The organism is Flintibacter sp. (genome assembly GCF_046973065.1).
Genome location: NZ_JBKVXZ010000007.1, coordinates 1 through 87,548, shown reverse-complemented (window position 1 = coordinate 87,548; position 87,548 = coordinate 1). Strand labels below are relative to the sequence as shown.

General features: G+C 56.2%; 85 protein-coding genes, 5 tRNA genes and 1 riboswitch. Of the genes, 71 read left to right on the top strand and 19 right to left on the bottom strand.

The window, feature by feature from the left end:
- The 11 genes from ACLTXB_RS04780 to ACLTXB_RS04730 all read left to right on the top strand — a co-directional run.
- The coding region (locus ACLTXB_RS04780) for a phosphoribosylformylglycinamidine synthase subunit PurQ (protein WP_428226208.1) at positions 1–2,140 on the top strand (2,140 nt) is incomplete at its 5' end.
- A 178-nt stretch (positions 2,141–2,318) separates the two neighbouring features.
- Complete coding sequence (locus tag ACLTXB_RS04775) at positions 2,319–3,002, top strand: hydrolase (RefSeq protein WP_008982805.1); 684 nt, start codon at positions 2,319–2,321, stop codon at positions 3,000–3,002.
- Between the two features lie 193 nt (positions 3,003–3,195).
- A tRNA-Met gene (locus tag ACLTXB_RS04770) sits at positions 3,196–3,272 on the top strand.
- A gap of 39 nt (positions 3,273–3,311) precedes the next feature.
- Positions 3,312–3,386: transfer RNA gene (locus ACLTXB_RS04765), tRNA-Glu, on the top strand.
- Positions 3,387–3,408: 22 nt separating this feature from the next.
- Positions 3,409–3,484, top strand: a tRNA-Val gene (locus ACLTXB_RS04760).
- 122 nt (positions 3,485–3,606) lie between these two features.
- Positions 3,607–3,900, top strand: coding sequence for a hypothetical protein (locus ACLTXB_RS04755; protein WP_428226207.1), 294 nt, complete (start codon positions 3,607–3,609; stop codon positions 3,898–3,900).
- Positions 3,901–4,178: 278 nt separating this feature from the next.
- Complete coding sequence (locus ACLTXB_RS04750) at positions 4,179–5,468, top strand: O-acetylhomoserine aminocarboxypropyltransferase/cysteine synthase family protein (RefSeq protein WP_428226206.1); 1,290 nt, start codon at positions 4,179–4,181, stop codon at positions 5,466–5,468.
- A gap of 3 nt (positions 5,469–5,471) precedes the next feature.
- Positions 5,472–6,404, top strand: coding sequence for a cysteine synthase A (cysK, locus tag ACLTXB_RS04745; RefSeq protein ID WP_428226205.1), 933 nt, complete (start codon positions 5,472–5,474; stop codon positions 6,402–6,404).
- 102 nt (positions 6,405–6,506) lie between these two features.
- Positions 6,507–7,694, top strand: a complete 1,188-nt coding sequence (gene nifS / locus ACLTXB_RS04740; protein ID WP_428226204.1) for a cysteine desulfurase NifS — start codon at positions 6,507–6,509, stop codon at positions 7,692–7,694.
- A 14-nt stretch (positions 7,695–7,708) separates the two neighbouring features.
- Positions 7,709–8,119, top strand: coding sequence for a Fe-S cluster assembly scaffold protein NifU (gene nifU / locus ACLTXB_RS04735; RefSeq protein WP_428226203.1), 411 nt, complete (start codon positions 7,709–7,711; stop codon positions 8,117–8,119).
- A 95-nt stretch (positions 8,120–8,214) separates the two neighbouring features.
- Positions 8,215–8,649: an RrF2 family transcriptional regulator gene (locus tag ACLTXB_RS04730; protein ID WP_110441310.1), complete on the top strand. Its 435-nt coding sequence runs from the start codon at positions 8,215–8,217 to the stop codon at positions 8,647–8,649.
- A gap of 107 nt (positions 8,650–8,756) precedes the next feature.
- On the opposite strand, the gene ACLTXB_RS04725 is transcribed toward ACLTXB_RS04730, so the two are convergent.
- Together ACLTXB_RS04725 and ACLTXB_RS04720 are read right to left on the bottom strand one after the other, a co-directional pair.
- A complete protein-coding gene (locus tag ACLTXB_RS04725; RefSeq protein WP_428226209.1) occupies positions 8,757–9,707 on the bottom strand; it encodes a sensor histidine kinase in 951 nt (316 codons plus the stop codon).
- Positions 9,589–10,728, bottom strand: a complete 1,140-nt coding sequence (locus tag ACLTXB_RS04720; protein WP_428226202.1) for a hypothetical protein — start codon at positions 10,726–10,728, stop codon at positions 9,589–9,591. Before ACLTXB_RS04720 ends, ACLTXB_RS04725 begins: the two co-directional genes overlap by 119 nt.
- A 206-nt stretch (positions 10,729–10,934) precedes the next feature.
- On the opposite strand from ACLTXB_RS04720, the gene ACLTXB_RS04715 reads away from it, so the two are divergent.
- A complete protein-coding gene (locus ACLTXB_RS04715; RefSeq protein ID WP_428226201.1) occupies positions 10,935–12,644 on the top strand; it encodes a hypothetical protein in 1,710 nt (569 codons plus the stop codon).
- A 41-nt stretch (positions 12,645–12,685) separates the two neighbouring features.
- On the opposite strand, the gene ACLTXB_RS04710 is transcribed toward ACLTXB_RS04715, so the two are convergent.
- Positions 12,686–13,375, bottom strand: coding sequence for a response regulator transcription factor (locus ACLTXB_RS04710; protein WP_428226200.1), 690 nt, complete (start codon positions 13,373–13,375; stop codon positions 12,686–12,688).
- A gap of 169 nt (positions 13,376–13,544) precedes the next feature.
- On the opposite strand from ACLTXB_RS04710, the gene ACLTXB_RS04705 reads away from it, so the two are divergent.
- The 8 genes from ACLTXB_RS04705 to ACLTXB_RS04670 all read left to right on the top strand — a co-directional run bounded on the left by ACLTXB_RS04705 (position 13,545) and on the right by ACLTXB_RS04670 (position 19,763).
- Entirely contained in the window at positions 13,545–14,207 is a 663-nt protein-coding gene (locus tag ACLTXB_RS04705) for a signal peptidase I (protein WP_428226199.1), read from the top strand.
- Between the two features lie 34 nt (positions 14,208–14,241).
- Positions 14,242–14,946: a hypothetical protein gene (locus ACLTXB_RS04700; protein ID WP_110441305.1), complete on the top strand. Its 705-nt coding sequence runs from the start codon at positions 14,242–14,244 to the stop codon at positions 14,944–14,946.
- Positions 14,947–15,048: 102 nt separating this feature from the next.
- A complete protein-coding gene (locus ACLTXB_RS04695; protein WP_428226198.1) occupies positions 15,049–15,972 on the top strand; it encodes a sortase B protein-sorting domain-containing protein in 924 nt (307 codons plus the stop codon).
- Entirely contained in the window at positions 15,969–16,496 is a 528-nt protein-coding gene (locus ACLTXB_RS04690; protein WP_428226197.1) for a signal peptidase I, read from the top strand. The genes ACLTXB_RS04695 and ACLTXB_RS04690 overlap by 4 nt, the downstream gene beginning before the upstream one ends.
- Entirely contained in the window at positions 16,486–17,025 is a 540-nt protein-coding gene (locus ACLTXB_RS04685) for a hypothetical protein (RefSeq protein ID WP_110441302.1), read from the top strand. Before ACLTXB_RS04690 ends, ACLTXB_RS04685 begins: the two co-directional genes overlap by 11 nt.
- 10 nt (positions 17,026–17,035) lie before the next feature.
- A complete protein-coding gene (locus tag ACLTXB_RS04680; protein ID WP_428226196.1) occupies positions 17,036–17,698 on the top strand; it encodes a hypothetical protein in 663 nt (220 codons plus the stop codon).
- Positions 17,695–18,426 (top strand): class B sortase, encoded by a 732-nt coding sequence (srtB, locus tag ACLTXB_RS04675; protein WP_110441300.1) that lies wholly within the window; start codon positions 17,695–17,697, stop codon positions 18,424–18,426. The genes ACLTXB_RS04680 and srtB overlap by 4 nt, the downstream gene beginning before the upstream one ends.
- 146 nt (positions 18,427–18,572) lie before the next feature.
- A complete protein-coding gene (locus ACLTXB_RS04670; protein ID WP_428226195.1) occupies positions 18,573–19,763 on the top strand; it encodes an IS256 family transposase in 1,191 nt (396 codons plus the stop codon).
- A 217-nt stretch (positions 19,764–19,980) separates the two neighbouring features.
- On the opposite strand, the gene ACLTXB_RS04665 is transcribed toward ACLTXB_RS04670, so the two are convergent.
- Positions 19,981–20,583 (bottom strand): DUF4435 domain-containing protein, encoded by a 603-nt coding sequence (locus ACLTXB_RS04665; protein ID WP_428226194.1) that lies wholly within the window; start codon positions 20,581–20,583, stop codon positions 19,981–19,983.
- Positions 20,584–20,585: 2 nt separating this feature from the next.
- Positions 20,586–21,797 (bottom strand): ATP-dependent nuclease, encoded by a 1,212-nt coding sequence (locus ACLTXB_RS04660; RefSeq protein ID WP_428226193.1) that lies wholly within the window; start codon positions 21,795–21,797, stop codon positions 20,586–20,588.
- 404 nt (positions 21,798–22,201) lie between these two features.
- Here ACLTXB_RS04660 and ACLTXB_RS04655 point away from each other — a divergent pair, with 404 nt between their 5' ends.
- Genes ACLTXB_RS04655 through ACLTXB_RS04645 form a run of 3 tightly spaced genes read left to right on the top strand, consistent with a single transcriptional unit; the run spans position 22,202 to position 23,076 of the window.
- Complete coding sequence (locus tag ACLTXB_RS04655) at positions 22,202–22,351, top strand: hypothetical protein (protein WP_428226192.1); 150 nt, start codon at positions 22,202–22,204, stop codon at positions 22,349–22,351.
- Between the two features lie 36 nt (positions 22,352–22,387).
- Entirely contained in the window at positions 22,388–22,789 is a 402-nt protein-coding gene (locus ACLTXB_RS04650) for an IS3 family transposase (protein WP_428226191.1), read from the top strand.
- Complete coding sequence (locus ACLTXB_RS04645; protein ID WP_428226190.1) at positions 22,678–23,076, top strand: DDE-type integrase/transposase/recombinase; 399 nt, start codon at positions 22,678–22,680, stop codon at positions 23,074–23,076. Before ACLTXB_RS04650 ends, ACLTXB_RS04645 begins: the two co-directional genes overlap by 112 nt.
- A gap of 246 nt (positions 23,077–23,322) precedes the next feature.
- Here the strand turns inward: ACLTXB_RS04645 and ACLTXB_RS04640 are convergent.
- Positions 23,323–23,409, bottom strand: a tRNA-Leu gene (locus tag ACLTXB_RS04640).
- 178 nt (positions 23,410–23,587) lie between these two features.
- On the opposite strand from ACLTXB_RS04640, the gene ACLTXB_RS04635 reads away from it, so the two are divergent.
- From ACLTXB_RS04635 to ACLTXB_RS04580, 12 genes are all read left to right on the top strand, one after another.
- Positions 23,588–24,283: a response regulator transcription factor gene (locus tag ACLTXB_RS04635; protein WP_428226189.1), complete on the top strand. Its 696-nt coding sequence runs from the start codon at positions 23,588–23,590 to the stop codon at positions 24,281–24,283.
- Complete coding sequence (locus ACLTXB_RS04630; RefSeq protein ID WP_428226188.1) at positions 24,284–26,206, top strand: sensor histidine kinase; 1,923 nt, start codon at positions 24,284–24,286, stop codon at positions 26,204–26,206.
- A 185-nt stretch (positions 26,207–26,391) separates the two neighbouring features.
- Positions 26,392–27,837 carry a hypothetical protein gene (locus ACLTXB_RS04625; RefSeq protein ID WP_428226187.1) on the top strand — a complete coding sequence of 482 codons (1,446 nt, stop codon included), beginning with the start codon at positions 26,392–26,394 and terminating at the stop codon, positions 27,835–27,837.
- 26 nt (positions 27,838–27,863) lie between these two features.
- On the top strand, positions 27,864–28,553 hold the full coding sequence (locus ACLTXB_RS04620) for a response regulator transcription factor (protein ID WP_008982794.1): 690 nt from the start codon (positions 27,864–27,866) through the stop codon (positions 28,551–28,553).
- 349 nt (positions 28,554–28,902) lie between these two features.
- Positions 28,903–30,330: a sensor histidine kinase gene (locus ACLTXB_RS04615; RefSeq protein WP_428226186.1), complete on the top strand. Its 1,428-nt coding sequence runs from the start codon at positions 28,903–28,905 to the stop codon at positions 30,328–30,330.
- Positions 30,331–30,418: 88 nt separating this feature from the next.
- Entirely contained in the window at positions 30,419–31,402 is a 984-nt protein-coding gene (locus ACLTXB_RS04610) for a DUF1385 domain-containing protein (RefSeq protein ID WP_428226185.1), read from the top strand.
- 386 nt (positions 31,403–31,788) lie between these two features.
- Complete coding sequence (gene prmC, locus ACLTXB_RS04605; RefSeq protein WP_235398328.1) at positions 31,789–32,652, top strand: peptide chain release factor N(5)-glutamine methyltransferase; 864 nt, start codon at positions 31,789–31,791, stop codon at positions 32,650–32,652.
- Positions 32,653–32,720: 68 nt separating this feature from the next.
- Entirely contained in the window at positions 32,721–33,830 is a 1,110-nt protein-coding gene (gene recA / locus ACLTXB_RS04600) for a recombinase RecA (protein ID WP_008982790.1), read from the top strand.
- On the top strand, positions 33,831–34,448 hold the full coding sequence (locus ACLTXB_RS04595) for a regulatory protein RecX (protein ID WP_428226184.1): 618 nt from the start codon (positions 33,831–33,833) through the stop codon (positions 34,446–34,448).
- A gap of 26 nt (positions 34,449–34,474) precedes the next feature.
- On the top strand, positions 34,475–35,800 hold the full coding sequence (gene rimO / locus ACLTXB_RS04590; RefSeq protein WP_428226183.1) for a 30S ribosomal protein S12 methylthiotransferase RimO: 1,326 nt from the start codon (positions 34,475–34,477) through the stop codon (positions 35,798–35,800).
- Positions 35,801–35,831: 31 nt separating this feature from the next.
- Entirely contained in the window at positions 35,832–36,359 is a 528-nt protein-coding gene (gene pgsA / locus ACLTXB_RS04585) for a CDP-diacylglycerol--glycerol-3-phosphate 3-phosphatidyltransferase (RefSeq protein ID WP_008982787.1), read from the top strand.
- A 13-nt stretch (positions 36,360–36,372) separates the two neighbouring features.
- A complete protein-coding gene (locus ACLTXB_RS04580; protein ID WP_008982786.1) occupies positions 36,373–37,251 on the top strand; it encodes a YitT family protein in 879 nt (292 codons plus the stop codon).
- 54 nt (positions 37,252–37,305) lie between these two features.
- On the opposite strand, the gene ACLTXB_RS04575 is transcribed toward ACLTXB_RS04580, so the two are convergent.
- Entirely contained in the window at positions 37,306–38,157 is an 852-nt protein-coding gene (locus ACLTXB_RS04575) for a helix-turn-helix transcriptional regulator (RefSeq protein ID WP_151075424.1), read from the bottom strand.
- A gap of 263 nt (positions 38,158–38,420) precedes the next feature.
- Between ACLTXB_RS04575 and ACLTXB_RS04570 the strand changes: the two genes are divergently transcribed.
- The 23 genes from ACLTXB_RS04570 to rsfS all read left to right on the top strand — a co-directional run bounded on the left by ACLTXB_RS04570 (position 38,421) and on the right by rsfS (position 60,836).
- Positions 38,421–39,518: a CoA transferase subunit A gene (locus ACLTXB_RS04570; RefSeq protein WP_008982778.1), complete on the top strand. Its 1,098-nt coding sequence runs from the start codon at positions 38,421–38,423 to the stop codon at positions 39,516–39,518.
- 21 nt (positions 39,519–39,539) lie between these two features.
- Positions 39,540–40,343 carry a glutaconate CoA-transferase subunit B gene (gctB, locus tag ACLTXB_RS04565; RefSeq protein ID WP_008982777.1) on the top strand — a complete coding sequence of 268 codons (804 nt, stop codon included), beginning with the start codon at positions 39,540–39,542 and terminating at the stop codon, positions 40,341–40,343.
- Between the two features lie 190 nt (positions 40,344–40,533).
- Positions 40,534–42,270: an acyl-CoA carboxylase subunit beta gene (locus tag ACLTXB_RS04560; RefSeq protein WP_347563203.1), complete on the top strand. Its 1,737-nt coding sequence runs from the start codon at positions 40,534–40,536 to the stop codon at positions 42,268–42,270.
- Between the two features lie 108 nt (positions 42,271–42,378).
- Positions 42,379–43,176, top strand: a complete 798-nt coding sequence (hgdC, locus tag ACLTXB_RS04555; RefSeq protein ID WP_008982775.1) for a (R)-2-hydroxyglutaryl-CoA dehydratase activase HgdC — start codon at positions 42,379–42,381, stop codon at positions 43,174–43,176.
- A 61-nt stretch (positions 43,177–43,237) separates the two neighbouring features.
- Complete coding sequence (hgdA, locus tag ACLTXB_RS04550; RefSeq protein WP_008982774.1) at positions 43,238–44,701, top strand: (R)-2-hydroxyglutaryl-CoA dehydratase subunit alpha; 1,464 nt, start codon at positions 43,238–43,240, stop codon at positions 44,699–44,701.
- On the top strand, positions 44,698–45,831 hold the full coding sequence (gene hgdB / locus ACLTXB_RS04545; RefSeq protein WP_428226182.1) for a (R)-2-hydroxyglutaryl-CoA dehydratase subunit beta: 1,134 nt from the start codon (positions 44,698–44,700) through the stop codon (positions 45,829–45,831). Before hgdA ends, hgdB begins: the two co-directional genes overlap by 4 nt.
- 179 nt (positions 45,832–46,010) lie before the next feature.
- Complete coding sequence (locus ACLTXB_RS04540) at positions 46,011–46,439, top strand: biotin/lipoyl-containing protein (protein ID WP_428226181.1); 429 nt, start codon at positions 46,011–46,013, stop codon at positions 46,437–46,439.
- A 15-nt stretch (positions 46,440–46,454) separates the two neighbouring features.
- On the top strand, positions 46,455–47,126 hold the full coding sequence (locus ACLTXB_RS04535) for an OadG family transporter subunit (protein ID WP_428226180.1): 672 nt from the start codon (positions 46,455–46,457) through the stop codon (positions 47,124–47,126).
- A gap of 14 nt (positions 47,127–47,140) precedes the next feature.
- Complete coding sequence (locus ACLTXB_RS04530; RefSeq protein WP_008982771.1) at positions 47,141–48,310, top strand: sodium ion-translocating decarboxylase subunit beta; 1,170 nt, start codon at positions 47,141–47,143, stop codon at positions 48,308–48,310.
- Positions 48,311–48,391: 81 nt separating this feature from the next.
- Entirely contained in the window at positions 48,392–49,453 is a 1,062-nt protein-coding gene (locus ACLTXB_RS04525) for a transglutaminase domain-containing protein (RefSeq protein ID WP_428226179.1), read from the top strand.
- Between the two features lie 83 nt (positions 49,454–49,536).
- Entirely contained in the window at positions 49,537–53,118 is a 3,582-nt protein-coding gene (smc, locus tag ACLTXB_RS04520) for a chromosome segregation protein SMC (protein ID WP_428226178.1), read from the top strand.
- A gap of 129 nt (positions 53,119–53,247) precedes the next feature.
- Positions 53,248–53,802 carry a hypothetical protein gene (locus tag ACLTXB_RS04515; RefSeq protein WP_428226177.1) on the top strand — a complete coding sequence of 185 codons (555 nt, stop codon included), beginning with the start codon at positions 53,248–53,250 and terminating at the stop codon, positions 53,800–53,802.
- A 3-nt stretch (positions 53,803–53,805) separates the two neighbouring features.
- Positions 53,806–54,114 carry a zinc ribbon domain-containing protein gene (locus tag ACLTXB_RS04510; RefSeq protein WP_428226176.1) on the top strand — a complete coding sequence of 103 codons (309 nt, stop codon included), beginning with the start codon at positions 53,806–53,808 and terminating at the stop codon, positions 54,112–54,114.
- Positions 54,115–54,126: 12 nt separating this feature from the next.
- Complete coding sequence (locus ACLTXB_RS04505; protein WP_235398699.1) at positions 54,127–54,375, top strand: hypothetical protein; 249 nt, start codon at positions 54,127–54,129, stop codon at positions 54,373–54,375.
- 1 nt (position 54,376) lies between these two features.
- On the top strand, positions 54,377–55,246 hold the full coding sequence (gene ftsY / locus ACLTXB_RS04500) for a signal recognition particle-docking protein FtsY (protein WP_020990041.1): 870 nt from the start codon (positions 54,377–54,379) through the stop codon (positions 55,244–55,246).
- Between the two features lie 28 nt (positions 55,247–55,274).
- On the top strand, positions 55,275–55,493 hold the full coding sequence (locus ACLTXB_RS04495; protein ID WP_428226175.1) for a hypothetical protein: 219 nt from the start codon (positions 55,275–55,277) through the stop codon (positions 55,491–55,493).
- 106 nt (positions 55,494–55,599) lie between these two features.
- On the top strand, positions 55,600–56,313 hold the full coding sequence (gene rph / locus ACLTXB_RS04490) for a ribonuclease PH (protein WP_008982763.1): 714 nt from the start codon (positions 55,600–55,602) through the stop codon (positions 56,311–56,313).
- Positions 56,314–56,330: 17 nt separating this feature from the next.
- Complete coding sequence (locus tag ACLTXB_RS04485; RefSeq protein WP_207706685.1) at positions 56,331–56,624, top strand: hypothetical protein; 294 nt, start codon at positions 56,331–56,333, stop codon at positions 56,622–56,624.
- Positions 56,621–57,214: an XTP/dITP diphosphatase gene (locus ACLTXB_RS04480; RefSeq protein ID WP_151075429.1), complete on the top strand. Its 594-nt coding sequence runs from the start codon at positions 56,621–56,623 to the stop codon at positions 57,212–57,214. Before ACLTXB_RS04485 ends, ACLTXB_RS04480 begins: the two co-directional genes overlap by 4 nt.
- Positions 57,215–57,237: 23 nt before the next feature.
- Positions 57,238–57,564 (top strand): YhbY family RNA-binding protein, encoded by a 327-nt coding sequence (locus tag ACLTXB_RS04475; protein ID WP_008982760.1) that lies wholly within the window; start codon positions 57,238–57,240, stop codon positions 57,562–57,564.
- Between the two features lie 50 nt (positions 57,565–57,614).
- Complete coding sequence (nadD, locus tag ACLTXB_RS04470) at positions 57,615–58,823, top strand: nicotinate (nicotinamide) nucleotide adenylyltransferase (RefSeq protein WP_020990044.1); 1,209 nt, start codon at positions 57,615–57,617, stop codon at positions 58,821–58,823.
- Positions 58,824–58,829: 6 nt separating this feature from the next.
- Positions 58,830–60,449, top strand: a complete 1,620-nt coding sequence (locus tag ACLTXB_RS04465) for an LCP family protein (RefSeq protein WP_428226174.1) — start codon at positions 58,830–58,832, stop codon at positions 60,447–60,449.
- 27 nt (positions 60,450–60,476) lie between these two features.
- Positions 60,477–60,836 carry a ribosome silencing factor gene (rsfS, locus tag ACLTXB_RS04460; protein WP_020990045.1) on the top strand — a complete coding sequence of 120 codons (360 nt, stop codon included), beginning with the start codon at positions 60,477–60,479 and terminating at the stop codon, positions 60,834–60,836.
- A 118-nt stretch (positions 60,837–60,954) separates the two neighbouring features.
- Here the strand turns inward: rsfS and ACLTXB_RS04455 are convergent.
- A tRNA-Arg gene (locus tag ACLTXB_RS04455) sits at positions 60,955–61,031 on the bottom strand.
- Between the two features lie 278 nt (positions 61,032–61,309).
- Here ACLTXB_RS04455 and ACLTXB_RS04450 point away from each other — a divergent pair.
- The 3 genes from ACLTXB_RS04450 to ACLTXB_RS04440 all read left to right on the top strand — a co-directional run bounded on the left by ACLTXB_RS04450 (position 61,310) and on the right by ACLTXB_RS04440 (position 64,813).
- On the top strand, positions 61,310–62,728 hold the full coding sequence (locus ACLTXB_RS04450) for a sodium-dependent transporter (protein ID WP_008979886.1): 1,419 nt from the start codon (positions 61,310–61,312) through the stop codon (positions 62,726–62,728).
- Positions 62,729–62,866: 138 nt separating this feature from the next.
- Positions 62,867–63,544, top strand: coding sequence for a response regulator transcription factor (locus tag ACLTXB_RS04445; protein WP_008979887.1), 678 nt, complete (start codon positions 62,867–62,869; stop codon positions 63,542–63,544).
- Between the two features lie 12 nt (positions 63,545–63,556).
- Entirely contained in the window at positions 63,557–64,813 is a 1,257-nt protein-coding gene (locus tag ACLTXB_RS04440) for a sensor histidine kinase (RefSeq protein ID WP_428226173.1), read from the top strand.
- Positions 64,814–64,872: 59 nt separating this feature from the next.
- On the opposite strand, the gene ACLTXB_RS04435 is transcribed toward ACLTXB_RS04440, so the two are convergent.
- The 3 genes from ACLTXB_RS04435 to ACLTXB_RS04425 are packed head-to-tail and all read right to left on the bottom strand — an operon-like array spanning position 64,873 to position 68,949.
- Complete coding sequence (locus tag ACLTXB_RS04435; protein ID WP_008979889.1) at positions 64,873–66,567, bottom strand: [FeFe] hydrogenase, group A; 1,695 nt, start codon at positions 66,565–66,567, stop codon at positions 64,873–64,875.
- Between the two features lie 5 nt (positions 66,568–66,572).
- Positions 66,573–68,468, bottom strand: coding sequence for an NADH-ubiquinone oxidoreductase-F iron-sulfur binding region domain-containing protein (locus ACLTXB_RS04430; RefSeq protein ID WP_428226172.1), 1,896 nt, complete (start codon positions 68,466–68,468; stop codon positions 66,573–66,575).
- Positions 68,455–68,949: a complex I 24 kDa subunit family protein gene (locus ACLTXB_RS04425; protein WP_008979891.1), complete on the bottom strand. Its 495-nt coding sequence runs from the start codon at positions 68,947–68,949 to the stop codon at positions 68,455–68,457. Before ACLTXB_RS04425 ends, ACLTXB_RS04430 begins: the two co-directional genes overlap by 14 nt.
- A gap of 484 nt (positions 68,950–69,433) precedes the next feature.
- Here ACLTXB_RS04425 and ACLTXB_RS04420 point away from each other — a divergent pair, with 484 nt between their 5' ends.
- The gene (locus tag ACLTXB_RS04420; protein WP_428226171.1) at positions 69,434–70,282 is read left to right on the top strand and encodes a YwqG family protein; all 849 of its coding nucleotides are present in this window, start codon (positions 69,434–69,436) and stop codon (positions 70,280–70,282) included.
- A gap of 11 nt (positions 70,283–70,293) precedes the next feature.
- Positions 70,294–71,544: a hypothetical protein gene (locus ACLTXB_RS04415; protein WP_428226170.1), complete on the top strand. Its 1,251-nt coding sequence runs from the start codon at positions 70,294–70,296 to the stop codon at positions 71,542–71,544.
- A 52-nt stretch (positions 71,545–71,596) separates the two neighbouring features.
- Here ACLTXB_RS04415 and ACLTXB_RS04410 read toward each other — a convergent pair whose 3' ends face one another.
- From ACLTXB_RS04410 to ACLTXB_RS04395, 4 genes are all read right to left on the bottom strand, one after another.
- Entirely contained in the window at positions 71,597–72,268 is a 672-nt protein-coding gene (locus ACLTXB_RS04410; protein WP_428226169.1) for a TenA family protein, read from the bottom strand.
- On the bottom strand, positions 72,265–72,873 hold the full coding sequence (locus ACLTXB_RS04405) for an energy-coupled thiamine transporter ThiT (protein WP_008979895.1): 609 nt from the start codon (positions 72,871–72,873) through the stop codon (positions 72,265–72,267). The genes ACLTXB_RS04410 and ACLTXB_RS04405 overlap by 4 nt, the downstream gene beginning before the upstream one ends.
- Entirely contained in the window at positions 72,866–73,666 is an 801-nt protein-coding gene (thiD, locus tag ACLTXB_RS04400; protein WP_110441277.1) for a bifunctional hydroxymethylpyrimidine kinase/phosphomethylpyrimidine kinase, read from the bottom strand. Before thiD ends, ACLTXB_RS04405 begins: the two co-directional genes overlap by 8 nt.
- 111 nt (positions 73,667–73,777) lie before the next feature.
- Positions 73,778–74,440 carry an HAD family hydrolase gene (locus ACLTXB_RS04395; protein ID WP_428226168.1) on the bottom strand — a complete coding sequence of 221 codons (663 nt, stop codon included), beginning with the start codon at positions 74,438–74,440 and terminating at the stop codon, positions 73,778–73,780.
- 60 nt (positions 74,441–74,500) lie between these two features.
- Positions 74,501–74,605: riboswitch (TPP riboswitch) on the bottom strand.
- Positions 74,606–74,734: 129 nt separating this feature from the next.
- On the opposite strand from ACLTXB_RS04395, the gene cdd reads away from it, so the two are divergent.
- Complete coding sequence (gene cdd, locus ACLTXB_RS04390) at positions 74,735–75,130, top strand: cytidine deaminase (protein WP_008979898.1); 396 nt, start codon at positions 74,735–74,737, stop codon at positions 75,128–75,130.
- Positions 75,131–75,210: 80 nt separating this feature from the next.
- Positions 75,211–75,414, top strand: a complete 204-nt coding sequence (locus tag ACLTXB_RS04385) for a DUF378 domain-containing protein (protein ID WP_008979899.1) — start codon at positions 75,211–75,213, stop codon at positions 75,412–75,414.
- A 77-nt stretch (positions 75,415–75,491) separates the two neighbouring features.
- On the opposite strand, the gene ACLTXB_RS04380 is transcribed toward ACLTXB_RS04385, so the two are convergent.
- From ACLTXB_RS04380 to ACLTXB_RS04365, 4 genes are all read right to left on the bottom strand, one after another.
- Positions 75,492–76,820: an ABC transporter permease gene (locus tag ACLTXB_RS04380; protein WP_428226167.1), complete on the bottom strand. Its 1,329-nt coding sequence runs from the start codon at positions 76,818–76,820 to the stop codon at positions 75,492–75,494.
- 3 nt (positions 76,821–76,823) lie between these two features.
- A complete protein-coding gene (locus ACLTXB_RS04375; protein WP_235398756.1) occupies positions 76,824–77,630 on the bottom strand; it encodes an ABC transporter ATP-binding protein in 807 nt (268 codons plus the stop codon).
- Positions 77,631–77,751: 121 nt separating this feature from the next.
- Positions 77,752–79,362, bottom strand: coding sequence for a HAMP domain-containing sensor histidine kinase (locus ACLTXB_RS04370; protein WP_428226166.1), 1,611 nt, complete (start codon positions 79,360–79,362; stop codon positions 77,752–77,754).
- On the bottom strand, positions 79,352–80,026 hold the full coding sequence (locus tag ACLTXB_RS04365; RefSeq protein ID WP_008979903.1) for a response regulator transcription factor: 675 nt from the start codon (positions 80,024–80,026) through the stop codon (positions 79,352–79,354). Before ACLTXB_RS04365 ends, ACLTXB_RS04370 begins: the two co-directional genes overlap by 11 nt.
- A 169-nt stretch (positions 80,027–80,195) precedes the next feature.
- Between ACLTXB_RS04365 and ACLTXB_RS04360 the strand changes: the two genes are divergently transcribed.
- The 6 genes from ACLTXB_RS04360 to ACLTXB_RS04335 all read left to right on the top strand — a co-directional run.
- On the top strand, positions 80,196–80,939 hold the full coding sequence (locus ACLTXB_RS04360; protein ID WP_428226165.1) for a YwaF family protein: 744 nt from the start codon (positions 80,196–80,198) through the stop codon (positions 80,937–80,939).
- A gap of 92 nt (positions 80,940–81,031) precedes the next feature.
- Positions 81,032–82,489 (top strand): sodium:solute symporter family protein, encoded by a 1,458-nt coding sequence (locus ACLTXB_RS04355; RefSeq protein ID WP_428226164.1) that lies wholly within the window; start codon positions 81,032–81,034, stop codon positions 82,487–82,489.
- Positions 82,486–84,144, top strand: a complete 1,659-nt coding sequence (locus tag ACLTXB_RS04350; RefSeq protein ID WP_151075450.1) for a sensor histidine kinase — start codon at positions 82,486–82,488, stop codon at positions 84,142–84,144. Before ACLTXB_RS04355 ends, ACLTXB_RS04350 begins: the two co-directional genes overlap by 4 nt.
- Positions 84,141–85,532 carry a sigma-54-dependent transcriptional regulator gene (locus ACLTXB_RS04345; RefSeq protein WP_428226163.1) on the top strand — a complete coding sequence of 464 codons (1,392 nt, stop codon included), beginning with the start codon at positions 84,141–84,143 and terminating at the stop codon, positions 85,530–85,532. The genes ACLTXB_RS04350 and ACLTXB_RS04345 overlap by 4 nt, the downstream gene beginning before the upstream one ends.
- 211 nt (positions 85,533–85,743) lie before the next feature.
- Complete coding sequence (locus tag ACLTXB_RS04340) at positions 85,744–86,511, top strand: LamB/YcsF family protein (protein WP_428226162.1); 768 nt, start codon at positions 85,744–85,746, stop codon at positions 86,509–86,511.
- A 52-nt stretch (positions 86,512–86,563) separates the two neighbouring features.
- Positions 86,564–87,548 (top strand): NRAMP family divalent metal transporter (locus tag ACLTXB_RS04335; protein WP_428226161.1); only part of this gene is annotated, 985 nt, incomplete at its 3' end.

The following is an 87,548-nucleotide window of genomic DNA, read 5'->3' as shown; positions in this document are numbered from 1 at the left end:
GTCCGTGGCCATCGGCGAGCTGGCCGACGGCCTGGAGATCGACCTAGACGCCGTGCGCAAGAAGTATGAGGGCCTGGACGGCACCGAGCTGGCCATCTCTGAGAGTCAGGAGCGTATGGCGGTGGTTGTCGCCCCTGAGGATGCGGAGAAGTTCATCGCCGCCGCCCAGAGCGAGAACCTGGAGGCCTATCAGGTGGCCGTGGTCACCGAGAGCCCCCGGATGGTTATGCACTGGAAGGGCCAGAAGATCGCCGATCTGTCCCGTGAGTTCCTGAACACCAACGGCGCGGTCAAGCACGCCAACCTCTGTGTGGAGAAGAAGGACCGTACCGCTCTGGCCCAGTCCTCCGTCCACTCCCTGAAGGAACTGGCTGCCAGCCTGAAGAGTGCCTCCCGCCGCGGTCTTACCGAGCGCTTTGATGGTTCCATCGGCGCGGGCTCTGTCCTGATGCCCTTCGGCGGTAAGACTCAGCGCACCCCTGCTCAGGCCATGGCCGCCCTGTTCCCTGTGGAGCCCAATCAGGAGACCGACCAGGCCAGCGTGATGGCCTGGGGCTGTGATCCCGATCAGCTGTCTGTGGATCCCTATGCGGGCGCCCACAGCGCAGTCTATACCTCCATGGCCAAAATCGTGGCCGCCGGCGCTGACTACAAGAAGGCCTATCTCACCCTCCAGGAGTTCTTTGAGAAGCTGCGCAACGAGCCTCAGCGCTGGGGCAAGCCCTTCTCCGCCCTGCTGGGTGCTCTGGATGCCCAGCTGGAGCTGGGTGCCGCCGCCATCGGCGGTAAGGACTCCATGTCCGGTTCCTTCCTGGACAAGGATGTGCCCCCCACCCTCATCTCCTTTGCCATCGCTCCTATCCAGGGTCAGCAGGTTCTCTCTCCTGAGTTCAAGGCCGCCGATCACCCGGTGTACCTGTTCCGCTCCGAGGATACCAAGAGCGCCTGGGAAGCCTTCCACGCCCTGTGTGAGGCTGGCAAGGTGAAGGCCGCCTGGGCGGTGGAGAACGGCCTGGCTGAAGCTGTGATGAAGATGTCCTTCGGCAACCGGATCGGCTTCCAGGCGGGTATGGAGAACGTGGATTGGTACGTTCCCATGACCGGCGCCATTGTGGCTGAGCTGTCTGAGGACATTAACGATCCCTGCGCCGTCCGCATCGGTGAGACCAATGAGGTTCCCTTCGTGGCCCTGCCCGGCGAGGCCGTGTCCATTGACGAGCTGCTCAAGCTCAACGACGGCGTGCTGGAGAGCGTCTACCCCACCAAGGCGGGTTCCTCCGAAGAGGTGAAGGCCATCTCCTGGGACAAGCGGTCCATCGCCGTGTGCAAACACAAGGTGGCCCGTCCCAAGGCGGTCATCCCCGTATTCCCCGGCACCAACTGTGAGTACGATACCGCTAAGGCCTGCCTGCGGGCGGGCATCGATCCGGAGATCGTTGTGGTGCGCAACCTGTCCACCAGCCTGCTGTCTGAGTCTGCTCAGGCCCTGGAGCAGGCCATCCGGTCCGCCCAGATGGTGGTGCTGCCCGGCGGCTTCTCCGGCGGCGACGAGCCCGAGGGCTCCGGCAAGTTCATTGCCTCCTTCCTGCGCTCTCCCGCCCTCACCGACGCCATCCACGACCTGCTGAAGAACCGGGACGGCCTGATGCTGGGCATCTGCAACGGCTTCCAGGCGCTGGTGAAGCTGGGCCTGGTGCCCTTCGGCGAGATCAGCGAGATGGATGACAGCTGCCCCACCCTGACCTATAACCTGATCGGCCGCCACCAGAGCCGCTATGTCACCACTCGCGTGGCCAGCGTCAACTCTCCCTGGATGATCAAGTCCAACGTGGGCGACCTGCACACCATCCCCATCTCCCACGGCGAGGGCCGCTTTGTGGCGCCTCAGAGCGTGCTGGAGCAGCTCATTGCGGGCGGCCAGGTGGCCACCCAGTACGTGGATCTGGAGGGCAATCCCTCTATGGATATCGACGTCAACCCCAACGGCTCTCTGGAGGCCATTGAGGGCATCTTCTCTCCCGACGGCCGTGTCTTTGGTAAGATGGGCCATCTGGAGCGCCGCGGTTCCCTGGTGGGCAAGAACATCCCCGGCGAGAAGCACCAGCCTCTCTTCGAGTCCGGTGCGGAGTATTTCAAATAATTCTCTTGCTTCAAGGCGCAGGCTTTGCCTGCGCCTTTTTTATATCAAGAAACCGCATGGCTAACAAAAAATTTACAAATGCTTCTACAACACGACGAGAAGGTGTGGTATAATATGCACAAAGCGGTTTGCGAAAAGAAACAGAAACGGTTATCGAACATGTCACGAGAAGGAGCGAATGTCTATGAAAACAATACCGGAGTATAGTGGTACTCTCCGCAGCCATCTGCTTACGGTTCCCAAGTGCATTTCCGAGTGCAGTGGGATCCGTATTTTTGGGCGGCGGATTAAATCTCTGGTTTTTTCTACCGATGTAGCCATTATCAAAAATGTAAATGCGGATGCCATTATTGCGGTTTATCCCTTTACGCCCCAGCCCTCCATCACCCAGGCCATCATCAGTGTCTCTGAGGTGCCTGTGTTTGTGGGAGTGGGCGGCGGTATGACCAACGGAGACCGCTCGGTGCGTCTGGCGGAGTACTCTGAGCATCAGGGCGCTTCCGGCGTGGTAGTCAACGCGCCCATTACAAACGAGACCATTGCAAAGATGAAGCAGGTGGTGGATATCCCGGTCATCACCACCATTGTCTCGGGCGATATGGATATTGCCGGCCGCTTGGCGGCAGGAGCGGATATCCTCAACGTATCCGGCGCGGCCAAGACACCGGAGATCGTAGCCAAGATCCGGGCTGAATTCCCGGATGTGCCTATTATTGCTACCGGCGGTCCCAAGGAGGAGGATATCCTGCGTACCATTCAGGCGGGAGCCAATGCGATTACATATACGCCGCCTACCACCGGACAGCTGTTTTCCGAAATCATGATCAACCACCGCAAGAATTTCAGCAAGCAGCCCGGCTGATTCAGGTTTCATTTCTCGCCGCGCAAGTCCCCTCTTTCCTGGTTGGGAAAGAGGGGAGTGCGGGTGTTTTTTCGGCCATGATGGGGCGGTTTGACGCGAAAAATTTTTTGAAGAAATTTTGAAAAAACCGTTGACAACCAGAGAGAAATCGGGTATACTCTCACTTGTCCTGTTCGAGAGGACAGCAAATCACGGCGGCATAGCTCAGTTGGCTAGAGCACTCGGTTCATACCCGAGTTGTCCCCGGTTCGAATCCAGGTGCCGCTACCATTCATAAAGTTCGGACATTGTCCGTTCCCATATAGCAACGGCCCGGTGGTCAAGCGGTTAAGACTCCGCCCTTTCACGGCGGCAACACGGGTTCGAGTCCCGTCCGGGTCACCACCAATTTTCAGCCGTTCAATATGGAGGCATAGCTCAGCCGGTAGAGCGTCCGCCTCACACGCGGAAGGTCACAGATTCGAGTTCTGTTGTCTCCACCATGCGAGGAACCACACCAAAAGGTGTGGTTCTTTTGCTATTCTTGACCGTTCGGCGGGCGACCGCCTCCAACGGGTCAGGTCGCAGATTTTAGTTGTGTTGTCTCCACCAAAACAAAAAGCAGTTGCGAAAGCAACTGCTTTTTGTTTTGGGTTTCGGCGGCTTTGCCGCCTTCACCCTCCGGCGATTACAGTGCTCGGCAGAAGTGAATTCTGCCTGCGCCAAGGTTTTGGACAAAGGCCAAAACGCTTGTACGGCGCATCTGCGCCGCCGGCCAGAAGGCCGGGATCGCGGCGGTTCGGCGGGCGACCTCCTCCAATCATTGTTTTTGAGAAGAAGGAAGATGCGATGCAGTCGCATCTTCCTTTTTTCCGTTCTGGAAAAAAGAAAAGAGGAGATCGTAGTCCGGCACTTCTGATGTAAAGCTAGGAATAGGTTCAAGAGCTTAAGGAGAAATAAATTTATTTTACCTATTGACATAGTAGGTAAATATGGATATGATTATACCGACCTAAATAGTAGGCAAATAAGGGACCCAATGACAGGGTGCCTCTTCTGGCCTACAAGAGAAGGCAGGGAACACCATGGGGCATTTTTTTGAGACGCTGGTCAGAGCCAACTTTCGTTTTGGGCGAATGTGTCTGTGTTGATGAATAAGTGAACACCGACTACACAAAACGAAAGGAATGGATGACAATGAACAATTACAGATTTGAGACGCTCCAGCTGCATGTGGGACAGGAGACTCCCGACCCTGCGACGGACGCCCGGGCGGTCCCTATTTATGCCACTGCGTCGTATGTGTTTCAGGACTGCGCCCATGCCGCGGCCCGGTTTAACCTGGAGGAAGGCGGAAACATCTATAGCCGACTGACAAACTCCACCCAAGATGTGTTGGAGAAGCGGATCGCGGCCTTGGAGGGCGGTGTAGCCGCCCTGGCGCTGTCCTCCGGCGCAGCCGCTATTACCTATACGATTGAGGCCCTGGCATTGAATGGGGGGCACATCGTGGCGCAGAAGACCATCTACGGAGGCAGCTATAATCTGCTGGCTCATACGCTGCCCAATTTCGGCATCACCGCCAGCTTTGTGGATATCCACGACCTGGACGAGGTGGAGCGCGCTATTGAGCCAAACACCCGGGCCATCTATATTGAAACCCTGGGAAATCCCAACAGCGATGTTCCCGACATCGATGCGCTGGCTGAATTGGCACACCGCCACGGCCTGCCTCTGGTGGTGGATAATACCTTTGGTACACCTTACCTGATCCGGCCCATTGAGCACGGCGCGGATCTGGTTGTTCACTCCGCAACCAAGTTCCTCGGCGGACACGGAACCACGCTGGGCGGCATCATCGTAGATGCCGGGACCTTCGACTGGGCGGCCTCGGGCAAGTATCCTGCCATTGCCGAACCAAATCCCAGCTATCACGGAGTGTCCTTTGTCCAGGCGGCTGGAAAGGCGGCGTTCGTCACCTATGTCCGGGCGGTTCTGCTGCGGGATACCGGCGCCTGCATTTCTCCCTTTGCCGCCTTCCTGCTGCTGCAGGGCGTGGAGACCCTCTCTCTGCGCATAGAGCGCCATGTAGAGAATACCAAGAAGGTGGTGGAATTTTTGGCTAACCATCCCCAGGTAGAGCAGGTCAGCCACCCCTCTTTGCCGGAGCACCCAGACCATGAGCTCTATGAGCAGTACTTCCCCAACGGCGGTGCCTCCATCTTTACCTTTGACATCCGGGGCCGAGAGAAGCAGGCCCATCAGTTTATTGACAGCCTGCAGATTTTCTCTCTCCTTGCCAACGTTGCCGATGTGAAGAGTCTGGTCATCCATCCGGCGACCACCACCCACAGCCAGCTGACGCAGGAGGAGCTGGCCGATCAGAAGATCAAGCCCAATACGATTCGGCTGTCCATCGGCACCGAGCATATCGACGACATTCTGGCAGATTTGCAGCGCGGCTTTGATGCCGTTAAGGAGGAATGACCCATGAGCCGTATTTATACATCCGCAGACCAGTTGATTGGAAACACTCCGCTTTTGGAGCTGACACACATAGAAGAAGCGTTTGGACTGAAAGCCCGTATTCTGGCAAAGCTGGAATACTTGAATCCCGCCGGTTCTGTCAAGGACCGCATTGCAAAGGCAATGATTGACGATGCAGAGCGCTCAGGGCGGCTTAAGCCCGGCTCTGTCATCATTGAGCCCACCTCCGGAAACACAGGTATTGGCCTTGCCTCTGTGGCGGCGGCCAAAGGCTATCGGGTCATCCTGGTCATGCCGGAGACCATGTCTGTGGAGCGCCGCCAGCTTATGAAAGCTTACGGGGCCGAGCTGGTGCTGACAGAAGGGGCAAAAGGGATGAAAGGCGCCATTGCAAAGGCAGAGGAGCTGGCTGCGGAGATCCCCAACAGCTTTCTTCCGGGGCAGTTTGTCAATCCAGCCAACCCTCAGGCGCACCGGGAGAGTACCGGACCTGAGATTTTCAGAGATACCGATGGACAGGTGGATATTTTTGTTGCCGGTGTAGGAACCGGCGGCACCATTACTGGCGTGGGGGAATACCTCAAGGCCCAGAAGCCGGAGGTTCAAATCGTTGCGGTGGAGCCTGCCGCTTCCCCGGTGTTGTCCACGGGTACTGCGGGAGCCCATAAGATCCAGGGTATCGGCGCGGGATTTGTTCCCGACGTGCTCAACACCAAGATCTATGACGAGATCATTCCCGTGGAAAATGAACATGCGTTTGCCGCGGGAAATCTCATCGGCAAGCAGGAGGGGATCCTTGTGGGTATATCCTCCGGCGCTGCGGTTTGGGCCGCCATAGAAGTAGCAAAGCGGAAGGAAAACGAAGGGAAAACCATCGTTGTCCTGCTGCCGGACACCGGAGACCGGTATCTGTCCACCCCGCTGTTTGCAGAGTAACAGAACTACTCCGGCAGCTGCGGGATGCGGCTGCCGGAGTTTTACTTCCAAGACAAGAGTAACTGAGATGTGGCGTCTATTCAGGACGCAAAGGAGAACACCATGCAGATTTATCTTGATAATGCAGCGACCACAAGCGTGAGCGAGACCGCGCTGCAGGCCATGCTGCCCTATTTTAGCCAGGAATATGGCAACCCCTCCAGTCTCCATTCCTTTGGCCAGAGAGCCAATGAGGCGCTGACAGAGGCCCGGGAGAAAATTGCCGCGCTGCTTCACTGCCAAGTCAGAGAAATCACCTTCACTTCCGGAGGCAGCGAAGCAGACAATCAGGCGATCCGTTCCGCTGCCCAGATCGGGGCAAGAAATGGAAAGCGGCACATCATTTCCACCGCCTTTGAGCACCATGCCGTGCTTCACACACTGGCCAAGCTGGAAAAGGAGGGCTTTGAGATCACGCTTCTGGATGTACACGAAGACGGTCTCGTACGGCCCCAGGAGGTTGAGGCGGCCATTCGGCCCGATACCTGCCTGGTTACCGTGATGTATGCCAATAACGAGATCGGGACCATCCAGCCGGTGGGGGAGATCGGGAAGATTTGCCGGGAAAAAGGAGTCCTGTTCCACACAGACGCGGTACAGGCAGCGGGCCATCTTGCCATTGACGTGCAGAAGCAGAACATTGACCTGCTCTCGCTGTCGGCCCACAAGTTCCACGGACCCAAGGGTGTGGGCGTCCTGTATGCCAGAAAAGGCGTTCCTCTTACAACCCTCATTGAGGGCGGCGCGCAGGAGCGGGGCAAGCGTGCGGGCACGGAGAATATCCCTGGCATCGTGGGAATGGCCGCGGCCCTGGAGGAGGCCTGCAGGAACATGGAGGCCAACCGGGTCAGGATGACCGCTCTGCGGGATCAGCTGATCCAGGGCCTTGGACAGATCCCCCACTCTGTCTTGAACGGCGATGCCCAGAGAAGACTGCCTGGAAATGTACATTTCTGTTTTGAGGGAATTGAAGGAGAGGCCCTTCTGCTGCTTTTGGATGATAAGGGCATCTGTGCATCCTCCGGTTCGGCCTGTACGTCCGGATCTCTGGACCCCAGCCATGTGCTGCTGGCCATTGGGAGACCCCATGATATCGCCCATGGCTCGCTGCGGCTGACTCTCTCCGAAGCGACCACCGAGGAAGAAGTTCGGTATACCATTGATGCGGTTACCCAGGTAGTGGCCCAGCTGCGGGGGATGTCCCCTGTCTGGAGAGACCTGGAGAACGGCGTGAGACAGTTTGTGATTTAAGTGAGGTGTATGTTATGGCTCTTTACAGCGAAACTGTGATGGACCACTTCCGCAATCCGCGGAATGTAGGAGTGATTGAAGACGCGGACGGAGTCGGCGAGGTCGGCAACGTCCAGTGCGGCGATATTATGAAGATCTATCTGAAGATCAATGAGGGAATCATCTCCGACGTGAAGTTTGAGACCTTCGGCTGCGGCAGCGCCATTGCATCCAGCTCCATGGCCACGGAGATGATCAAAGGCAAGCCGGTGGCCGAGGCCATGGCGCTGACCAATCGGGCTGTGGCTGAGGCCCTGGATGGGCTGCCCGCCCACAAGCTCCACTGCTCGGTGTTGGCGGAGGAAGCGATCAAAAAGGCACTGCAGGACTACTACGAAAGAAACGGAATGTCCGATGAAGCGGCGGCTGCCCAGGAGCAGAAGTAAGCGTTCTGCAGGCTGCTTTTCCATGCCGGACGCAGTTGCATTGCACCCCCTTCCGCAGTAAAATGGGAAACAAGAAAACGAGGTGTTTTACGGCAATGATTTCAACAAGAGGCAGATACGCCCTTCGCGTCATGATTGACCTTGCAGAACACGCCGACGACGGCTATATTCCCATGAAAGAGGTTGCGCAGCGACAGGGGATCTCGTTAAAATATCTGGAGCGAATTATGCCTGCTCTGTCAAAAAACAACCTGGTAGAGGGTGTTCATGGAAAGGGCGGCGGATATCGCCTGAGCAGAAAGCCGGAGGACTATACGGCAGGAGAGATTCTGCGCCTGGTGGAGGGAAGCCTTGCCCCGGTGGCCTGTCTGGAGTGCGGCGCGGAGCCGTGCAGCAGGCAGGATACTTGTAAGACCATCGCCATGTGGAAGAAGTTTTATGATCTGGTCAACGGATATTTTGATCACATTACCGTGGCAGATCTGGTGTACGGAAATTTGAACACAGAAGATTTTCAGTTCTTAGGGTAAAAATAACCACACCGTTTGGTGTGGTTATTTTTATGGTGCGGAGCAGCGCCGCTTGTCAAAAGAAGAAAAGTTGAATACCGTTATGGACACAGCTAAGCTCAATCATACTACAGCGCTGGAAGGCGCAGAATAAATTTGCTTCCCTTTCCAACTTGTGAAGTGGCGTCCACAGAGCCTCCGTGCTCCAGTGCAATGATACGCACGAGATATAGCCCCAAACCGTCACTGCTGCAATCGATTCGATGGGTGAAGCCGCGCTCAAATACGTGGGGCAGATCCTCGGCAGCAATGCCTATTCCTGTATCCTGCACAGTAATGATTGCTTGAGATTCCTCCTGTTCCAGTTCCAAGGTAACTGTACCGTCTGCCGGAGTAAAGAAAAGTGCGTTGTAGCAGAGATTTTCCAGCGCAACACGCAGCCGATCTGGTTTTCCTTGGATAAGAATATCCTCTATAGGCAAGTGAAGCCGGAAGGACAGTCCCGAAAGTTCCATATCCGGGAGGTTGGAGTGGTAGAAATCCCGCAGATAGCGGTTAAGACAGATCACTTCTGAAGGGTGTACGCCACGCTCTCCCCTGGAGAAATCTTGAAGAATATCGAAGCGATCTCCCACGGCTTCTACTCGATCCATAAGGGCGTTCAGATATTCTGACGTTTCAGAATCCAGAGACACATTGCCGCTGCGTACCAGTTCAGCATAACTGACAAGGGCTGAGAGAGGATTTTTCAGGTCATGGAGCAGGTTTGCCAGCAGTTCTCTGCGTTCTCGTAGCAGCACATTGATTCCCTGGGTCTTTCGATCCACTTCCTCCTGAAGATGCTGAGTCAAAAGATCGTTTTCACGGGTGAGCAGCACACCGCGGCGAACCATCTGAGCAGAAAAACCAAGGACCAGAGCATAACTGCCATACTCCTCCAGCCAGGCACCGCAAATAGGCTCAAAGCGGTTGGCGGTGATGACTGATGCGGCAACAGACAGACCATATAGCCCTGCGGCACACAGAAGATAGCGGCCAAGGGCCCAATCCTGAGAAAGGGCGTGCCCCGCCAAAAAAATCAAGTAAAGGCCTTCCACAATTTTCCATAGAAAGAGGAAGTTTCCATATAGGTTCATATAGGTTGATGAAGACAGGGGCGTATGGTAAAATAAGCAAAGGAAACAGTACAGTAAACAGGCAAAGTGCTGCGGCGGCAGGGACTGCACCATACCGATGATACTGGTGCTCTCGGCTGCCGGACAGTTCTCCGGCCAGCAAAACCGCACACAAAAGTACCAGGTTTCCACAGAGGTCTTCCAGTGCATAAAGCGGGCGGACCGATGGAATGCCCAGCGCCCGGATGAATGGGTAGGATACCCGCAGCGCAAAGGCCAAGCTCAGCAGACCCATCCACCGCGTAAGCTTATCTTTCCCTAACAGCCATTGGACCAGATGGAACAGCGAGATTGCCAGGGCTGTGAAACACAAAAAGCCGTAGACTACCAGCCTCAGCGTCAGCATTCTGGAGATGGTACCTAGGGTACCCACTGCCGGAGGATGGTACATGCCGGAGTAGTAGTGGGTATAGTTTGCACATTGTATGATGATTTCTGCGCTTCCATCGACTGCTAAAGCATATACTCCGTCCATGACCCGAGGCGCATATGGTTCCAGGCTGCCCTGTTCTCCAACCAGCACTCCGTTGATATAGATCCGCCCTGCACATAACAGCTCTGGGAGATAAAGGGCCAGTTCTGTCGGTTCGCCTGGGTTTTCCAGTGTTAGACGGTAGGTTGCCGTTCCGTAGGGACTGCCCAGAAAGTCAGAAAAGTTAGCATGCTTCCCAATATAGGTATAATATTCCGGCTGGATGCCGCCCTCAAAATCGGACGGAGATAGAAGCTGACCGGGATAGTACTCCCAGCCGTCTACCAGAAAAGATACCTGCTCCAGATCGTTGGGGAGGACATTGTAGCCATAGCCTCCCGGAAGAGCGGAGGTGTACTTGTTATCTGCTTGATATAAAAATCCATAAAGCACTGCGCCGACCAACAGGACGACAGCCAAAATCAGCGCCTGCATTTTGATGTGTTTTCTCATAAGATCACCCTGGTCAGGAGGAATGGACGATGTACATATGGATAAAAAGATCCTTCGCAATTTTGTGTCTGCTTGCATTTTGCTTGATCAGTATGCCGGTTACCGCGTTGGAGTTACCCCAGGGGCTTGCCCAAGAGTCTGGGGATCAGACGGAGAGTGGTATCCACCTGGATTCCGCGCCACCATTGAATGGCGAAGATCTGCCTGTGGGAAATACGGGAACAGGAGGGAATGCTCTGGAGTCCACGTCTAATGGAGACCCTCAACGGGAAGAACCTGATGCACCAGAGAAAGCGCAACCGGAGTCCTACACGGTCACGCTGGACACCCAGATCATTGGAGATGGCGAGACGCTCAGCTATACCACGGTTTCTTCCTCCTATGCCGGCAGTATCGTGCCGGAGGGCTACTACCCAGGGGAACTGACGGTGGAACTCACAGGAGAAATCGTTGTGGAGGCCGGCGGCAAACTGGATATCGGAACCTTATCCGTCGGCGGTACAGAGGCCAGTCCGGTGCTCACCGGCACAGGTCGGATCGTAGTGAGGGCAGGGGGCCAGCTGCGGCTGACCTGTGTGGCTCTGGAACCTCAGGGTCAGGGCCCCATGATCATACAGGAGACGGGCGGCTCCGTGGAATTGACAAGCACGCCAGTAACGGAGGGGCTTGTTCAATGGGCCGCGCCTCTGGTCAACAACCTCTACGACGCTCCTGATGATGTGTGGTTGGAAATAGGTACTATATTGAGCGGCGATATGCTGCCTGATTCTATGAAAACGGATGTTCAGATGCAGGGACATGAGGAGCGTGTGGATGTTCCTCTGGCCTGGGATTTGAGCGGCTACGACGGCCGCACCGATGGGGAGGTTGCCCTCGCGGGCAAATTTCTGGATGAGGCGGGCCAGCCTTTGACCAGCATGCTCCCTTTGGAGATCACCGTGCGCTGGTATACCCCTGGAACGCTGGTGGTGACCGAGGCAGAATGGAAAGGGGGCACCGTCCCCACGGTGCAGCTGACCGTACCGGAGCTGCCCGAAGATGCCAATGTATGGGGCGAGGTGTCCGCCGACGGTGGGGAGACCTGGAGCCGTTGGGAGGACGAAGCTTTCTTTTTCATCGTTGATATAGAAGCGGAGGGAAAGGCCTGCGTCTTTGTCGTGTCTGATGACATGGAGGGGCTGTTTCGTGTCGTGGCCGAGGACCCCTGGGCGGAAGAATACACCTGCTGGCGCTCCGACGCCTTTTTCCTGAGCCCGCCGGAGGACGGTGAGGATTCCGGCGGAAACCGGGGCGGTAGTACCACCCCCGGCTCTCCCGACCGCCAGCCTGAGCCGATTCCCAGACCGGATGAAACAGATGAGTCCGAGGAGACTAAACCAGACGATACACAGCCGGAAGAGGATGATTTGGATAGTGAGCTGCCGGAGGGGGACCAGCCGGATGAGACGACCTCAGACCCGGATGTCCCATGGTATCCGGAATGGCTGCTTCCTTTCCTGCCGTGGCTGTCGTCTGATCAAGAGCAAACGCCGTCAGAGGGTGAAGATCTTACACAAGATGTACAGCAATCACAGGAGTCTACCGATCAAGAGAATGCTGCCCATCCGGAGCATCTGATAGGAGATGAGACGAAGGAACCGATTTTCTCCCAGCAGTCACCGGAAACATGGCCAGCTTCCGTCGGAGAAGAGATCTCTGAAAGCAACCCGGAGGAGGATTCGGGGGATGAAGAGACTACGGCTTTCTCCCCCGCTCAGAATCCTGGTACAGATGTGGTTGGGGGACAAGCAGAGAGTTCATCGGCTGTGTCCCAGGCACTTTCATTGCCTGTGCAGATCGCAGTGGGGGCTGGAGGCTTTGCTGCCTGTATAATTGGGGCCGCTGTAATGATTAAAATCGCACGTAAGAAAAAATAATCGTTTACGAAGCCGCTTCGGAGCAATCCGAAGCGGCTTTTTTAGTCCTGCTTCTGAGGAGAGCAAAAACGATAGCCCTTTCGACGCACAGTTTCGATGTAATGTATCCCCGGGCACAGCCGCTCCAGCTTCTGCCGTACCCGGGCCATGCACACCTGAATGTTATGTAGGCCCTGGTTGATGGGGGCACGCCACACCTCATTATGAAGCTGTTCGTAAGAGAAAACCTGACCCGGATTTTTGGCTAGAAAGGCCAACAGATCAAATTCCAAAGTGGTAAAAACTGCTGGGACACCCTGATAACGTACCTCCCGCAGTCCTAAGTCGATTTCCAACTCACCAAAGCGCAAAATGTCACCGGTAGAGATCTGGTGATGCCGCTGAATACGCAGACGCAGACGCAGTTCTAATTCAACCAGAGAATAGGGCTTGCCCAGGTAGTCGTCGCCTCCCGCCATCAGCCCCCGAATACGGTCTTCAGTCTGAGCATAGGCGGAGAGAAAAATGACTGGTATCTGGCTGACCTCACGTAGGCGGCGGCAGACGGTCACTCCATCCATTCCAGGCATATCAAAATCCAGCACCACGGCATTCAGCGCGGCTGTGGCCGCAATATCCAACGCCTCGGGGCCGTTTTCCGCCAAATAAATCTGGTATCCTTGCCGCTTGAGAAACGCCTCATTGGCGGCCTGAATGTGGGGATCATCGTCTACCAACAGTACTCGATACATGAAGAAGCCTCCTGTGTTCCTCTTTTGTGATTATATCATAACATATGCAAAACGCCAGAAAAATCACAGGCTCGTCACATTTGTCTAAAGTATAGAAATTGGAAGAAATTTTTTATATAGTGATATCAAAGAGAGTGAAAACTCACCAAAATCGTAAGGGAGGGATAGAATGAACGGCGAGACACAACAGGCCTGTAAAGCCGGCTCCAATCGTGTGCTGACGGCAGTGGGGGTGGCGCTGTGTGTGATATTCGGCTTTTTGCTGGTATGCAACCTGACCATTATTATCAAGGGCGCCCTATTTCCCGAAAAGCCCCCTTCTGTGCTGGGGCTCACCCCCATGGTGGTACTCTCCGGCTCCATGAGCGGCGAGGCTGAGGATCATATTGAGGTGGGTGATCTGGTCTTTGTGGGACGGGCTGCCCCAGAAGAACTGGAGGTGGGGGACGTCATTGCCTACATGAACGGCGGCGCTACTGTGACCCACCGTATCACCGCTATCGACACCAACACCGACGGTGATCTCCTGTTTACCACCAAGGGTGACGCCAACAACGCCGAGGATACCACCCCGGTGACCGAGGAGCAGCTGGTGGGAATCTACCGCTGGCGGATTCCAAAGGTGGGTGACTTCGCCCTGTTCTTGCAGACGCCTCTGGGGATGCTGCTGTTTGTGGGAGTGCCGGTGCTGGCCTTTCTCATCTACGACATTATCCGGCGGCAGCGGTATGCCAACCGGGAAAACCGCCGGACCGCGGAGTTGGAGGCTGAGCTGGAACGTCTGCGTGGTATGAACGAGGAGAAAGAACAACGGGAGGAACTGCCCTCTTAAGGGCAAAACGATTATGATTTGAGGAGGCTTTTACATGAAACGAAACAGATGGATGCGGGCCGGCGGACTGCTGGTGGTGTTGACCCTGATTACATCCTGCTTTGTGGGCGGCACCTTCGCCAAGTATGTCACGGAAAACGAGGGGATGGACACCGCCCGGGTGGCCAAGTGGGGCGTGGAAGTGACGGTCACCGGCGACGGATTTAAAACGTCATATGGCAAGGATTATGCAGAGAGCAATGTTGAAGGCAATACCGTCATTTCCAGTACCGGGGAAAAAGTCGTTGCCCCCGGTACCAAAGGCACCTTCGGCGGCGTGAAAATTACCGGAAAACCCGAGGTGGCAGTGAAAATTGAAACCACCGCCGATGTGGATCTCTCCGGCTGGAATGTGGCTGGTGGTGGTGAGTTCTACTGTCCGCTGGTGTTCAATATTGGTGATAAGACCATCAACGGCCTGGATTATTCCAAGTCCACCGCCGGCGGCGAGGGCAGCTTTGAAAATGCCATCAAAGATGCCATCCAAAAGGCCACCACCAAGGAAGTAGAGGCGAACACCGATTTGACTGAAATCGGAGAAAACATCACCTACAGCTGGGAGTGGCCGTTTGAGAACGCCACCGGTGATGTGGCTAATCAGTCCGACGAGCTGGACACCAAGCTGGGCAACAATGCGGCGAATGGCAATGCACCCACCGTTAGCATTACCGTGAAAACCACCGTCACCCAGATCGACTGATTCTGGCATACATAGCGCAATCTCACATGATATCAGCAGGTCCCGGTCCCCGGCGGGACCGGGACCTGCACATTTTGACTGTGCACAAGGAGAGGATGCCATATGAGGACAAGAACATATCCCTGGCTGCTGCCGGCGGTGCTTATCCTGTTTTTGACCCAGGTGGTGCTGTTTCCCTTTGCGATGGGCTTTACCTATGCCGGCCGCAACGAAAGCCCCCACCACGTCCTCACCTACACCACCGGTTCCCTTACCTGGAACAGCGCCACCGGTGTGGACCCGGATACCGGTGTGGCAGAACTGAGCCTGTTTTCTGACCACTACCAGAATGTCCAGTCGGACAATGGCGAGAAGGTGGTGGCCCCCGGTACGGAAAACACCAACATCGTCCGGCTGAAAAACAGTGTTAGCCGTACCATCACCTATGTGGCGGTCATGTACCGTATAAAGGAGGAGACTGCCCTGCCCGTGGAGCCTACTCTGCTGGACGATGAGGCGTTTACCAATACGGATACATATCCTCTGCCGGATGGAGTGACCCAGGACCAGGTGGTCCGGGCGGTCACCGGTACCGTGGACGGCGGGCAGATTCAGGACTTTGATATCCACTGGCAGTGGAACTACTATGACAGCGACCAGCGGGACCAGGTGGACACCGCCCTGGGGAATGAGGCGGCCTGGGTTGAGGCAGACGAGGTGACGGCGGGGCTGTACATCGTGGTCATGGAGGATGAGGACCCTGGCGACCCGGACCCGGAGGACCCCGATCCGGAAAATCCCGATCCGGAAAATCCCGATCCGGAGAACTCGGACCCGGAGAATCCCGACCCGGAGAATCCCGACCCGGAGAACCCGGACCCAGAGGACCCTGGCGACCCCGGTGAGCCGGACCAGCCCTATATCCCCCCCGAAGTTCCGAAAACTGGGGATAACAGCCATCCGACCCTATACCTGACCCTGATGGCGATCAGCGGCGTGGTGCTGGTCCTGCTGTTGTGGGACCGCAGGCAGGAGAAAAAAAGATGAGCGTGTGGAAAGGGCTCTGGCGGGGACTGCAGATCGTTCTGACCCTGGTTCTGGCAGCCCTGCTGGTCTGTAATCTGTACTTGATCGCTGCCCAGCGGCTCTTTGGGGTGGAACACCCAACCGTTTTTGGGGTCACAACAGCGGTGGTGGCTTCGGGGAGCATGTCGCCAGCCCTGGAGGTGGATGATCTCATTCTGATCCATGCTCAGGACGACTATGCACCGGGAGATGTGATCACCTTTTCCAGTGGGTCTAACCTGGTGACCCACCGCATCATGGCGAAAACGGAAGCGGGGTTTGTAACCCAGGGGGATGCCAACAACACCTCCGACCTGGAGCGTGTTTCTTTGGAGCATGTGGTGGGAAAGGTCGTCTGGCGGCTCCCCGGCGCGGGGAGAGTGCTGGGTTATCTTCGCACCCCTCTGGGGCTGATGTGTCTGGTGCTGTTGGGCATTTTGTTGATGGCCTTGTATATTCGGCCCCAAAGCTCCCGTGTCGGGAAGGAGGATGGAAATGGAATTTAAATCATGGCTGGGCCGCGCGGCATCCTATCGTCCGCCGCTCCATGTCTGTCTGGCCTACCTGCTGGTATGCACTATGTTGGCCACGGGCCTGAGCTTCTCCCGCTATGCCGTCGCTGACAGCGATTCCGATGCCGCCCAAGTGGCCGCCGGAGCGCTGAGGGTCAGCGGTACCTCCAGCGCAAGATTTGATCTGGATTGCAACCAAAGTGAATCGCCCAGTCAGAGTTACACCTTTACCGTGCGCAACCGGGACGGCGGCAAGACCTCTCAGGTGGCCATAGAATATGACATTGTTGTGGGGCTGTCCCAAGCCCTGCCAGACGGGGTGACCATGGAATTGGACAATAGCAGCGGCAGTAAAAGTAGTAACGGCAAAACCTATACCTTCTCCGGCGGCACCTTTGCCGCGAGAACGTCCAGCACACAATCCCATACCTTGACCATCACGGCGGACGCGGATGAAGTGACGGGCAGCAGTCCCTATCAGCTTGAACTCACCATCTCTGTCCTTGCGGAACAGGTGGACTAAGGAGGCGGCTATGAGACAACACAAAATTCCCCTGGGTTGGTTTCTTGGGCTGACTTTGGCAACCGTGGTAATCAGCCTCCCCCTGGGGCCCACCTTGGGAAAGTATGTTTGGGATGAGCAGGTGGAAAGTATTAATCTGGAGGTCACCCCCCGCTATTACCCACCTACTACGGACTACAATCTTTCAAATATTTTCTACGATTCCATAAGCTCCCTTAGTAATTGGACCCCCGGGCAGAGCAGTTTTTCGATGTGCCTGACCGCATATGACAGCTACCAGTTGCCAACATCCATCCAGGTAACCGTGGACGGACAGACATATTCTGTCCCCGATGGTGGGAGCAGCGGCGTTAAGTATGACGCAGACAATGGGTATGTGTTTATACCCGGGTATTTGTTGACAGAAAACCCTTCCCACATTTCCATCTCCGCAGTGGCTGTTCTAATACCAATAGAACCGCCTGCAGAAATCCCACCCACGGAGCAGAACACCTTGCCAACTGCCCCGGTTCAGCAGCCCCAGACCACCCCGGCGGAACCGTCTGGCTCGTCAGAACCGGCCGACATGCCAGAAGTGAGTGATCCAATAGAGACAACAGAGCAAACGGGCTCCACCGAACTGACCGCCGCGGAGGAGCCGTCTGAATCTTCTGATCAGGAGCCCGGGTTATGAAAAGGTGGGTACGATGGGGGATTGCGGCGGTCTGTCTGGCTCTCTTTGAGATCAGCGGTGCGCAGTTCTGCCGGTACTGGCAGGAGAGCCACCAAAGCGAAGCGATGTATGAGAAGTTCAGCCAGGCGGTGTATCTCCCAGAGAGTAGTACCCAGGAATCAGAGGCCATTTCCTGGCCAGAGGTGGATTTTGCCGCCCTGCGGGAAAACAGCCCACATATCGAAGGCTGGCTTACCTGTGAGGGTACCGCTATTCACTACCCCGTAGTACAGGGGGAGGACAATGACTACTACTTGACCCACCTACCCGACGGCAGCTATAACCCTGGCGGCTCCCTGTTTCTGGACTGCCGGGCAGCCGACTTTTCTGATGCCCACTCCATCATCTATGGACACTACATGAAAAATGGAACCATGTTTGCAGCCCTCACCGAATATAAAGAACAACGCTTTTACGAACAGCATCCTCGGATGCTCCTGGTTACACCAGAGGACAGGTTTATCGTAGAACTGTTTTCTGGCTATGTGGCCAGTGTAGATGAGGAGGCGTGGAGACTGGAATTTTCCTCCACAAAGGAATGGGGACAGTGGCTGGAGGAGACAAAAGAGCGTTCGATTTTCCAAAGTGAGGTCCAACCGGCTTTGCAAGACAAGGTGCTGACTCTTTCTACCTGTAGTTATGAATTTGAAAATGCTCGATTCGTGGTGCATGGGATTTTGGTGGGTTAATTACTTTGGGTAGTGGTGGGTATAATAATCCTCTTCTATAAGAATGATAAGGTAGAATAAGTTTCGCAAAAACAAAAAGAGACATGGCTTGCAGATCTCTGGTAGAATGAAGTCGCGACACACCATTCGAAAGGAGACAGCAAACCATGTCGGAAAAGATTGTACAGCTAAACGAAGAAGTTATCAAGGGCCAACTCAAGGAACTTGTGCGTGGAAGTGTAGAAGAAACGCTCAACGAGCTGTTGGAGGCCGAAGCAGAGAAGTTGACCCAAGCGGCACGGTACGAGCGTAACGAGCAGCGCCAGGGCTACCGCAGCGGCCACTACAGCCGCAACCTCACCACCACTTCTGGGGATGTAACTCTCAAGGTACCTAAACTCAAAGGGATCTCTTTTGAGACCGCTATTATTGAGCGGTATCGCCGCCGGGAGAGCAGCGTGGAAGAGGCTCTCATTGAGATGTACTTGGCCGGCGTATCCGTCCGGCGTGTAGAGGACATTACCGAGGCCCTCTGGGGCAGCAAGGTTTCTCCCTCCACCATCAGTGAACTGAACAAGAAAGCGTATGTCCACATCGAGGATTGGCGAAACCGCCCTCTGCAGGGCGGACACTATCCGTATGTCTATGTGGATGGGATCTACCTGCGCCGCAACTGGGGTGGAGAGTTTGAAAATGTGGCTATTCTGGTGGCAATCGCGGTCAATGAGGATGGATACCGAGAGGTTTTGGGCGCCGCTGAGGGTATGAAAGAGGACAAAGCCAGCTGGGTCAGCTTCTTCCAGTGGCTGCATGGCCGTGGCTTGGACGGGGTCAAGCTGGTGGTTGGAGACAAGTGCCTTGGCATGCTGGAGGCCGTAGGAGAAGTGTTCCCCGAAGCAAAGTACCAGCGTTGCACCGTCCACTTTTACCGCAACGTGTTCTCTGTAACGCCTCGCTCCAAGGTGAAACTGGTGGCCAAGATGCTCAAAGCGATCCATGCTCAGGAGAGCAAGAAAGCCGCCAGAGAAAAGGCTAAGGCTGTGGTGGAGGAAATCCGTTCCATGAAACTGAAGGAGGCCGCCAAGAAGGTAGAGGATGGTATAGAAGAGACTCTTACCTACTGCGACTTTCCAAGCGAACACTGGACCCGCATCCGCACCAACAATGTCATTGAGAGGCTGAACCGGGAGATCCGCCGCCGCACCCGTGTGGTGGGCAGTTTCCCAGACGGCAACTCTGCCCTTATGCTGGTTTGTGCCCGGCTGCGCCATGTGGCCGGTACCCAGTGGGGCAACAAGAAGTACATGAATATGAATCACCTGGAGGCCGTCCTTGAGGATGCCTCCATTGCTGGCTGACTTCATTTACTCCAGCGACTGCAAACTAATTTGCGAAAAATCCTTGACACTACCGATATAGTCGATATAGATATAAATCGAAAAAACAAAACCTGCGTATAACGTTTGTTACACGCAGGTTTTGTTTCCTTTGAAACATCGCAACACTATAAGATATGCGAAGCCTCAGCCGTAATTTGTTTTTCTAATTTGAGTGTCAATTTCCAATCCATAAAAACTATGCTTTAATTTCCGATAAATACTGATATCTGATTTTTTTTAAAAGTAAGTCACCTTTATCAGAATTTAAAAGTGTAAAAACCTGCTGCTCATAGTGAACGGTTTTACCGAATTTAAATAAAGATCTACATTGTGCAATTAGGCCTTTTGCATCTAAGTGCCTAAGGATTGTGCTGTAGTCTTTTCCAGCAACTAATTCTGAATGAAGTGTTATATATTTTTTTGCTATTTCATCAATCTCATCATCACTTTTCCTTTCGGCATTGTATAAAGCTTTAAGTTGCTCTATGTCTTTTAAAGACTTTATTTTACCGCGATAATCAAATTTATCACGCAAGTCAAAAGCGACATGTTTGGCTATCCAAGAGTCTCTCTGCTCAACAAATAAGTCATAAATCTTTTGCTTCACATTGCTTACCACTGTTACACTATTTTCTTCGAGGCAATAAGTTTCAATCATTATTTGCAACAATTCTTCAGATAACAAGAAGTTCTCAATTTCGAAGAACGGTAAATGGTATATCCCGTCAGCAGTCAATGAATATAAATAATCATCCATTTTATAATCGCAGTCAACAATACCATATACTTTTTGTGGCAACCCTATTGTATTGTATTGTATGCCTTAATAGATGCTATTACTTGATCACACCCACCAGAGGAAACAACTTTAAATTCCGGGAACATGAGCTTAAACACTTTCGAATCATATTTATATTCATTTTCAGATTCACAAAATATAATCGGTTCTCTGCTTCCGACTAACTCAATCATTAATTGTTGAGGTAAATCTTTGTTCTCTTTTAATTGCTGCCATTCCCATTTTTGCCCATCATACTTTTCAATCCAATATATTTTGGAATTTACTCTTGAGGCGACGAAGTCACTATCATGTGTTAGATAAACAAACACAGAATTCGGGCGCTCTCGCTCAATAAAGTTCCATAATTTTGAAACAATGGATGGATTTAGATTGTTTTCAGGCTCATCAATAAAGTAAAAGTCTTTTTCCTCTTGTAATAATATCCCTATAAGGAAATAAAGAATTGATTTTTCTCCACTGCTCATGTACTTCAGAGGGTACTTTTCACCACTTAATGGTCTAACACAAAGACCATGCTCAAAAAACAGCTCTCTGTCTTTTACGAGATCATGCCACTTTCTGATAATTTTTTCAGTTACACCATTATATACTCTTTTTTCGTTTTCTTCATTTCGCTCGCGTTCAAGAAGATTAATGAAATAATCAAATTGCGCTATAATTTCATTTCCTTGCCAAGCATAGTCAATATTAGTTGATCGCTTATAGCTTTCATCAAAATCTTTTTTGAAAGCATCATAGGAGCGCTTAGGATTAAAATTTTCGCTTACAAGTAGAACTCGATCTGCTGGAAAATATTGAATACTTGCTCCTTTTGTGTCTTGTTGGAGTTTTCTTAATAATGTAGTTTTTCCGCAACCATTTGGTCCAACAAAAACCACATTTCTTTTTTCTTCGCTAAGAAAATCCAAATATTCTATTGATTCGAATTTTGCAATGTAATCCCTTAAAGCAGAAACTAAGATGTCAACTTGGGAAACGGGTTTATTATCAACATAAAATAGGTCTTTACCATCAACTCCTGTTAATATTTTTACTGGAAATTGATCCAGAATTGATACCACGGCATTTTTATATCTATTGGTACTGCGTTCCAGTGTAGAATTAATCTTTCTATAAAAATCACGGATTTGAAGAATTAAAGGCTGAAGGATTGCAGAGTTGTTTTCTTTTGCATAGTCAGCAAATTGATCAAATGTCAAGTTGGTATACATAATAGCACCTCATTTCATGAACAGAGTATTGAATTGAATAGGATTTTGATAATAGATTTTTTATATTCGCTAAGTAATGCATTAAGGCTCCTCAATTGCATTTTTCGCGTTCAAAATCGATGCCATTTTGCGGAAGATTTACCGAAGCATTGTTATGTCGAAAATACTGATTTTCCAAATAATAATACCATATGATTATTACCCAAACAATAAGAGTATACAATATACAATAATAGTATCATCTAAGAGGAACTGATACTATGACAACCACCTATCCTGCCGAACTCAAGGTCAAAATAATCCGTCGTTACGAGAAAGGCGTATCTATTAAAGCATTAAGCCAGGAACTTCATATTTCTTAAAGCACTCTATATCAATGGCGCAAAGAATACTGCTCTATCGAAATGCCCAATCGCACCTACACGCTTGCGGAATTTGATGCAATGGCCCGGCGGCTGAAAAGGTTAGAGCATTATATGGAAATCATTCATCAATCCGGCTATCTCTCCAATGTACCATTACAGAAAAAGCTTGACACCCTGGAGGAACTATAATAAACGGACGGATAATCCGTACAGCGTTCATGAACTTTGCGATGCGCTGGGGGTTGCAAGAGGAACCTTCTACAACCACATCTTTTACAGAGCAGATCGAAGCAAGTATTCGATGACAGTGAACAACGCTTCGGTGCAGAAAAAATACGCATTGTCTTGGCGGACAGTGGTATCTATGTCAGTAAGAAGCGCATTTTAGCCATCATGCAGAAAATGGGCCTCAGCAGCGTCCGAGTAGATGCTAAAAATCAGTTCAAGCGCAAACAACAATATGAAAAGCAAAACCTGCTGAAGCGGGAGTTTTCAGCAGGTCATCCAAATCAGATATGGGTCAGCGATATTACATACTTAAAGTCAAAAGCTACTGGGTCTATCTCTGCATCATCTTGGATTTATACTTACGCAAAATCGTCGGGTGGCGGATATCCCGAAACATGAGCATAAACCTGGTCACAGCCACATTTAAGGCAGCATTTCAGGAGCGTGGACAACCTAAAAACCTGACTTTCCACAGTGACCGTGGGAAACAATACATTTCAAAAGCACTGATAGGGCTTTTCCAAAGGTATGGAGTAAAGCAATCCTTTTCTGCTACGGCCAGACCGCGGGACAACGCTGTGGCCGAGACCTTTTTCTCGACATTCAAGAAAGAGGAAGCCTATCGGAAGAACTATACCTCTGAATTTCCGCAGAAGCGTAGAAGAGTATATTCGCTTTTGCAATGAAGTGCGACCTTACCAAACGCTGAATTATAAGACACCACAGGCATTTGAAGATGCTTACAAGCCTGTTTTATCGGAAAGTGCTGTCTAAATCTCTGACCGATATAAAAATATTGTTTTTATATTTGAAAAATTTTGGACATAAATCAGGAGCTATAAAAAGCGGAAAGCCCCTTGTCACAAGGCTTTCCACATGCGATGAGCCCCGCTTTTCGATAAAATAGTTCGAAAAGCGGGGCTCATTCATTATGGTGCCGGTGACCGGACTCGAACCGGTACGCTGTCGCCAGCGGTGGATTTTGAGTCCACTACGTCTACCAATTCCATCACACCGGCAAAGGCAATATGTATTATACACGAATTTACCCTGATTTGCAAGAGAAAAATAACCATAGGGATTGGAACTGGAGGATTGGAAGAAAATTTAGCGGTTCTTAAGATTTTAAGCCTTGCATCTTAAAAGGACTGTGCTATGCTACCAATGAGAGAACATTTTGTAAAGGAGAAGGACAGCATGCACACCATTTTGATCTGTGATGATGATAAAGATATCGTTTCCGCCCTGGATATCTATCTGAGCAGCGAAGGATATAAGACAGTCAAGGCGTATAACGGCAATGAAGCTCTGCGGGCGGAGGAGCAGAACGATATTCACCTGATTCTCATGGACATTATGATGCCCGAGCTGGATGGCATTCGCGCCACTGCCAAGCTGCGGGAGGGAAGCAATGTTCCCATCATTCTGCTGACGGCGAAAAGCGAGGATAACGACAAGATTCTGGGCCTGAATATCGGTGCGGATGACTATATCACCAAGCCCTTCAATCCCCTGGAAGTGATCGCCCGGGTAAAGAGCCAGCTGCGGCGGTATACTGCTCTGGGCGGAGCTGAGAAGGCGCCTGGTCTTTTGAGTGTAGGGCCTATCTCTATGGATGACGGCGCCAAGCTGGTAACCGTGGATGGGGAGCCGGTATCCCTCACCCCCATTGAGTATAACATCCTGAAGCTGCTGATGACTCACCCGGGCCAGGTATTTTCCTCGGCGCAGATCTATGAGCAGGTGTGGAATGACCCTGCCTACGGCTCGGAGAACACAGTGGCTGTGCACATCCGGCACCTGCGGGAGAAAATTGAGATCAACCCTGCCGAGCCTCGGTACCTGAAGGTGGTTTGGGGCCTGGGCTATAAGATGGATAAGGGAGGTATTTAAGTGCGGAAACTGCAGGAGAACCTGCTGATCCGTCTGGCGGCCTGGGTGTTGTTCCTGGTGGCGGTATGGGGCTGTGCTGTGTTCGGACAGAAGACCATTCTGGGCTTGTCCTGTGTCAACGACAGTATACCGCAGGATACGGGAAGATTTTCCCGAGTGCTGGATGACTACATAGGCCGGGTGAAAGTCTATGTGGATTCCCAGAATGCACTGACAGGTGTTTTGGATTTTGAGACGGAACAGATTTACCGCAGCGAGGTAAAGCAGAAAGAGGAAGAACTGAGCCGGAGCAATACCAATTTCCGCTACCAATTTCTTACGAAAGACGGAAGCCAAGTTATTTATACCAATTTGGATGAGTCTGCAGGAACCTTGGAACAACAGGTTCAGGAAGTCTATACCGTAACTTGGGAAGAATACTCTGGAATCTTGCTCTATGGGGTTATACCGATGGAGAAGATGGAAATACACGATGAATTTTATGAAGTATATGCAGATTTTGCCATAGATTATACCAATTTCAACTTCTATATGGGGCTGACCATTGCACTGGGAACTGCGGCGGCAGGGCTGTTTTTGTTTGCCCTGTGGGGTTCAGGCCACAAACCGGAGCAGGAGGAATGCGCAGGTACCTGGCAGGAGCGGATTCCGCTGGAGTTTTATCTCCTTCTGCTGGTAGGGGGCGTAATCTTTGGCGGCTATATGCTTGTGGAACAGCTTGACTCTCTGCTGTATTGGTGGGAGTACGGGGATGCTGCGGTTCGGAAAAGTATCCCCTTGGCTGGAGTAGTTATCGTTGGATGCGCTGGTATCGGTGCCCTGGTGGTGCGGACCATTACGGTGCGCTGCAAAACTCATAATTTGGTCCATACCACGCTGATTCTCCGGCTGATCGTCTGGGTGTGGTCCAGCCTGGCATATTTTGTGAAAAATCTGCCTGTCACATGGAAAAGTGTGTTGGCCTTTCTTGGATATCTGGGTGTGATCTTCTTTGCGGACTACTGGGAGCCGCTGTCCTACTATCGTCCGCTACCTGGTATGTGCGTGAATGTTGTGGCTTTGATTGCAGTATGCTGGTGGTCTGCGGGTTTCCGCCGGATCCGGAAGGGAACGGAGGTCATTGCCTCCGGAAACGTAAACCACAAAATCGATACGACCCGCCTTCCCGGGGAATTGAGAGAGCACGCCGAAGCACTCAATAACATTTCCAATGGCTTGAACACCGCCGTGGACGAGAAAATGAAGAGCGAGCGCTTCAAGGCAGAGCTCATTACCAACGTATCCCACGACCTGAAAACGCCTCTGACTTCGATTATCAACTATGTCAATCTCCTGAAATCTACCCAGCAGACCGATCCCAAGGCCCAGGAGTATATTGAGGTGCTGGACCGGAAGTCTCAGCGGCTCAAGAAACTGACGGAGGATCTGGTGGAGGCGTCCAAGGCGTCCACCGGTGCGCTGTCGGTGAACCGGGAGCGGATCGGGATGAGCCAGCTGCTCAGCCAGGCGCTGGGAGAGTATGAAGAGAAGCTGGAAGAGCGCAGATTGACCGTAGTGTGCACCGAACCGGAGGGGGAGAGCTATGTCTACGCCGACGGGCGGCACCTGTGGAGGGTGATCGATAATCTGCTGGGCAACTGTGCCAAATACGCTCTGGAGGGGACAAGAATCTACATTGAGCTCATCCGGGGCAAGGGCAGTGTCACGCTGGCCATCAAAAATGTGTCCCGAGAGGCACTGAACATTCCGGCAGAGCGTCTGATGGAACGCTTTGTCCGGGGGGATACCTCCCGTACCACGGAAGGATCCGGGCTGGGGCTGTCCATTGCCCGCAGCCTGACCGAGCTGCAGGGAGGAACCTTTGAACTGGTGGTGGATGGAGACTTGTTTAAAGCACTGGTCACCATGCCCCAAGCATCCTGATATTTTACGCCGGGCGCGCGGCAGCATACGAATGCTGCTGCGCGCTTGTTTCGTGATAATGCCGGAAAAAGAGCTGGAATTTTTCGAAAAATCCATATTCTTTTCTTTCTTTTTATGGTATGATGATAAACAGGACTTTTATGGAACTAGAGCCGAAAGGCAGAAGAAGGAAAGGAGCGGGTGCCATGAAGAACAGATGGATTTCAGCAGGGGTGCTGGCTGCCATGCTCATGGCGCTGACGCTGGTACTGTCAGGCTGCTTTTTCCGCTCTCCCGAGGAGCTTTACCAGAGTCCGGAGCGCTCTGCGGACTATGAAAATCTGACCCAGAAGATTCGGGAAGTCAAGGGGAAGCTGGCCCAGGAGTATGGTGTGACCGAAGTGGAGGATACGTCGGTCCTCTCCGGTGATAACACCGCCCTCATCCAGCTTCAGGATATGGACGGAGACGGACAGCGGGAGACCGCGGTTACCTTTTTCCGTGTGCCTGGCGCAGAGAAGCCTCAGAAGATTTTCTTCTTTACCAAAGGTGAAGATGACATCTACACTGTCAGCGCCATGCTGGAGGGAGATGGCTCCGCCATCTATCGGGTGGACTATGCAGATCTGGACGGCAGCGGCTACAAAGAAGTTGTGGTCAGTTGGCAGATGAGTACCGGCGCATATTTGTTGGGTGTATATTCTGTGGAAGCGCCCATGAGCCGCAGCCGGCTGCAAATGGCCAATTCCAGTAAAAACGGCGCTGCATCCGTGCAGAACGATGATCTGCGGGGCTCGGAGTGGATGACTACCGCCTATGGAGACTATATCTTAACCGATATTGACCAGGATTCCCGTACAGAGGTTGCGATTGTGCGCATCGATCCCTCCCTGACCAACAGCGGTGTGGATGTGTACGGCTGGAAGGACAGTGCCTTCAAAAAACTGAGCACCGCTCCATTGTCAACCGGTGTGGTGAGCGTAGGCCGGGGCGGAGTGGAAGAGAACTTCATCAATGGCGATCCGCCGGTCCGGGCGCTGTATGTCTCTTCGGAGCTGTCTGACGGCAGTCATGTCGTGGATGTGATCGCCTATCAGCAGGGAAAGCTCACCAATATCAGCCTGGCTCCGGAGACCGGGATCAGCCGGGAGACTCTCAGCCGCTATGTGGACCTGGAGCCCTCGGATGTGAACGGAGACGGAGTGCTGGAGCTGCCTCAGCCCAGTCCGCTGCCGGGACAGGAAGACAGTACCGCATCGGACTACTGGCTGATTGACTGGTATCAGTATGACAGCAGCGGCCAGTGCATCGAAGTTTGCACTACGTACCACAATGTGACCGACGGATGGTATTTGATCATTCCGGACACCTGGAAGGACTGTATTACCATCTCCCGCTATGACGCGATCAGCGGCCAGCGGGCGGTGATCTTCTATCACCTGGAGGGGAGCGGAGATCCCAGTCCCTTCCTGGTAATCTACAAATTTACCAGTCAGACCAACCGGGCCAATACCTCTAACCGCTTTATCCTGCGGGAGGAGGAGAACGCGGTGTATGCCGCATCGTTCTATAATTCCTCCTGGGACTGCGGGATGGACGAGACTGAACTGGTTTCGGCCTTCAAGCTGATCCAGAGCGGATGGTCAGACTGAACTGTGCTGCGAAAGGAAGGAAAACCGTGAGAAAAGTTCTTGTATTGGAAGATGAAGAGAACATTCGCAGTTTCGTGGTGATCAACCTGAAGCGGGCGGGGTATCAAACCATTGAGGCCGCTACCGGAGAGGACGCCCTGGTGGCGCTGAAAGAAAACCCGGGAATCAAGGTGGCTCTGCTGGATATTATGCTGCCTGGCATTGATGGATTTGAGGTCTGCCGCCGTATTCGTGCCATGGACAACAAGATCGGCATCATCATGCTTACCGCCCGTACCCAGGAGATGGACAAGGTCACCGGCCTGATGACCGGAGCGGACGACTATGTGACCAAACCCTTCTCTCCCGCCGAACTCACCGCCCGAGTGGATGCCCTGTTCCGCCGTACCGGTGGGGAAGAAGAGGAGACCTCGCCTGACGAGATCAGCCAGCCTCCCTTCCTGCTCAATACTCGCAACCGTACTTTGGAAAAGAACGGACAGCGGGTGAAGCTGACCCAGGTGGAGTACGGAATCGTCAAGCTGTTTATGGAAAACCCCGGGAAAGCACTGTCCCGCGAGGAGATCCTGGATGCCGTATGGGGCAAGGACTATTTTGGCGAGCTGAAGATCGTGGATGTGAACATCCGCCGCCTGCGCATCAAGATCGAAGACAATCCCACCAAACCCACCTATGTGAACACTGTGTGGGGCTATGGATATAAGTGGGGGAGTTAAGGAGAAGCGCGGAGGCGTGCGGAGCAGCGCGGATGGACCGGAGCGAGGGCGCGGAACCGAAGGGACGCGAAGCGGACCTGTTCCAAGCCCGAGACGGAGGGAAGCCGCGCGTTGCGCAGCCGCCGCAGCGTGACAAGACGAAGTGCGGAGCTTAGGCCCATAGGGGAGCTTGGAGCGAAGCGAGGGTGAAAACTAAACCCGCGCAGCGGGGCTGGTTTTTGCCCGAGACGCAGTGAAAGCGACCCGGCCGCGTGCCCAATCAACAGCGCGATCCCAAAGCGCGGACACAAAATCATGAAACACCATAAAACCTTGCGGAAACCCGAGACTTAAGAGGGGAGGTGCTCAAATGGCCAAGAAGGTCGTTGTAACCGATAAAGTGAAGATCCGGGGTATCCGGCGGCGCTGGCTCATCAACAGTGTAGGCGTGGTGCTGCTGGTGCTGGCCATGGCGTTGGGCACCTTTGCCGCAGCCATGTGGAGCTATTATTACACCACAACGATCAATGATCTGCAGCGCCAGGCAGAGGACCGGGCACGAGGATTTGCCTCCTATACCCGCAGCCAGTTTTGGGGCAATGCCCAAAGCGCGGTGCAGGAATTTGAGAACAAGACCAAGCTGGAACTGCAATTTCTGGATGTGACCGGAGCGGTACAGTATTCCAGTAATGACTTGGCGGCAGGTACCACGCCGGGTACGCCCGATATCCAGAGCGTGCTGGTTAACCAGGAGTCCAAGGCGTGGATGGGAACCGACCCCCACACTGGAGAGCGGATCGTGGCTGCCTCTGCGCCGGTGGTCTACCATGGACAGACTGTGGCCATCGTGCGGTATGTAACCTCGCTGGTGGCTATTGACTGGCAATTTTTCCTGTCCGTCGCTTTGGCATGCATGCTGGGGGCAGTGATCCTTGCTCTGGTGTATTTCTCCAACCTCTACTTTGTGCGTTCCATTGTAGAGCCGCTGGCCAGCATTACCGAGACGGCGCGGCTCATTGCCGACGGCAGCTACGGCGTACAGATTGAGAAAAAGTTTGATGATGAGATCGGCGAACTGACCGACACCATCAACGATATGTCCCTAAAAATCAAACAGTCGGAAAAAACCCAGTCGGAGTTTATCTCCTCTGTCTCCCACGAACTGCGCACCCCTCTGACCGCCATCACCGGATGGGCAGAGACCATCCAGAGCGGCGAACTGCGAGACCCCAAGGATGTGCGTAAGGGTATGGATATTATCGTCTCTGAGGCGCGGCGGCTGACCAACATGGTGGAGGAGCTGCTGGAGTTCTCCCGCATGTCGGACGGACGATTCACTTTGTCGGTGGAGCCTCTGGACCTGAAGGCGGAGTTGGAGGACGCGGTGTATACCTACCGGGAGTTCTTCCGCCGGGAGGGTATCGAGCTTACCTATCAGGATTGCCCGGAGGAGGCGGTACCCATCAGCGGCGATCCGGAGCGGCTGCGCCAGGTATTCTGCAACTTGCTGGACAATGCGGGCAAGCACGGCGGCTCGGGCAAACGCATCGATGTGTCCATTGCCCAGGAAGAGGAGTTTGCAGTCATCCGTATCCGGGACTACGGTCCCGGCATCCCGGAGGAGGAGCTGCCTCACGTAAAGTACAAGTTCTATAAAGGAAGTTCCAAGGCTAGAGGTTCCGGTATCGGTCTGGCCGTATGTGAAGAGATCGTTACCCGCCATGAGGGAACTCTGGACATTGAAAATGCCGAGGGCGGAGGCTGCCTGGTGACGCTCCGTTTGCCGATTGAAACATAAGTTCGAATTTCCGGTTGCAATTCCCATGGGAACTTGATAGAATGCCTGTGGGACTGCCTGTCCCTGGAAAAAAGGAGAAACAAGATTCATGTCAACAGAGCAAAAAAACTGCGCCTGCCCGAAGGGCGGTTTCAAGACCATGTGCGGCGGTCAGGCGCTGATCGAAGGCATCATGATGCGCGGGCCAAAGAAGCAGGCCATCGTGGTGCGTCAGCCCGACGGTCAGCTGGCCATTCGGGAGAGTGAGCTGAAGCTGATCAAGGATAAATATCCCCTGCTGGGCCTGCCTCTTGTGCGGGGGGTGGTGACCTTTGTGGCCTCTATGGTGGAGGGCGTAAAGGCGCTGATGTATTCCGCCGAGTTTTTCCCGGAAGAGGAGGAAGAGCCCGAGGAGCCCTCCAAGTTTGAGCTTTGGCTGGAAAAGACGCTGGGCAGTGAAAAGGCTGCATCTGTCATTGTAATGGTGGCAGTAGTGCTGGGCATCTGCATGTCTATCGGCCTGTTTTTCCTGCTGCCCACCCTGTTGGGTAGCGCTGTGACGTTGGTCACGGACTCCATGCTGGTGCGCAATGTAGCGGAGAGCGTACTGAAAATTGTGATTTTTGTGGGCTATTTGGCCATGTGTTCCCATATGAAGGATATTCGCCGGGTATTTCAATACCACGGAGCGGAGCATAAGACCATTTTCTGCTATGAGGCGGGACTGCCGTTGACGGTGGAAAATGTGCGCAAACAGCCCCGACACCATCCTCGCTGCGGCACCAGCTTTTTGTTTATGGTGATTGCCATCTCCATCCTGGTCTCCACGGTGGTCTTTGCTATTTGGCCGGTTCACCATGTGGTTTGGCGGTTTTTGGCCCACCTGGCCATGCTGCCTGTCATTGTGGGCATCAGCTATGAGTTTAACCGTTGGGCGGGACGGCATGACGGGTTTGTGACCCGGATTTTGGTGGCTCCCGGCCTGTGGCTTCAGAACTTTACCACCTTTGAACCGGACGACTCTATGATCGAGGTGGGCATCAAGGCTCTGGAATTGGTGCTGCCGGAGAATAAGGGCGAGGACGCTTGGTAATACGAAGCGCGGAGGGCAGGCGCATAGGAGCGACAGACTCCGGAGCGGATGGGCAGAGCCCAGGGACAGCCAAAGGCTGAACCGGGTCTGCCCAGAGTCGGAGGAGTTGTCGTTCCGGCCATGCGCCCAGCCCGCAGCGTGACAGCGCGAAGCGCGGAGCTTAGGTCCATAGGGGAGCTTGGAGCGCAGCGAGGGTGAAAACCCAAGGCCCGCTATGCGGGGCTGGTTTTTGCCCGAGACGCAGCGAAAGCGACCCGGCCATGGACCCAAAGCGCAGCGTGATCCCGAAGCGCGCAGCCTGTCCTAACCCCAAATTTCAATTGCAAACCAGAGAAAACCGAGGAGATATTCCTCTCAGTATAGAAAACAAGACGGAAGGTGAGGCAATGGCTACCACCTATAACAATTTATTCCTGGATACCCGGGCGCGTCTGCGTAAGGCAGGGATCGAGGCAGGACAGCTGGAGGCCCGGGAGCTTATTTGCTATGCGGCAGATAAGAGCCGGGAGCAGTTTTACCGGGACATGCCCCTGTATGTTTCGGGCGAGATGGAGCGCCGGGTGGAAGAGCTGGTGCAGCGCCGCCTGGCAGGAGAGCCGGTGGCCTATATCGTGGGCGAGTGGGAGTTTTACGGACTGCCCCTGAATATTTCCAATGACGTGCTCATCCCCCGCGTCGATACCGAGGTGCTGGCCGAGCGGGGCATCCTGCGGGCCAGAGCAGCGGGAGAGGGCGCCCGGGTGCTGGATCTGTGTGCCGGAAGCGGCTGCGTGGGATTGGCCATCGCCGCCAACGCCCCCGACTGCCGGGTGGTGCTGGGCGAGCTGTCCGAGGGTGCTCTGCGGGTGTGCAAGCAGAATGTGCGCCGCAACGAGCTTAACGCCCGGGTGACCTGCCTGTCGGTGAACGCCATGGAGCCCCCCGCCTCCTCTCTGTGGGATTTTGACGTAATTGTGAGCAATCCTCCCTACATCCCCACCGGAGATATTGAAGGCCTGGACCACAGCGTAAAAGACTACGAACCCCACATGGCTCTGGACGGCGGCGCAGACGGTCTGGATTTTTACCGCTTTATTGCTGCTAAATGGAAAAATGCCATCCGTCTGGGCGGCTCTCTTATTTTTGAGGTAGGAATCGGACAGGCGCCGGATGTGGAAAATATTCTGGCCCAGAACGGATTTGAACAGATCCAGACCACCGCTGACACCCAGGGAATCTGGCGTGTTGTGGAGGGAACTATCAACGGATAAACCCGTGCCCGCCGGCGCGGGAGAGCTGGGCGGCCCGGCCGCCGACGGAAGAAAAGGAGTAATCAGATATGGCAACCAAAAAGCCTGTGGTGGAGAGCGCCGCTCCCGCCTCGGATAAGAAGAAAGCGTTGGAGACCGCCATGGCCCAGATCGAGCGGGCCTACGGCAAGGGCTCCATTATGCGTCTGGGAGAGAATGTGGACGTGATGGTGGAGTCCATCCCCACCGGCTCCCTGTCCCTGGACCTGGCTCTGGGCATCGGAGGTATGCCCCGGGGCCGTATCATTGAGATCTATGGACCGGAATCCTCCGGTAAGACCACTCTGGCCCTCCATGTGGTGGCCGAGGCTCAGAAGCGGGGCGGCGAGGTGGCCTTTATCGACGCCGAGCATGCCCTGGATCCCACCTATGCCCGGGCCTTGGGCGTGGACATCGACTCCATGCTGATTGCCCAGCCCGACACCGGCGAGCAGGGTCTGGAGATCTGTGAGGCTCTGGTGCGCTCGGGTGCTATCGACGTGGTGGTCGTGGACTCGGTGGCAGCCCTGACTCCCCGGGCGGAGATCGAGGGCGACATGGGCGACAGCCACGTGGGTCTGCTGGCCCGGCTGATGAGCCAGGCTCTGCGTAAGCTGGCCGGCTCCATCGCCAAGACCAACTGTATCGTGATCTTTATCAACCAGCTGCGTGAAAAGGTGGGCGTGGTCTACGGCAACCCCGAGGTCACCACCGGCGGCCGGGCGCTGAAGTTCTACTCCTCCGTGCGTATCGACGTGCGGCGCATCGAGGCTCTGAAGAGCGGCTCCGAGATCATCGGTAACCGCACCCGGGCCAAGATCGTGAAGAATAAGGTAGCTCCCCCCTTCCGGGAGGCGGAGTTTGATATCATGTACGGCGAAGGCATCTCCAAGGTGGGCGAGCTTATCGACCTGGGTGTGAAGCTGGATCTGGTGCAGAAGAGCGGCTCCTGGTTTGCCATGGGCGAGCTGCGCCTGGGTCAGGGCCGGGATGCTGCCAAGCAGTTCCTGCGGGATAACCCCGATCTGGCCGACGAGCTGGAGGCCAAGATCCGTGCCAACTCCTTCAAGCTCCTGTCCAAGCAGGGCCAGGCGGCTGCCCGGGCTGCGGGACGTGCGGTGGACATCTCCGCCGACGACTTCCAGGACGGCGAGGACTAAGTGAAGATCGTACAGCTCAAGCCCTCCCAGCGTGTTCAGGGCCGATGGCTGGCCCAGCTGGAGGACGGTACACTGCTCCGTGTGGGCGAAAATGAGGTGCTGAACTTCTCTTTGTACGGAGGGAAGGAACTGACTGAGGAAGAACTCCGGGCCATCACCCAGGCTGCCCGGAAGAGCGGGCTGAAAGAAAAAGCCCTCAATCTGGCTGCCTCCAAGCCCATCTCCCGCCGGGAGATGGAGCGCAAGCTGGAGAGCTGGGAGGCCAGTGAGGAGGAAACTGCCCAGATCTGCGACCGGCTGGAGGAACTGGGCCTGTTGGATGATCAGCGGTACGCCTGTACCGTGGTGCGCCACTACTCTGGAAAGGGTTATGGTGTGCGGAAACTCCAGGACGAGCTCTACCGCCGGGGAGTGCCCCGGGAGATGTGGGAGCAGGCCCTGGAAGAGGCTCAGGATCTTACAAACGCCATTGAGGCCTTCGTGGCCAAGAAGCTTGCCGGGAAAGAAGTAGATCGCCGGGAACTCAAGCGGGTCTCCGACGCGCTGCTGCGCCGGGGCTACCAATGGCAGGAGATCCGGCCGGTCCTGGACCGGTACAGCCGGGACGATCTGGATTGAAAAATGACAAGATTAGGAGCGATATGATGCCTTATAAGATTGCCTTTGTCTCCCTGGGCTGTGCGAAGAACTTGGTGAATACCGAGCAGATGATGGCCCTGTGTCGCAAGGCAGGTCACATCGTCACCGGAGAGCCTGAGGGGGCTGACGTGGCGGTGCTGAATACCTGCGGGTTTATTGAGTCGGCCAAGAGCGAGGCCATTGAAAATATCTTGGAGCTGGCCCAGCTCAAGCAGGACGGCAAGCTGAAGAAGCTGCTGGTGGCCGGATGCCTGACCCAGCGCTACCCCGATGACATTCGTAAGGACCTGCCTGAGGTGGACGGTATGCTGGGAACCGGCAGCTACACCGATGTGGTTACCGCCGTGGAGGAGCTGATGGCCGGGGAGCGGTCGGAGCACTTTGAGCGGATCGACCGGGCCTATGACGACGGGGAGCGGATGGTCACCACGCCTCCCTACACCGCCTATTTGAAGATTGCAGAGGGATGCAGCAACGGCTGCGCCTTCTGCATCATCCCCAAACTCCGTGGCCGCTACCGCAGCCGCACCATGGATCATCTGCTGGAGGAGGCCAAGTCTCTGGCCGATTCCGGGGTGAAGGAGCTTATCGTCATTGCTCAGGACATCACCCGCTACGGCAGCGACCTGGGGGATGGCACCACACTGGCAGGCCTTTTGAAGGAACTGTGCAAGCTGCCCTTCCATTGGATCCGCCTGCACTACCTCTATCCCGAGGCCATCACCGACGAACTGGTGGAGGTCATTGCCAGCGAGAAGAAGATCGTCCACTATCTGGACATCCCCATCCAGCACTGCAATGACGGGATCTTGAAGGCGATGCGCCGCCGCAATACGAAGGTGGAGCTGGAAGAGCTGTTTGCCCGTCTGCGCAAAGCCATCCCCGATGTGGTGATCCGCACCTCTTTGATCTGTGGTCTGCCCGGCGAGGGCGAGGCGGAATTTGAGGAGCTGTGTGAGTTCCTCAAGGAGCAGAAGCTTCAGCGGGCCGGTGTATTCCAGTTCTCCCCGGAGGAGGGCACCCTGGCTGAGAAGATGGAAAACCAGGTGGACCCCGATGTGGCGGCCTGCCGGGTAGAGCTGGTGGTGGACCTCCAGTCCCGGATTATGGATGAGTACAACGAGGAGCGCTTGGGGACCGTGATGGAAGTGCTCTGCGAGGGCTTTGACAGCCAGGCGGGATGCTTCGTGGGCCGGACCTATGCCGACTCGGTGGAGATTGACGGCCACGTGTACTTTACCGCCGCGGGACTGGTGCCGGCCGGCGAGTTTGTCCATGTGCGCATCACCGGTGTGTCCGACGGTGATCTGACCGGTGAGATTGAAGAGTAAGGAAGAAGAGTAAGAGGAGCTGAATATTCTCATGAATACCGCAAATAAGCTGACCCTGGCTCGGGTGGTTATGATCCCCCTGTTTTTGCTGGTGCTTTACCTGCATGTGCCGGGGGCCAACTACTGGGCGCTGGCCATTTTTATCGTAGCCAGTCTCACTGACACGCTGGACGGATACATCGCCCGGCACTACAACCAGACTACCGACTTCGGCAAGTTTATGGATCCCCTGGCGGATAAATGTCTGGTGACGGCCGCCATGCTGTGGTTTGTAGAGATTGGTCACATGCCGGGCTGGGCGCTGCTCATTGTCATCGTGCGGGAGTTTGCCGTGTCCGGACTGCGGATGGTGGCCGCCGACAAGGGACGGGTCATTGCTGCTGGATGGTCCGGCAAGGTGAAGACCGCTTCCACCATGGTCTGTATCTGCCTGATGCTGCTGCTGCCCCGGTTTGTGGAGCTCAGCGCGATCTGTGTAGCGGTGATCGTACTGACCACCATCTGGTCGGGCGTAGAATATTTTATGAAGAATCTGGACGTTCTGTCTGAGGTAAAGTGAACGAGGTGTCAGCGTGAACCAGATAAAAAAGCGGGATCTGGCAGAGTCGGTGGTTGCCCGGTTGATTATCTCCACCATTTCTGCGCTGATCGTAGCAGTAAACCTCAACAGCTTCGTTCAGGCGGGAGATCTGTTCCCGGGAGGCTTTACCGGACTGACCCGCCTGATTATGCGATGTGCTTGGGAGTTTGCGGGAGTAGAGCTTCCCTTTGGCCCCATTAACATCGCCATCAATGCTTTGCCTGCCCTCTTCTGCCTGAAGTACGTGGGCAAGCGCTTCACCCTTTGGTCCTGCTTTGTCATCGTACTTACCAGTATTTTTACTGACTTGGTACCCTCTTTCCCCATTACGGAGGATCCTTTGCTGGTGGCGGTGTTCGGTGGACTCATTAACGGTGTGTCCATTGGTATTTGCCTCTATGTCCGCATCACCAGCGGCGGCACCGACTTCATTGCTATTCCCTTGATGGAGCGGTGGAACGTGAGTACCTGGAACTACATCCTGGCGGGCAATGTGGTGATGCTGCTGATCGCAGGCGCCCTGTTCGGCTGGGAATCGGCCTTGTACTCGATTATTTTCCAGTTTGCCTCGACCCAGGTCGTACGAGTTATGGACCCGGACAGCACACAGGTTACGGTGCTCATTGTCACCGGACGGGAAAGCGCTGGCGGCGTGTGTGCCCAGATTCAGGAATTGCACCATACTGCAACCTTGGTTGAGGGTGTGGGACTTTACAACGGCGAGCGCTGTGTTCTGATTTACACAGTGGTCTATGTGGGTGAGGTTCGGAAAATGACCCGTATGGTCCATCAGGCGGATCCCAAGGCATTTATCAATGTCTTGCGTACCGAGCGCCTGGCGGGAAACTTCTACCGCAGGCCCAGAGATTAAATACAAAAAATGGAGCGGCATATGCCGCTCCATTTTTTATGCGCAGTGTGAAAATCAGCCTTTCCCGGACTTCCCGTTTTCCCGCAGCAGAACCTGGTCGCTGGTCTGATACTCTCGGGCATAGCGTCCGGGGGAGGTGCCGGTGAGATGACCAAAGGTGCGGATAAAGTGGGAGTTGTCGGAGAAGCCGGACATCTCGCCGGCCTGCTGGACGCTTACACCTTCCTTAAGAAGCTGACGGGCCCGCAGAACCCGGCTGTAGATAATGTACTCCATTACGGAGAAACCGGTGGCCGATTTGAAGATGCGGCACAGATAGTGCTTGCTGATATAGAACTGGTTGGCGATCTGGTCCAGGGTCAAAGGCTCGGAGAGATTATTGCGGATATAGTCCAGAATAGGAGCGACCCGGAGAAAATCCTTGTTGCGCACTGCGTCGCCGGCGGTGGCAGAGGTGAGAATCGGGGCGGCCCGCAGGAGCAGATTCAAAAGTGCAATGGTCTGGTGGATATCGCTGCCGAAGCTGCCGTCGTTTTTGTTGCGCTCCAGAGCCTGGAAGAGCTCGATGATCTCAATCATCTGCTCGCTGGTCATGGCAGCGCGAAGAAAGCTGTCCCGGGTCAGCTGCATAAAGTCGGTCTGGGGGGTAGACAGGTCGGAGAGAGTCTTGCGGCTGACGTGGAGCACATAGCGGGCGTGAAAGCCGGTGGCAATGGTGCGGTGGAGGGTATTTTCACCAATTAAATATAAAGTGCCGCGGCGCAGGGGATAGACCTGGTCGCTGACAAAAATATTGCCCGGACTGGTGAGGGGCAGAAAAAGTTCATAGTAGTCATGGAAATGGAGCCGGCTCATGCTCCAGGTTTCATTGTGGTTGAGCTGAAGATGGAAGTCAACATTGGTCATATAAGGGCCTCCCGCTGGAAGAACTGTACAATTCAAGCAAAAACAAAGGGCAGAGACTTGCCCGTTTTTGTTGGTTGTGTTATGATAGCATTATAGCACGGGAAGCGAATATATGCAAACTTTTCGCCAAGTTCCCCAAAGACCTTTTGCACATCTTGTGATAGACTGGCACAAGATGAACCAAAGCGTGTAATTTTGGAAATCACGCGAAGTCAGGGAATAAAAACCGTACATCAAAAAATTGTGTAATGGGGGTTTTCATTATGAACAAAGTCTACACCTTGCACGACGCGGTTGCGAAATTCGTCGAGAGCGGAGATTGTATCTCCTTCGGCGGCTTTACCACCAACCGTAAGCCCTATGCCGCGGTGGCCGAGATCCTGCGTCAGGGCCAGAAGGACTTCACCGTCTGGGCCGGTCCTGCCGGCGGCGACTGGGATATGCTGATCGGTGAGGGCCGTGTCAAGGCTTACATCAACTGCTATACCGCTAACTCCGGCTACACCAACGTTTCCCGCCGCTTCCGTGCTGCCATCGAGAAGGGCCAGCTGACCTACGAGGACTACTCTCAGGACGTGCTGATGCTTCAGCTGCATGCCGCTTCTCTGGGCCTGCCCTTCCTGCCCGTGCGTCTGATGCAGGGTTCCGGTCTGATGAAGTACTGGGGCATCAGCGAGGAGCAGCGCAAGACTCTGGACAAGGTGGACGACCTGAAGTGCGTTGAGGTGGAGAACCCCTTCAACCCCGGTGAGAAGGTTGTTGCTGTTCCCGTGCCCAAGCTGGACACCGCTATCATCCACGTGCAGAAGGCTTCTCCCGATGGCACCTGCATCATCGAGGGCGACGAGTTCCACGATGTGGACATCGCTGTTGCCGCCCGTAAGGTCATCGTCACCTGCGAGGATCTGGTCAGCGACGAGTACATCCGCCGCGATCCTACCCTGACCCGCATCTTCGGTCAGTGCGTGGACGCTGTTGTCCACTGCCCCTACGGCGCTTGGCCCTCTCAGTGCTACAACTACTACGACAACGACTCCCACGCTCTGAAGGAGTACGACAAGGCCTCCAAGTATCAGGACGCCGAGGATGCCAAGGCTCAGCTGGCTAAGGCCGCTGCCAAGGCTGAGAAGGCTGCCGCTGCCAAGCCCGACGACGCCAAGCTGGCCGAGGCTGCTGCCAAGGCTAAGAAGGCTGCTGAGGATGCTGAGGCCGGCGTGGCCATCCCCGAGACCTTCAAGGACTATCTGGATAAGTGGGTCTACAGCGTCAAGGATAACGACGAGCTGCTGGACAAGGTGGGCGGTTCCCGTCTGCTGCGCCTGAAGAACGAGCCCCACCTGGGTTATTCCACCAGACACTAAGAAGTAGGGAGGTATATTGTCATGTCTGATTATACTAAGTACACTAAGCAGGAGATGCAGGCTTACGCCATTGCTAAGAACATTAAGGAGAATCAGATCGTCATCGTGGGCACCGGCCTTCCTCTGATCGGCGCCTCCCTGGCCAAGCGGGCTGTCTGCCCCTCCTGTCATCCCATCGTAGAGAGCGGCCTGATGGACTGCTCCCCCGTGGAAGTGCCCCGCTCCGTGGGTGACAACCGCTTCATGGCTCACTGTGCTGTGCAGTGGCCCAACATCCGCTTCATCGGCTTTGAGGCCAATGAGTGGCTGCACGATGCCGACCGTCTGGTGGCCTTCATCGGCGGCGCCCAGATCGATCCCTACGGCAACGTGAACTCCACCTGCATCTACGGCAAGGGCGACTATGTCAAGCCCCAGACCCGTTTCACCGGTTCCGGCGGCGCCAACGGCATTGCCACCTACTGCAACACCATCATCATGATGCAGCACCAGAAGCGCCGCTTCATGGAGAAGATCGACTACATCACCTCCTGCGGCTGGATGGACGGCCCTGGCGGCCGTGAGCGCGCTGGCCTGCCCGGCAACCGTGGTCCCCAGATGGTTGTTACCGACCTGGGCATCATGAAGTTCGACGAGGAGACCAAGCGGATGTACCTGGCTTACTACTATCCGTTCTCCAGCCCCGAGATGGTTCAGGAGAACACCGGTTTCGAGATCGACGTGTCCCGCGCTGAGCTGATGGAGGGTCCCAGCCCCGACATCATCAAGCTGATCCGCGAGGAGATCGACCCCGGCCAGGCCTTCATCAAGGTCCCCAAGGAGTAAGAGAGTAAGACGCGGATGAAACACAAAGGTGGGATCCTCTGGATCGTTTTGCTGCTGATCGGATTGATCTTAGTGGGTATTTGGCTTGAGCCAGTGCCTGTATGCCTGTTTTAAGGTGCGGCAGCTATCTGTATGTGTGACATCAACGACCAAATATTTAAAGGAGGAGTTTACATTGGGTAACTATTCCATGCCTCGTTATTTCCAGAATATGCCCACCGTGGGCAAGGCCGTCCGTCCCAACCCCGAGAACGTGGCTGAGCTGAAGGCCATCGAGGAGGACATCCACGCTAAGATCGTGGCTGCCCTGGCTGCTGGTAAGAAGGACGAGGATATGAACGCCAAGGGCCAGATGACCGCCATGCAGCGTGTCTCCATGCTGGTGGATCCCGGCACCTGGTGCCCCCTGAACAGCCTGTATAACCCCGAGGACAACAAGAACGGTTCTACCTCTATCATCAAGGGTCTGGGCCGCGTCAACGGCAAGTGGTGCGTGGTTATCGCTTCCGATAACAAGAAGCACGCCGGTACCTGGGTTCCCGGCCAGGCTGATAACCTGCTGCGCGGCAGCGACACTGCCAAGCGTCTGCGTATCCCCCTGGTGTACCTGCTGAACTGCGCCGGCGTTGAGCTGGACCAGCAGGAGAAGGTGTACCCCAACCGTCGCGGCGGCGGCACCCCCTTCTATCGTAACTCTGAGCTCAACCAGATGGGCATTCCCGTCATCGTCGGCATCTACGGTACCAACCCCGCCGGCGGCGGCTATCACTCCATCAGCCCCACCATCCTGATCGCCCATGAGAAGGCCAACATGGCCGTGGGCGGCGCCGGCATCGTGGGCGGCATGAACCCCAAGGGTTTTGTGGACATGGAGGCCGCTCTGGCTCAGATCGAGGCCACCAAGGGCCTGCGCGCGGATCCTCCCGGAACCGTGGCCATCCACTACGGCGAGACAGGCTTCTTCCGTGAGGTTTACTCCGGTGAGGACGGCGTGATCGCCGGCATCAAGAAGTATCTGGACATGCTGCCTTCCTACGATCTGGAGTTCTTCCGCGTGGACACTCCCCAGTCTCCCGCTGCTTCCGACGTAGAGCTGTATGACCTGGTGCTCAACAACAAGAAGCGTCCCTACGACATGTACTCTGTCATCGCCCGCCTGTTCGACGGCAGCCAGTTCATGGAGTACAAGAAGGGCTATGGCCCCGAGATGATCACCGGCCTGGCCAAGGTGGACGGCCTTCTGGTGGGCGTGGTTGCCAACCAGCAGGGCGTGTTCCCCAACTACCCCGAGTATAAGCAGGGCGCCATGGGCGTGGGCGGCAAGCTGTACCGCCAGGGCCTGATCAAGATGAACGAGTTCGTCACCCTGTGTGCCCGTGACCGTCTGCCCATGATCTGGATCCAGGATACCACCGGTATCGACGTCGGCAACGACGCTGAGAAGGCTGAGCTGCTGGGTCTGGGCCAGAGCCTGATCTACTCCATCCAGAGCAGCAAGCTGCCCATGATGGAGATCACTCTGCGCCGCGGCACCGCCGCCGCCCACTACGTGCTGGGTGGTCCTCAGGGCAACGACAACAACGCCTTCTCTCTGGGCACCGCTGCCACCGAGATCAACGTCATGAACGGCGAGACCGCTGCCAACGCCATGTACACTGGCCGTCTGGCCAAGGATCAGAAGGCTGGCAAGGATCTGCAGCCCACCATCGACAAGATGAATGCCCTGATCAACGACTACAACGAGAAGTCCAAGCCCTTCTACTGTGCCAAGGCCGGCCTGGTGGACGAGATCGTGGATATGCCCATGATGCGTAACTACATCGTGGCTTTCACCGATTCCTGCTACCAGAACCCCGAGAGCATCTGCCCCTTCCATCAGATGCTGCTGCCCCGCACCATCCGGGACTTCGAGACCTTCAAGAAGTAAGACCGGCCCAACGTGACCGGCGTATGCGCCGGGACCCCAAATGGGGTCCCGGCACCATATCCAATCCCCGTATAGTGGGGAAACCATATTTTTGACGGAGCGAGTTTGATGGATAACATTTACACTCTTGGTATCGATATTGGTTCTACTGCCTCCAAGTGCGTGATGCTGCGCGATGGCAAAGAGATCGTCAGCAAGTCCCTGATTTCGGTCGGCGCCGGAACCAGCGGCCCTCAGCGGGCAATTGCTGAGGTGCTGGAGAGCGCGGGTATGACCCGGGAGCAGATGGCCTATGTGCTGGCTACCGGGTATGGCCGTAATTCTCTGGAGGGGATCGCCGACCACCAGATGAGCGAGCTGAGCTGTCACGCCAAGGGAGCAAGCTTCTTGTTTCCCGACGTGCACACCGTCATCGACATCGGCGGCCAGGACGTCAAGGTCCTGCAGGTGGAAAACGGCGTGATGACCAACTTTGTCATGAACGACAAGTGCGCTGCCGGCACCGGCCGGTTCCTGGACGTCATGGCCCGGGTGCTGGAGGTAAAGGTAGAGGAGCTGGGTGATCTGGCGGCCAAATCCACCAAGGATGTGGCCATCAGCTCCACCTGTACCGTATTTGCGGAAAGCGAGGTCATCAGCCAGCTGGCGATGGACACCGACAAGTGTGACATCATCAATGGCATCCACCACTCCGTGGCCGCCCGTGTGGCTGGCCTGGCACACCGTGTGGGCGTGCGGGAGAAGGTGGTCATGACCGGTGGTGTGGCTCAGAACTCCGGGGTAGTCAAGGCCCTGGAGGAGGAATTGGGACACGAAATCCACACCTCCCCCCTGACCCAGTACAATGGTGCTCTGGGGGCGGCGCTGTTTGCTTATCAGCGGTACCTGAAGGAACAGAAGGACTGATCCTTTTGCTGACAAACAATAATATGAATATGGACGATTTTTAAGTGAGGAGGACACAACAATGGCTAAAGAAGTGAGCCCCGGCGTCAAGGCCCTGCGCAAGGTCGTCGAGGATGTGTATGCTGATGCCCGCAAGGCCCATGCCGAGGGCAAGTTGGTTGGTTGGTCCAGCTCCAAGTTCCCCTGCGAGCTGGCTGAGGCCTTTGATCTGAACGTAATGTACCCCGAGAACCAGGCCGCTGGTATCGCCGCCAACCGTGACGGTGAGATCATGTGTAAGGCTGCCGAGGAGCTGGGCTACGACAACGATATCTGCGGTTACGCCCGTATCAGCCTGGCTTATGCTGCCGGCAAGCGTGCGTCCCGGAAGTTTGACCCCGAGACCCTGGAGTATATCATCGATCCCAAGAGCGGCAAGCCTCTGAAGGACGAGAACGGCAACGTGGTCATCGACCCCGAGACCGGCAAGCCCAAGAAGGATCCCAAGACCATGCAGCCCTACACCGTGCTGGATGACATCTATGAGATCGAGGCTCTGCCCGAGACCACCGAGAAGGAGATCGCCTACAAGAACTTCCGCCGTGAGGCCATCAAGCCTTATCGTCAGATGCGTATGCCCCAGCCCGACTTCGTGCTGTGCTGCAACAACATCTGTAACTGCATGACCAAGTGGTATGAGAACATCGCCCGTATGTGCAACATCCCCCTGATCATGATCGACATCCCCTACAACAACACTGTGGACGTCCACGACACCAACGTGGCTTATGTCCGTGCTCAGTTCGACGCTGCCATCCATCAGCTGGAGCAGATCACCGGCAAGAAGTTCGACGAGAAGAAGTTCGAGCACGCCTGTGAGAACGCCAACCGCACCGCTAAGGCCTGGCTGCGCGTGTGTGACTACCTGCAGTACAAGCCTGCCCCCTACAGCGGCTTCGATCTGTTCAACCACATGGCCGACGTGGTTACTGCCCGCGGCAAGGTGGCTGCTGCTGAGGCTTTCGAGCTGCTGGAGAAGGACCTGGCCGAGGCGGTCAAGGAAGGCAAGAGCACCACTCCCTTCCCCGAGAAGTTCCGCGTCATGTTCGAGGGTATTCCCTGCTGGCCCAAGCTGCCTAACCTGTTCAAGCCTCTGAAGGCCAACGGCGTTAACGTGACTGCCGTCGTGTACGCCCCCGCTTTCGGCTTCGTGTACAACAACATGGATGAGATGGCCCGTGCTTACTACAAGGCCCCCAACTCCGTGTGTATCGAGCAGGGCGTTGAGTGGCGTGAGGGCATCTGCCGGGACAACAAGGTGGACGGCGTGCTGGTCCACTACAACCGTTCCTGCAAGCCTTGGTCTGGCTACATGGCCGAGATGCAGCGCCGCTTTACCAAGGATCTGGGTGTTCCCTGCGCCGGCTTCGACGGCGACCAGGCCGATCCCCGGAACTTTAACGAGGCCCAGTATGAGACCCGTGTCCAGGGCCTGGTAGAGGCCATGGAGGCCAATCAAGCGAAGAAGGAGGCTGAGGCGAAATGAGCACCGAAGTTTTGCTGAACGAGTTTAAGGAATGTTCTGAACACCCCTATCGGGTAATCTCCGCCTATAAGCAGGAGGGTAAGAAGGTCATCGGCGTGCTGCCCTACTTTGCTCCCGTGGAGCTGGTCGTGGCCGCTGGTATGGTGCCCATGGGTATCTGGGGCAGCAACAAGAAGACCATCGCCCAGGCCAAGGAGTACTGCGCTACCTTCTACTGCACCATCGCTCAGCTGGCTCTGGAGATGCTGCTGGACGGCACCCTGGATCAGCTGGACGGCATCATCACCCCCACCATCTGCGACACCCTGCGTCCCATGAGCCAGAACTTCCGCGTGGCCATGGAGGGCAAGCTGCCCTGCATCTTCCTGGCTCACCAGAACCGTAAGCCCGCTTTCGGCCTGCAGTTCACCGTGGACCAGTACATGCACGTGAAGAGCGAGCTGGAGAAGATCTCCGGCAACACCATCACCGACGAGGTTCTCCGTGATGCCATCAAGGTTATGAACCGCAGCCGCAAGGCCCGCCGTGAGTTCGTCAAGCTGGCCGGTCAGCACCCCGAGGCCATCTCCGCTGTGGAGCGTTCCGCTGTGCTCCGCTCCGCTTGGTTCATGGAGCCCGCCGTCCACGCTCAGAAGCTGGAAGAGCTGAATGAGGAGCTCTCCAAGCTGCCCGCCTCCAACTGGAAGGGCCGCAAGGTTGTTACCTCCGGCATCATCTGCGACAACCCCAAGCTGCTGCAGATCTTCGACGACAACAACATTGCTATCGCCGCCGACGACGTGGCCCAGGAGACCCGTGCCTTCCGTGTGGACGCCAGCGAAGAGGGCGATCCCATGATGGCTCTGGCTCAGCAGTTCGCTGATCAGGATTATGACGTGCTCCTGTACGATGAGCACTCCAACAAGAACCGCCGCGCCGACTATGTGGTGCAGATGGTGAAGGAGTCCGGCGCTCAGGGTCTGGTGCTGTTCATGCAGCAGTTCTGCGACCCCGAGGAGATGGAGTATCCCTACCTGAAGAAGGCTCTGGACGACGCCGGTATCCCCCACATCAAGCTGGGCGTGGACCAGCAGATGCGGGACTTTGGCCAGGCCAGCACCGCCATCCAGGCTTTCGCCGACGTGCTGTAAGTTTTCCGTTAAAGTACCGGGAATTTCTTGACAGAAATCCTGCAAAAATGTTACAATGGTTGTAATTTCGGTCCTTCGCCCGTTCTGCGGGCGGGCGAAGGACCGACCGTTTGACTTTCCAGACTGCAAAATTGGCTGGAAAGCCAACCCATTCCATTTAGAAAAGGGGAAAACAAACTATGAACTACAATGTTACCGTGAACGGCAAGGTTTACAGTGTAACGGTGGAGAAGACCGGCGCCGCCGCTCCCGCGGCCGCTGCTCCTGTCATGGCTGCCCCTGTGGCCGCCCCCGTTGCTGCTCCCGCCCCTGCCGCTGCCCCCGCGCCCGTTGCTGCTCCCGCCCCCGCCGCTGCTCCCGCTCCTGCCGCCGCCCCCGCCGCTGTGGCTGCCGGTGAGACTGCCGTCAACAGCCCCATGCCCGGCAACATCTTCAAGGTGGAGTGCAAGGTTGGCCAGGCTGTGAAGGCTGGCGACGTGCTGGTGGTGCTGGAGGCCATGAAGATGGAGATCGAGGTCTCCGCTCCCGTGGACGGCACTGTTAAGGCTGTTTCTGCTGTGGTTGGCACTGCTGTCAACACCGACGATCTGCTGGTCACCCTGGGTTAATGGGGGGTCTGATCTATGCCTGATATTAACAAAGCAATTCTGGACCCGTTTACCCCGCTGAGCGTGCCCGAGGCTCTGATGGTCGCTGTCTGTGGTATCGTGGTGGTGTTCATGATGCTGGCCATTCTGGCTCTGGTCATCATTATCATCTCCAAGATCGTCAGCTCCATTGAGGGCAAGGCGGCTCCTGCCGCTCCTGCCAAGAAGGCCGCTCCCGCTCCTGCTCCCAAGCCGGCAGCTCCCGCTGCTCCCGCGGTGGATGAGGGTGAGATGGTGGCTGTGATGATGGCTGCCATTGCCGAGGAGTCTGGCATGAGCCCCAACTCCTTCCGTATTACCAATGTCACCGCGGCTCCTGCTGCGGCTCCCGTGGCTGCGGCTCCTGCCGCCGCCCCTGCCCCTGCTGCTGCTCCCGCGGCTGCGCCCGCTCCCGCTCCTGCTGCGGCTCCCGCTGCTGCCCCTGTGGCTGCTGGTGAGACCGCTGTCAACAGCCCCATGCCCGGCAACATCTTCAAGGTGGAGTGCCAGGTTGGTCAGGCTGTAAAGGCCGGTGACGTGCTGGTGGTGCTGGAGGCCATGAAGATGGAGATCGAGGTCTCCGCTCCCGTGGACGGCACCGTCAAGTCTGTGTCCGCTGTGGTGGGCACCGCAGTCAACACCGATGACCTGCTGGTCACGATCGGTTGAAAGGAGGGTGAAGTATGGGTTTCTTTGGAGAAGTTTTAAGTGCAATTTTTGGAGGCTCCGGCTTCGCCGCTCTGCCTAATGACTGGCGTCAGGTCATCATGATCGCCATTGCTTGTCTGCTGCTGTACATGGGCATTGGCAAGAAGTTTGAGCCCCTGCTGCTGGTTCCTATCGCGTTTGGTATGTTGCTGGCCAACCTGCCTCTGACCGGTCTGCTCAATGAGCCCTCCGGCAGCAGCGTTGGTTTCATGTGGGTGCTCTATCAGGGCGTCAACTACGCCATCTATCCGTCCATCATCTTCATGGGCATCGGTGCGATGACTGACTTTGGTCCCCTGCTGGCTAACCCCATGTCCCTGCTGCTGGGCGCTGCCGCTCAGCTGGGCATTTTCACCGCCTTCCTGCTGGCCCTGGTTCTGGGTCCTGTCACCGGCGGTCTGATTTCCTTTACGCCTGCTGAGGCTGCCGCTATCGGCGTTATCGGCGGCGCTGACGGCCCCACTGCTATTCTGACTGCTTCTAAGCTGGCTTCGGATCTGCTGCCTGCTATCGCCATTGCGGCGTACTCCTACATGGCTCTGATCCCCATGATCCAGCCTCCCATCATGAAGCTGCTCACCACCAAGGAGATGCGTAAGGTCAAGATGACCCAGCTGCGCACCGTCTCCAAGACTGAGAAGATCATCTTCCCCGTGGCCGTGACCATCTTCGTGATCCTGCTGGTGCCCGATACCGCTCCTCTGATCGGTATGCTGATGCTGGGCAACCTGTTCCGTGAGTGCGGCGTGTGTGAGCGTCTGTCTGACACCGCTCAGAACGCCCTGATGAACATTGTCACCATTCCCCTGGGCCTGTCCGTGGGCTGCAAGGCTGTGTATGACAAGTTCCTGACCTTCCAGACCGTGTCCATCATCGTGCTGGGCCTGCTGGCCTTCCTGCTGTCCACCGCTGGCGGTGTGCTGCTGGGCGATCTGATGTACATCCTGACCAAGGGTAAGGTCAACCCCCTCATCGGCTCCGCCGGTGTGTCTGCTGTTCCCATGGCCGCCCGTGTCTCTCAGACCGTGGGCCAGAAGGAGAACCCCTCCAACTTCCTGCTCATGCACGCCATGGGCCCCAACGTGGCCGGTGTTATCGGTTCCGCTGTGGCTGCCGGCTTCATGATCAAGGTGTTTGGCGGCTAATCTCAATTCGTTCAGCGGTAAAATCCGCGGCGCAGTCTTGCGCCGCGGATTTTTTCGCTTACAGTTTGAAAGGGAGATGTTATGGAGCCCTACTACTATCAGCGCCTGAGCAAACCTATGCAGGAGGCCTACCATGCAATCAAGCGGGGGGTAGAGAGTCTGAGCCCAGCCTTCCCGGTACCTCGGCTGGAGATGGAACAGCTAAGTGAGGTGCTGTTTTATCTGCGCCTGGATTGTCCGGAGATTTTCTACATCACCAACTTTTCGTGTCGGGTCCATCCGGACGCATTGCGGGTAGAGTTCTGTCCCGAGTATCTCTTTGACAAGGGGCGCATCCGGGAACACCAAAAGGCGCTGCATGCCCGGGTGGAACGGCTTGCCCGGCCTGCCCAGGCGTTTACCGAGTGGGAGAAGGAACGGTATATCCACGATTTCATCTGTACTCAGGTGCGCTATGATAAATTGAAAAAGCCCTACTCCCATGAAATTATTGGACCTCTGGGACAGGGAGTGGGAGTATGCGAGGGCATTGCGAAATCAGTGAAGGCCCTTTGTGATCAACTGGGACTTTGGTGTATTGTGGTTATTTCGGAGAATGCACCGGAGAAGGGAATCAAATACCGCCATGCCTGGAATGTGGTTCGCATTGGCGGGCGGTACTATCATCTGGATGCCACCTTTGATAACTCTGTAGGTACTCCGGAACTTATCCGCTACGACTACTTTAATCTGGAGGATCGGCGGATCTTCCGAGACCACGAGCCGCTCATCACACCGGCTCCTGCTTGTTCAGAGGGCGACGGATTCTATTACCGGATGAAAAAACTCTCCTTTACCAAGCTGGAAGAGGTGGAGCGCCGGGGGGAACAGGCTGCCCGGAAGAAGAAGGAGCTGGTATTCCACTGGAGAGGCGGTTATCTTACCCGGGCAGTGTTGAAGGATATCCTTCAATGCCTGGAGCGGGCAGGAGCGAGCCGGGATATGCACCCCAGAGTGCGGCTCAACTGGCCTCAGGCAGTGCTCCAGGTGGCCTATACGCCGGAATGCCCTGCGCATATGCTGGATGCCCAGCAGGCCAACGAAGGAGAGGAGCTGGAGGCACCTCTGCCCCAGGAGGAAACTGCCGGGGACACATTGCAATAACACGACTTTTTTGATATAATTATAATCTATTTTTATGCCCTTTCTATCTGACTAGCGAAAGCGACCTGCATGGGCAAAACGAGGTGGAAGCATTGTACTTAAAGGCATTGGAGATCCAGGGCTTCAAGTCGTTCCCAGATAAGACGGTGCTGACCTTTGGGTCGGACATTACCGCCATTGTCGGACCTAACGGATCGGGAAAATCCAATATTTCCGACGCCATCCGCTGGGTTATGGGAGAGCAGTCCACCCGCGTGCTCCGAGGCGGCAAGATGGAAGACGTGATCTTCGGCGGTACAGCCAAGCGCAAGCAGACCGGCTACGCCGAGGTCTCTCTGGTCCTGGACAACACCAATCATATCTTCGATATGGATGAGAGCGAAGTAATGGTCACCCGCCGTTACTACCGCTCCGGAGAGAGTGAGTACTACATCAACCGCCGCTCGGTGCGCCTGAAGGATGTCAACGAGCTGTTCATGGACACCGGCCTTGGCCGGGAGGGTTACTCCATCATTGGCCAGGGCCGCATCGATGAGATCCTCTCGGTGAAGTCTGCCGACCGCCGGGAAATCTTTGAGGAGGCGGCAGGTATCTCCCGCTTCCGCCACCGCAAGGAAGAGGCAGAGCGGAAGCTGGAGCGCACCGATGAAAATCTGGTGCGGATCAACGACAAGATCTCCGAGCTGGAGTTACAGGTGGAACCCCTGCGGGCTCAGAGCGAGACAGCGAAGAAATATCTGATTTTCCGGGATGAGCTTCGAGGTCTGGAAATCTCTGTGTGGCTGGATACACTGGAGCGCATCCGGGTAAGCACCATCAAGCTGGAGACCGACTATAAAGAGGCGGTGCGCCAGAAGGAGGCGGCGGAACGGGCGGTAGAGGCCAGCTTTGGCCGGGCGGAGCAGCTGTCCATGCAGATGCGGGACAAGGAGGTCCAGGCGGATGAGCTGCGCTTTGCCATTCAGGGCCGGGATGCCACCATCCGGGAACTGGAGTCGGCGATTGCCGTACTGAAAAGCAATATCCAGCATAATTTAGAGAGTACCGCCCGCATCCGGGAGGAGTTGGAGCAGCGTGAGGGGCGTCAGGACAGCCTAGACAGCCAGATCGCGGACCGGCGCGCCCGGCTGGAGGAGGTCCAGGCCCAGCTGGAGGAAACCCGGCGCAGTGTGGAAGAGAAGAACAGGCAGGCGCAGCAAGCTCTGCTGTCTGCAGGTACTTTGGCCAAGGAGCTGGAGGAACTGCGGGGCCGGGAGGCACTGAAGACCGCCGACGCCAATCAGGCAAAGACCCTGTTGTCTGCTCTGGCTGCCGCGGCCCAGGAGGTGCTGGACCGGGATGAAGCGGTGCGCCAGGAACTGCGCAGTCTGGAACAGCGGTTGGAAGCCGCACGGGCTGACGCCGCCGCTGCCGACCGCAAGGAGCGGGATGCCCGGGAAGAGCGGGACGGGGTGAAAAATGTGATCTCCGGCTATGCTCTGCGCCTGGACAGCCGAAGGAAGAAAGCGGAGCGGGCCAAGGACCGCCATGTAAAATTGCAGATGGAGGAGAATGCCCTCGCCTCCCGGATCAAGATGCTCTCTGAAATGGAGAAAATGCACGAGGGCTATTCCAAGGCCATCAAGCTGGTGCTGGGCGAGGCCCAGCGGGGCACGCTGCGCAATATCCACGGACCGGTGGCCGGGCTCATCCACGTGCCCGACCAGTACACCGTAGCCATTGAGACCGCCCTGGGCGGAGCCATGCAGAACCTGGTGGTGGAACGGGAGGAAGACGGCAAGGCGGTCATCCAGTACTTAAAGAGACGGGACGGCGGCCGGGCCACCATCCTACCCCTGAGCTCCATCCGACCCTCTGATCTGCGGGAGGCGGGAAGCCTCAGTCGGGAGCCAGGTTTCGTGGGAATTGCCGATCAGCTGGTGGAGTTTGCCCCCCAATACCGCAATGTCTTTTCCAACCTGCTGGGCCGGGTCGTCGTGATGGAGCATTTGGATGCCGCCATCGCTGTGGCCCGGAAGTACGGATACCGCTTCCGCATCGTTACCCTGGACGGGCAGGTTTTGAACCCCGGCGGCTCGATGACCGGCGGCAGCGCCAGCCGCAGCGCCGGTATTCTCAGCCGGGCTAACGAGCTGGAGCGGCTCACCGCGCAGCGCCAGGGGCTGGAGGAGAGCTTGGCTCAGGCAGCCCGGGAGTTGGAAGAGGCGAACCGGGAAGCGGCGGCCGCCGCCTATGAGATGGAGACCGCTCAGGCCCAGCTGCGTGAGTGGGAAGATGCTATCCTGAAGGCCCAGGGCGAGCAGGCCCTGTGCCGCAGTATTGTCAGCGACCTGGAGCGGCAGCAGGCCGGCCAGAAGGAAGAACTGGAACAGTTGAAGAAGCGCTCTGCGGAGATCGAAACCGACACCCAGAGCGCCCGGGACCGGATCCAGGAGCTGGAGGGCGCTGCTGCCGCCCTGAAAAGTGAGGCTGAGGGTAAGGCTCAGGGCCAGAATGATCTTCAGGAGCGCTCGCTGAAAATTACTCAGGAACTGGCAGCTCTCAACGCCAGTCTGGCCGCCCTGGAGGCAGAACGGGAGACCGGGAAGCATACCTTGGAGGAACTGGAGGATCTGCGCCGGGATCTGGCCGGAGACCAGGACCAGAGCCGGGCTCTCATTGGTGACTATGAGGAGAAAAATGAGGCCTTTGCCCAGGAGATCGGGGAGAAGGAGACTCGGCTGCAGCAGCTTCGCCTGGAGAACGAGGAGCAGAACCAGGCCATCGCCCAGCTCAATCAGGAAAAGATGGAGCTGGAGGGTGAGCGTGTGAAAGCCACTCGGGAAGGCCAGGAGAAGAACAAAGAGCTCCTGACCATCGGCGGGGAAGTCTCCCGTCTGGAGCAAAAAAAGATGGCCTCGTCCATGGACGAGAAGCAGATTTTGGACAAGCTGTGGGAAACCTATGAACTGTCCCACGAGGCGGCCAAGCTGCAGCGGGTGGAGATCGAGTCGGTGCCTAAGGCCAGCCGCCGCATTGGAGAGCTGAAAAAGAGTATCTCCGCGCTGGGCAATGTAAATGTGGGAGCCATTGAGGAATTTGAGCGAGTCAATGAGCGGTATACCTACCTCACTGATCAGCGGGACGATGTGGAGAAGGCCAAGAAGGAACTGGAGGATGTGATCGCTCAGATCACCGGGGAGATGAAGACCATCTTTGCCCGGGAGTTTGACAGTATCAACCGCTCTTTCGGCGAGACCTTTGCAGAGCTCTTTGGAGGCGGAAAAGCCACGCTGGAGCTGGAAGACCCCAACGATATCCTCAACTGCGGCATCGAGATCAAGGTGCAGCCCCCCGGTAAGGCGCTGAAGATCATCTCTCTGCTGTCCGGCGGCGAGAAGGCCTTTGTTGCCATTGCCCTATACTTTGCTATTTTGAAGGTGCGGCCCACTCCGTTCGTTGTGATGGACGAGATCGAGGCGGCCCTGGACGACAACAACGTGGTGCGCTTTGCCCACTACATGCGTGCCATGACTGATCACACCCAGTTTATCGTGATCACCCACCGCCGCGGCACAATGGAAGAAGCCGATGTGCTCTACGGTGTCACCATGCAGGAGCAGGGTATCAGCCGAATGCTGACCATCAACCTGAATGATGTAGAGAAGGAACTGAATATCCGATAGGCACGGACCCTGCGAATGCGTGGGGGCCCCGCACGAGCAGCGGAGAGAACGAGCTTTGCCCGAAAGGGGAAAGCGAGGGATTCGCAGCTTGTGAGAACGAAGGAACGGAACATCCGCTAGGAGGAACACGTGAAAGAGCAGAAAAAAGGAAAATGGAGCATCATTGGAATGATCGCACTGGTCGTGGTGCTTTTCATCGGCGTGAAAATCGCCTTTGCGGCACTGGACCTGGCCATTGGGCAGAACCAACCGGACGTGATCCGTCAGCCTTTGAGTACGGAAAGCGGCGGCGACAGCCAGTGGATGCTGCTGACCAAGGATGACAAAAACGAAGAGGTGACCCAGTGGCTGGAGAAAGCGGACCGGGGTGACCAGGCCTACTGGCTGGAGCGGCAGGAGGCGGGGGAGTATGTGCTCTTCCTGCCTATGCAGGACCGGATGCTGGATGCAGACGATATTACTGTGACGGAAGAAAAACAGGAAGACGGCAGCGCTGCGCTGGTGCTGCACATCCGCACCTCCGAGGACAGTGAGGATGCGGAATCTGGCCAGCTGCTGATTTTCCAGGACTTCCGTTCCTCCTGGAACGGAGAGAACGTTCGGGTCGTATTGGATGGCCGGGAGCTGGAGGTACAAAAGTGTATTGCCACCGGCGGTGAACTCTACTGGAGCGGGGAGGATTGAGTCATGCGGGAGGACCTCAGCTGTCTGCGCTGCGGGGAAAAAATGCAGCTGATCAGGCGAGAATTTATCCAACTGGGCAAGGCCGGGGTGTTTTCCGGAGACTGGGGTAATCGGCTGGCCGGAGCTCTGGATGTAGATATTCTAGGTTGCCCGAACTGCGGTAAGCTGGAGTTTTTCCGGGCAGACTGGAATCAGGAGCCGGAGGAAGAGGCTGGGAGCATTGCTAAGGTCTCCTGTACTTATTGCGGCCATAGCTACGATATGGATGACCCCAAGTGTCCATACTGTGGGGCGAAGAACACCAGGCTTTAAGGAGAGCTCGACATGACACTGCGGCAAAAACAATGGATGCTCCTGCTTTTCCTGCTGGTCGGTTTGCTCCTTCTGCTCCTGTATCCGGAAATGTGGGGAAAGGTATTAGGGCTGGTGCTGTTTTTTGGAGCGGGCATCCTGCAGCCGATATGGATGCGCTGCCCTTCGTGCGGCATGCATTTAGGAAGATACCCAGGAGACTACTGTAAACTCTGTGGGGCTAAAATCCCCTGGAACGAAAAGAAGAAAAGGATACTTTGATATGGGATTTTTTGATAAACTGAAGAAGATCAATATTTTTGCCAACTTTGGTTCCGAGCTCACCGACGACTTCTATGATGAGCTGGAGGAGTCCCTCATCCTGGCGGATACCGGTATGGATACCACCCTGGAACTGGTGGAGGAGCTGCGGGGCCGGGTGCGGGAGGAGCACATCAAGACCGTGGAAGAGGCCCGGGAGTGCATGTGCCGGGTGATCACCGATGCCATGACCGTGGGTGAGCCCACCCTGAATCTGTCCACCAAGCCCGCCGTGGTACTGTTTATCGGAGTCAACGGCGTGGGCAAGACCACCACCATCGGCAAGATCGGCCATCAGCTCAAAAATGAGCGGAAAAAGGTGCTGCTGTGTGCTGCCGACACCTTCCGTGCCGCCGCCGCCGAGCAGCTGACCATCTGGGCCGAGCGCTCCGGTGTGGAGATCATCAAGCAGCACGAGGGGGCCGACCCCGCCGCCGTGGTCTTTGACGCCGCCTCTGCCGCCAAGGCCAGAAGGGCCGATGTGGTGCTCATCGACACTGCCGGCCGGCTGCACAACAAGCAGAACCTGATGAACGAGCTCAACAAGATCTCCCGCGTCATTGACCGGGAACTGCCCGACTGTGCCCGGGAGACTCTGCTGGTGTTGGACGCCACCACCGGCCAGAACGGCCTCATCCAGGCCAAGCAGTTTAAGGAGGCCGCTGGTATCACCGGCATCGTCCTTACCAAGCTGGACGGCACCGCCAAGGGCGGCATTGCCATCGCCATCGCCAAGGAGCTGGGCGTGCCCGTGAAGTACGCCGGCGTAGGCGAGGGCATCGACGACCTCAAGCCCTTTGACGCCGCCGAGTTTGCCCAGGCACTGATTTGAGTTCCAGATTGACGGGGAGGTGCAGGGTGTGGAATACTGGAGTGGGAAGACTTTGGACCTTGCTTTGGCCTTTTGTCTGTTCCGCGTCATTCTCAACATCCACCGGTACGGTCTGCGGAACCTATGGCGCTCTTTGCGCCTGTGGGGAGAGGGAGTGACCCAAAAGCAGCGCCGGGAGAATCTGGCGGGCCTGATCGTTCTACTGCTCCTGGTCTTGATAAGCGTGCTGTTTTGGTTGATCCCGTAGCATCACGCAGGCCTTAAGGAAAAATTAAAAGCCCTATTCACATCCCCTTAACATTTCTGTCGCCTTTTATGGTAGAATCAAGAAAAACTGAGAGGAAGTCTGAGTAATGTCTCGTATTGATGGAAGAAAAAATGATGAGCTGCGTCCCATCGAGATCATTCCCAATATCAACAAGTTTGCCGAGGGTTCTTGCCTCATTCGCTGCGGCAACACCCACGTGCTGTGCACCGCCAGCGTGGAGGATAAGCCGCCCCGCCATGTCCCTGAGGGAGAGGGCTGGGTCACTGCCGAGTACTCCATGCTGCCCCGGGCCAACCGGGAGCGCTCCCGCCGGGATATCTCCAAGCTGAAGCTGAACGGCCGTTCCGCTGAGATCCAGCGGCTCATTGGGCGCTCTCTGCGCTCTGTGGTGGACCGCAAGAAGCTGGGCCCCTGGAATATTACCATTGACTGCGACGTGCTCCAGGGAGACGGCGGCACCCGCACTGCCTCCATCACCGGCGGTTTTGTAGCCATGATGCTGGCCTTCCAGAAGATGATGGAGAAGGGCCAGCTCAGCGAGTACCCCATCAGCGGCTATGTGGCTGCTGTGTCTGCCGGCGTGGTAAATGATGTGCCCATGCTGGACCTGTGCTATGAGGAGGACTCCAGCGCCATGGTGGACCTCAACTGCGTTATGGACGACCAGGGCCGCCTCATTGAGATCCAGGGCACCGGCGAGGGCCGCCCCTTCACCCTGGAGGAGCAGCAGAAGCTGGTGGAGCTGTGTGCCAAGGGCATTCAGGAGCTCCAAGCCGCCCAGAAGAAAGCACTGGGCTAAACACGGAGGGGAGAAGGATGGCACATTTGTTTGAGACCATCATGCTGGTCTGCTTTGGCGTATCCTGGCCCTTCAACATTTATAAATCCCTGCGTTCCCGCACCGCCAAGGGAAAGAGTCTGCAGTTTGAGATCCTGGTGGTGATTGGCTATCTGTTTGGCCTGGCGGGAAAGTTTATTGCCAACGACGTGACTTATGTGGTGGCGGTGTACATCCTAGATCTGGTCATGGTGAGTACCGATATCGTGCTTACCTGCCGGAACATGAAGCTGGACCGCCTGGCAGAGAAAGAAAGGACGCTGGTATCATGAAACTGGTACTTGCCAGTAAAAATCAGAAAAAGCTCAAAGAGATGAACGAGATTCTCTCCCAGCTGGGAATTGAAGTCTGCTCTGAAGCGGACGCTGGGGTGGACGTCGAGGTGGAGGAGACCGGAACCACCTTTGAAGAGAACTCCATGCTCAAGGCAAAGGCAGTGATGGAGGCCTCCGGTATGCCCGCCATTGCCGACGATTCAGGGCTGTGTGTGGACGCGCTGAACGGCGCACCGGGCGTGTACTCCGCCCGCTACGGCGGAGAGGGCCTGGACGATACCGGGCGTTACCGCCTGCTGCTGGAGAATATGCGGGGACAGACGCCCAGAACCGCCAAGTTCGTCTCGGTCATCACCTGCTGCTTCCCCAATGGGGATGTGTTGACCGCCCGGGGCGAGTGTCCCGGAACCATTGCCTTTGCTCCTATGGGAGAGGGCGGCTTTGGCTATGACCCGGTGTTCTTTGTGCCTGGTCTGAAGAAGACCTTTGCCCAGCTTACCCCTGAGGAGAAGAACGCAATCTCCCACCGGGGCAAAGCCCTGGAGGACTTCCAGAAAAAGCTGGAAGAATATTTGAAAAAAAAGTAACTTTAGAGAGGAATCAAACGTCTATGGAATTGTCAAGCAAACAGCGCGCCCAGCTGCGTGGACTGGCCAACAGCATCGATACCATCCTCATTGTGGGGAAAGACGGAATCGGGGATAATCTGGTCAAGCAGGCAAACGACGCCCTGGAGGCCCGGGAGATCATTAAGGGCCGGGTGCTGGAAAACTCCCTCATGTCTGCCCGAGAGGCGGCGGAGGCTCTGGCTCCCCTGACCCGGAGCGAAGTGGTCCAGGTGATCGGAACAAAATTTGTGCTGTATCGTCCAAGTCATCGCAAGGACAAAAAGGATAAGATCGTCCTGGTGGAGGACAAGAAAAAACGCGGCGTATAACAGAATAGAGGTTCATCCCTGAAAATGGTGGAGAAAGGTGGCGTCTCACAGTGAAGATCGGTATTTACGGAGGAACCTTTAATCCCCCACATCTGGGGCATCTGGCGGCGGCCCGCACGGCAATGGACGCACTGAAGCTGGACAAGCTGCTTTTGATGCCGGCGGCGATTCCCCCACATAAGGTATTGCCTGCCGACAGTCCCAGCAAGGAACATCGTCTGGCTATGGTGGAGATCATGGCAGATTCCATGAACCTGCCCGGCCGGGTGGAAGTCTCATCCCTGGAGATGGACCGGGAGGGGAAAAGTTACACCTCTGATACTCTGGAGGCCATCCACAAGCAGTATCCCGATGCGGAGCTGTGGCTGCTTATGGGGACCGATATGTTTCTGACCCTCCATCACTGGCATGACCCGGGCACGATCACCCGTTTGGCGGGGATCTGCGCCTTTGGCCGTACCGAGCAGGATGGCGAGGCCGTGTTTGCACCTCAGCGGGAGTACCTGTCCAAGCATTTGGGGGCCAAGGTGGTCACTATTACGCTGCCGGGACTGGTGGATATCTCGTCCACCCAGCTGCGAGAACTGCTCAGCCGGGAGAAGGGAAGCGAATACCTCCTGCCTGCCGTATATGGGTATATTCTGATGCACCGGCTCTATGACACCTCTGTGGTACTCAAGGAGCTCACGCTGCCTCAACTGCGTGCCTGTTCCTACTCCATGATCCGCGCCAAGCGGGTGCCCCATGTGATGGGGGTGGAGGAGGAGGCTGTGCGCCTGGCCAAATTCTGGGGAGCTGACCCGGAGCTGGCCCGCCATGCGGCGATCCTCCACGACTGCACCAAGTACCTGGAACTGGAACCTCAGTTGGAGCTGTGCCGCAAGTACGGCGTGGAGCTGGACAGTCTGGAGCAGAAGGCGGTCAAGCTCCTCCACTCCAAAACAGGGGCATGTATTGCCAAGTATGTTTTTGGAGAACCTGAGGAGGTGTACCAGGCCATCTTTTGGCACACCACCGGAAAGGCGGACATGTCTTTGCTGGACAAGATCCTGTATATGGCCGATTACATAGAGCCAAACCGGGATTTTGAAGGAGTGGAGCGGCTGCGGAAGCTGGCCTATACCGATTTGGACCAGGCTATGCTGCTGGGGGTGGAATCTACCATCGAGGAAATGCAGCAGCGGGGCGTTCCTATCCATACCAACACCCAACAGGCGCGGGACTGGCTGCGTCGGCAGGGAGTAACACTAGGAGATTAAAAACGTATGAGCGGAAAGAGAGAAAGTACAGCAAGAAGAAGACGTTCCTCCAGAAGGGACGGTTGGTGGGCGCGGCATAAGGCCTGGGTGGCTGGGCTGAACCGCGGACAGAAGATCCGGTACCGACTGCTTCAGGTACTGGCGGTGGTTGCGATCGTTGTCATAGCAGTGGCGGTGGGCCTCAAGTCCTGGATGAAGCTGCCGGATATCCCGGTGATGCCGGATGGCGGAAACGGGGACAGCTCTGCCTATGACGGAGCGGAGCTGCCCGATGTGGCCAAGAGCGGCCGAAAGGAAGGGGTATACACCTTCCTGCTGGTGGGTCAGGATACCGCCGGCGGCGGCAATACCGACACCATGATGCTCATTACCTTTGATACGGTGAATAAGACCATCAACGGCATGAGCCTGCCCCGCGATACCATGATCAATGTGGATCGAAAGGGCAGCGGACACCGGCTCAATGCGGTGTATAACTATAATAAGGGCTCTGATCCCGATACCCAGGTGGAAAAAGGTATCACTGCCCTGAAAAAAGAGGTTGGAAAGCTTACCGGTATCACACCGGACTTCTATGTGATGGTCCAGTGGGAGGCAGTGGGCCAGATGGTGGACGCCTTGGGCGGCGTGTACTTTGATGTACCCTTTGACATGGATTATGACGATCCTACCCCCGGCCAGGACCTGCATATCCACCTGAAGGAAGGCTATCAGAAGCTGGATGGCGATCAGGCCATGGGCCTGATCCGCTGGCGTCACAATAACGACTACTCTGTGCAGTATCCCAACGGGGATCTGGGCCGTATCGAGACCCAGCAGGCCTTCCTGGAGGCTGTGGCGGCGGAGTGCCTCAAGCCTGCTACCCTGCTGAAGGCCCCTGCCTTGGCTGAGGTCTTTATGGAGAACGTCACCACCGACCTCTCCCTGGGTAATATTCTGGCCTTTGCACAGCTGGCGAGTGGCATGGACGCAGAGCAGAATGTGAACTTTGTCAGCATGCCTTGGGTGAGCGCCGACTACCCCGGCGTATCGATGATTCTGCCTGATGTGGACGAGCTACTTGAGATTCTCAATAATGGCTTCAATCCCTATCTCAGCGACATCCAGTCCAGCGATCTGCAGGTACTGGTTCGTAACAGCGACGGCAGTTACAGTGTGACCAGCGGAACACTGCTGGATACCAGTCTGAATTCCTCCAGAGGTGGATCTTCTTCCGGCAGCTCCGGAAATTCTGGTTCTTCCGGAAACTCCGGTTCCTCTGGAAACAGCGGATCTTCCGGCGGTTCCAACAGTGGTGAAAATAGCTCCCAGGGTGGTTCTAGCAGCGGTGGAGAAAGCTCTCAGGGCGGTTCCAGCAGCGGCGGAGACAGCTCCCAGGGTAGCTCCGGCAGTGGTGGAGATAGCTCCCAGGGTGGATCCGGCAGCGGCGGAGATGCCTCTCAGGGTGGTTCCGGCAATGGTGGGGACAGCTCCCAGGGCGGCTCCAGCAGCGGCGGAGACAGCTCTCAGGGCGGTTCCGGCAATGGCGGGAACAGTTCCCAGAGCGGCGGGGAAAATAGTACTCCGGACCCTGTTCAGCCTGAAGTACCCCAGACCGATCCCGCCGGTGGAGATCTGGCGGCGTAATAAATATCAAGAAAAGGAGAATTGCCTGTGACTTCTTATGAGAGCGCCATTTTATTGGCCAAAACTTTGGACAGCAAGAAGGGTGAAGAGATTAAGGTCCTGAAAACGGAGGGCCTGACTACTCTGGCGGATTACTTTGTGATCTGCACTGCTACCTCCAACACCCAGGTAAAGGCCATGTCGGACGCCTGTGAAGAGGCCATGGAGGCCCACGGCGAGCGTGCCCATCACATTGAGGGACACCGGGGCGGCACCTGGCTGCTGATGGATTTTTCTGCGGTAGTGGTCCATGTCTTTACCGACGAGGCCCGCAAGTTCTATGATTTGGAGCGTCTGTGGGGCGATGCGGAAGAGATCGATCTGGAGCAGGCTCTGAAGCAGGAGTAAGACCAAGAAAAAATAAAAACAACGCACAGGCTTCCGTAAGGATGTCCTGTGCGTTGTTCTTTTGAAAGAGAAAATAGAAGATAAAACAAAACGAAGGACATTAACATGTCCTTCGTTTTGGTACGGCTGAAGGGATTCGAACCCCCGACCTTTTGGTTCGTAGCCAAACACTCTATCCAACTGAGCTACAGCCGCATTTTGAAGTTTTTTGTTCGCTGTCCCTGACAGCTACGCTAGTATAGCACAAGAAAAAGAGTTTGGCAAGGGGGTTTTCGAAAAAAATTTAAAAAATTTTTGGGGCTAATAATCCACACAAAATCAGGCCTTGAAAGGGGTGTTTTGCAGTTTAGTGTAGAAAAGTCGGGAAAATGGGGGGAAACGATTGACCCGGGGAAAAGATACTGCTAAAATAGCTTGTGTTTTGAAACGGATTGAGAGGGCTGTTTCAAACACTGTTTAAGGAGGTTTTGTGTGTGCAAAAGCGAGAAAGTTTTTCCTCCCGCCTGGGCTTCCTGCTGATTTCGGCAGGCTGTGCCATTGGTCTGGGAAATGTGTGGCGCTTTCCCTATATCACCGGTAAGTACGGCGGCGCCGCCTTTGTGCTGGTGTACCTGCTGTTCCTGGTGATCATGGGCCTTCCTGTAATGGTCATGGAGTTTTCCGTGGGCCGGGCCAGCCAGAAGAGCATTGCTCTGTCTTTTAACGCTCTGGAGCCCAAGGGAACCAAGTGGCACATCTACAGCTGGTTCGGCATTGCCGGCAACTATCTGCTGATGATGTTCTACACCACCATTGCCGGTTGGCTGGTGCTCTACTTTGTAAAAATGCTCAAGGGCGACTTTGTGGGTCTGGATTCCGCCGGAGTGAGCAATGAGTTCAGCGCCTTGATGGGTCAGCCCGGCTTGATGGCTCTGTTTATGGTCATCGTCGTGGTGCTTTGTATGCTGATCTGTTCCCGCGGACTGCAGAACGGCGTGGAGAAGGTCACCAAAGTGATGATGCTTTGCCTGCTGGCCGTAATGGTGGTGCTGGTATTCCGCTCTGTTACCCTGGAGGGTGCCGGCGAGGGCCTGAAGTTCTATCTCATGCCCAACTTCCACAACCTGGCTTATGATGCCAACGGCAACTTCATCCTGGGCGAGGCGGTCTATGCCGCCATGGGTCAGGCCTTCTTTACTCTGTCCCTGGGCATTGGCGCTCTGGCCATCTTCGGCAGCTACATCGGCAAGGAATATACCCTGGGCGGCGAGGCCCTCCGGGTGGGCGTGCTGGATACCTTTGTGGCCTTTACTGCGGGCCTGATCATCTTCCCCGCCTGCTTTGCCTTTGATGTGGCGGCTGACTCCGGTCCTAACCTCATCTTTATCACCCTGCCCAACGTCTTTAATGAGATGCCCATGGGTCAGGTCTGGGGCGCTTTGTTCTTTGTCTTCATGTCCTTTGCTGCTCTGTCCACCGTCATTGCAGTCTTTGAGAATATCCTCTCCTTCTGCATTGACAAGTGGGGCTGGAGCCGTAAGAAGGCGGTGCTGGTGAACACCGTGGCCATTATCATCCTGTCCCTGCCCTGCCTGCTGGGCTTCAATGTGCTCTCCGGCTTCCAGCCTTTCGGTGCGGGCAGCGGTGTGATGGACCTGGAGGACTTCATCGTCAGCAACAATCTGCTGCCCCTGGGTTCTCTGGTGTACCTGCTGTTCTGTGTTACCAAGTGCGGCTGGGGCTGGGATAACTTCTTGGCTGAGGCCAACACCGGCTCTGGTCTGAAGTTCCCCAAGGCGGTTCGTTTCTACGTGACCTATATCCTGCCCATTATTGTGCTGGTCATCTTTGTCTTTGGCTACAACGATAAGTTCAAGCTGTGGGACAAACTGGTGGCTCTGCTGGGTATGTAACAATCCATGCTCCGGCGTCCAATCTCATTTGGGTGCCGGATTCTTTTTGCGCTGGACAGATTCTTGTGGTACAATTTCTTTCAGACAGGTTTCAGCTTCCTGGGGTAAGATGAGAAAAATGGACAGGAGGGACCCAGTATGCGGATCTTAATTGTGGAAGACGAGACGCGGTTGGCTGAGACGCTGCGGCAGCTTATGGAGGACCAGCGCTATCAGGCGGACATGGTAGGCGACGGAGCGGATGGCGTTGATTATGGCCTGACCGGCCAGTATGATCTGATCATTCTGGATGTGATGCTGCCCAAGGTAGACGGATTTGAGGTGGCCCGCCGGCTGCGCTCTGCTCATATTTCCACCCCCATCCTTATGCTTACAGCCCGGGACGATATCAGCGACAAGATCGGCGGCCTGGACTGCGGTGCGGACGACTATATGACCAAGCCCTTTGACAGCGGGGAACTGATGGCACGCGTACGGGCTTTGACCCGGCGGCAGGGAGAAGTGCTGGGGGATGTACTGAAGGTAGGCGACTTGAGCCTGGAGTGCTCCAGCCGTCTGCTGCGAGTGGGAGAGCGCTCGGTCCGCCTGGGTTTTAAAGAGTTTGAAGTGATGCGTCTGCTCATGGTAAACAGCCGGGCTGTGGTGAGCAAGGAAACTCTGATCGCCAAGATCTGGGGGCTGGATTCCGAGGCGGAAGATAATAATGTAGAGGTCTACATCTCCTTTTTGCGCAAGAAACTGGCCTATCTGGGCAGCAGAATAGCGATCTCCACGGTGCGGAAGGTAGGTTATTATCTGGAGCATCCGGGGGAATAAGGAGGTTATAGGATGCTTCGCAGACTGCGGATAAAATTTATCCTGATCAACATGCTGCTGGTGACGCTGGTGCTGCTGGCGGTGTTTGGCACGCTGGTATACTCCACAGCCAGTCAGTTGGAGCGGGAGAGCGTGACCGTAATGACGCTGATGCTGCGCCGGGATGGGATTCCACCTCAGTTTGAAATCAAAATGCCGCTGCTGGGATCGGAGCGGGAATGGCAGTCTGTGATCCCCGTTTTTTGTGTGTCAGTAGACGCTCAGGGACAGATCACTCTGGAGAGCGGTGAGAACGTAAAGGTCTCTGAAGATGTGGTAGAGCAGGCGGTAGAACAGGTGCTGGCCTCTGGGGCTCAGCGGGGAAAACTCTCCGATCTGGGCCTGCGCTTTCTGGTTGAAACCAATAAGGATGGCGAAACTCAGATCGCCTTTTCCGATTTAAGTTGGGAACGAGCCTCTCTATGGCGTCTGGTACTCAATTCCCTGCTCATCGGCGCGGGTGCGCTGGTGGTGTTTTTTATCATCAGTCTGTTCCTCTCCCGACTGGCCCTCAAGCCTGTGGAAGAGGCCTGGACCCAGCAGCGGCAGTTTGTAGCCGACGCCTCCCACGAGTTAAAAACACCGCTTACCGTGATTTTGGCCAACGCCGGGATCGTGGAGGGGCATCCGGATGAGACCGTAGCATCCCAACATAAGTGGATTAGCTACATTCAGGAAGAGGCCCAGCGGATGAAGGGGCTGGTGGAGGATATGCTGTTTCTGGCCAAGCATGACGACGCCAGACAGTCTGCCAAAACGCAGGTATGCAACCTCAGCGACTTGGTTACCGGCTGTGTGCTGCGGTTTGAATCGGTGGCCTTTGAGAGTGGGGTAGAGTTGGACAGTGAGATCCAGCCCAGACTGTCCATCCACGGCGATCTGGACTGCCTGGAGCGGCTGGTTATGATTTTGCTGGACAACGCAGTCAAGTATGCCGGCGAGGCCGGCCGGGTGAGGCTGGAGCTGCAGCGCCGCCAGGAACGGGCGGTGCTGACGGTGACCAATACCGGAAAGCCGATTCCGCCGGAGCACTTGGAGCATTTGTTTCAGCGGTTTTACCGGGTTGACGGTTCCCGCAGCCGGAAGGAGGGCGGGTATGGCCTGGGATTGGCTATTGCCCAGACCATCGTTCAGTTCCACCGGGGACAGATCGAAGTGAAAAGTGATGCTCAAAATGGAACCTGCTTTACGGTGACCCTTCCCCGGGTCTGGCAGCAGGAGGAGAAATAACACACAGGCCGTCCATATTTCTATGGACGGCCTGTGTGCTGTTTTGGGAAAAGAAATGGTCAGCCTTGATAACTGGTGTGGAGCAGTTCGTGGCGCTGCTCGGGCGTGTAATTATTGAGGAAGTCCAAAACCACCGGGTTCTTCTCCGCGCGCTTGAAGGGAGCGGCCCGGTCGGCAGCATACAGGCCAGCGGCCCGGTCCTGCTTTTTCTGCTTGAGGCCGTAGGGCTGTCCGGCGCCGCCTACGCAGCCGCTGGGGCAGGTCATGACCTCTACCAGGTCGTAATAGGCGGTGCCCGCATCGATCTCCTTGAGCAGCTTCTGAGCGTTGATGAGTCCGTGAACCACAGCCAGCTTGATTTCCCGCTCACCTACCTGTACGGTGGCCTCACGGATAGCCTCATTGCCCCGCAGAGGGGAATACTGCAATTCACGCAGGGTGTTTTTGCTCTTGTCAGGCAGGCAGTAGCGCACCACAGACTCAGCCACGCCGCCGGAGGAGCCGTAAATCACGGCTGCGCCCGAACCGAGACCGAAGGGCAGATCAGGGGACTCCAGCTCCATCTGGGGCAGCTGGATGCCCGACTCCTTGATCATGTTGATGATCTCCTGGGTGGTGAGCACCACATCCACATCGGGCTTGCCGTTGTGGTAGAACTGGGGCCGGGCGGCCTCCATCTTCTTGGCGGTGCAGGGCATGATCGCGATGTGGAAGGTGGAACGACCGTCTTCCGCATCCTTCTTCTGATAGTGTTCCCGGATGATGGCAGCAAACATCTCCATGGGAGATTTACAGGTGGAGATGTTCTTCAGATATTTGGGATTCTCATTTTCCAGATACTTGACCCAAGCAGGGCAGCAGGAGGTGAACATGGGGAAGGGACCGCCCTTTTCCAGACGGGCCAGGAACTCCTGAGACTCCTCAATGGTGGTGAAGTCGGCGCCGAAGGTGGTGTCATATACTTCATCCACGCCCATGAATTTCAGCGCGGTGACCAGCTGGTCCAGCACGTTCTGGCCCGCGGGCAGGCCGAAGGCCTCGCCTACCGCCACGCGGACGGCGGGAGCGATCTGCACTACCACCCGCTTCTGGGGGTCGTGGATGGCGCGCCAGGCCTTGCCGATCTGGTTGTAGATGGTGATGGCGCCGGTGGGACACACAGCGGCACACTGGCCGCAGCTGATGCAGTGGGTCTCCGAGAGGTTGCGGCCAAAGGCGGGGGAGACCCGCATATTGTAGCCACGGCGGGCAAAGTCGATGATGCCCATGCCGATGGTCTCCTCACACATACGTACGCAGTCGCCGCACAGAATGCACTTGCTGGGGTCACGGACCACAGCGGGACTGCTGTCGTCCAGAGTAGACTCCTCCCGGCTGTCCCCGAAGCGCACTCGGCGCACGCCAAAGCGCATGGCCAGCTCCTGCAAGCGGCAGTCGCCGCTCTTTTCACAGGTGGTGCAGCTGCAGTTGTGGGAGGCAAGGAGCAGTTCCAAAATCATCCGCCGGTGCTTGAGCAGACGGGCGGTGTTGGTGCGGATGGACAGGCCATCCCGAGGCTTCATGGAGCAGGAGGTCTCGATCTTGCCCCGTTCGTCCTCTACCACGCACATGCGGCAGGCGCCGTAGACAGACAGGTCGGAGTAGTAGCAGAAGGTGGGCATCTCGATGCCTGCCTTGCGGATGACGGAGAGCACGTTGGGTTCCCCGTCGAAGGGGACCCGCTGGCCGTCGATATACATGATTCCCTTTGCCATAGTGCTCACTCCTCTCGAATGGCGCCGAAGGGACAGCAGCCCCAGCACGCGCCGCATTTGATACATTTTTCTGTGTCGATGACATGGGGCATCCGGATCTGGCCGGAGATGGCGTCCATGGGACACTGCTTCATGCACTTGCCGCAGCCCTTACACAGCTCGGGATCGATCTGCAGCTCCTTTTTACGGCCGTTGCAGTGGGGACAGTGCTTATCCACTACGTGGGCCAGATATTCATCCCGGAAGTATTTCAGCGTGCTCTGTACCGGCTTACAGGCGCTCTGGCCCAGGCCGCACAGAGAGGTCTCGGTAATGGTGTTGGCCAGAGTCTCCAGCAGGTCCAGATCCTCCAGAGAGCCCTCATTGTTGACAATGCGGGTGAGGATCTCCAGCATGCGGCGGGTACCCTCACGGCAGGGAACGCACTTGCCGCAGGATTCATTCTGGGTGAAGTTCATGAAGAACCGGGCCACCTCTACCATACAGGTGTCTTCGTCCATGACCACCAGGCCGCCGGAGCCGATCATGGCGCCCACTTTCTTCAGGGAGTCGAAGTCCATGGGCATATCCAGGTGCTCCTCGGTGAGACAGCCGCCGGAGGGGCCGCCGATCTGGACGGCTTTGAATTTCTTACCGTCCTTGATGCCGCCGCCGATGTCAAAGATGACCTCCCGTAGGGTGGTGCCCATGGGGACCTCGATGAGGCCGGTGTTCACCACATTGCCGGTGAGGGCGAAGGCCTTGGTGCCTGGGCTCTTCTCGGTGCCGATGGAGCGGTACCACTTGGAGCCGTTGCGGATGATGAGAGGAACGGTGGAGAAGGTCTCCACGTTGTTGAGAACCGTAGGCTGGGCCCACAGGCCGTGCTCCACGGTACGGGGAGGCTTTACACGGGGCATACCGCGGTTGCCCTCGATGGAGGCGGTGAGGGCGCTGCCCTCGCCGCAGACGAAGGCGCCTGCACCCCGGTTTACATGGAGGTGGAAGGAGAAGTCAGTGCCTAAAATGTGGTCGCCCAGCAGGCCCAGCTCCTCCGCGCGGGCGATGGCGTTGCGCAGACGGGACACGGCCAAGGGATACTCGGCGCGGACGTAGATGTAGCCCTCGTCACTGCCCGCCGCCACACCGGCGATGAGCATGCCCTCGATGATGGAGTGGGGATTGCCCTCCATGATGGAGCGGTCCATAAAGGCGCCAGGGTCACCCTCGTCGCCGTTGCACACCACGTACTTCTTGCCCTTGGGCTGCTGACGCACGCTCTCCCACTTGCGTCCGGCGGGGAAGCCGCCGCCGCCTCGGCCACGCAGGCCGGAATCCAGAATTTCCTTGCAGATGGCCTCGTCGGTCATCTCAAACAGAGCCTTTTCAAAGGCAGAGTAGCCATCCTTGGCCAGATATTCGTCAATATCCTCCGCGTCGGTGGTGCCGCAGTTTTCCAGCACGATGCGGTGCTGCTTATGATAGAAGGGGATGTCCTCATGTTTCTCATAGGTCACTCCGTCCAGCTGGTAGAGCAGCCGGGGAATTACCTTGCCCCGCAGCAGAGTCTGCTCGATGATGTCGTCGCAGTCCTCCACCTGTACGTGGGTGTAGAGAATGCCGTCGGGCTCGATCTGGAGCAGGGGACCCATCTCGCAGAAGCCGTGGCAGCCGCTGCGCTTGAGGTTGATGTCGTCGGACTTGGTCTCAGGGGTTTCGTCCTCCCGGAGAAGGCCCACATGGACGTTCAGTCCCCGGCGCTGGCACTCCTCTTTCAATTTGTCGTAGATATTCAGAGAGCCGCCGGCGATACAGCCGGTACCGGCGCAGATGAGAACCTGGCGGCGCTGTGCTTCCAGTGCCCGCTTGGCCTTCATCTGTCGGACCTTCAACTGGTCACGGGTCAATTTAGCTGCGTTCATGGGCGGCCTCCTCCTTTCGCAGGGACTCCAACAGGTCAATGGCCAGTTCGGGGCTCATTTTGGAGTGGACCTGATCGTTGACGGTGACTACGGGAGCCAGTCCGCAGGCGCCCAAGCAGGCCACCGTCTCCAGGGTAAACAGTCCATCGGCAGAGGTCTTCTGCTTATCCTCCAGCTCCAGATACTCCCGGATGGCGTTATAGATGGGCTGAGATTTCCGCACGTGACAGGCGGTGCCGTCACATACCTTGATAATGTACTTTCCCTTGGCTTCCAGGGAGAAGTTTTCGTAGAATGTGGCCACGCTGTACACCTTTGCCACGCCGATGTTCAGCTTCTGTGCGATCAGTTCCAGGACCTGGGGGCTAAGATATTTAAACTCGGCCTGTACGTCCTGCATGATGGCGATCAACTGGTGGCGCTGGCAGCCGTAGGAGTTGATGATCTCCTCCACGCGGGCCAATGAGATACCGTTGGACATTGTTTACACCTCTTCTTTCCGTTAAGCGCTGAGAAGCGCAGTTTCCCCACATATTATACATAATAAAGGATGAAAGAATGGAAATCTATTGGTGATAATAACGAAAAGATGGAATGGGAAAATGCAGGGAAAAATTCAATATTGAAGAAATAATGCAAATTTGGCGGCATTTTTCTCTCTCCGTTCCAATTGGAAAGGCAGGATGATATGTCAAAAAGAGGACTGGTGCAGGGGAGGGAAAAAGTCTGAAAGTTTCTTTCTTTCAAGAAAATTTGTCCCGGCCAAACGGGACAAGGAAAGAGGAAAAAAGGGCAAAATCGGAGAAAAGTGAAAGTAAAAATAAGGAAACAGGGTGGAGAGGCGAGAGGCGGGTATCAGGAGTGAGGTGAGATGGTGCTGTAATATTTGACCAAAGTACAGGAGTTGTGGTAGGATGATATCAAGCGTTTTGACAGGGGGGAGGCCCCCGGAAAGGAACACCGCAATGGATTGGAAAAACATCTTGCCTCAACTCTACCGCAGCCGGATCGATACCCGGTTTGTTTCTCACAGCGAGCAGCTTGCCGTTGGTGCCAGCAAGTTCGGCGGCCGGCCCGATGTGCCGGCAGATTTCGTCTGGCCGGTATTTGAAACCAATACCCCGGAGGATGACCAGGTGAAGGAGCGGCCTCTGGCCTTTTTGGCCCAGTTTGACTGTGCTCAGCTGGCCGCTCTGGACAAGGAAGGACTGCTGCCCCATGAGGGTGTACTCTCCTTTTTCTATGAGCTGGGGTCTCAGCGCTGGGGTTATGATCCCAAGGACCAGGGGTGTGCCCAGGTATTCTGGTTTAAGGGCAACCTGGCTCCGGCGGAATTCCCGGCAGAGCTGGAGGAGGAGTTCCGCCTGCCGGAACTGGCGGCGGAGCTGTCCGGGGCGGCAGATGCTCCGGATTTTCAGGATGCCTGTCCTGCCCTGGAGTACCCCTGGACCGCCAACGACTACCGTATCTTTGACCAGGCCCGGCGGGAGCTGGGGATGGACTACCCGGCAAACCGCTCCCAGCTGCTGGGCTGGCCGGACATCATTCAGAACAATATGGCCCTGCAATGTGAACTCATTAGCCGGGGATACTATCTGGGAGGAAGCTGGGAGAATATTCCCATGGAGGAGCGCAGCGCCCTGCGTACTCCCAGCGTCCGGGAGTGGCAGCTGCTCTTCCAGCTTGACACCGTGGAAAACGGAGACTTCGAGCTGATGTTCGGCGACTGCGGCCGAATCTACTTCTACATCCGCCGGGAGGATCTGGTCCAGCGCCGGTTTGACCGGGTTTGGCTGATCCAGCAGTGTTGCTGAGGAGGACGAGCATGGGCAATATTGATATCACCTGCACGGGAAAAATCCGCAGCAAGGATACTTTGGTGAAAGCGGTCCAGCGTCTGGTCAAGCAGCGAAACCTGCGCCTGGGCGTGTGGGAAGAGGGCATGCGTATCGTTGTGTGTCCCCGAGGTTATCTGGACTTTGCCTGGACCAAGGAGAAGGGACTGTTTGGCCAGTGGAATCTGCGGTGTGGGTGCAACACCACCCCCGTCGGTCCCGGCTTTCATAAGGCGGCCCTGGAGCTGCTGGAGGAGCTGGGAGGCCTTGGAATCAAGGAGTGGAACGTTCAGGACCGTTCGGACTACCAGCAGGACCGGGATTTTGGGGCTCTGCGCCGGGAGTGGTTTCTCCCCTGGCTGGAAGAGCAGGTGAGCCAGGTGCTGGAAAAGACCGCGCCGGGAGAGATGGGATACCTCTTCTGGGAAGTGGATCAGTACCGGCCAGAGGTGGTGCCCGACACCATTGCAACGCCTCTGGGACGGTTCCCAGTGGCGTGGTTAAAGGAAAAGCTGGAGAAGGGGGCGCTGGAGGAGCTGGCGCAGTACCTGTTTTTGTGGGATCAGCCGGGGATGAATGCCCTGTATCTGCGCAACCGGGCGCTGAAACAGCTGTGGGAGGACTGCTGCTTTGCACCCTCCGACCGCAGCTACCAGGACCGGCAGATTAATGCCGATATTCTGGATACCCTGGAGCGCTCCGCCGCCATGGACCCGTCGCTGCCCCAGCCGGTGGCGGATTACCGCGAACTTTGCATTTTGGACGACCGTACCCCCAGCATGCCGGAAGATGTGCCTGAGATGGAGGAACTTTATCCCATCGGTTACCGCAGAGGAGAGGTTTTGCAGCCCTACGACAAGCTTGTGGTGCCTCTGCCCGGTTTGTACCACTACGAGTGGTCCAACGGTGGTATGGACAGCGCTGGAGCGATCTGGCGGGATGAGGAGAGCGAGAGCCCCATTTGGCATTTCACTGCGCTGCGCAGCAGGATGGGATCGGCACAGTTTGCGATGGACATGGCCCAGCTGCAGGATGTCCGCACCAAGCAGCTGGAGGGCGGACAAGCCCATTGGGGCTGGAAGGAGATGCCCCCCAAGAAGAAAGACGACGATTTGCTCTACCGCGTGTCCTGTGAAGCGGTGGCGGGAGATACGCTGTTTGTTATTACCATCACCTATCTCCACCCGGAACACCGGGAGGATATCTATGACCGCCTGGAGCGGATGACCATTTTGAAATAAAAAACAAGCCCCTGCCATCGGCAGGGGCTTGTTTTTTAGACTGAGAAGAACATCAGGGAAGATCAGTGCGGGGCTGTAAGCTCATTTCCCAGAAGTGCAGTTCATGGAGGGAACATTCCCGGAAGATCTCACTGCACTGGGCCTTGCGTTCCGTGTCCAGATCCTGACAGATCCGGTCCGTATACGCCAGCCAGCTTTGGCAGGCCTGCTCATAGGCATCACTGGTGTAGTCCCGAACCAGAGGCCAGAAGGGGGTCTGCCGGACATTGGGATACTGCTGTAGCAGCCGCTGGAAGATCCACTGATAGCTGACCATGCAGGGCAGACAGGCCATCATGCACTCCGGGGCGCCCTGGCCATCCCGGGCGGCCTTTACCATACAGTCGGTGTAGGCCAGATTTTCCGGACGCTGCGGCAGGTGCTGGATGGGGGCGTCATCCAAGCCGTAGCGCTTGAGGTAGACCAGCCGGGTAGCGCCCTCCCCTTCGTTGACAAAGGAGAGCAGGGAATAGTAGGTTCGGATAGCCTCCAAATCCTCGGCTTTGGTCATGCCCCAGGCAAATACTTTGGCATATTCCCGGAGGTAGAGGCTGTCATCCACAATATAGCCCTTGAAACAGGCTTCATCCAAGGTTCCTGCTCCAAGCTGCTGAAGAAAGGGGGAGTCCAGGCATTGCTGCCACACAGACAAGTTTTTCTCGATCAGTTCCTGCGTGAATGTCATTGCGGTACACCTGCCTTAATGGATTTCTCCAGCCGCCGCACAGGCAGCACGGAGACAAGAATAATGGTAAGCAGACCCTCTGTGCCGTGGCCCGACAGATTAGCCACGATGCTGTATGCCCAGGGGCCGTAGCCGTCCCAGGCGTACTGGGCAAAGAAAACCGCACCGGCCATAATATGACTGGTCACGCTGAGGGCAACCGCCAGTGTGGTGCCCAGGATAATTTTCCAGCGCCGGTCGGTTCCAAAGACACTGGCATAGCCCAAAGCGGAGAAGCAGATAAGCTGTTCCACAAAAGGCTGGGCCCAGTGTACCGGCTGCCAGTCAGGCAGCAGAAGCATGGCCAGCAGGCCGGTGACCCATCCAGCGCAGAAGGCCACCCTGGCGTTGACCAGAAGGGAGAGCAGAAGGATGGGCAGCATGGCGCCCAGACTAATGTGGCTGCCGTTGGGCAGGGTGATCAGGAAACAGCGCAGCACCAGGGTAGCCGCCGACATCAGGCCGGCAAGACAGATATCCCGGGCAGACAGACGCATCCCGCGGCACAAAAACAGAGTAACGGCAAAATAGCAGAGGGTAAAGGCTGCAACGATCAGGTTAGTCATCCACGAACTCCCCCCGCAGAGCAAACAGGTGGTCCATGGGGCCGCTGCCTGCGCCCAGATCCAGCATGGCTGCCAGAGCGCCGGAGATGTAGGCCTTGGAGCGCTCCACAGCCTGGGTCAGGTCATAGCCTTTGGCCAGGTTGGAGGCGATGGCGCTGGAGAGCGTACAGCCGGTGCCGTGGGTATTGGGGTTATCAATGCGGCGGCCACGGAACCAGGTGCTCTGGCCATCCCGCCAGAGAAGGTCATCTGCATCGTGGATCTGATGGCCTCCCTTACACAGTACGGCGCAGCCGTAGGTCTCGCTGATGGCCTGGGCGGCCCGCTCCATATCCTCTGCGGTGGTAATGGTCATGCCGGAGAGGACCTGGGCCTCGGGGATGTTGGGGGTAAGAAGGGTAGCCAGAGGAAGCAGCTGTTCCTTCAGGGCCTCCACCGCCTCCTCGGAAATAAGGCGGGAGCCGCTGGTGGCCACCATCACCGGGTCTACCACAATGTTTTTTGCCCCATACTGTTTGAGCTTGTCCGCGATGACCTGGATCAGGGCGGTGGAGGAGACCATCCCGGTTTTGACTGCGTCAGGGAAGATGTCCGTGAAGACACAGTCCAATTGGTTGGCAAGGAACTCAGGGGTGGACTCCAGGATGCCGTAAACGCCGGTGGTGTTCTGGGCCGTCAGGGCGGTGACAGCGCTCATGGCATATACGCCATTGGCCGTCATGGTCTTGATATCGGCTTGGATCCCGGCGCCTCCGCTGGAATCGCTTCCAGCGATCGTCAATGCGGTTTTCATAGTTAAGACTCCTTTCTGTTTTGACGCATTGAAGTTTTATAGTGCGACGAAAGGTGGTGCCCCCAATTCGCCGCATAAACGGTTCTTCCTAAGAACCTGGGGGAAACAGATTTAGCCCAGCTGGGCGAGAAAGGACGGATCGTCCAGCTGTTTCAGATGCCAGCGGCAGATTTCCTTCAGCGCAGGCTGGTCCTCAGCAGAAAAAGCGTCATACACGCCCACCACCTGAAAACCAGCCTGAACGGCGGTCTGGGCGGCGTGAAGGGCATCCTCAAAGACCAGGGTGTACTGTGGAGCAGCTCCCAGCTGCCTGGCGGCCTCCAGATAGAGGTCCGGGCGGGTCTTGGGACCGTACTGGGTCGCGCTCAGCACAAAGGAGAAGAAGGGCCAGACGCCCAGCCGCTCCAGAGCCTGCCTGGTCTGATGAACCTGGCTTGCGGTGGCCACGGCGCAGGGCACACCAAGTTGGTGCAGCCGCTCCAGAAGAGGGCGAACGCCTTGCTTCAAAGGAACCCGGTCCCGGTATTCCCGGTCTGCCAAGTCCTCCATGGCCTCCATGAGCTGCTGGGAGGAAGCGGGGAGATGGTAGGTGCGGATCAGGTAGTCGATGGCCTGAGGAGAACTCATCGCGCGCAGCGTGTGGGACAGATCGGGAGCGGGATGGCCGCCAAACCGGCGTACCAACTCCTCCGGAATGTGGTCCCAGACGTACATGGAGTCGGTAAGGGTGCCGTCCAGATCAAAAATGGCTGCCTGGGGAAGAAAGTGGGCCATAGAAGTGCCTCCAAAAACAAAATCACCCCGGGTATCTCTCGAGAGAGACAATCCCGCGGCGTACGCATACCATAATCTCCCTACGTTGGCATTACCCAAATCAGGTCACAGGTCGAAGCGCACAGCTTCCTCTCAGCCCGTTTGCGAGCTCCCTTTTTGATTGCAGTGGACCGCTGTCGGCGGTCCGCTGGAAAATATTATAGCACGGGAAAAGAAGATTGCAAGTTTTTTTCTGCTGGGGTATGCTAGAAGAGAACAGACGCCCGCCCGAGCGCGGGAGAAGGAGGCAGGAACATGACCGATCAGGAACTGGTGCAGCGAGCCTTGGAGATGCGGAAATTTTCTTATGCACCCTATTCTCATTTTGCAGTGGGCGCGGCTCTCTTATGCGAGGACGGAACGGTGTTTACCGGTTGCAATGTGGAAAATGCGGCCTACGGTTCCACTCTGTGCGCGGAGCGTACCGCCCTGGTGAAGGCGGTAAGTGAGGGACGGACCACCGGCTGGACCACACTGGCTATTGCGGGCAGCGGAGAGGATTTTTGCTGGCCCTGCGGCGCCTGCCGGCAGATGCTGTATGAATTTGCGCCAAAACTTCGGGTGCTGGCGGTCAATCAGCATGGCCAGTTTCAGCAGGCAGGCTTATGGGAACTGCTTCCCATGGGATTTGGACCGGCATCGTTAAAATGAAATTGCGTGTTGTCCGTGCATAGTTTTTCTCCGGCCTGGAAATGCTATCCCCGGAACCCAATCCGAGGAGGTAATCTGACGTGATCATGGACAAGATCGCTTTGGCCCTGCTGATTATCGGCGGGCTGAACTGGGGCAGCGTGGGACTGTTTCAGTTTGATCTGGTGGCCTTTGTCGGCGGTGGGTCTGATGGACTGATCAGCCGGGTGATCTACACCGTGGTGGGCCTGTCGGCGCTGTGGTGTATTACCCTGCTGTTTCGGGACACAGATAAAAACCACTGACTCTCACAAAAACAGGAAGGCAGTCCGTTTCGGACTGCCTTCCTGTTTTTATAGAGAGTGTAATTTTATTTGGCTATCTACTCGCTTTTGATGGCCTCCAAAACGGAGATGCGTACCGCCTTGTTGGCCGGATAGCAGCCTGCGCCCAAGCCAATGAGAACAGAGAAAAGGACGGCAAAGAGCAGAAGCCACGGTGGGATCACCGAAATCCTTGCCACATCCTCTCCGCCAAGCAGAGCAGGAATGAGATGGTCTAAGCTGGGCCCCATGGATATGAAGTTAACAGCCACCGAGATAATAACACTGATGACACAGGCAGATACACCGCCTATAAAGCCGATGGCACCAGCTTCAGCCAAAAACATGATCCGGATGTCGGAGACCGGGCAGCCCAGAGATTTCATGATTCCGATCTCCCGAGTGCGCTCGGAGATAGACATGATCATGGTATTGATAATGCCCAGCGCGGCCACAAACAGCGAGATGGCACCCAAGCTGCCCAGTGTCATCTGTCTATGCTGGGCTTCTTTTTCTAAGGGCTTGCGTACGCTCTCCATGGATTCGGTGGGATATCCCATAGCGTTGATCTTACCCTCTACTCCCGAGACCTGGCTGATGCTGGAGGTCTTGACTAAAATGCTGTCATAGGAGATGGGAATATCATGGTCGGCCTGTCCCAGGAGGCGGCGCAGGTCATCCAGGGAGATCATAACGCCGTCAACGGTCTCGTTGCCCTTGGAGTAGTCCTCTTTTATCACACCCACCGGATGCAGCGGCATAGAAAATACCCCAGCACGGGTTTTCACTTCCAAGGTAAATTCCTGGCCGATGGGATCCAGGTAGGGGGCGGGGACAGAAATCTGATTGCCGAATCCATCCCAGTCGCCGTCAAAGCGGTTGACCATATCGTCCCCCTCGGGGCGTAAGGTATCTTTCAAATTATAGGCCATGTACTGCCCGATGATAGCATCGCCGGGCTTTGTGGCGGGGGAGCCTTCCAAAAAGCGGTAGCCCATGGTTTCCATGACGCTGACGTCCATAGCTACGATGTTGGTCCATTGGGCCACATAGCGGTGATCGGGTCCGGCGGACAGGGTAACGGAGTCAATGTCCAGAGTAAATTTCGGCGTGACTGCTTTTACTCCGCTGATCTCCCGCAGCTGTTGAAGCAGATGGTCGTCCAGTGCGCCTGTTTGGCTGTTTTGCGGGGGATTTACGGTGATGATCGTCAAGTCTCCCAGCTCTGACAGGGCTTTTTCCTGAGTCTCTTTCATGCCTACACCCAGGGATACGGTGATGACAATGGAGCAGCATCCGATCAGCACGCCCAGGGCGGTAAGAAAGGTGCGTGTTTTTTTGCGGAGCAGATTCTGGGCGCACAGGTGGAACAGGTCTTGCCGTCTCACCGGTTAATTCCCCGCATTCCGGTAATGCAGGCGGCGGAATGGCTCAACAAACAAAACCGGATCTGAAATGGTATTTGATTCATACAATCCCCTCTCCTTTTCCATATGCTGCTCCCGAATAATCCCGCCGTCCAGCAGGGTAACGATATGATGCGCGTAAGAGGCCATCTCCGGGTCGTGGGAGACCAGAATGACAGTCTGGTGGAAATCCCGGGCGAAGGAACAGATCATATCCATGACCTGGAAGGTGGCTTTTGAGTCCAGGTTTCCTGTGGGCTCATCGGCAAAGACGATGTCAGGCCGGGAGATAAAGGCCCGGGCAATGCCCACGCGCTGTTGCTGGCCGCCGGACATCTGGCTGGGAAAGTGGTTAAGCCGATGGCTCAGGCCCACTCGGGCAAGAAGCTCTCTGGCTGCCTGCTCCCGCTGGGGCTTAGGTACCCCACGGAACATCAGCGGGAGAGCTACATTTTCTGTGGCCGTCAGGTTGGGCAGAAGGTTATAGGATTGAAAGACAAATCCCAGATGCCGCTGACGGAAATTCGTAAGCTGTGTCTCGCTCAGACGAGAGATGGGGACGCCGCCGATCAGTACCTCGCCCCGGGTGGGCTTTTCCAGCCCAGAGAGCTGATTGAGCAGGGTGCTCTTTCCGGAGCCGGAGGGACCGAAGATACAGCAGATCTCTCCCCGGTGAATATTCAAGGTGATATCCCGGAGAGCCACCACAGTTTCGTCTCCTGCGGGGTATTCCTTCCAGAGGTCTCTGACTTCAATCACAGGCTGGCTGCGCAGATTAGATCCATCCATCATTCGGCCTCCTTTCTGTTATGGATGATACTCCGGCAAGCTTTAGCACCCATTTGTCCGGCGTTAAAATTCGTAAAGAAAAGAACAAACTTTCAACCAAGGCTGAAAGTTTGTTCTTTTTGAATCATGATTCCTCTTGAGGGGGAAGCTGTGAGTCAATAGGCAGGCGCAGGACAAATTCGGTGCTGCGGCCGGGTGCGGGATGAGGAGTGAGGCTTATGGTGCCTCCATGCTTTTCCATAATGCGCCGCGTGATGGCCAGTCCAAGGCCGCTTCCGGTGCCGGAGCGGGCGTCGCTGCCCACTACAAAGGGCTCAAAGATATAAGGAATGCGCTCGGGAGGAATGCCGGAGCCGTTGTCCGCCACCCGTACCAAGGCGAAGGACTTTTCTACATCCACATCTAAAAACAGCACGGTTCCCAGACGGTTATGCCGCAGAGCGTTGGAGAGCAGGTTGTCCAGTACCCGGCGGAACTGGAGGGGGTCCAGCTGGCAGAAGATGGCACGTTCTGGGATGGAGATCTCCAGAGAGAACCCCGCCAGATCGATCTCCTCGTACTTCACGGCCAGATATTCCCGCAAAAATTCGCACAGGTCGGTGCGCTCGGGGTGGAGGATAAACTCCGGGTGCTCCACCTTACTGTACTCATGGAAGGCGTTGACCAGCTCGGTGAGAGCCTCCGCCTTGCTCTGGATGGCCCGCAGGTAGCGGGTCTGCTCCTCGGGCGGAACCTTGCCGTCGCAGATGGCGTCGATGTAGCCGGCAATGACAGTGATGGGCGTTTTCAGGTCGTGGGAGATATCGGCAATCAGCTTCTGACGTCCCTCGTCCAGAATCCGGCGCTGGCGCTCACTCTCCGCCAGCCGGTCGGAGAAACGGTCAAAGCTCTCTCCAATGCGGCGGATTTCCAAAGTACCTCCGCACTCGCCAACCCGTACAAGGCGGCCCTCCGACTGGGAGATCACCGCGTCGTTGAGCTTGCGTAGAGGACGGCCGATCTTCCGACTCAGCCACCAGATGAACAGTCCTGCATCGGCCAGGAACAAAGGCAGGAACAAAAGCCAAATGACTCGGGACTGGTTGTAGTGTCTGAGATAATCAGTCTCATTCCAGAGAGCCTCCCGCAGAAGCAGGGTCATAGTCTGACCCTGGCTGTTTTCAAAGGAAGTGCACTGAAGAAAACTGTTAGGATATCGGGAACCGGTAAGCAGTTGATATTCCCGGGGGGTATAGCTGGTTTTCCCGTCCTGCAATCCGCCCAAGAGGACCTGATAATTCTGATCCAGCGCCATCAGGTCCACAGATTCTTCACCTGTATCGCTTTGAAAGGTGTGTTTGATAAGTAAATAACTGACATTGCTCTTGTGTTGGCTCAGATCGTAGGAGTCGATCAGAACATTGCTGCCGTATTGGGGGATGCAGGAGAGCTCCTGCTGGGTATAGGAGGAGTCAAAATCTTCTGTGGAGGCGTAGACCAGTTTTCCGTTGCTGTCATAAACGCCGAAGGAATCTCCGCTGTTGCTCAGATAGTGCCGCAAGCTGTCGTACTTTCCCTCCAACAGAGCGGGATCGCTCAGCATAGCTATCCAGTCCGACGGGACATAGATGGAATTAAGGTAGTGATTCCAGAGAGAAAAAATCCCTCCGGCAATAATCAGCAGAGTCAGAGTGAAAAGCAGGTAGCTTCTGGCCAGCAGCCGGAACAGACTTCCGGAACGCTTGTTATTTTTCAAGCTTATACCCCAATCCTCTCACGGTGATGATGTAGCGGGGACTCTTGGGATCATCCTCGATTTTGTCCCGCAGCTTGGAGATATGCACCATCATAGTATTGTCATCGCCCTCAAAGTAGTTTCCGATGGCCCCTTCATAGAGCTGGATCTTGGTGTAAATGCGGCCGGGAGAGCGCATGAGCAGGGCCAGGATCTTATACTCCATGGGAGTGAGGAGAATCTGCTTGCCGTTTTTGGTCAACTGGAAGGTGGTGGTATCCAGGGTCAGTTCCCGCACGGTGAGAATATCGCTCCCGCTGCGAGAGGCGCGGCGCAGCTGGGCCTTGACCCGGGCCACGATTTCCACAGGGTTAAAGGGCTTGGTGATATAGTCGTCCGCCCCCAGATTCAGGCCCAGGATCTTGTCGTTGTCCTGGCTTTTCGCGGAGAGGATGAGAATGGGAATATCGCTGAACTTGCGCAGGGCGCGGGTGAGCTCAAAGCCGTTGAGCTGGGGCATCATGATATCCAGAATGGCCATATCCGGGGCCTGTGCCCGGGCCAGATCCAGAGCCCGTGCGCCGTTGTCTGCCTCCAGGACCCGAAAGCCTTCGCCCTCCAGGTAGAGCTTGAGCAGGCCTCGAATATCTGCGTCGTCCTCTGCAATCAGAATCAAAGGGTTCATCTTGGACGGCCTCCTTTTTATATATGTTTAAGGCCATTATAACAAACTCAAAGGCCTGCGGAAAGCGTGGGCTTAAAAATTTTCTCGTTCTTAGTAAATCTTAAGAAAATCCAGGGGGAATTTATAGGGGGAGGCGATAGGATAGAAAAAAAGAGAAAGGACAGATGTTATGTTTCGCCTGCCTCATATTTTGGTGCTGATATCGACCGGCGTGCTGGTCTGCCTTCTGATTACTGCGGCCCGCCGGGCTGGGAGAGAACGGGTACAGGGCTGGCTGAAGGTGTGCGCAGTGCTTGCGCTGCTGTTTGACCCGGTGTACTGGGTGTGGGAAATGCGGCAGTTTGGTCATATCCAGCCCTCGACCACCCTGCCCCTTTACCTGTGTTCCCTGTTTTGGATGATGCTGCCTCTGGCGGTCTTCTCCCGGCGGGAGAAGCTGCGGCAGATGGCGGCGGCCAATGTGTGCACCATGGGAGTCATGGGAGGCGTGCTGGGACTGGTATTCAATGTATACCTCAACCACTATCCGTTTTTCCACTTTGTTCCGGTACGCAGCCTGATTTATCACATTTTGATGATTGCAGCAGCGGTGCTGCTGTGGGCCGGTGACGTGTACCGCCCCCAGCCCAGCGACCGGGTGCTCTGTTTTGTTCCGGTGGGCGTGCTGGTAGGGGTGAGTCTGGTATGTAACCGCCTGTTTGGGTGGGACTACTGCTACACAGCCGGAGGAATCGGCACCCCCTTGGAGGCGGCAAGCCGTATCATGCCCCGGTGGGCCTTTCTGTTCGTACTGTACGGCGGACTGTGGCTGGTGATCCAGGCGCTGTTCTACCGCCGGTTTTATACCGATGAAACGGGAAAATTTGAAATCAGAGGCAAGGGACTGGCCTGGGCCGGACCCTGGCGCAGATAAAGAAGAGGCCGCGGAAGCGGCCTCTTTTTTCATTCCATTGGGACGAAAAATGTGGTAGAATGTCTGGAAAGCCAAGGGAAGGGAGAAACCCTGTGAACAAGACTGTACTCTACCTCATTTATTTCTGCGTCTACTCCGTGGCCCTGCTGCTCATTGGAAAGAGCAGCCTGCGGGACAACCGGACAGTAGGCAGCTATTTTACTTGCGACCGGAAGGTGAGCCTTCCTCTTTGTATCTGTACCTTTGCGGGGACCTGGCTGTCCGCCATCACCATTCTCAGCCTGACCGGCGGAGTATATGAAGACGGCTTGGCAGTGCTGTTTTATTCGGTGGTGCCCTGGTTTTTAGGGGGACTTCTGCTGGCGGCGGTGAGCCGGCGCCTGTATGCCTGGGACGCCATTACCATTCCGGAAATCTTCCGCAAGCGCTACCAGTCTCCCAAGCTGCAGATGGCCTACGGTATCATTTTTATTACCGTCTATGTGTTTTACCTGGTCACCCAGTATAAGGGCTTTGGTATGGTGGCCTCCGCCCTGTTTGATATCCCCTATCCCGCCGCAGTGCTGATGGTCTATCTGTTTATCCTCTACACCACCTTCGGCGGATACCGCTCGGTGGTGCGGACGGATGCGTTTAATCTTACGCTGCTCAGCATTGGACTGTTTATTCTGTTTTTTACTATTGTAAGCCGAGTGGGAGGCCTGGGTGAGCTATACAGCCAGGCAAAGCAGATTTCCGGCTATGCACATCCCGGGGTGGAATATCCCACCCAGACGGGAGAACTGCTCTTCCTGTTCAACAGCCGCTATACCCCTCTGATCAGTTTGTCTATGTTCTGGGGCTGGGGACTTGGGGTAGCAGCCAACCCCCAGTATACTATCCGCATGCTGTGCGCCAAAAATGAGAAAACTGCCCGGTGGACGGTGCTGGGTGCGCTGATTTTGCTGGCGGTACTGTACTTTACCTTAGTACATATCGGACTGGGAATGCGGGTTTTGGTACCTACGCTGCCCTATGTGAAGTCCTCGGATGAGGTGATAATCCGACTGCTCAACCAAGAGCTGTACACCGGCTGGAGCGGATTTTTCCTCTTTGCCATTATCGGAGCCTGTGTGTCTACGGCCAACTCTCAGCTGCTGCTCATCGCGTCCTCTTTCTCTTATGATGTGGTGCGCACTGCCGCGCCCAGACCGATTTCAGAGCAGCGCGTGCTTACGCTGGGACGTTTGGCGGTTTTTGGAGGCGGGACCATCTCTATGCTGATGGCCCTTAATCCCCCGGATTTCACCCTGTCCTACGGGGGAGATGTGTGGGGAGCGGTGAGTATTCTGCTCTTCCCCTCCATGTATGGCACCCTCCTTTGCCGCTGGGTCACCAAGCGGGGCGTGTGGGCCTGCATTTTGGTAGGAGCGGCTGCGATTCTGGTGCTCTATCCGCTCTACTATGCCGGTCGTCTCGGAATCCATCCCGCTTTGCCGGGGGTGTTCATCTCCACGGCGGCCATGGCAGTGGTCTCGCTGCTGGACCGTAGAAAGGAGGGGGCACGATGAAGATACGGCGGCCCAGAATGGATATTGAAAACAAGATCCTGATCCCCTTTGTGTGCATCAGTCTGGCTACCGTGATTTGCTTTTGCGCCATCTTGTATTTTACGGAATACCGGGTCAAGGTAGCTGCCGAGCGGGAGAATGCCAGTACCCTGATTGGGTATATCCAGGCCGATTTGGAACTGGAGGATTACCGCCAGGACCCGAAAAAGCTGCTGGCTAAGTACCGCAATCACTACACGGGAGATAGCCTGTTTATCTATGATGAGCAGGGAGAGCTTCTGCTGGGAAAGCCCGGTGTGGATGCTGAGGACCTGGAGGTACTGGCCCAGGCCACCGATCCCCAGCTGGGCTGGGAGATCTCATACCGCCTGGATAACAGTGCCTTGCAGGAGCGGTTCATTGAGGAACAGAAATATATGATCCTGGCGGCGGTGGCCATGCTGGTGATCATTGTCCAGGCCAGCGTACTCATTGCTCACAACATCTCTGACCCCATCCGCCGTCTCAGTGAGGTTTGCCAGAGCGTCAGCGAGAGTCCGGAACAGGAAGAACTGGATATGGAGGAGTATCTGGGCAAGGCGGACGAGGTGGGCCAGTTGGCCCGGGCCTTTGCCCGGATGATGGAGAGCATCCGAACCTATACCGGAGAACTGATTCGGGTCAAAACTCTGAATGAGAGTATCGTGGAAAACCTGCCCTTCGGCGTGGTGGCTTACGACCAGGAAGGAAAGGCCTTCTGTGTCAATGCCAGCGCCTCGGCCATGTTGGGACGACAGGAGGAGCGGGACGAACAGGGGCGTACCCTGGAGATGCTGCTGGGGCAGATCATGCGCCGGGAAGACGTGCTGCCCGACCCCGCCCATCTGACGGAGCCCACAGGAAAAAGCCGGGATTACGAATTCGGCGTATGGCAGCTGCGGGAGCCGGACGGTTCCCGGTGGGGCGTGCTGTGTACCATCGACGACGTTACTTATAAAAAGAGAATGGAGGAGCGCTCCAGCGAGGAGGAAAAGCTGGCCTATACCGGCAAGCTGGCCGCCGATGTGGCCCATGAGATCCGCAACCCTCTGGCGGGTATTCGGGCAGGCATCCAGGTGGTCAGCCGCAAGCTGACTCAGGAGCGGGATCAGAAGCTGTGTGAGGGCATGGTGCGAGAGGTAGACCGGGTCAACCTGCTCATCGAGAACCTTCTGAACCTGTCCCGGCGGCGGGAGAGCCAAAAGACCACGGTAAGCCTCAATGCGCTGTTTGATGAGCTGCAGCTTCTGTACTTTAAGGTGGCGGAAAATAAGGGCATCGCCTTTACCGCCCAGGTGGAGGGCAGCCTGTGGCTGTACGCAGACGAGGGGGAACTGCGCCAGGTACTGATCAACCTGATCAACAACGCGGTAAAGGCCATGCCGGACGGCGGGCAGCTGGAGATCCGGGCGGAAAAGGAGCCGGAGGGTGTGTGCCTGACGGTGACCGATACCGGCGTAGGTATGGGACCGGAGAAATTGGAGCAGGTGCTGCATGGGGCCGGGACCGGCGGCCTTGGCCTGTCTATTGTGCGGCGGCTTCTGGGAGAAAACGGAGGACAGCTCTCCATGGAGAGCGGGCGTGGGGAAGGTACCCGGGCACGGATTGCCTTTCCCGGCAAAGGAGGAGAAGCATGAGGGCGAAGGTATTAGTGGTAGACGACGAGTTTCTGATCCGCATGTCGTTGGAGAGCGGCTTGTCCGATCTGGGCTACCATGTACGTACCGCCGAGAGTATCCGGGAAGGGACGGAGCTGGCGGAGACATTCCGGCCTGACGTGGTACTGCTGGATAACCGTCTGGGCCAGGAACTGGGACTGGACCATATCGAGGATTTTAAAAAGGTGGATGAGGACATCCAGATCATCATGATCACCGCTTACGGCTCTGTGTCCCAGGCGGTAGAGGCCATGAAGCGGGGGGCCTGCCACTACATTCAAAAGCCCTTCGATCTGGAAGAGGTGGACCTGATCATCCGCCGCAACCTGGATCAGCTCAAGCGGCGGCGCAGCCTGGAACTGATGCGCCAGCGTCCCCGGCAGATTGTGGGGGAGAGCCAGGCTATCCAGCGGATCTGCCGCAATGTGGACATTCTGGCTCAGAATGACAACGTGGATCTGCTCATCTGCGGTGAGACGGGAACAGGCAAAGGCGTGGTGGTCAATGCCATCCATGACAGCAGTCCCCGCCGGGATACGCCGCTGGTCAAAATAAACTGCGGCGCTATCCCCGAGACTTTGCTGGAGTCGGAACTCTTCGGCTATGAGAAAGGCGCCTTCACCGGCGCCAACAAGGCCAAGAAGGGCCTGATGGAGCTGGCCGACGGAGGTACCGTGTTCCTGGATGAGATCGGTGAACTGCCTTTGTCCATGCAGGCCAAGCTGCTTACCTTCCTGGAGGACCGGCGCTTTAAGCGGGTAGGCGGCCTGCGGGATATCGAAGTCAATGTGCGTATCATTGCCGCCACCAACCGGGATCTGGAGGAAGAAGTGGAGAAGGGGACCTTCCGGGAAGATCTGTTCTACCGCCTGAACGTGATGCAGATCCGTATTCCCCCTCTGCGGGAGCGGCGAGAGGATATTCCGGTGTTGGCCCGGTTCTACCTGGAGCACTTCAATCGGAAATTCAACAAGCACCTTAAGGATATCGACCCCGCCTTTTTGAAGGAGATGGAGGGGTATTACTGGAAGGGCAACGTACGGGAGCTGCGCAACGTAATGGAGCGGTGCGTGCTGTTCAGCCGGGGAGAGCTTCTTACCGGCGAAGAGACCGGTCTGGAGCCCCGGCGGGAGGAACGGAAGGGAGACAGCGGCCTGAGCTACCCCATGAAAGATCTGAAGCAGGGCAGCATCGATCTGAAAAAAGAGGTGGACGCCTTTGAGCGCACCTACATTGACCGGGCCATGGAGCTGGCGGGCGGAAACAGCAGCCGTGCAGCTCAGCTGCTGGGATGTACCCGCTTTACCCTCAAGCGCCGTTTGGAGCAGGGCAATGAGAGTGCGAAAGAGAACAATGTGCAGAAATGAACGGGAGAGTGTGCAAATTCGCACACTCTCCCGCTGCTTTTTGAGAACGAATCAGGGGGAACAGGAAGAAAAATACAAAGAAAAAGTTTTAAAATGGAAAGAAAAAGCGGAAGAATTTAATCATTAAAGAAAAATGCAAAAAAGAATCAAAGTTGGCACGCAGCTTGCATTATTATAATTAACTGGAATGAAACTTCAAGGAGGTTTATTTATGTACAAGGTAGATCTGAACAGCGACCTGGGCGAGAGCTTTGGCGCATACACCATCGGTCTGGATGAGCAGGTTATCCAGCATGTGTCCTCTGCCAACGTGGCCTGCGGCTATCACGCCGGCGACCCCCTGGTGATGGACAAGACTGTGGCCGCCGCCAAGGCTGCCGGTGTAGCGGTAGGCGCGCATCCCGGCTATCCTGACCTGATGGGCTTTGGCCGCCGGAACATGGTGTGCTCCCCCAAGGAGGTCAAGGCTTACATCCAGTATCAGCTGGGCGCTCTGATGGCTTTCACTGCCGCCCACGGCGTAAAGCTGCAGCACTGCAAGCCCCACGGCTCCCTGTACAACATGGCCGGCAAGGACATGGATCTGGCCATGGCCATTGCTGAGGGCATCTACAGCGTGGACAAGGACGTGATCCTGCTGGGTCTGGCGGGCAGCAAGATGCTGGAGGCCGGTAAGCAGGTTGGTCTGCGGGTGGCCAGCGAGGTTTTTGCTGACCGTGCCTATCAGGCCGACGGCTCCCTGGTGCCCCGCAGCAAGCCCGGCGCTGTGATCCACGACAAGGACAAGGCCATTGCCCGTACCATCCGCATGGTCACCGAGGGCAAGGTTACCGCCATCACCGGCGAGGAGGTCTCCATCGACGCCCACTCCATCTGCGTCCACGGCGATAACCCCTCCGCAGTAGAGTTTGTCAAGAACATCCGCGCCAAGCTGGAAGCTGAGGGCGTGACCATCGCTCCCATTGCGGATATTGTGTGATCCGCTTTGTATAGGAGAGGAGACTCCCAAAACGATTTAGGAGGTCAATGTTATGAGTAATCAACCCAACACTGCCGCCGCAAAACCCAGCCGGTCTGTTCTGTTCGGCGCCGCCTTCCTGATGGCTACCTCGGCCATCGGTCCCGGCTTCCTGACTCAGACCTCTACCTTTACCGCGCAGCACGGCGCGGCCCTGGCTCTGGTCATCGTGCTGGCCATTATCATGGATATGACCGCTCAGATGAACATCTGGTCCGTAGTTACCGTCTCCAAGATGCGTGCTCAGGATGTAGCCAACAAGCTGCTGCCTGGTCTGGGCGTTATCATCGCCATCCTGGTTGCCATCGGCGGCCTGGCCTTTAACGTAGGTAACGTGGGCGGCGTGGCCCTGGGCTTCAACGCCATGATCGGTCTGGACCAGAAGGTCGGCGCTGTGGTGGCCGGCTGCCTGGGTATCATTATCTTCATCAACAAGAACGCCAAGACCATCATGGACAAGGTGGCCACCATTCTGGCTGCTGTTATTCTGGTTACCGTTCTGGTGGTTGCCATCATCTCCGAGCCCCCTCTGGGCGAGGTCGGCAAGGGCCTGGTGGACTTCCAGTACCTGCTGGATCCGAAGACCAATATGTTCACCGCTCTGACTACCCTGCTGGGCGGCTCCTGCGGCGGCTACATCGCCTTCTCCGGTGCTCACCGTCTGCTGGACGCCGGCATCTCCGGTCCCGAGAACATCGGCCATGTGCGTAAGAGCGTGCTCCAGGGCTGCGGCACCTCCGGCGCTGTGCGTATCCTGCTGTTCCTGGCTGTGCTGGGCACCTGCATGAGCGGCACCCAGTGGCTGGCTGAGAATGCCAAGATCATCACCGACGCTGCCAACGGCGGCAACCCCGCTGCCGAGGCTTTCCGCCTGGCTGCCGGCGATCTGGGCTACCGTCTGTTCGGCCTGTGCCTGTTCTCTGCTGGCGTCTCCTCCGTGGTGGGCGCGGCTTACACCTCCGTGTCCTTCCTGAAGACCCTGCACCCCTTCATTGCCA

What these genes read in the sequence shown, in the direction of transcription:
- nifU (WP_428226203.1), top strand. Translation starts at nt 7,709, where the DNA reads ATGGCTCTTTACAGCGAAACTGTGATGGACCACTTCCGCAATCCGCGG.
- ACLTXB_RS04440 (WP_428226173.1), top strand. Translation starts at nt 63,557, where the DNA reads ATGCTTCGCAGACTGCGGATAAAATTTATCCTGATCAACATGCTGCTG.
- ACLTXB_RS04635 (WP_428226189.1), top strand. Translation starts at nt 23,588, where the DNA reads ATGCACACCATTTTGATCTGTGATGATGATAAAGATATCGTTTCCGCC.
- ACLTXB_RS04700 (WP_110441305.1), top strand. Translation starts at nt 14,242, where the DNA reads ATGAAACGAAACAGATGGATGCGGGCCGGCGGACTGCTGGTGGTGTTG.
- ACLTXB_RS04340 (WP_428226162.1), top strand. Translation starts at nt 85,744, where the DNA reads ATGTACAAGGTAGATCTGAACAGCGACCTGGGCGAGAGCTTTGGCGCA.
- ACLTXB_RS04510 (WP_428226176.1), top strand. Translation starts at nt 53,806, where the DNA reads ATGCGGGAGGACCTCAGCTGTCTGCGCTGCGGGGAAAAAATGCAGCTG.
- ACLTXB_RS04540 (WP_428226181.1), top strand. Translation starts at nt 46,011, where the DNA reads ATGAACTACAATGTTACCGTGAACGGCAAGGTTTACAGTGTAACGGTG.
- ACLTXB_RS04615 (WP_428226186.1), top strand. Translation starts at nt 28,903, where the DNA reads ATGGCCAAGAAGGTCGTTGTAACCGATAAAGTGAAGATCCGGGGTATC.
- ACLTXB_RS04475 (WP_008982760.1), top strand. Translation starts at nt 57,238, where the DNA reads ATGGAATTGTCAAGCAAACAGCGCGCCCAGCTGCGTGGACTGGCCAAC.
- rimO (WP_428226183.1), top strand. Translation starts at nt 34,475, where the DNA reads ATGCCTTATAAGATTGCCTTTGTCTCCCTGGGCTGTGCGAAGAACTTG.
- ACLTXB_RS04730 (WP_110441310.1), top strand. Translation starts at nt 8,215, where the DNA reads ATGATTTCAACAAGAGGCAGATACGCCCTTCGCGTCATGATTGACCTT.
- ACLTXB_RS04610 (WP_428226185.1), top strand. Translation starts at nt 30,419, where the DNA reads ATGTCAACAGAGCAAAAAAACTGCGCCTGCCCGAAGGGCGGTTTCAAG.
- ACLTXB_RS04465 (WP_428226174.1), top strand. Translation starts at nt 58,830, where the DNA reads ATGAGCGGAAAGAGAGAAAGTACAGCAAGAAGAAGACGTTCCTCCAGA.
- ACLTXB_RS04360 (WP_428226165.1), top strand. Translation starts at nt 80,196, where the DNA reads ATGTTTCGCCTGCCTCATATTTTGGTGCTGATATCGACCGGCGTGCTG.
- ACLTXB_RS04485 (WP_207706685.1), top strand. Translation starts at nt 56,331, where the DNA reads ATGGCACATTTGTTTGAGACCATCATGCTGGTCTGCTTTGGCGTATCC.
- ACLTXB_RS04695 (WP_428226198.1), top strand. Translation starts at nt 15,049, where the DNA reads ATGAGGACAAGAACATATCCCTGGCTGCTGCCGGCGGTGCTTATCCTG.
- nifS (WP_428226204.1), top strand. Translation starts at nt 6,507, where the DNA reads ATGCAGATTTATCTTGATAATGCAGCGACCACAAGCGTGAGCGAGACC.
- ACLTXB_RS04375 (WP_235398756.1), bottom strand. Translation starts at nt 77,630, where the DNA reads ATGATGGATGGATCTAATCTGCGCAGCCAGCCTGTGATTGAAGTCAGA.
- ACLTXB_RS04710 (WP_428226200.1), bottom strand. Translation starts at nt 13,375, where the DNA reads ATGTATCGAGTACTGTTGGTAGACGATGATCCCCACATTCAGGCCGCC.
- srtB (WP_110441300.1), top strand. Translation starts at nt 17,695, where the DNA reads ATGAAAAGGTGGGTACGATGGGGGATTGCGGCGGTCTGTCTGGCTCTC.
- hgdA (WP_008982774.1), top strand. Translation starts at nt 43,238, where the DNA reads ATGGCTAAAGAAGTGAGCCCCGGCGTCAAGGCCCTGCGCAAGGTCGTC.
- ACLTXB_RS04720 (WP_428226202.1), bottom strand. Translation starts at nt 10,728, where the DNA reads ATGAGAAAACACATCAAAATGCAGGCGCTGATTTTGGCTGTCGTCCTG.
- ACLTXB_RS04415 (WP_428226170.1), top strand. Translation starts at nt 70,294, where the DNA reads ATGGGCAATATTGATATCACCTGCACGGGAAAAATCCGCAGCAAGGAT.
- ACLTXB_RS04670 (WP_428226195.1), top strand. Translation starts at nt 18,573, where the DNA reads ATGTCGGAAAAGATTGTACAGCTAAACGAAGAAGTTATCAAGGGCCAA.
- ACLTXB_RS04625 (WP_428226187.1), top strand. Translation starts at nt 26,392, where the DNA reads ATGAAGAACAGATGGATTTCAGCAGGGGTGCTGGCTGCCATGCTCATG.
- ACLTXB_RS04345 (WP_428226163.1), top strand. Translation starts at nt 84,141, where the DNA reads ATGAGGGCGAAGGTATTAGTGGTAGACGACGAGTTTCTGATCCGCATG.
- ftsY (WP_020990041.1), top strand. Translation starts at nt 54,377, where the DNA reads ATGGGATTTTTTGATAAACTGAAGAAGATCAATATTTTTGCCAACTTT.
- ACLTXB_RS04705 (WP_428226199.1), top strand. Translation starts at nt 13,545, where the DNA reads ATGAACGGCGAGACACAACAGGCCTGTAAAGCCGGCTCCAATCGTGTG.
- ACLTXB_RS04405 (WP_008979895.1), bottom strand. Translation starts at nt 72,873, where the DNA reads ATGACTAACCTGATCGTTGCAGCCTTTACCCTCTGCTATTTTGCCGTT.
- gctB (WP_008982777.1), top strand. Translation starts at nt 39,540, where the DNA reads ATGTCTGATTATACTAAGTACACTAAGCAGGAGATGCAGGCTTACGCC.
- ACLTXB_RS04480 (WP_151075429.1), top strand. Translation starts at nt 56,621, where the DNA reads ATGAAACTGGTACTTGCCAGTAAAAATCAGAAAAAGCTCAAAGAGATG.
- ACLTXB_RS04430 (WP_428226172.1), bottom strand. Translation starts at nt 68,468, where the DNA reads ATGAACGCAGCTAAATTGACCCGTGACCAGTTGAAGGTCCGACAGATG.
- ACLTXB_RS04655 (WP_428226192.1), top strand. Translation starts at nt 22,202, where the DNA reads ATGCCCAATCGCACCTACACGCTTGCGGAATTTGATGCAATGGCCCGG.
- cdd (WP_008979898.1), top strand. Translation starts at nt 74,735, where the DNA reads ATGACCGATCAGGAACTGGTGCAGCGAGCCTTGGAGATGCGGAAATTT.
- ACLTXB_RS04570 (WP_008982778.1), top strand. Translation starts at nt 38,421, where the DNA reads ATGAACAAAGTCTACACCTTGCACGACGCGGTTGCGAAATTCGTCGAG.
- ACLTXB_RS04365 (WP_008979903.1), bottom strand. Translation starts at nt 80,026, where the DNA reads ATGAACCCTTTGATTCTGATTGCAGAGGACGACGCAGATATTCGAGGC.
- ACLTXB_RS04505 (WP_235398699.1), top strand. Translation starts at nt 54,127, where the DNA reads ATGACACTGCGGCAAAAACAATGGATGCTCCTGCTTTTCCTGCTGGTC.
- ACLTXB_RS04645 (WP_428226190.1), top strand. Translation starts at nt 22,678, where the DNA reads ATGGGTCAGCGATATTACATACTTAAAGTCAAAAGCTACTGGGTCTAT.
- hgdB (WP_428226182.1), top strand. Translation starts at nt 44,698, where the DNA reads ATGAGCACCGAAGTTTTGCTGAACGAGTTTAAGGAATGTTCTGAACAC.
- ACLTXB_RS04690 (WP_428226197.1), top strand. Translation starts at nt 15,969, where the DNA reads ATGAGCGTGTGGAAAGGGCTCTGGCGGGGACTGCAGATCGTTCTGACC.
- ACLTXB_RS04750 (WP_428226206.1), top strand. Translation starts at nt 4,179, where the DNA reads ATGAACAATTACAGATTTGAGACGCTCCAGCTGCATGTGGGACAGGAG.
- ACLTXB_RS04435 (WP_008979889.1), bottom strand. Translation starts at nt 66,567, where the DNA reads ATGGCAAAGGGAATCATGTATATCGACGGCCAGCGGGTCCCCTTCGAC.
- ACLTXB_RS04410 (WP_428226169.1), bottom strand. Translation starts at nt 72,268, where the DNA reads ATGACATTCACGCAGGAACTGATCGAGAAAAACTTGTCTGTGTGGCAG.
- ACLTXB_RS04525 (WP_428226179.1), top strand. Translation starts at nt 48,392, where the DNA reads ATGGAGCCCTACTACTATCAGCGCCTGAGCAAACCTATGCAGGAGGCC.
- ACLTXB_RS04660 (WP_428226193.1), bottom strand. Translation starts at nt 21,797, where the DNA reads ATGTATACCAACTTGACATTTGATCAATTTGCTGACTATGCAAAAGAA.
- ACLTXB_RS04685 (WP_110441302.1), top strand. Translation starts at nt 16,486, where the DNA reads ATGGAATTTAAATCATGGCTGGGCCGCGCGGCATCCTATCGTCCGCCG.
- ACLTXB_RS04775 (WP_008982805.1), top strand. Translation starts at nt 2,319, where the DNA reads ATGTCTATGAAAACAATACCGGAGTATAGTGGTACTCTCCGCAGCCAT.
- ACLTXB_RS04395 (WP_428226168.1), bottom strand. Translation starts at nt 74,440, where the DNA reads ATGGCCCACTTTCTTCCCCAGGCAGCCATTTTTGATCTGGACGGCACC.
- ACLTXB_RS04420 (WP_428226171.1), top strand. Translation starts at nt 69,434, where the DNA reads ATGGATTGGAAAAACATCTTGCCTCAACTCTACCGCAGCCGGATCGAT.
- ACLTXB_RS04680 (WP_428226196.1), top strand. Translation starts at nt 17,036, where the DNA reads ATGAGACAACACAAAATTCCCCTGGGTTGGTTTCTTGGGCTGACTTTG.
- ACLTXB_RS04560 (WP_347563203.1), top strand. Translation starts at nt 40,534, where the DNA reads ATGCCTCGTTATTTCCAGAATATGCCCACCGTGGGCAAGGCCGTCCGT.
- rph (WP_008982763.1), top strand. Translation starts at nt 55,600, where the DNA reads ATGTCTCGTATTGATGGAAGAAAAAATGATGAGCTGCGTCCCATCGAG.
- recA (WP_008982790.1), top strand. Translation starts at nt 32,721, where the DNA reads ATGGCAACCAAAAAGCCTGTGGTGGAGAGCGCCGCTCCCGCCTCGGAT.
- ACLTXB_RS04445 (WP_008979887.1), top strand. Translation starts at nt 62,867, where the DNA reads ATGCGGATCTTAATTGTGGAAGACGAGACGCGGTTGGCTGAGACGCTG.
- cysK (WP_428226205.1), top strand. Translation starts at nt 5,472, where the DNA reads ATGAGCCGTATTTATACATCCGCAGACCAGTTGATTGGAAACACTCCG.
- hgdC (WP_008982775.1), top strand. Translation starts at nt 42,379, where the DNA reads ATGGATAACATTTACACTCTTGGTATCGATATTGGTTCTACTGCCTCC.
- pgsA (WP_008982787.1), top strand. Translation starts at nt 35,832, where the DNA reads ATGAATACCGCAAATAAGCTGACCCTGGCTCGGGTGGTTATGATCCCC.
- ACLTXB_RS04575 (WP_151075424.1), bottom strand. Translation starts at nt 38,157, where the DNA reads ATGACCAATGTTGACTTCCATCTTCAGCTCAACCACAATGAAACCTGG.
- ACLTXB_RS04425 (WP_008979891.1), bottom strand. Translation starts at nt 68,949, where the DNA reads ATGTCCAACGGTATCTCATTGGCCCGCGTGGAGGAGATCATCAACTCC.
- ACLTXB_RS04535 (WP_428226180.1), top strand. Translation starts at nt 46,455, where the DNA reads ATGCCTGATATTAACAAAGCAATTCTGGACCCGTTTACCCCGCTGAGC.
- prmC (WP_235398328.1), top strand. Translation starts at nt 31,789, where the DNA reads ATGGCTACCACCTATAACAATTTATTCCTGGATACCCGGGCGCGTCTG.
- thiD (WP_110441277.1), bottom strand. Translation starts at nt 73,666, where the DNA reads ATGAAAACCGCATTGACGATCGCTGGAAGCGATTCCAGCGGAGGCGCC.
- ACLTXB_RS04350 (WP_151075450.1), top strand. Translation starts at nt 82,486, where the DNA reads ATGAAGATACGGCGGCCCAGAATGGATATTGAAAACAAGATCCTGATC.
- ACLTXB_RS04530 (WP_008982771.1), top strand. Translation starts at nt 47,141, where the DNA reads ATGGGTTTCTTTGGAGAAGTTTTAAGTGCAATTTTTGGAGGCTCCGGC.